87 protein-coding genes, 1 tRNA gene and 2 pseudogenes are annotated in these 85323 nt (G+C 67.1%); 63 read left to right on the top strand and 27 right to left on the bottom strand.

Annotation, left to right across the window (positions count from 1 at the left end; all coding sequences use genetic code 11):
* Positions 1-309: 309 nt before the first annotated feature.
* The 4 genes from fdxA to QT386_RS18850 all read right to left on the bottom strand — a co-directional run bounded on the left by fdxA (position 310) and on the right by QT386_RS18850 (position 3532).
* Entirely contained in the window at positions 310-633 is a 324-nt protein-coding gene (gene fdxA / locus QT386_RS18835; RefSeq protein ID WP_289275294.1) for a ferredoxin FdxA, read from the bottom strand.
* Between the two features lie 145 nt (positions 634-778).
* On the bottom strand, positions 779-1897 hold the full coding sequence (locus QT386_RS18840) for a hypothetical protein (protein ID WP_289275295.1): 1119 nt from the start codon (positions 1895-1897) through the stop codon (positions 779-781).
* Positions 1898-2036: 139 nt separating this feature from the next.
* Positions 2037-2627 (bottom strand): NUDIX hydrolase, encoded by a 591-nt coding sequence (locus QT386_RS18845; protein WP_289275382.1) that lies wholly within the window; start codon positions 2625-2627, stop codon positions 2037-2039.
* Entirely contained in the window at positions 2627-3532 is a 906-nt protein-coding gene (locus QT386_RS18850; RefSeq protein ID WP_289275296.1) for a L,D-transpeptidase, read from the bottom strand. The genes QT386_RS18845 and QT386_RS18850 overlap by 1 nt, the downstream gene beginning before the upstream one ends.
* A 191-nt stretch (positions 3533-3723) precedes the next feature.
* Between QT386_RS18850 and QT386_RS18855 the strand changes: the two genes are divergently transcribed.
* The gene (locus QT386_RS18855; RefSeq protein ID WP_289275297.1) at positions 3724-4590 is read left to right on the top strand and encodes a hypothetical protein; all 867 of its coding nucleotides are present in this window, start codon (positions 3724-3726) and stop codon (positions 4588-4590) included.
* 62 nt (positions 4591-4652) lie between these two features.
* Here the strand turns inward: QT386_RS18855 and QT386_RS18860 are convergent, their stop codons facing one another.
* Positions 4653-5141, bottom strand: a complete 489-nt coding sequence (locus QT386_RS18860; RefSeq protein ID WP_289275298.1) for a DUF4399 domain-containing protein — start codon at positions 5139-5141, stop codon at positions 4653-4655.
* A 230-nt stretch (positions 5142-5371) separates the two neighbouring features.
* On the opposite strand from QT386_RS18860, the gene QT386_RS18865 reads away from it, so the two are divergent.
* Together QT386_RS18865 and QT386_RS18870 are read left to right on the top strand one after the other, a co-directional pair.
* Entirely contained in the window at positions 5372-6709 is a 1338-nt protein-coding gene (locus QT386_RS18865; protein WP_289275299.1) for a DEAD/DEAH box helicase, read from the top strand.
* 69 nt (positions 6710-6778) lie between these two features.
* Positions 6779-7051: an RNA-binding protein gene (locus QT386_RS18870; RefSeq protein WP_289275300.1), complete on the top strand. Its 273-nt coding sequence runs from the start codon at positions 6779-6781 to the stop codon at positions 7049-7051.
* Between the two features lie 106 nt (positions 7052-7157).
* Here QT386_RS18870 and rpiA read toward each other — a convergent pair whose 3' ends face one another.
* Together rpiA and QT386_RS18880 are read right to left on the bottom strand one after the other, a co-directional pair.
* Positions 7158-7820, bottom strand: coding sequence for a ribose-5-phosphate isomerase RpiA (gene rpiA, locus QT386_RS18875; RefSeq protein WP_289275301.1), 663 nt, complete (start codon positions 7818-7820; stop codon positions 7158-7160).
* Between the two features lie 25 nt (positions 7821-7845).
* Positions 7846-8547, bottom strand: a complete 702-nt coding sequence (locus QT386_RS18880) for a YggS family pyridoxal phosphate-dependent enzyme (protein WP_289275302.1) — start codon at positions 8545-8547, stop codon at positions 7846-7848.
* Positions 8548-8618: 71 nt separating this feature from the next.
* Here QT386_RS18880 and QT386_RS18885 point away from each other — a divergent pair, with 71 nt between their 5' ends.
* Genes QT386_RS18885 through QT386_RS18895 form a run of 3 tightly spaced genes read left to right on the top strand, consistent with a single transcriptional unit; the run spans position 8619 to position 11959 of the window.
* Complete coding sequence (locus QT386_RS18885) at positions 8619-9662, top strand: type IV pilus twitching motility protein PilT (RefSeq protein ID WP_289275303.1); 1044 nt, start codon at positions 8619-8621, stop codon at positions 9660-9662.
* Between the two features lie 34 nt (positions 9663-9696).
* The gene (locus QT386_RS18890) at positions 9697-10860 is read left to right on the top strand and encodes a PilT/PilU family type 4a pilus ATPase (RefSeq protein WP_289275304.1); all 1164 of its coding nucleotides are present in this window, start codon (positions 9697-9699) and stop codon (positions 10858-10860) included.
* Positions 10861-10897: 37 nt separating this feature from the next.
* Positions 10898-11959 carry a PilT/PilU family type 4a pilus ATPase gene (locus tag QT386_RS18895; protein WP_289275305.1) on the top strand — a complete coding sequence of 354 codons (1062 nt, stop codon included), beginning with the start codon at positions 10898-10900 and terminating at the stop codon, positions 11957-11959.
* An 86-nt stretch (positions 11960-12045) separates the two neighbouring features.
* Here the strand turns inward: QT386_RS18895 and QT386_RS18900 are convergent, their stop codons facing one another.
* Positions 12046-12570, bottom strand: coding sequence for a hypothetical protein (locus QT386_RS18900; RefSeq protein ID WP_289275306.1), 525 nt, complete (start codon positions 12568-12570; stop codon positions 12046-12048).
* A gap of 196 nt (positions 12571-12766) precedes the next feature.
* Between QT386_RS18900 and rplM the strand changes: the two genes are divergently transcribed.
* The 10 genes from rplM (at position 12767) to QT386_RS18950 (ending at position 23003) form a co-directional block, all read left to right on the top strand.
* The gene (rplM, locus tag QT386_RS18905; protein WP_289275307.1) at positions 12767-13195 is read left to right on the top strand and encodes a 50S ribosomal protein L13; all 429 of its coding nucleotides are present in this window, start codon (positions 12767-12769) and stop codon (positions 13193-13195) included.
* Positions 13196-13207: 12 nt separating this feature from the next.
* On the top strand, positions 13208-13606 hold the full coding sequence (gene rpsI / locus QT386_RS18910; protein WP_289275308.1) for a 30S ribosomal protein S9: 399 nt from the start codon (positions 13208-13210) through the stop codon (positions 13604-13606).
* 63 nt (positions 13607-13669) lie between these two features.
* Positions 13670-13743 (top strand) — tRNA-Gln (locus tag QT386_RS18915).
* A gap of 64 nt (positions 13744-13807) precedes the next feature.
* Positions 13808-14368 (top strand): DUF3228 family protein, encoded by a 561-nt coding sequence (locus tag QT386_RS18920; protein WP_289275309.1) that lies wholly within the window; start codon positions 13808-13810, stop codon positions 14366-14368.
* A 222-nt stretch (positions 14369-14590) separates the two neighbouring features.
* Entirely contained in the window at positions 14591-15277 is a 687-nt protein-coding gene (locus QT386_RS18925; protein ID WP_289275310.1) for a carbonic anhydrase, read from the top strand.
* Complete coding sequence (gene phbB, locus QT386_RS18930) at positions 15277-16023, top strand: acetoacetyl-CoA reductase (RefSeq protein ID WP_289275311.1); 747 nt, start codon at positions 15277-15279, stop codon at positions 16021-16023. Before QT386_RS18925 ends, phbB begins: the two co-directional genes overlap by 1 nt.
* Positions 16024-16220: 197 nt before the next feature.
* A complete protein-coding gene (locus tag QT386_RS18935; protein WP_289275312.1) occupies positions 16221-16946 on the top strand; it encodes a TetR/AcrR family transcriptional regulator in 726 nt (241 codons plus the stop codon).
* Between the two features lie 10 nt (positions 16947-16956).
* Positions 16957-18270, top strand: coding sequence for a TolC family outer membrane protein (locus tag QT386_RS18940; protein ID WP_289275313.1), 1314 nt, complete (start codon positions 16957-16959; stop codon positions 18268-18270).
* A gap of 28 nt (positions 18271-18298) precedes the next feature.
* A complete protein-coding gene (locus tag QT386_RS18945; RefSeq protein WP_289275314.1) occupies positions 18299-19468 on the top strand; it encodes an efflux RND transporter periplasmic adaptor subunit in 1170 nt (389 codons plus the stop codon).
* 247 nt (positions 19469-19715) lie between these two features.
* Entirely contained in the window at positions 19716-23003 is a 3288-nt protein-coding gene (locus QT386_RS18950) for an efflux RND transporter permease subunit (RefSeq protein ID WP_289275315.1), read from the top strand.
* A 62-nt stretch (positions 23004-23065) separates the two neighbouring features.
* Here QT386_RS18950 and QT386_RS18955 read toward each other — a convergent pair whose 3' ends face one another.
* Positions 23066-23695, bottom strand: a complete 630-nt coding sequence (locus QT386_RS18955) for a TetR/AcrR family transcriptional regulator (RefSeq protein WP_289275316.1) — start codon at positions 23693-23695, stop codon at positions 23066-23068.
* Between the two features lie 4 nt (positions 23696-23699).
* Here QT386_RS18955 and QT386_RS18960 point away from each other — a divergent pair.
* The 4 genes and pseudogenes from QT386_RS18960 to QT386_RS18980 all read left to right on the top strand — a co-directional run.
* A pseudogene (locus tag QT386_RS18960) lies at positions 23700-24206 on the top strand (acyl-CoA dehydrogenase family protein); the annotation flags it as partial.
* Between the two features lie 137 nt (positions 24207-24343).
* Positions 24344-25493, top strand: a pseudogene (locus tag QT386_RS23520) (acyl-CoA dehydrogenase family protein).
* Positions 25490-26260, top strand: a complete 771-nt coding sequence (locus QT386_RS18975) for an SDR family NAD(P)-dependent oxidoreductase (protein ID WP_289275320.1) — start codon at positions 25490-25492, stop codon at positions 26258-26260. Before QT386_RS23520 ends, QT386_RS18975 begins: the two are co-directional and overlap by 4 nt.
* Positions 26261-26358: 98 nt before the next feature.
* The gene (locus QT386_RS18980) at positions 26359-26952 is read left to right on the top strand and encodes a hypothetical protein (protein ID WP_289275321.1); all 594 of its coding nucleotides are present in this window, start codon (positions 26359-26361) and stop codon (positions 26950-26952) included.
* Here QT386_RS18980 and QT386_RS18985 read toward each other — a convergent pair.
* The 5 genes from QT386_RS18985 to QT386_RS19005 all read right to left on the bottom strand — a co-directional run bounded on the left by QT386_RS18985 (position 26931) and on the right by QT386_RS19005 (position 31653).
* Positions 26931-27905 carry an SDR family NAD(P)-dependent oxidoreductase gene (locus QT386_RS18985; RefSeq protein WP_289275322.1) on the bottom strand — a complete coding sequence of 325 codons (975 nt, stop codon included), beginning with the start codon at positions 27903-27905 and terminating at the stop codon, positions 26931-26933. The two genes, QT386_RS18980 and QT386_RS18985, sit on opposite strands and share 22 nt — an antisense overlap.
* A gap of 2 nt (positions 27906-27907) precedes the next feature.
* The gene (dmpG, locus tag QT386_RS18990; RefSeq protein WP_289275323.1) at positions 27908-28957 is read right to left on the bottom strand and encodes a 4-hydroxy-2-oxovalerate aldolase; all 1050 of its coding nucleotides are present in this window, start codon (positions 28955-28957) and stop codon (positions 27908-27910) included.
* Between the two features lie 66 nt (positions 28958-29023).
* Positions 29024-29929: an acetaldehyde dehydrogenase (acetylating) gene (locus QT386_RS18995; protein ID WP_289275324.1), complete on the bottom strand. Its 906-nt coding sequence runs from the start codon at positions 29927-29929 to the stop codon at positions 29024-29026.
* Positions 29930-30025: 96 nt separating this feature from the next.
* A complete protein-coding gene (locus QT386_RS19000) occupies positions 30026-30823 on the bottom strand; it encodes a fumarylacetoacetate hydrolase family protein (RefSeq protein ID WP_289275325.1) in 798 nt (265 codons plus the stop codon).
* Positions 30823-31653 carry an alpha/beta fold hydrolase gene (locus tag QT386_RS19005; RefSeq protein ID WP_289275326.1) on the bottom strand — a complete coding sequence of 277 codons (831 nt, stop codon included), beginning with the start codon at positions 31651-31653 and terminating at the stop codon, positions 30823-30825. Before QT386_RS19005 ends, QT386_RS19000 begins: the two co-directional genes overlap by 1 nt.
* 146 nt (positions 31654-31799) lie before the next feature.
* Here QT386_RS19005 and QT386_RS19010 point away from each other — a divergent pair, with 146 nt between their 5' ends.
* The 5 genes from QT386_RS19010 to QT386_RS19030 all read left to right on the top strand — a co-directional run bounded on the left by QT386_RS19010 (position 31800) and on the right by QT386_RS19030 (position 37199).
* Entirely contained in the window at positions 31800-32567 is a 768-nt protein-coding gene (locus tag QT386_RS19010) for an SDR family oxidoreductase (RefSeq protein ID WP_289275327.1), read from the top strand.
* Between the two features lie 96 nt (positions 32568-32663).
* A complete protein-coding gene (locus QT386_RS19015) occupies positions 32664-34613 on the top strand; it encodes a DUF3604 domain-containing protein (RefSeq protein ID WP_289275328.1) in 1950 nt (649 codons plus the stop codon).
* A gap of 137 nt (positions 34614-34750) precedes the next feature.
* Positions 34751-35674: a peptidylprolyl isomerase gene (locus QT386_RS19020; RefSeq protein ID WP_289275329.1), complete on the top strand. Its 924-nt coding sequence runs from the start codon at positions 34751-34753 to the stop codon at positions 35672-35674.
* A complete protein-coding gene (locus QT386_RS19025) occupies positions 35671-36666 on the top strand; it encodes a HupE/UreJ family protein (protein WP_289275330.1) in 996 nt (331 codons plus the stop codon). Before QT386_RS19020 ends, QT386_RS19025 begins: the two co-directional genes overlap by 4 nt.
* Before the next feature lie 89 nt (positions 36667-36755).
* A complete protein-coding gene (locus QT386_RS19030; protein WP_289275331.1) occupies positions 36756-37199 on the top strand; it encodes a cytochrome c in 444 nt (147 codons plus the stop codon).
* 76 nt (positions 37200-37275) lie between these two features.
* Here the strand turns inward: QT386_RS19030 and QT386_RS19035 are convergent, their stop codons facing one another.
* The 5 genes from QT386_RS19035 to QT386_RS19055 all read right to left on the bottom strand — a co-directional run bounded on the left by QT386_RS19035 (position 37276) and on the right by QT386_RS19055 (position 41954).
* Complete coding sequence (locus QT386_RS19035; RefSeq protein WP_289275332.1) at positions 37276-37485, bottom strand: hypothetical protein; 210 nt, start codon at positions 37483-37485, stop codon at positions 37276-37278.
* Positions 37486-37884: 399 nt separating this feature from the next.
* Entirely contained in the window at positions 37885-38811 is a 927-nt protein-coding gene (locus tag QT386_RS19040; RefSeq protein WP_289275333.1) for an alpha/beta hydrolase, read from the bottom strand.
* A 31-nt stretch (positions 38812-38842) separates the two neighbouring features.
* Positions 38843-39592 (bottom strand): SDR family NAD(P)-dependent oxidoreductase, encoded by a 750-nt coding sequence (locus QT386_RS19045; RefSeq protein ID WP_289275334.1) that lies wholly within the window; start codon positions 39590-39592, stop codon positions 38843-38845.
* Positions 39593-39711: 119 nt separating this feature from the next.
* The gene (locus QT386_RS19050) at positions 39712-40908 is read right to left on the bottom strand and encodes a helix-turn-helix transcriptional regulator (protein WP_289275335.1); all 1197 of its coding nucleotides are present in this window, start codon (positions 40906-40908) and stop codon (positions 39712-39714) included.
* Positions 40909-41015: 107 nt separating this feature from the next.
* On the bottom strand, positions 41016-41954 hold the full coding sequence (locus tag QT386_RS19055) for an alpha/beta hydrolase (protein ID WP_289275336.1): 939 nt from the start codon (positions 41952-41954) through the stop codon (positions 41016-41018).
* 172 nt (positions 41955-42126) lie between these two features.
* Between QT386_RS19055 and QT386_RS19060 the strand changes: the two genes are divergently transcribed.
* Positions 42127-43269, top strand: a complete 1143-nt coding sequence (locus tag QT386_RS19060) for an LLM class flavin-dependent oxidoreductase (protein ID WP_289275337.1) — start codon at positions 42127-42129, stop codon at positions 43267-43269.
* A 250-nt stretch (positions 43270-43519) separates the two neighbouring features.
* Positions 43520-44278 (top strand): SDR family NAD(P)-dependent oxidoreductase, encoded by a 759-nt coding sequence (locus QT386_RS19065; protein WP_289275338.1) that lies wholly within the window; start codon positions 43520-43522, stop codon positions 44276-44278.
* Positions 44279-44389: 111 nt separating this feature from the next.
* On the opposite strand, the gene QT386_RS19070 is transcribed toward QT386_RS19065, so the two are convergent.
* A complete protein-coding gene (locus tag QT386_RS19070; RefSeq protein WP_289275339.1) occupies positions 44390-44875 on the bottom strand; it encodes a thioesterase family protein in 486 nt (161 codons plus the stop codon).
* 118 nt (positions 44876-44993) lie between these two features.
* Between QT386_RS19070 and QT386_RS19075 the strand changes: the two genes are divergently transcribed.
* The 3 genes from QT386_RS19075 (at position 44994) to QT386_RS19085 (ending at position 48502) form a co-directional block, all read left to right on the top strand.
* On the top strand, positions 44994-46766 hold the full coding sequence (locus QT386_RS19075) for an ABC transporter transmembrane domain-containing protein (protein WP_367401467.1): 1773 nt from the start codon (positions 44994-44996) through the stop codon (positions 46764-46766).
* Positions 46767-46768: 2 nt separating this feature from the next.
* Positions 46769-47677 carry a tetratricopeptide repeat protein gene (locus tag QT386_RS19080; protein WP_289275341.1) on the top strand — a complete coding sequence of 303 codons (909 nt, stop codon included), beginning with the start codon at positions 46769-46771 and terminating at the stop codon, positions 47675-47677.
* Between the two features lie 108 nt (positions 47678-47785).
* Positions 47786-48502: a 2OG-Fe(II) oxygenase gene (locus QT386_RS19085; RefSeq protein ID WP_301334406.1), complete on the top strand. Its 717-nt coding sequence runs from the start codon at positions 47786-47788 to the stop codon at positions 48500-48502.
* Between the two features lie 102 nt (positions 48503-48604).
* On the opposite strand, the gene QT386_RS19090 is transcribed toward QT386_RS19085, so the two are convergent.
* Complete coding sequence (locus QT386_RS19090) at positions 48605-50029, bottom strand: hypothetical protein (RefSeq protein ID WP_289275343.1); 1425 nt, start codon at positions 50027-50029, stop codon at positions 48605-48607.
* Positions 50026-51273: an SPFH domain-containing protein gene (locus tag QT386_RS19095; protein WP_289275344.1), complete on the bottom strand. Its 1248-nt coding sequence runs from the start codon at positions 51271-51273 to the stop codon at positions 50026-50028. Before QT386_RS19095 ends, QT386_RS19090 begins: the two co-directional genes overlap by 4 nt.
* Positions 51274-51453: 180 nt before the next feature.
* Between QT386_RS19095 and QT386_RS19100 the strand changes: the two genes are divergently transcribed.
* Both QT386_RS19100 and QT386_RS19105 read left to right on the top strand, forming a co-directional pair.
* Complete coding sequence (locus QT386_RS19100) at positions 51454-51672, top strand: RNA-binding S4 domain-containing protein (protein ID WP_289275345.1); 219 nt, start codon at positions 51454-51456, stop codon at positions 51670-51672.
* Between the two features lie 11 nt (positions 51673-51683).
* Positions 51684-52199, top strand: a complete 516-nt coding sequence (locus tag QT386_RS19105) for a M48 family metallopeptidase (protein ID WP_289275346.1) — start codon at positions 51684-51686, stop codon at positions 52197-52199.
* Positions 52200-52266: 67 nt separating this feature from the next.
* Here the strand turns inward: QT386_RS19105 and QT386_RS19110 are convergent, their stop codons facing one another.
* Entirely contained in the window at positions 52267-53079 is an 813-nt protein-coding gene (locus QT386_RS19110; protein WP_289275347.1) for an amidohydrolase family protein, read from the bottom strand.
* 158 nt (positions 53080-53237) lie between these two features.
* On the opposite strand from QT386_RS19110, the gene QT386_RS19115 reads away from it, so the two are divergent.
* The 10 genes from QT386_RS19115 to QT386_RS19160 all read left to right on the top strand — a co-directional run bounded on the left by QT386_RS19115 (position 53238) and on the right by QT386_RS19160 (position 62380).
* On the top strand, positions 53238-53939 hold the full coding sequence (locus QT386_RS19115; RefSeq protein ID WP_289275348.1) for a crotonase/enoyl-CoA hydratase family protein: 702 nt from the start codon (positions 53238-53240) through the stop codon (positions 53937-53939).
* A gap of 76 nt (positions 53940-54015) precedes the next feature.
* Positions 54016-54663 carry an asparagine synthase-related protein gene (locus QT386_RS19120; protein WP_289275349.1) on the top strand — a complete coding sequence of 216 codons (648 nt, stop codon included), beginning with the start codon at positions 54016-54018 and terminating at the stop codon, positions 54661-54663.
* A 30-nt stretch (positions 54664-54693) separates the two neighbouring features.
* Positions 54694-55293, top strand: coding sequence for an asparagine synthase-related protein (locus QT386_RS19125; protein ID WP_289275350.1), 600 nt, complete (start codon positions 54694-54696; stop codon positions 55291-55293).
* A gap of 37 nt (positions 55294-55330) precedes the next feature.
* Entirely contained in the window at positions 55331-55609 is a 279-nt protein-coding gene (locus tag QT386_RS19130; protein WP_289275351.1) for a PqqD family protein, read from the top strand.
* A gap of 108 nt (positions 55610-55717) precedes the next feature.
* Positions 55718-55891 carry a hypothetical protein gene (locus QT386_RS19135; protein ID WP_289275352.1) on the top strand — a complete coding sequence of 58 codons (174 nt, stop codon included), beginning with the start codon at positions 55718-55720 and terminating at the stop codon, positions 55889-55891.
* A 28-nt stretch (positions 55892-55919) separates the two neighbouring features.
* On the top strand, positions 55920-56849 hold the full coding sequence (locus QT386_RS19140) for a hypothetical protein (RefSeq protein WP_289275353.1): 930 nt from the start codon (positions 55920-55922) through the stop codon (positions 56847-56849).
* A 104-nt stretch (positions 56850-56953) separates the two neighbouring features.
* Entirely contained in the window at positions 56954-58432 is a 1479-nt protein-coding gene (locus tag QT386_RS19145; protein WP_289275354.1) for an FAD-dependent oxidoreductase, read from the top strand.
* A 105-nt stretch (positions 58433-58537) separates the two neighbouring features.
* Positions 58538-60337, top strand: coding sequence for an ABC transporter ATP-binding protein (locus QT386_RS19150; RefSeq protein WP_289275355.1), 1800 nt, complete (start codon positions 58538-58540; stop codon positions 60335-60337).
* Positions 60330-61178: a glycosyltransferase family 2 protein gene (locus QT386_RS19155; protein WP_289275356.1), complete on the top strand. Its 849-nt coding sequence runs from the start codon at positions 60330-60332 to the stop codon at positions 61176-61178. Before QT386_RS19150 ends, QT386_RS19155 begins: the two co-directional genes overlap by 8 nt.
* Complete coding sequence (locus QT386_RS19160; protein ID WP_289275357.1) at positions 61175-62380, top strand: nucleotidyltransferase family protein; 1206 nt, start codon at positions 61175-61177, stop codon at positions 62378-62380. Before QT386_RS19155 ends, QT386_RS19160 begins: the two co-directional genes overlap by 4 nt.
* 44 nt (positions 62381-62424) lie before the next feature.
* Here the strand turns inward: QT386_RS19160 and QT386_RS19165 are convergent, their stop codons facing one another.
* The 3 genes from QT386_RS19165 to QT386_RS23525 form a co-directional block, all read right to left on the bottom strand.
* Positions 62425-63885: a serine protease gene (locus QT386_RS19165; RefSeq protein ID WP_289275358.1), complete on the bottom strand. Its 1461-nt coding sequence runs from the start codon at positions 63883-63885 to the stop codon at positions 62425-62427.
* Between the two features lie 74 nt (positions 63886-63959).
* Positions 63960-65423: a serine protease gene (locus tag QT386_RS19170; RefSeq protein ID WP_289275359.1), complete on the bottom strand. Its 1464-nt coding sequence runs from the start codon at positions 65421-65423 to the stop codon at positions 63960-63962.
* A 107-nt stretch (positions 65424-65530) separates the two neighbouring features.
* A complete protein-coding gene (locus QT386_RS23525) occupies positions 65531-66430 on the bottom strand; it encodes a hypothetical protein (RefSeq protein WP_289275360.1) in 900 nt (299 codons plus the stop codon).
* Between the two features lie 70 nt (positions 66431-66500).
* On the opposite strand from QT386_RS23525, the gene QT386_RS19180 reads away from it, so the two are divergent.
* The 9 genes from QT386_RS19180 (at position 66501) to QT386_RS19220 (ending at position 72755) form a co-directional block, all read left to right on the top strand.
* Positions 66501-66701, top strand: coding sequence for a DUF1674 domain-containing protein (locus QT386_RS19180; protein ID WP_289275361.1), 201 nt, complete (start codon positions 66501-66503; stop codon positions 66699-66701).
* A gap of 39 nt (positions 66702-66740) precedes the next feature.
* Entirely contained in the window at positions 66741-67142 is a 402-nt protein-coding gene (gene sdhC / locus QT386_RS19185; RefSeq protein WP_289275362.1) for a succinate dehydrogenase, cytochrome b556 subunit, read from the top strand.
* A gap of 11 nt (positions 67143-67153) precedes the next feature.
* Positions 67154-67528 (top strand): succinate dehydrogenase, hydrophobic membrane anchor protein, encoded by a 375-nt coding sequence (gene sdhD / locus QT386_RS19190; protein WP_289275363.1) that lies wholly within the window; start codon positions 67154-67156, stop codon positions 67526-67528.
* 16 nt (positions 67529-67544) lie between these two features.
* Positions 67545-69338, top strand: coding sequence for a succinate dehydrogenase flavoprotein subunit (gene sdhA, locus QT386_RS19195; RefSeq protein ID WP_289275364.1), 1794 nt, complete (start codon positions 67545-67547; stop codon positions 69336-69338).
* Positions 69339-69356: 18 nt separating this feature from the next.
* Positions 69357-70142: a succinate dehydrogenase iron-sulfur subunit gene (locus QT386_RS19200; protein ID WP_289275365.1), complete on the top strand. Its 786-nt coding sequence runs from the start codon at positions 69357-69359 to the stop codon at positions 70140-70142.
* A gap of 71 nt (positions 70143-70213) precedes the next feature.
* Entirely contained in the window at positions 70214-70447 is a 234-nt protein-coding gene (locus QT386_RS19205; protein ID WP_289275366.1) for a succinate dehydrogenase assembly factor 2, read from the top strand.
* A complete protein-coding gene (locus tag QT386_RS19210) occupies positions 70416-70868 on the top strand; it encodes a protein YgfX (protein WP_289275367.1) in 453 nt (150 codons plus the stop codon). Before QT386_RS19205 ends, QT386_RS19210 begins: the two co-directional genes overlap by 32 nt.
* A 211-nt stretch (positions 70869-71079) precedes the next feature.
* Complete coding sequence (locus QT386_RS19215; protein ID WP_301334411.1) at positions 71080-72363, top strand: ammonium transporter; 1284 nt, start codon at positions 71080-71082, stop codon at positions 72361-72363.
* A gap of 92 nt (positions 72364-72455) precedes the next feature.
* Positions 72456-72755, top strand: coding sequence for a hypothetical protein (locus QT386_RS19220; protein ID WP_289275369.1), 300 nt, complete (start codon positions 72456-72458; stop codon positions 72753-72755).
* Between the two features lie 60 nt (positions 72756-72815).
* Here the strand turns inward: QT386_RS19220 and nadB are convergent, their stop codons facing one another.
* Positions 72816-74417, bottom strand: a complete 1602-nt coding sequence (gene nadB / locus QT386_RS19225) for an L-aspartate oxidase (RefSeq protein WP_289275370.1) — start codon at positions 74415-74417, stop codon at positions 72816-72818.
* A gap of 141 nt (positions 74418-74558) precedes the next feature.
* On the opposite strand from nadB, the gene rpoE reads away from it, so the two are divergent.
* The 12 genes from rpoE to pdxJ all read left to right on the top strand — a co-directional run bounded on the left by rpoE (position 74559) and on the right by pdxJ (position 84810).
* A complete protein-coding gene (rpoE, locus tag QT386_RS19230) occupies positions 74559-75131 on the top strand; it encodes an RNA polymerase sigma factor RpoE (RefSeq protein WP_289275371.1) in 573 nt (190 codons plus the stop codon).
* A 99-nt stretch (positions 75132-75230) separates the two neighbouring features.
* Positions 75231-75863 carry an RseA family anti-sigma factor gene (locus QT386_RS19235; RefSeq protein ID WP_289275372.1) on the top strand — a complete coding sequence of 211 codons (633 nt, stop codon included), beginning with the start codon at positions 75231-75233 and terminating at the stop codon, positions 75861-75863.
* Positions 75863-76870, top strand: a complete 1008-nt coding sequence (locus QT386_RS19240) for a MucB/RseB C-terminal domain-containing protein (RefSeq protein WP_289275373.1) — start codon at positions 75863-75865, stop codon at positions 76868-76870. Before QT386_RS19235 ends, QT386_RS19240 begins: the two co-directional genes overlap by 1 nt.
* 118 nt (positions 76871-76988) lie before the next feature.
* Complete coding sequence (locus QT386_RS19245; protein ID WP_289275374.1) at positions 76989-78482, top strand: DegQ family serine endoprotease; 1494 nt, start codon at positions 76989-76991, stop codon at positions 78480-78482.
* A complete protein-coding gene (locus QT386_RS19250; protein ID WP_289275375.1) occupies positions 78479-78715 on the top strand; it encodes a glutaredoxin family protein in 237 nt (78 codons plus the stop codon). Before QT386_RS19245 ends, QT386_RS19250 begins: the two co-directional genes overlap by 4 nt.
* A gap of 55 nt (positions 78716-78770) precedes the next feature.
* Positions 78771-80573, top strand: a complete 1803-nt coding sequence (gene lepA, locus QT386_RS19255) for a translation elongation factor 4 (protein ID WP_289275376.1) — start codon at positions 78771-78773, stop codon at positions 80571-80573.
* Between the two features lie 19 nt (positions 80574-80592).
* The gene (gene lepB, locus QT386_RS19260) at positions 80593-81369 is read left to right on the top strand and encodes a signal peptidase I (protein ID WP_289275377.1); all 777 of its coding nucleotides are present in this window, start codon (positions 80593-80595) and stop codon (positions 81367-81369) included.
* Positions 81370-81395: 26 nt separating this feature from the next.
* A complete protein-coding gene (locus QT386_RS19265) occupies positions 81396-81779 on the top strand; it encodes a DUF4845 domain-containing protein (RefSeq protein WP_289275378.1) in 384 nt (127 codons plus the stop codon).
* Positions 81780-81842: 63 nt separating this feature from the next.
* A complete protein-coding gene (gene rnc / locus QT386_RS19270; protein ID WP_367401465.1) occupies positions 81843-82457 on the top strand; it encodes a ribonuclease III in 615 nt (204 codons plus the stop codon).
* Positions 82450-83334, top strand: coding sequence for a GTPase Era (gene era / locus QT386_RS19275; protein ID WP_367401466.1), 885 nt, complete (start codon positions 82450-82452; stop codon positions 83332-83334). Before rnc ends, era begins: the two co-directional genes overlap by 8 nt.
* Positions 83335-83341: 7 nt before the next feature.
* Positions 83342-84031, top strand: coding sequence for a DNA repair protein RecO (gene recO / locus QT386_RS19280; protein WP_289275380.1), 690 nt, complete (start codon positions 83342-83344; stop codon positions 84029-84031).
* 29 nt (positions 84032-84060) lie between these two features.
* The gene (gene pdxJ / locus QT386_RS19285) at positions 84061-84810 is read left to right on the top strand and encodes a pyridoxine 5'-phosphate synthase (protein WP_289275381.1); all 750 of its coding nucleotides are present in this window, start codon (positions 84061-84063) and stop codon (positions 84808-84810) included.
* The last annotated feature ends 513 nt before the right edge of the window (positions 84811-85323 follow it).

Raw genomic sequence — 85323 nt, forward strand, 5'->3', positions numbered from 1 at the left:
GTCGGTAGTGAGAACCGGCGTGCGGCTCCAGGCTCTCCCACGATCGCTCGATCAAGGGTTTATCGGGCGCGCACGCCGGGCTCTCGACACCAGATTACGAAAAGACCAAGAGATAAGGGGTTCTGTAAAACTTGCTGGCGTAGACCAGCAGCGTTCTACAGACGCCCTCTCCCGGCCTTCGGCCACCCTCTCCCGCAAGCGGGCGAGGGGACAGCAACGAAAAAGCCCGCCGGAAGGCGGGCTTTTTCGTGGGCGGCGGGCAACAAAAAACGCGGCGAACCGGGGTTCGCCGCGTCGGGATGCTGCGGACTAGCGCTCCAGGGCGGCCAGCTTGCCCGGCTTGCCGTCCCATTCCTTGGCGTCCGGCGCCATGTCCTTCTTCTCGGTGATCACCGGCCAGATCTTGGTCAGCTCGGCATTGAGCTGCTTGAACTGGGCCTGGTCACCCGGCAGGTCGTCCTCGGCGAAGATCGCCTCGGCAGGGCACTCCGGCTCGCACAGGGTGCAGTCGATGCACTCCTCGGGGTCGATCACCAGGAAATTGGGGCCTTCGTGGAAACAATCGACCGGGCAGACTTCCACGCAGTCGGTGTATTTGCACTTGATGCAGTTTTCGGTAACGACGAAGGTCATGGCTTCTACAGGGCGGCTGGGACAATCGGGAGTTGTATTTTAAACGAAACTGCAGCGCTCGCGGGGTCGTCCGTCCGGACTGGTCCCGGACAGCAAAAGAAAGGCCCCGCCGGAGCGGGGCCTTTCCGGGCCGCCGGCTAGAGGGCTACGGCAGGTACGCCAGAGCTGCGCCCGGGGTCAGCCCCAGAGCGCCGGCGCAGGCATTCTGCGCTGCAGCCTGCGCAGCTTCCTGCTGGGTGAAGACGCGCTCGTCGGCCTCTCCCTTGTTGTAGACCACGCCGCCGTTCTCGTAGCTGACCGTGACGCTCTTCCCGCCCGCAGTCAGCTTGAGCTGGCCAGCGCTCAGGCCGCCGGGGGCGACGGTAAGTGGCTGCAGGGTCTCCACGGCGACCTCCCCCGAGCAGGTGGTCAGGTCGTAGAAGTAACTGCCATTCATTGAGAAGCCGCTCTCGTCACTGACGAACTTGAATCGCTCGTTCACGCTCTTGCCGTACCGCACCAGGCCGGTAGCGCTGCCCGAACCGCTTTGGCCGCCCGAGGACCCGGTGGATTCGGCCTTGAACTTGAAGATGCTGAAAAGCTGCTGCTCGGAGCCGCCGGTGATCGATTTGACATCGAAGCGGTAGAACTGGCTCAGGGTCGCCTTGGAAGTCGCGTTGAACGACTGCCCGTTGACCGAGCCGCTGGACTTGATGTCGATGACATAGTCCAGGGTCTTGCTGTCGGAGTCGCCGATCGAAACGAAGGCCAGGCCAGGGGCGGAGCCGGTGGTGATGGGACCGTTGATCGACGTCTTGCTGTCGACGGTGATGCCACCATTGTTCCCAGAACTCGCGGCGATCACGCAGTTAGCGAAATCAGCGCCGCCCAGTGTGAACGATGTGCTGGAAGCGCCCGCGAACGGCACCCCTGCATTGGTGCCCGTGCTGCTGCTGCGATTGGCCAGGCTGCCGCTCGAGCAGACGCTCTCGGCCTTGGCGGCCTTGACCATTTCGGGAGCCGGTGCCGGAATGGCATCGGCTACGGCCGCTGCGGCGGCAACGACGGTCGACAGCGATACCGCCTCCGCGGCAGCACGAGCCGGGCCGCCGGTACCGCCGAAGCCCACTGCGGCTCCGGTGCCGCCGGCGCCACCGCCCCCGCCCCCGGCGCTGCCGCCGGGGCCGCCGTCGTCATTGTCGCTGCAGCCAGCCGACATTCCGCCCACGGCCAGCATCGCGGCGAGCGCCGTCATGCGCAGCGTGGCCTTTGTGTTTTTCATCATTGAGAGTCTCCGGAAACTGATCACCCGATCCTGGGTGGCTCATAATTTACGGAGACGATCCGACGCGTATTACCCCTACGTGGGGGGGTATCCCCCATATCGGGGGCAGACCCCCGAAATGGGGGATGACGCCGGCACGCTAGATGTTTCCACCGCTGATTTCGTCGCGCTGCGGCGGCCGCGGGCGGAACTTGAGGTCCAGGCTGTGCGTCTCGTAGCGGCCGCGGCGGCGGTCCTCGAAGAAGAACTTCAGGCTGTGCCAGATCGTCGGGAAGGCGATGTCGTCCCAGGGAATCTCGTCCTCGCGCATCAGCCGTACCTCGGAGCTCTCCACCGTGGGGCCGAAGTGGCTGCCGACCAGCCGCCCGCGGTGGATCAGGTAGACCTGGCTGACATAGGGCACGTTGATGACCGCGATCAGCTCCAGCGGCTCGACCTGGGCCTGGGATTCCTCGAGCGCCTCGCGGGCGGCACCCTGGCCGCTGGTTTCGCCCAGCTCCATGAAGCCTGCGGGGAAGGTCCAGAGACCCAGGCGCGGCTCGATGTTGCGGCGGCACATCAGGATACGGCCGTCCTCTGCTTCCGGGACGATGCCGACGATCGCCTTGGGATTGAGGTACTGGATGTTGCCGCAGTGGCCGCAGACGTGGCGTTCGAGGTGGTCGTCCGGCGGAATCCGCAGGTCCACGCCGTGGCCACAGAGGTTGCAGAACTTGATGATCGGCGGCATCACGGATGTGATCCTCCCGTATCGCGCAGGCTGACCTGCTGGCCCGCCGCCGCTGCCGGTTCGCCGATGACCAGCACGCGGTCGCCGGGGCGCAGGGTGCGTGCCAGCTCTTCCAGGTCGCGCTCGTGCATGCGGACGCAGCCGTAGCTGCTGGCTTGCCCGATGGAGGCGGGCTCGTTGGTGCCATGGATGCCGATGGAGTCCTGCAGCCGCACGAACCAGGCGCCCAGCGGGTTGCCCTCGCCCGGGGGCACGACGCTGGGCAGCTTGATGCCGCGCGCGGCGTGATCGCGGCGGATCGTCGCGGTGGGATACCAGGTGGGGCGGTGGGCGATCTGCTCCACGCGATAGACGCCCGGCGGCGTCGGCGTGTTCTCGGTACCGACCGCCACCGTGTAGCTGACGATCTGCTGGCCGCGCTTGAGCCAGAGCCGGCGCTGGTCGGCGTCCACCAGCACGCGCGCCGGCGAGCGCAGCCAGCTGTCGTAGTCGGTGGCCAGGATCGGCGCCTCGCGCTTCCGGGCCCGCTTCTTCGCAGGTTCCGGTTCCGCCAGGGCGACCGGGGGTTCCGGCGGCGGCAGTGGCGGCTGGGCCTCGACCCGGAACTGCAGGTTGCCGGCGGCCTCCTCGCTGCGCTGTGCCGACACCTGGACGTCGCGCCACTCCAGCCAGTCGTAGTAGTCCCGCACCAGCGCCTCAGCTTCGGCCAGCAGGGCGTCGTCCATCGGGCGGCCCTGCAGGGCTGCCAGGGCTGCATCGAGATCGGCGCTGAGGACGGGGCCTTCCACCGTGACCTGGGCCAGCGTCACGGCGGCATCCTGCTGCGCCACGGCGGCGCCGGCCGCAGCGAACAGCAGGGCGGCACCGGCAGACCAGCGTGCCAGGATCGATGGAAGCGAGGACATGGCGACAATGCTAGGGCCGCGGCGGCGGAACGTCGAGCCCGGCCCCTTCCGGCCGGGCCGGCACGCGGGGTTCCGGGACACACCTAGTCCGTCTGCATGAGCCGCATCAATCGCTGGATTTGCAAAGAAAAATGCGGGAACATTCGGCGCACCTGACTAAATAGCGTTTCAAACATTCCTAAGGGGGAGATATGAAAAGGTCCGCGAGCGCCGCTGCGGTGTTGATGGGAGTGCTGTTCTCACTGCCGGCCCTGGCGCAGGATCCCGCCGCCGACGAGGCCGTGGCTCCTGAGTCTGCCGAAGTCGCCCCCGCCGAGGAGATGGCGGCCGAGGCGCCTGCCGATACCGAGGCTGCAGCCGATGCCACCGCCGCTGATGCCGCCGGCACCGAAGCGGCTCCTGCCGATGCGTCCGCCGAAGCCGCTGATGCCAGCGCCGAGGCCGCCCCGGCCGACGGCGCCGCTGCCGAGCTGAGCGCGGAGTCTGCGCCGGCCGAGGAAGCTCCGGTTGAAGAAGCTGCCTCCGAGGAAGCTCCGGCCGAGGAGACCGCCAGCGAGGACTCCGGCGAGCCTTTCCACTTCTACCTGGGCGTGGATAAGGCCGAAATCACCCTGGCACTGTCGGACACGGCCCTGGAAACCGCCTTCGGCGGTGATGAGCTGGAGTCCAGCATGTACCGCATCCGTGCCGGCATGCGCCTGCTCGATGCCGTGGGCCTGGAGCTGCACTATGGCGTGGCCGACGACAAGGATGACGGCGCCAAGAAGTTCGAGATCGGCGAGTACTACGGCATCTTCGTTGTGCCCACCGGCTCGCTGTTCGAACTCGTGGAAATCTCAGTGCCCATCGGTTACTCCTCGATGAAGGCCGAGCGCGGTGCCGCCAGCGAGACCTTCGACGGCGTATCCTACGGCGTCAACCTGGAAGTGCCGATTACACTGAACTCCGAGTGGTTCCCGGACATCCGCATCGGTGGCGGTGGCCTGGTGTACCGCGCCGACCGCGACTCGCGCGTGTACGGCTATCACTTCGGCGTGCGTCTGGACTTCAAGATCTGAAGTCGACTCGCGGCAATGAAAAGGGCGGCCCTCGGGCCGCCCTTTTCATTGCGTGACAACGCTTACTTGGTGACGGTGATGGTGATCTTGGGCGAGGTCACCGAGGGGTTGTGCGGCTGGTGTTTCCAGTCGCCCAGCACCAGCTGTAGCGTGTGCTTGCCGGGCTTGAGGTCCAGGGTGGTCTCGGTCTGGCCGCCGCCGAAATGCTTGATCTGGTCGGTCATCGGCAGGGGCTTGGTCAGGTCCACCGTGGGATCGTCGATCAGCAGGTGGTGATGGCCAGTGTTGGCCTGGTTGATGCCGGCGGGCGCGACGCCCATGCCGGCGAGGCCGAAGACGACCTTGACCGGGCCCTTCACGGTGGCGCCGTCCTTGGGCTCGATGAAGTACACCGAGGAGCCGGCCGGGGCGGCCTGGGGCAGGCCCAACTGTTCTTCGGCCTTCTGGCTGGCCTGCTGCTTGGCGGCGCCCTTGAGGTCCTTCCAGGTATCGGCCTGCGCGGGCAGGACGACGGCGGCGGTCAGTACGGCGGCGATACAGGCGAGACGCATCGGATTCTCCGTGTAGTGGGGGACGGTGGACTGCCGATCATACGACGGCCGGGGGCGGATTAGGTGATCCGGGGGGCGCCCTTGTATAATGCCGGCCGTTCGTGAGGCGCCCCCCGGTTGGCGCCATGGTCCGGCCACCCTGCCGGTCCCTCTCCGTACTCTTCATTTTTCCAGCAGCCTGAACCGGCTCGGATCCGTATCCCGCAGCAGGCGCGTTCAGGAGGTTTTACATGCCGTTTTCCGATCTGGGCCTTTCCGAGGCCCTGTTGCAGGCCGTTGCCCAGGAAGGCTACACCGAGCCGACCCCGATCCAGGCCCAGGCGATTCCCGTGGTGCTGTCCGGGCGCGATCTGCTGGCCGCCGCCCAGACCGGCACCGGCAAGACTGCCGCATTCACCTTGCCGTTGTTGCACAAGCTCGGTCTGACCCCGCCCGACCCCAATGGCACCCATCGTGTCCGCACCCTGGTGCTGGTGCCGACGCGCGAACTGGCGGCCCAGGTGGCCGAGAGCGTGCGCACCTACGGCAAGCACCTGCGCCACCTGCGCACGGTGATGGTCGTGGGCGGCGTCAACATCAACCCGCAGATCGACAACCTCAAGCGTGGCTGCGACATCCTGGTTGCCACGCCGGGCCGCCTGCTGGACCTGGCCGGCCAGCGCGCCGTGCACCTGGGCAAGGTCGAATTCCTGGTGCTGGACGAAGCCGACCGCATGCTCGACATGGGCTTCATCCATGACATCAAGCGCGTGCTGGCGATGCTGCCGCAGAACCGCCAGAACCTGATGTTCTCGGCCACCTTCTCCAAGGAGATCCGTAGCCTGGCCGAGGGCCTGCTGAAGAAGCCGCACACCATCGACATCGCGCCCCGCAACTCCGCCGCGGAGACCGTGACGCAGCGCGTGGTGCACACCGACAAGGCGCAGAAGGCCGACCTGCTGGCCTACATGATCAGCAGCGGAAACTGGCGCCAGACCCTGGTGTTCACCCGGACCAAGCATGCCGCCAACCGCCTGGCCGAGAAGCTCGCCAAGTGGGACATCACCACCGCGGCACTGCACGGCAACAAGAGCCAGAATGCCCGCACCCGTGCCCTGGCCGACTTCAAGTCCGGCGCCGTGCGCGTTCTGGTGGCTACCGACATCGCTGCCCGTGGCCTGGATATCGACCAGCTGCCGCACGTGGTGAACTACGAGTTGCCCAACGTCCCCGAGGACTACGTGCATCGCATCGGCCGCACCGGCCGCGCCGGCGCCGAGGGCGAGGCGGTGTCGCTGGTGTCGCCGGAGGAACGTGGCGAGCTCAAGGACATCGAGCGCCTGCTGAAGAAACCTGTGCCGGTCATGACGGTCGAAGGCTATACGCCGCGTCCGCAGGCGCCGGAGCCGCCGCGCCCGCCGCGTCCGCCCCAGGGCCAACGCCGCCAGGCTACCGTGCGGGGCCGCGACCAGGGTTCGGAGAAGCGTCCGCAGCAGGCGGGGCCGGGCGGCCGCAAGTCCTGGCAGACCACCGGGTCGCCGCACAAGACGGCCGAACACCTGGCGGGCAAGAGCCGCAAGGTTCACTGACGTCGGCTCATGGCCGGCGACACCCCACGGGCAGCCGCCCGCGGGTCATGATTGATCAGGAGTATCACTATGAAGCGCATTTTCGCCGGCAACCTGCCCAGCGACACCACCGAGGCGGAGCTGTCCGCCCTGTTTGCAGGCTTTGGCCGTGTGCGCTCGATCAAGCTGATGCAGGACGTCTTCAGCGGTCAGTGCAAGGGCTTCGGCTTCGTCGAGATGGAGGGCCATGAGGCCCGCGCCGCCATCGCCGGCCTCAACGGCAAGGAACTGCGCGGCAAGCCGCTCAAGGTCAACGAGGAGCAGCCGCGCGACGACAAGCGCGGTGGTTCGCGCCGCCGCTAAGGCGAAAGAAACAACGCGGTCCGCCAATGGACGCGAATGAACGCAGATGGAATGCCTGTACTAGCGCTCGTTTGCGTTCATTCGCGGACTGAATGCAGTTTGTCGCTCAGCCGGCCTTGATTTCCTTCACTCCCGCCGGCGTGCCCAGCAGCAGCACGTCGGCCGGGCGGTGGGCGAACAGGCCCACGGTGACCACGCCGGCGATCTGGTTGATCTGCGCCTCGAGCTTCACCGGGTCCAGGATCTCCAGGCCGCGCACGTCGATGATGACGTTGCCGTTGTCGGTGATCACGCCATCACGCAGGTAGGGCTGGCCGCCCAGTTTCACGATCTCGCGGCCGACGTAGCTCTGCGCCATCGGGATTACCTCGATCGGCAGCGGGAACTTGCCCAGCACGCCCACCAGCTTGGATTCGTCCGCGATGCAGATGAACTTGCGTGAGGCGCCTGCCACGATCTTCTCGCGTGTCAGCGCCGCGCCGCCGCCCTTGATCAGCTGCAGGTGCCTGTTGGCCTCGTCGGCGCCATCGACATAGATCGACAGGGTGCCGGTCTTGTTCAGGTCCAGCACCGGGATGCCGAGCTTCTTCAGGCGCTCGGTGGAAGCGTTGGAGGAGGACACCGCACCGGGAATGTCGTCGCGGATCTTCGCCAGGGCGTCGATGAAGTAGTTGACGGTGGAGCCGGTGCCCACGCCCAGCACTTCGCCGGGGACGACATACTTGAGGGCGGCTTCAGCGGCGGCCTTCTTGGCCTCGTCCTGGGTCATGATTCAGTGCTCGGTGGGGATGGGTTCAGGCCTTGGGCGGTCGCGAGCCGAAGATGGAACTGCCCACGCGGACGAGCGTGGAGCCCTCCGCGATGGCGTCTTCCAGGTCGTCCGACATGCCCGCCGAAATTGTATCTAGTTCCAGCCCCGCCCGGCGCAGTTCCCCGAACAACTCTCGCAGCGCCCGGAACGGCGCCTGACGCTCGGCGGCAGTGGCGGAATCGACGGCCGGCGCGGGGATCGCCATCAGGCCACGCAGGCGCAGGCGGGGCAGGGTGGCCACGGCGCGGCACAGCTCCAGCGCCTCGGCCGGCGTGCAGCCGGCCTTGCTGGCCTCGCCCGAGACGTTGACCTGCACGCATATGTTCAGCGGCGGCAGGCCGGGCGGGCGCTGGTCCGACAGGCGTTGGGCGATCTTCAGGCGCTCCACGCCATGCACCCAGTCGAAGCGTTCCGCCAGGCTGCGGGTCTTGTTGGACTGCACCGGCCCGATGAAATGCCACTCCAGTGGCAGATCCGTGAGCTCAGCCTGTTTGTCCAGGGCCTCCTGCAGGTAGTTTTCGCCGAAGGCGCGCTGCCCGGCGGCCTGCGCCTGGCGCACTTCTGCGGCCCCGAAGGTCTTTGAAACCGCCAACAGTCCGACGGATGACTCGGGCCGCCCGGCGGCCTTGCAGGCGGCGGCGATCCGGCTCCGGACCGACGCCAGCTTGTAGGGAATGTCCGTCATGTTGCCTGCGCGCGTAAATGCCGATAACGTCTGAGGAATCTAAGCAAAGAGCATAGCTGGGGAGCTACCGGATGGATATCGCGCAGTTGCTGACTTTCAGCGTCAAACAGGGCGCGTCAGACCTGCACCTTTCGGCGGGTGTCGAGCCGATGATCCGCGTTGACGGTGACGTCAAGCGCATCAACCTGCCGCCGCTGGACCACAAGCAGGTCCACGACATGGTGTACGACATCATGAACGACAAGCAGCGCAAGGCCTGGGACGAGTTCCTGGAAACGGACTTCTCCTTCGAGATTCCCGGCCTGGCCCGCTTCCGTGTCAACGCCTTCACCCATGCCCGTGGTTCGGGCGCGGTGTTCCGTACCATTCCATCGAAGATCCTGTCGCTGGAAGAGCTCAAGTGCCCGTCGATCTTCAAGGACATTGCCGAGTATCCGCGTGGCGTGGTGCTGGTGACCGGCCCCACCGGCTCGGGCAAGTCGACGACGCTGGCTGGCATTGTCAACCACATCAACGAGAACGAGTACGGTCACATCCTCACCATCGAGGATCCGATCGAATTCGTGCACCAGTCCAAGAAGTGCCTGATCAACCAGCGCGAAGTGCACCGCGATACCCTGGGCTTCAACGAATCGCTGCGCTCGGCGCTGCGTGAAGACCCCGACGTCATCCTGGTGGGCGAAATGCGCGATCTGGAGACGATCCGCCTGGCGCTGACCGCCGCGGAAACCGGACACCTGGTGTTCGGCACGCTGCATACCTCGTCGGCCGCCAAGACCATTGACCGTATCATCGACGTCTTCCCGGCGGCGGAAAAGGAAATGGTGCGCGCGATGCTGTCCGAATCGCTGCGCGCGGTGATTTCCCAGACCCTGCTGAAGAAGAAGGGCGGCGGCCGCGTCGCGGCCCACGAAATCATGATCGGCACCCCGGCCATCCGCAACCTGATCCGCGAGGCCAAGATCGCGCAGATGTACTCGGCGATCCAGACCGGCCAGAAGGAAGGCATGCAGACGCTCGACCAGTGCCTGAAGGAACTGGTCAAGAAGGGCGTCGTCGGCATCGAGGAAGCCCGTTACAAGTCCGCGGATCCGCGCAACTTCACCGTCAACTGAATTCGGGTCGCAAGAACCCAAGGGGAGGCCGGCGATGGAACGCGACCAGGCAATAAAACTCGTACAGCAGCTGCTCACGCTGATGAAGCAGAAGGGCGCATCGGACCTGTTCATCTCGGCGGGCTTCCCGCCGGCGATCAAGCTCGACGGCCAGATGACCCCGGTGATGGACAAGCCGCTGCAGCCCGAGCAGGCCGCCATCATCATGCGTTCGCTGATGAACGATCGCCAGATCAAGGAATTCGAAGCCACCAACGAGTGCAACTTCGCGATCAGCCCCCCGGGCATCGGGCGTTTCCGCGTCAACTCCTTCGTGCAGCAGGGGCGCGTCGGCGGCGTGATGCGTACCATCAACACCACGATCCCGACCATGGAGCAGCTGGGCCTGCCGGAACAGCTCAAGAAGGTGGTGATGGAAAAGCGTGGCCTGGTGCTGATGGTGGGCGCCACCGGCTCGGGCAAGTCGACCTCGCTGGCGGCGATGGTGGGCTACCGCAACGCCAACTCGCGCGGCCACATCATCACCATCGAGGACCCGATCGAGTACGTGCACCCGCACAACGGCTGCATGGTGACGCAGCGCGAAGTCGGCCAGGACACGTTCTCCTGGGACAACGCCCTGAAGAACACCCTGCGCCAGGCACCGGACGTGATCCAGATCGGTGAAATCCGTACCCGCGAGACCATGGAGTACGCGGTCAACTTCGCCGAAACCGGCCATCTGGTGCTGTCCACGCTGCATGCCAACAGTGCCAACCAGGCGCTGGACCGCATCATCAACTTCTTCCCCGAGGAGAAGCGCGAGCAGCTGCTGATGGACTTGTCGCTGAACCTCAAGGCCATCATCTCGCAGCGCCTGGTGCGCAAGGAAGGCGGCGGCCGCGCCGCCGCGATGGAGATCATGATCAATTCCCCGCTGGTCTCGGACATGATCTTCAAGGGCGAGGTGGTCGGTATCAAGGAGGTCATGGCCCGTTCCAACGAGCAGGGCATGATCACCTTCGACCAGTTCCTGTTCGAGCTGTTCGAAGACGGCGTCATCAACTTCGAGGAGGCGATCCGCAATGCCGACTCGCAGAACGAACTGCGCCTGCGCGTGAAGCTCGAGTCTCGCCGTGCTCGTCAGAACCTCATGGACGACGACATGGTGCGCAAGATGCAGATGAAGGAAGAAGAAAAATCGCAGCTGATGCGCTGAGCGTGCATCCGACTCGAACACAGGGAGTGGCACCGAGATGCTGAAGATCCTGCCGTATCTGAAACTGGCGGTGGAGAAGAACGCCTCCGACATCTTCTTCACGGCCAATGCGCCGGCGATGCTGAAGATCGAAGGCGAGATGCACGCCGTCGGCAAGACGCTGATGACCACGGAGTTCATCCGCGAGCTGGCCTACAGCATCCTGACGCCGGAACAGCAGAAGCACCTGGAGGAACACTGGGAGCTGGATCTGGCGACCCAGGCCGGCGGCCTGGGCCGCTTCCGCGTCAACATCTTCAACCAGCGCGGCACCTTGGCCATGGTGCTGCGTTATGTCCGGTCACAGGTTCCCACGATCGCCGAGCTGGGCGTGCCCGATGTGCTGGGCGACCTGATCATGCTCAAGCGCGGCATGGTGCTGATGGTGGGCGCCACCGGCTCGGGCAAGTCGACCACGCTGGCAGCGATGATCAACCATCGCAACGAACTGAGCAGCGGACACATCCTGACGATCGAGGATCCGGTGGAGTTCGTGCACCCGAACCGCCGCAGTATCGTCAACCAGCGTGAAGTCGGTACCGACACGGTCAGCTACGAGCGCGCGCTGAAGAGTTCGTTGCGCGAGGCGCCGGACATGATCCTGATCGGCGAGGTGCGCGTGCGCGACACCATGGAGGCCTGTATCCAGCTGGCCAACACCGGCCACCTGGCGGTATCCACGCTGCATGCCAACAACGCCTACCAGGCGCTGCAGCGTATCGTGAACCTGTATCCGCCCGACCTGCGCGACCAGCTCTACATGGACCTGGCGCTGACACTGCGAGCGATCATTTCGCAGCGCCTGGTGCGCCGCAAGGACGGCCGCCGCGTACCGGCTTTCGAGGTCATGATCAACACGCCGTACGTGCAGGAACTGATCCTCCACAAGCGCATCGACGAGATCAAGGACGCCATGAACCAGTCCTCGGACAAGGGCATGCTGACCTTCGACGCCTCGCTCTACAGCCTCTACAAGCAGGGCATCATCGAGCTGGACGAAGCGCTCAACAACGCTGACTCACGCACCAACCTGGAAGCGAAGATCAACTTCGGCGGTTAAAAAAAGGATGCCCACGGGCATCCTTTTTCCTGGGGCACCAGGAGCGCGGGTTCTCCCGGGGCGATGAATCCAGCGCCGGCGCAGCGTTAGCCGCGCGCCTTCTTCTGCTTCCTCGGCGTCTTGCCCGTGTGCAGCTGGACATAGCTCTCGGCCAGGAACTGCAGGTACTGCTCCATGCTGTCGGCACGGGCGATCTCGGCGTCCTCCAGCTGGCGGCTGCGCAACTGTGCCAGCAGGTCCGAGGCCACCCCCATGTGCTCCAGCAGCCGGTCCGGGCTCATGGACAGCAGTTCCTGCTCCACCAGCTTGATGCGTAGGTTCATGCGCAGGAACAGCAGCTTGGTCCCTTCAAGCTTGCGCTCGGGCGCGGCAGCGGTGGATGGCTCTGCAGCGGGGGAGGGGGCGGCTTCCGGAGCAGTCCCGGCCGTAGACGGAGCCTCGGCGGCCGGGGCTTCGGGGGGCGCAGGCGCTTCTTCCGGGGCGAGGGCCGGCCCGGTGGCAGGTTCTGCGGGGGCGGCGACGGCTGTTTCCGGTGCGTCGGCGGTCCCGGCGGCCGACAGGGGGGCGCTGGCGGCCAGGGCAATCAGGGCGGCGAATAGGCGCGCGGACATGGGTCGGAAGCGGCAAAAACGGGGTAAGTGGCCTTCCAGCTTAGCAAAAACCGGCCGGCGGCCGGCCCTGGACTTGCGCGGAGAAGGCTGAATCACTAAACTCCGCGACCTTTCTGGCCTCCTCCAAGGGTTGCCAGGGCTGTACCGAGGTTGCCTTCGGGCAACTGAACTATAACTACCGATGTGGAATGGAACGATGAAGACCATCTTCGTGAATTCCGAAACCGTCAAGCGCGACTGGTACGTGATTGACGCAACGGACAAGGTTTTGGGCCGAGTGGCCACCGAGTGCGCTCGTCGCCTGCGCGGCAAGCACAAGCCCGAGTACACCCCGAACTGCGACACCGGCGATTACATCGTCGTGATCAATGTCGACAAGATCAAGGCTACGGGCAACAAGCTGCAGGACAAGGTGTACTACCGTCACACCGGCCACCCGGGCGGCATCAAGTCGACCACCCTGGGCAAGATGCTGCAGGAGCACCCGACCCGCGTCCTTGAGAAGGCGGTCAAGGGCATGCTGCCGACCGGTCCGCTGGGCTTCGCCCAGTACCGCAAGCTGAAGGTGTACGCCGGTGCCGAGCACCCGCACACCGCGCAGCAGCCGAAGCCGCTCAACTTCTAAGGTTCCGATTCCATGGCCAAGAACATCGAATACAAGTACGGCACGGGCCGTCGCAAGACTGCTTCGGCGCGCGTGTTCCTCAAGCCGGGTTCCGGCGCGATCTCCATCAACAGCAAGACCGTCGAAGAGTACTTCGGCCGTGAGACCTCCCGCATGCTGGTTCGCCAGCCGCTGGAACTGGTCGACGCGCTGACCCGCTTCGACATCAAGGTCACCGTCGTCGGCGGCGGCCCCTCGGGCCAGGCCGGTGCGGTGCGCCACGGCATCACCCGCGCCCTGATGGAGTATGACGAGAGCTTCCGCCCGGCCCTGCGCCAGGCTGGCCTCGTCACCCGCGACGCCCGTGAGGTTGAGCGTAAGAAGGTCGGTCTGCACAAGGCCCGCCGCGGTACGCAGTACTCCAAGCGTTAAGAAAACGCTTGGCTTTTGGGGCGGCGGGGTTATACTCGCCGCCCTACGATTTCCGGTACCGGATGGGAGATCGTCTAATGGTAGGACAACAGATTCTGACTCTGTTTATCTAGGTTCGAGTCCTAGTCTCCCAACCATCCGATGCAGCAAGAGAAAGCCCGCGAAAGCGGGCTTTCTTGTATCTGGAGCCCAGCAAGCGCCATGACGAAGATCGCCCTCACCCCCTTCGCCCGTACCCGCCTGTTCCCGTCCTCGGGCCGTCGCAATGCCATCGTCGGCACCACGCCGGCGGAATGGGAGCGCCACCTGAACGAAAACCAGCCCCTTAAGGTGCTGGAGGGCTACGCTCCCTTCTGCAAGCTGCACGTGCACGCCAACTGGACGCAGACGCGCTGCCTGACGGTGCCGATCACGCCGGAGAACCAGCACCTGCTGCGCAGCGGTTACGAGGCGCGCTCGCGAGAGGAACTGCCGGTGCTGGTGCGCTGGTTCGAGGGCGTGGAGCCGCCGGTGGCGGGCTACCTGGTGGTGATCCTCTACAGCCGCGAGCAGATGGCCAAGGAAGGCACGCCGGTGGACGCTGACTGGGGCGTGGTCGGCTGCCTGGCCACGGCCGAACCGGAGGAGATCCCAATGGCGCCGATCACGATGATGCGCAATGCCCTGGGCGTGGAGGAAGGTGGTTCCGGCGTGCCGATGGATCGCGCCGCCTACCGTCGCAGCGTGGCGTTCTGGGAGCGCAACGCCAACTGGCGGGTCTGAGGCTTGCGCACCCAAAAGAAGGCCCGCCGGAGGCGGGCCATGCGTTCCAAGGGAGTCGGCCTTAGCATGCGCCGGAAATCCGGCGCCGGATGTGCCGTTTCGCCGCCGTAAATCCCCCACTTGTCGGCCCCGGCCCGTCCGCTTCGGCCGGAAGGGCGGGGGCGAACAGGCGGAATTGCCCTAGAATCCGGGCCCTTCTTCCAACCCAGACCGGAGCCCCCCTTGGACGACTTACAGGACCTGCTCGACCGCAACGAACGCTGGGCGGAGCGGGTGGTGGCCGATGACCCCGAGTTCTTCAAGCGCCTGGTAGGCCAGCAGACCCCCAAGTACCTCTGGATCGGCTGCTCCGACTCGCGCGTGCCCGCCAACGAGATCGTCGACCTGCAGCCGGGCGAGCTGTTCGTCCACCGCAACATCGCCAACGTGGTGCCGCTGTCGGACGTCAACGCGCAGTCGGTGATCCAGTTCGCCGTGGAGGTGCTCAAGGTGGAGCACATCATGGTGGTGGGTCACTACCGCTGCTCCGGCGTTCACGCGGCCCTGCATGCCAAGGAACTGGGCGGCGTCTCCGACTTCTGGCTGAGCCAGGTGCGCTCGGTGGCGGCGCGTCACGCCGGCGTGCTCGGCGAGCAGGACAACGATCACCAGCGCGAATCCTTCCTCTGCGAGCTGAACGTGCTGGAGCAGTCCTTCAACGTCTGCACCTCCGTGCCGGTACGCAATGCCTGGGCGCGCGGGCAGAAGCTGGCGGTGCACGGCTGGATTTACCGCTTGGGCGACGGGCGCCTGCGCCACCTGGATTTCAGCGTGGACGGCGAGACCAACCTGGAAGTGCTGCGCGCCGACGCGGTTGCCAAGATCGGCGCGGCACGGCGCGAGCACTATTCGGGCCGGCGCAACACCTGATGCTCATCGACCTCTCCGGGCGGCGCGCCCTGGTCACCGGTGGCACCGGCGCGATCGGCTCGCGCATCTGCGCGGCCCTGGCCCGCACTGGGGCCCGGGTCATCGCCAACTGCGCGGAGTTCGACATGGCGGCGGCGCAGGAGCAGCAGGCACGCTGGCAGGCCGAGGGCCTGGAGATCGCCCTGGAGCCCTTCGACGTGGCCAGCTTCGAGGCCAGCGCCGCGGCCATCGGCCGCATCGGGCCGCTCGACATCCTGGTCAACTGCGCCGGCATCACGCGTGACGCGCCGCTGCGGCGCATGCAGCCGCAGCAATGGCAGGACGTGCTGCGCGTGAACCTGGACAGTGTCTTCAACACCAGCCGCCAGGTGGTCGAAGGCATGTGCGGGCGTGGCTGGGGCCGCATCGTCAACATCTCCTCGGTCAACGGACAGAAAGGGCAGTTTGGCCAGACCAACTACTCCGCCGCCAAGGCTGGCGTCCATGGCTTCACCATGGCCCTGGCCGCGGAAACCGCGCGCAAGGGGGTCACGGTCAACACGGTCTCCCCGGGGTACATCGACAGCCCGATGATCCGCGCCGTGCCCGAGGACGTCCGCACCCGCATCCTCGAGGGCATCCCCGCCGGTCGCTTCGGCCAGCCGCAGGACATCGCCAGCGCGGTGACCTTCCTCTGCGCCGAACAGGCGGCCTTCATCACGGGCGCCAACCTGCCGGTCAACGGCGGGCAATTCATGTCGGCCTAGCCTGGCAGCGCAGCAGTCGTCTCCAGCTGCGCACAGGGTCAGTTCGGCGTCCATGAAAACATGGGTTTGATGGATTTTTCGCGATCTGACATCTGTAAATAAACCATCACGTCTTGTATTTGAAACAATTCGTGAATAAGATTCACGAATAAATCGGCATTACATTTTCATTCTCTCCTCTCCAGTCCTCCCGCCTCATGGGCACCAAGGAACGTCGCCAGCGTGAGTTCGAGGACCGTGAACAGGTCTTCCTGGACTGTGCGCGCGACCTGATCCGCGACGAAGGGCTGCTGAACCTGCAGATGTCGCGTATCGCCGAGAAGAGCGAGTACGCGGTCGGCACCCTGTACAAGCACTTCGCCTCCAAGGAAGACCTGCTGCTGGCCCTGGCCGCGGTGGATACCGAGAAGCACGTCGCCATGTTCCAGCGTGCCACGCAGTGGCAGGCCAAGGCGCGCGACCGCATGGTGGCGATCGCGGTGGCCGACATGATCTTCGTGCGCCGCAACCCGGACTTCTTCCGCCTGGGCCAGTACGTCTTCACCGAGGTGGTCTGGAAGGCCGCCTCCACCGAGCGCCGCCAGGCGATGCTGGTTGCCAGCGATCCGATAGCCGACATGGTGACGGGTATCGTCAATGACGGGGTCGCGGCCGGCGAGCTGGAGCTGCGCGGCATGGCGGCCGAGGAAATCTGCACGGGTCTCTGGGCGCTGTCCGCCGGGACGCACAACCTGGTGCACGCCGAGGGCGTGCTGGAAGACTTCAACATACGTGATCCCTACCGGCTGATGTGTCGCCATACGCAGGTGATGCTCAACGGTTACGGTTGGCGCCCGCTGGTGGATGTCGGCGACGGTGCGGCCCTGGATGCCCTGATCAAGAGAATTTGCAACGAGGTGTTCGATGACCTGTGCAGCGAATAAGAGCCGGCGAGTGGCCGTGCTGCTGGTTGGTGTGCTTGGCGGCGTTTCCGCGCCGGCTTCCGCAATGACGCTCGGCGATGCCTACCAGCGCGCTCTGCAGCACGATCCGGCGATCGCGAGCTCGATCGCCCAGTACGAGGCCGATCGCGAGGCCAGCGAGCTGGAGCGCGCCGAGCTGCGGCCGTTGATCTCGGCCGACGGCAAGTACGAGTTCGCGCATACCGACTCCGACGGCGTGTTCGGCAACACCAAGGACGACTACTGGGCCTGGTCCGCCGGCGTGAGCCTGCGTCAGGCATTGTTCCGCCTGGACTGGTCCGCCCGCGGCCAGCGCGCCGATGCGCTGGATGCCCTGAGCGACATCTCCATCACCGACCGCCGCCAGAAGCTGCTGCTGCGTACGGCGGAGCGTTACTTCGGCGTGCTCAACGCGCAGGACTCGGTGGAGCAGGCCGGCGCCGAGGCCAAGGCCATCCGCGAGTCGCTGGAAGACACGCGCAAGCGCTATGAAGTGGAGCTGGTGCCGGGCACCGACCTGAAGGAAGCCCAGGCCCGCGACGACCTCGCCCAGGCGCGCCTGCTGTCAGCACGCCGGGCGCTGGACAATGCCCGCGATGCGCTCGACGAGGTCACCGGCAACGGCCGCGTGGCCCTGCCGCAGATCCGCGAGGATGCCGAGTTCCCGCCGCTGGAGCCGGCGCAGGTGGAGGACTGGGTCAAGGCCGCCCGCGAGCACAACCCGACGATCCTGCAGGCCCAGCAGAATGCCGTTATCGCCGGTGCCGACCGCCGCAGCCGCGTCGCCGAGGCCGCGCCCTCGCTGGACCTGGTGGGGCGTGCCGGCCGCAGCGACGACAGCGACTTCGACTTCGGCCAGCGCGCGGACGATGCCCGCATCGGCGTGCAGTTGACGGTGCCGCTCTACGCCGGCGGCGGGGTCAGCGCCGCCAAGCGCCAGGCCGCAGCCAAGGAGCGCTTCGCCGTCGCCGAGCTCAACCGCACCACGCTGGAGACCGAGCGCCAGACGCGCCAGCTCTTCAACCAGGTGCAGACCGCGTACTCCGAAACCCAGGCCTACAACCGGGCACTGGTCTCGGCGCGTGCGGCGGAAACCGCGACGCGCGCCGGCTACGAGGCCGGCACCCGCACCATCACCGACGTGCTCGACGCGCAGTCGCGCACCGTGCAGGCCCAGCTGAACTACGACTCCACACGTTACTCGCTGCTGCTCAACCTGCTGCAGCTCAAGCAGGCCGCCGGCAACCTGACGGAGCGCGACTTCGCCGGGATCGACAAGCTGATGCAACCCGTTTCGGCCCAGTAAGACACAGATTGCCTTTGAAGGACGTGTTATGACCAAGAGAATGATCATCATGCTGGTACTCGTCACCATCGTTTTCGGTGGTGTGTTCGGCATGAAGTACATGGGCAACGTGATGATGAACAAGTACGTCGACGCCATGCCGATCCCGGCGGCGACGATCACGGCCGGCAAGGTGCAGAAGATGAGCTGGGACAACCGGCTGGAGGCGATCGGCAGCTTCGTGCCGGTCAACGGCACCGATGTCACCACCGAATCCGGTGGCATCATCACCGCGATCCACTTCGAGTCGGGCCAGCAGGTGCAGAAGGGCAACCGCCTGGTGACGCTGGATGCCGCCAACGAGCGTGGCGACTACAAGCGCCTGCAGGCCCAGGCCGAGCTGGCTGACCTGAACCGCGCGCGCCGCGAGAAGCTCTACAAGCTCGAGGCGATCTCCAAGTCCGACTACGACGCCGCGGTCAGCGAGGCCAATGCCGCGCGTGCCGCCGTCGAGGCTCAGGGCGCCAAGCTGGCCCAGAAGGAAATCCGTGCGCCGTTCGCCGGTGAGCTGGGTATCCGCCGCGTCAATGTCGGCCAGTTCATCAACCCCGGCTCGCCGATCGTCACCCTGCAGTCGCTGGACCCGATCGACATCGACCTGACGCTGCCGGAGCAGTACGTCGGCGCCGTGAAGCCCGGCTTCAAGGTGGCGGTGAAGGTCGAGGCCTATCCGGACCTGGAGTTCGGCGGCCAGATCCTGGCGGTGGAGCCGCGTATCGACGAGGCCACCCGCAACTTCCGCCTGCGCGCGCGCCTGCCGAATCCCGACCACCAGTTGCGCGCCGGCCAGTTCGGCCGCGTGCGCCTGGAGCTGCCGGGCATGCGCGACATCCTGGCCATCCCGCGCACCGCGATCAACTACGACTCCTACGGCACCTCGGTATTCGTGGTGCAAAAGAAGAAGGTCGATCCCAACGCCCCCAAGGCGGAGCCGATGCCGGGCATGCCGTCCGGCCCGACCACCGATCTGGAAGTCTCGCAGCGCTTCATCAAGGTGGGCGAGGCCCGCGGCGACTACGTGATCGTGGTGGACGGCATCAAGGAAGGCGAGCAGGTGGCGACCTCCGGACTGCTGAAGCTGCGCAACCAGCAGCCGGTGATCATCACGCAGGAAGGCGAGTTGAAGAACACCCTGACCCCGAAGCCGGCGGAAGGCTGAAACGTCCCGGGCTAGCGAATGTCCAGTGGACATTTGCTGGGACGTTTCAGGCCCGGCCATGGAGCGTTTGGCCACGGCGAGGAGTGACCCGATGTCACGCCGAGTTAAGCGAAACGCGGGCGGGGAGTGTCTTTGCCATGAATGGCGACGACCGTAGCAGGCCCAGTCTGTAGAGGCTGCGAAGTGGTAGTACAGGCAGTAGTCGCCGCTCATCGAGCGTAGACAAACCAAGAAGCAGGTGCGACACATGAACTTCACCGACATCTTCATCAAGCGACCGGTCCTGGCGACCGTCATCAGCCTGGTCATCCTGCTGCTGGGCGTGCGCGCGTTCTTCAACCTGACCGTGCGTGAGTATCCCTTCCTGCAGAACGCGCAGCTGCTGGTCACGGTGGCCTATCCGGGTGCCGATCCGGCCCTGGTGGAAGGCTTCGTCACCACGCCGCTGGAGCGCGAGATCGCCACGGCGGACGGTATCGATTTCCTGACTTCCACCAGCGCCGCGGGCCTGAGCACCATCACGGCCAACCTGCGCATGACCAAGAACCCGGCCGAGGCCATGACTGAGATCTCGGCCAAGGTCGCCAAGCTGCGCAGCCAGATGCCGGAAGGCTCCGAGGACCCGGTGATCCAGGTCGCCGAGGGCGGCGGCACGGCGGCGATGTACCTGACCTATTCGTCCCTGGTGCTCGACAAGAGCCAGATCACCGACTACCTGAGCCGTATCGTCGAGCCGCAGCTGGCCGCGATCCCCGGTATCGAGCGTGCCGAACTGCAGGGTGCCCGAACCTACGCCATGCGCATCTGGCTCAAGCCCGATCGCCTGGCCGCCCACAACCTGACGGCGGGCGAGGTCTATTCGCGCATCCGCCAGCAGAACGTGCTGTCCGCGGTGGGCGAGACCAAGGGCAACTTCGTCAAGATCGGCCTGTCCGCGCAGACCGACCTGCGCACCACCGAGCAGTTCCGCCAGATGGTCATCAAGGCCGACGGCAATACCGTGGTGCGCCTCGCCGATGTCGCCAACGTCATCCTGGGCTCGGAGACCTACGAGGGCGGCGCCGGTTGGGATGGCGACCCGGCCCTGTTCGTGGCCATCAAGATCCGGCCCGACGCCAACGTGCTCGACGTGACCAAGGCCATCAACGACATGTGGCCGGCCATGACCAAGGCCCTGCCGGAAGGCCTCAAGGCCGAGATTGGCTATGACTCCACGATCTACATCAAGGAGGCGATCAGCGAGGTGGTCAAGACGCTGGTCGAGGCCGTGCTGATCGTGATCCTGGTGATCTTCCTGTTCCTGGGCTCGATGCGGAACTCGCTGATCCCGGCGATCACCGTGCCGCTGTCGCTGATCGGTGGCCTGTTCATCATGATGGTGATGGGTTTCACCATCAACCTGCTGACCCTGCTGGCCATGGTGCTGGCGATCGGCATGGTGGTGGACGATGCCATCATCGTGATGGAGAACATCCATCGCCATATCGAAGAAGGCATGAAACCCTTCGATGCCTCGATCAAGGGTGCGCGAGAACTGGTGGGACCGGTCATCTCAATGACCGTCACGCTGCTGGCGGTGTACGCGCCCATCGCTTTCCTGGGCGGCATCACCGGTACCCTGTTCAAGGAATTCGCCTTCACCCTGGCGGGCAGCGTGCTGATCTCCGGCATCATCGCCCTGACGCTGACGCCGATGATGTGCGCACGCATCCTCAAGCCGACGCACGGCGAGGGCGCCGAGGAAAACCGCTTGGCCGCCTGGCTCGACGAGAAGTTCGAGCACTGGCGCAACGCCTTCAAGGACCGCCTGCACAGCGCCATGGACACCCGCCTGGTGATCCTGGTGTTCGGTGCGCTGGTGTTCGTGTTCTCGATCCTGCTGATGATGAACACGCAGGGCGAGCTGGCGCCGGAAGAGGACCTGGGCTTCGCCTTCTCGATCAGCGAGACCGACGGCTACGCCACGCAGGAGTACATGGACGAGTACTTCGCCGAGATCCAGAAGGTGGCGCTCAAGCACCCGGAGCTGGACCACATCTTCACCTTCGTGATCGACACCAGCCAGGCCTTCATGGGCATGGTGATGAAGCCCTGGGCCGATCGCGAGACCGCCACCAAGAACATCCTGGCCGAGATGCAGCCAGACATGGAAAAGGTCGCCGGCATCCGCTGGGCCGGCCTGCAGCCGCCGCCGCTGCCGACCCCCGGCCAGGGCTACCCGGTCGAGTTCGTGCTCAAGTCCACCTCCGATCCGGTGACGATGGCTCGCGTCGGCGACGAGATCATCCAGCGCGCCCTGGCGCAGAAGAAGTTCTTCTACGCCGCCCCGCGCCTGCGCATCGACCGCCCCGAGGCCGTGATCGAGATCGATCGCGACAAGGCAGCCTTGCTGGGCGTGGACATGGCACAGTTGTCCGGCGACCTGTCGGCGTTGCTGGCGGGCGGCGAGGTCAACCGCTTCTCCTACGAGGATCGCTCCTACAAGGTGATCCAGCAGGTGGAGCGCGGTGATCGCTTGAACCCGGCGCAGCTGGAGGGCTACTACACCCGTGCCTCCAACGGAGAGCTGATCCCGATCTCGACGCTGGTGACCATCAGCTCGCGCATCGTGCCGCGCTCGATCGAGCACGCGCAGCAGCTCAACTCCAACACCATCGTGGCGGTGCCGCGTCCGGACGTGACGCAGGGCGAGGCCCTGAAGATCCTGGAGGACATTGCCGCAGAGGTCATGCCGGCCGGCTTCCAGATCGACTACGCCGGCCCGTCCCGCCAGTTCAAGACGGAAGGGTCGGCGCTGCTGGTGACTTTCGGCTTCGCGCTGGTCATCATCTACCTGGTGCTGGCCGCGCAGTTCGAGTCCTTCCGCGATCCGCTGGTGATCCTGGTGACGGTGCCGATGGCGGTCTGCGGTGCGCTGCTGGTGCTGAATATCTTCGCCCTGACCAATAGCGCGCCTGGCATAGGAACGGGCGCCATATTGCTCTTGCTTGCCGTGGCAGTCCTGCCATTTGTTGCAGCAAGGATCGCTCAACCCTTCTGGTTGCGCGCCCTTGCCTGGCTCGTACTCCTCGTGGCTGCTATCGGACTGGTTGTGCTGCTGCATTCCACGGGAATCATCAACGCACTCTGGACGACCAAGTTCCCCGGCATGACGCTGAACATCTACACCTGGGTGGGCCTGATCACGCTGATCGGCGTGATCTCCAAGCACGGCATCCTGATCGTGGAGTTCGCCAACAAGCTGCAGGAACGCGGCCTGAGCAAGCGCGACGCGATCGAGGAGGCGACCTCGGTGCGTCTGCGCCCGGTGCTGATGACGACCGCGGCGCTGGTGATCGGCATGGTGCCGCTGCTGCTGTCCTCGGGCCCCGGCACGGCCGCGCGCTTCTCGATGGGCCTGGTGATCGCCTCGGGCATGACCATCGGCACGCTGTTCACGCTGTACGTGGTGCCGGCCATGTACCTGTACATCGGCCACGACCTGTCCAAGTCACACGCGGCCGGCTCGCCGCCGGTGCCGCAGCTCAACCACTGACTTTTTTTCTCAGCCCATTAGGCCCGCGCTAGCGGGCCTTTTCTTATCCGCGCGCTGCCGGCTCAGCCGGCTTTGCGCGCCCGGGCCGCGGGCTTCACCGCGGCGTCCATGTAGGGCGCCAGGAAGCCCGCCATCGCCGCCACCGCCGCGTCGCGATAGGCCGGCGTGATCTCGCCGTACTCGAAGAAGGAGCGGCGGAAGCAGGCGGTGCCGATGTCGGCGGCCAGTGTCGTCAGGTCTGGCGAGCCTCCCGGCAGCAAGCCGCCCTGGTACCAGACCATGCGGCCCAGTTCGCCCAGGCGCTTGTTGGTGCGCTCCTGTGCGCGATAGCTGTCGTCGGTCACCGCACCGCCCAGGATCAGCGGTCGCGCCGCCGGGTGCGCGTTGTGGAAGGCCACCGCATGGTCCACCACCACAGCGGTGCCGTCGCGCCATCCCAGCCGGCGCAATTCCTCGGCGCGAGAGAAGAACACCGCCTCCAGTTCCACCAGGTAGCGCCCCACCAGCTCGTTGAGGATCGCGTAGGGCGTGGGGAAGTAGGCGTAGACGCTGCCGCGTGTGTAGCCCAGGCGTTCGGCCAAGGCGGGGATCGAGAAGCCAGAGAGTCCCGCCTCGATCAGCAGCGTTTCGGCGGCCTGCAGGATACGGTCGAAGCGGTCCTTCGCGCGCTGCTGCGTGGGGTGCCGGGCCACGGCCGATATGGTGATCGTCGCCGTGAAGGTGGGCGAGGGCGACGAGGGCGGCAAGAGCGTGAGCCTGGTGATCCTGGAGGCCGACCGTCCCGGGTTCTCCAAGGCCAAGCCGCTGAAGAAGGTCGGCATGAAGGCGCAGGATACCTGCGAGCTGTTCTTCAACAACGTGCGCGTGCCCAAGTCCAACATCCTGGGCGGCGACATGGCCATCGGCCAGGGCTTGATCATGCTGATGAAGGAACTGGCCTGGGAACGCATGGTGATCGCCGTGATGTCGGTCGCTGGTGCCCGCGCCGCCTTCGAGGGCACGGTGGAATACACCAAGGGCCGCAAGGCCTTCGGCAAGCCGGTGGCCAGCTTCCAGAACAGCAAGTTCAAGCTCGCCGAGATGCGCTCCGAGATCGAGATCGCCCAGGCCTACGTGGACCGCTGCATCAAGCTGGTGCAGCAGCCCAAGCCGAGCCCGGAGGCGGCCGCCGCAGCCAAATACTGGTGCTCCGACATGATGAAATAGATCATCGACGAATGCGTGCAACTGCACGGGGGCTACCGTCCGGATTTTTTATTCCCACCCTGCAGGGGATGCCCTGCGGCCGCTCGGACCGTACCATCCGATCCATCCTTCAGCCATCGATCCGATCACGACCCATGGACTTCTCCCTCAGCCCCGAGCTGCAGACCCTGCAGCAGCGCACCCGCGAGTTCATCGCCGGGCATGTGATTCCCTACGAGCGCGATCCGCGCCAGACCCCGCATGGCCCGACCGAGGAACTGCGGCAGGAACTGGTGGCCCTGGCCCGCGACGCCGGTCTGCTGACGCCACATGCCTCGCCCGAATTCGGTGGCTTGGGCCTGTCGCACATCGCCAAGGCCGTGGTGTTCGAGGAGGCCGGCTATTCGCCGCTCGGTCCGGTGGCGCTGAACATCCACGCACCGGACGAAGGCAACATCCACCTGATGGAGATCGTGGCTACGCCCGGGCAGAAGGAGCGCGGAGGGGCGCACGCGCTCCTGCTTCGCCATGACCGAGCCGTCGCCGGGCGCGGGCTCCGACCCTTCCATGCTGCAGACCACGGCAGTGCGTGACGGCGACCATTACGTCATCAACGGCACCAAGTGGCTCATCACCGGCGCCGAGGGCGCGAGCTTCGTCATCATCATGGCGATGATGGAGGACGGCTCCGCCACCATGTTCCTGTCGGACATGGCCCGGCCCGAGATCCGCCTGGAACGCCTGATGGACTCGCTGGATTCCTGCTTCACCGGCGGCCACGGCGTGCTGCACTTCGAGAACCTGCGCATCCCGGCGGCCGACGTGCTGGGTGAGATCGGCAAGGGCTTCCGCTATGCCCAGGTGCGCCTGGCGCCGGCGCGGCTGACGCACTGCATGCGCTGGCTGGGCGCCGCGCGCCGGGCCCACGACACCGCGCTGGCCTACGCCCGGCAGCGCCAGGCCTTCGGCAAGCGCCTGGGCGAGCACGAGGGCGTGGGCTTCATGCTGGCGGACAACGCCATGGACCTGCACAACACGCGCCTGGCGATCTGGCACTGCGCCTGGGTGCTGGACCAGGGTCATTCCGGCAACCGCGAGTCGAGCATGACCAAGGTCACCGCCTCCGAGGCCGCCTGGCGCATCGTCGACCGCTCGGTGCAGATCCTCGGCGGTCGCGGCGTCACCGGCGAGGCCATCGTGGAGCGCATCTTCCGCGACCTGCGCGCCTTCCGCATCTACGACGGCCCCTCCGAGGTCCACCGCTGGAGCCTGGCCAGCAAGCTGCTGGACGGGAAGATCTCATGAGCCCCGATCTGTTCTCCCTCAAGGGGCGCCGCGCCCTGGTGACCGGCGCCTCCAGCGGCTTCGGCCAGTACTTCGCCCGTGTGCTGGCGCGTGCGGGCGCCGAGGTCGCGGTGGCGGCACGCCGGGCCGACCGGCTCTCCGCACTGGTGGAGCAGATCAACGCGGAGGGTGGCAGCGCGCTGGCGCTGTCCATGGACGTGACCGCGCGCGACAGCGTGCAGGCCGCCTTCGACGAGCTGGCCGCGTGTTGGGGTGCCCCGGACATCGTCGTCAACAATGCCGGCGTCGGCGCCAAGGCCCGCGCCCTGGACTGCGATGACGCGGAGTGGACGTCCGTGGTGGATACCAACCTCCGCGGCGCCTGGATGGTGGCGCAGGAGGCGGCGCGGCGCATGGTGGCCGCCCAGCGCGGCGGCAGCATCATCAACATCACCTCGATCCTGGCCAGCCGCGTCGGCGTCGCCCTGGCCCCGTACTGCGCGTCCAAGGCGGCCCTGGCGCACCTGACGCGGGCCCTGGCTCTGGAATGGGCCCGGCATGGCATCCGCGTCAACAGCATCGCCCCCGGCTACTTCTCCACCGAGATCAATGCGGACTACCTCGCCAGCGAGGGCGGCGAGAAGCTGCGGGCGAGGGTGCCCTTCCGCCGCTTCGGCCAGTACCCGGACCTTGACGGCCCCCTGCTGCTGCTGGCCTCGGACGCCGGCCGCTACATGAGCGGGGCCGAGATCGTGGTGGACGGCGCGCACTCCTGCACCTCGATCTGAGCGCCTCACCTGGGCCCGGCCGGGTCCGGGCCGGCACAGGGAACCTGCCGGCCTGCGGCCAGTCCAAGCGGCATGCTCCGACGCCGGAGGGTACGCCCTTGAAATCCGCTTCGATCCTGCTGGCCTGCTGCCTGGCGCTGGCTGCCTGCCAGCGCGGCAGCGGCGAGAATTCCCCGCCGGTTGAACACAAGCCGGAGTCTGCCGAAGCAGCGCCCACGCCCACGACTGCGCCGCCCAAGCCGGACGACGAGGTGGGCTTCCGTGGCTTCGGCCCCGCGCATTTCGGCGATGGCGAGGCCGCCGTGCGCCTGGCCTGGGGCCGCCCGCTGAAGGCTTCCGGCAGCGAACCCAGCGCCTGCCTGCAGTTATTCCCCGATCCGCTGCCGCACCAGGGCTTCGGCACTTCGTTCATGCTGGTGGACGGCCGCTTCGCCCGTTTCGACGTGGACGAGGACCTGTATCCGGCACCGGGTGGCGGGCGGGTCGGCAGCACCGCGCAGGAACTGCTGCAGCGCTATGCCGGCCGCGTCGAGCAGATGCCGCACAAGTACGTGGAAGGGGCGAAATACCTCATCGTCCGGGCGCCCCAGGGCGACGCCAAGCTGATCTTCGAGGTTTCGCCGCAGGGCAAGGCGCAACGCTGGCGCGTGGGCCTGCCGCCGGCCGTGGACTACGTCGAGGGCTGTTCTTGAGGAACCAGCGGCGCGGCGGTTTCGTCCCATAGCCGCCGCGAGATGGCGGCATCGCGGCTGTCGGCGCTGGCGGGAGCCACGCGGCAGCTGCGGTAGTAGGCCCCGCCTACGGCCTCCGGCGCGGTGGCGCAAAGCAGCGTGGTCTGCGCGCCTTCCTGCGGTGTCAGCAGGAAGATCGCCTCCAGCGGCGCGAAGAAGCGCCGTACCGTCTCCAGCAGCGGGTTGCCGCTGAGCCCCTTGTCGGCAATGTTGGTGAACACCGCGCCCGGATGCAGGCTGAAGGCCTTGAGGCCCTGCGCGCCATGGCGCCGCTGCAGTTCCTGGGTGGCATGCACCAGGGCCAGCTTGGAATTGCCGTAGGCCACCCAGGAGTTGTAGGCCGGGCCACCCCCGAACAGGCCGGCATTGCTGCCGCGTGCGTGCAGCATCGACACCACGTTGATTACGCGCGCCTCGCCTTGCTTGGAGGCCGTCTGCAGCAGCAGCGGCAACAGGCGCAGGGTCAGCTGCATCGTGCCCAGGTAATTCGTGCGCCAGTGAATCTCGTGGCCGTCGACGAGCTTCGGTTCCTTCCACTGCGACAGCAGGTCCAGGTGGATGCCCGCGTTGTTGATCAGGCCATCCAGGCGGCCATAGGCAATGACGAAGTCCGCGAGCCGGTCCACCGAGCTGGCGTAGGCCAGGTCCAGGGCCAGGGGCTCCACCCTGCCGCTTCCCGGCGGGAGTGTTGCGCGCAGCGCCTGCGCCGCGGCATCCGGCTGACTGCGCGTGGTGACGAGCACGGTCGCCCCCCAGGCGGCCAGCGCCCGGGCGGTCTCGAAGCCGATGGAGCCCGGCGCGATGCCGGTGACCAGGTAGACGCGACCCTTCAGGTCGCGGGGCTGCGCGCTCGCCGCTCCGAACAGGCGGCGGCAGGCGCGGCCCAGCGCCGCCGTGTAGCGGCGCAGGCCCATGCTCAGGCGGCGTTGGCCTTCAGAAGCCCACGCTCGCGGGCCAGCGTCAGCGCCAGGTCCTCGATCATGTCTTCCTGGCCGCCGACCATCTTCTGGCGGCCCAGCTCCAGCAGCAGCTCACGGGCCGGGATGCCGTACTTGGCCTCGGCGCGGCGCGCGAACAGCAGGAAGCTGGAGTACACGCCGGCATAGCCCAGCGTCAGCGAGTTGCGGTCGATGCGGACGGGGAAGTCCATGATCGGCGTGACCAGGTCCTCGGCCACGTCGGAGATCTTGAACACGTCCACCCCGGTCTCGATGCCCATGCGGTTGCACACCGCCACGAAGACTTCCATCGGCGTGTTGCCGGCACCGGCGCCCATGCCGCCGCAGGCGCAGTCGATGCGGCGCGCACCGGCCGCGACCGCCGCGATGGAGTTGGCCACGCCCATCGACAGGTTGTGGTGGCCGTGGAAGCCGATCTCGGTTTCCGGCTTGAGCTTCTGGCGCGCCAGCGCGATGCGGGCGGTGACGTCGTCCGGCAGCATGTAGCCAGCCGAGTCGGTCAGGTAGATGCAGTTGGCGCCGTAGCTTTCCATCAGCAGCGCCTGCTCGATCAGCTGCTCCGGCTCGATCATGTGCGCCATCATCAGGAAGCCCACCGTATCCAGGCCCATCTTGCGGCCCAGCGCGATGTGCTGCTCGGAGACGTCGGCCTCGGTGCAGTGGGTGGCGACACGGATCGTGGTCACGCCGCAATCGGCGGCCATCTTCAGGTGGTCCACGGTGCCGATGCCCGGCAGCAGCAGGGCCGAGACCTTGGCCTGCTTCATCAGCGGGATCACCGCGCGCAGGTATTCCTCGTCGGTGGCGGCGGGGAAGCCGTAGTTCACCGAGGCGCCGCCCAGGCCGTCGCCGTGGGTGACTTCGATCAGCGGGCAACCCGCCTGGTCCAGGCCCTGGGCGATGGACTTCATCTGGTCGATGGTGATCTGGTGACGCTTGGGGTGCATGCCGTCGCGCAGCGACATGTCATGGACCTTGATCTTGATGCCCTTGAGGTTGAGGCTCATTTGAGTGCTCCTTGCCGCTTCATCTTTTTGCTCCCCTCTCCCACGAGGGGAGAGGGGACTGTTTGGTTACGCCGCTTCCAGCGTCAGCCGGCCCGCCAGGATTTCCTCGGCGAACATCTCGGCGGTGCGCGTGGCCGACGCCGTCATGATGTCGAGGTTGCCGGCGTACTTCGGCAGGAAGTCGCCCAGGCCCTCCACCTGCATGAAGCTGGTGACGCGGTTGCCGTCGAACACCGGGCCGTTGACCAGGCGGTAGCCCGGCACGTACTTCTGCACCTCGGCCACCATGTCGCGCACCGACTCCTCGATCTCCTTCTGCCTGGGCGTATCCAGCGTCAGGCAGTGGATGGTGTCGCGCATGATCATCGGCGGCTCGGCCGGGTTGATCACGATGATCGCCTTGCCCTCGTCGGCGCCGCCGATCTTGGCGACCGCGCCCGAGGTGGTGCGGGTGAACTCGTCGATGTTCTTGCGCGTGCCCGGGCCCACTGACTTGCTGGCGACCGTGGCGATGATCTCGGCGTACTTCACCTTCTGCACGCGCGACACGGCATAGACCATCGGGATCGTCGCCTGGCCACCGCAGGTGACCATGTTGACGTTCATCTCGCGCTTGCCGGCGTGTTCCTTGAGGTTGATCGGCGGCACGCAGTAAGGGCCGATGGCCGCCGGCGTGAGGTCGATCATCATCACGCCGAGCTTGTTCAGCTTGTCGGAGTTTTCCTTATGCACGTAGGCGCTGGTGGCGTCGAAGGCGATCTGCACGCCGTCGGCCTTCACATGCTCCAGCATGCCGTCCACGCCCTTGTCGGTGGTCTTCAGGCCGTGCTCGCGCGCACGCGCCAGGCCCTCGGAGGTCGGGTCCACGCCCACCATCCAGACCGGCTCCAGAACCTGAGAACGCTTCAGCTTGTAGAGCAGGTCGGTGCCGATGTTGCCGGGACCGATGATGGCGCACTTGATTTTTTTCATGGAGAAACTCGCTTTACAGAACGGATGTAGGAGCCGGCTTGCCGGCGACTGTCGCCAGCAAGCTGGCTCCTACAGGTGTTGGAATCCGGCCCGGGCTCATGCTTCGAAACCGATCGAGGCGGTACCGATGCCGGCGATGCTCATCTCGAAGCGGTCGCCCGCCACTGCCGGCAGCAGCGGCGCGAGCGAACCGGAGAGAATGACCTCGCCAGCCAGGAAGGGGATGCCGAAGCGGCCCAGCGTGTTCGCCAGCCAGGCGACCGCGGTGGCCGGGTGGCCCTGCACGGCCGCGCCGACGCCGGAAGCGACGTGCTGGCCGTTCTGGTGGATCTCCATGGTCGCCGCCGCCAGGTCCAGAGAGCGCGGGTCGATGCGGGCATCGCCCACCACGAACACGCCGCAGGAGGCGTTGTCGGCCACGGTGTCCTGGATCTTGATCTTCCAGTCGCGGATACGGGAATCCACGATCTCGAAGCAGGGCGCCACGTACTCGGTGGCGTCCAGCACCTGCTCCTCGGTGATGCCCGGGCCGCGCAGGTCCTTCTTCAGCACGAAGGCGATCTCGCCCTCGGCGCGCGGCTGGATCAGGCCGGAGCCGGCGATGCTCACCGTGCTGCCGTTGGCCACGTGCATGCGGTCGGTGAGGAAGCCGAAGTCCGGCTGGTGCACGCCGAGCATGTCCTGCACCGGCTTGCTGGTGACGCCGATCTTCTTGCCGATGACGCGCTCGCCCTCGGCCTCGCGGCGCGACAGGAAGCGCAGCGAGATACGGTAGGCATCGTCGATGTCGATGCCGGCCTCGCGGTTGGTCAGCGGCTCCAGCACGGAGCGCGAGCGTAGCGCGGCGAACAGTTCGTCGCCCAGCGCAATGATTCGGGATTCCGGGAGCGCCATCAGCCGTTCCTCAGGAAGTCGAGCACCGTCCGGTTGAATAGCCCGCGGTGCTCCATCATCACCCAGTGGCCGCACTGCGGCACCAGCACCATGCGGCCGTTCTTCAGGCCCTTGGCCAGGCGCATGATGCCGCTGTCCGGCATCATGTTCTCGTTGAGGCCCCACAGCGTCAGCACCGGGCAGGCGATCTCTCCCAGGCGCCCGGTCATCACCGGCACCTTCAGCGTCTTGATCACCTGCGGGTTCTGCAGCTTGGCCATCTCGGCGCGCTCATGCACCAGGTCGTCGGTGACCACGGTCGGGTCCACCACGAAGGCCTTGATGAAGAAGTCCTTCATCGCCGCCTCGGTCACCGGCTGGCCGGAACCGTAGAGCGCGAACATGGCCTTCATGCCCGGCATTTCCAGGTAGTCCGGCAGCTCGTTGAGGCCGCCGGGGGCCATCAGCACCAGCTTCTCGACGTTGTCCGGATGGGTGAGGGCAAAGCCCAGCGCCACGGCGCCGCCCAGCGAGTTGCCAACCAAGGTGGCCTTCTGCACGCCCAGGGCGTCCAGGGTCTGCTTGAGGCAGTCCACGAAGAAGGACAGGGGGTATTCGACGTCATCCGGCTTGTCGGAATAACCGAAGCCGATCAGGTCGGGCACCACGCAGCGGTAGCCGGCCTGGGCCAGCTCCGGGTAGTTGCCCTTGAAGTTGCTGTAGCCGCTGGCGCCGTTGCCCGAGCCATGCAGGAACACCACGACCGGGCCCTGGCCCTGGTCCTGGTAATGGATGCGGTAGCCGTTCTTGAGGGTAACGTACTGACCCTCGGGTACGGGTTTGCTGTTCATGGGAGCGGGCTTTCCGTCGGGCATGGTTTTCTGCCAGCGAATGGTCCTCCTCCGGGGCGGCTGCTGCTTCATCCTTTTGGAGTAAAGCTCCACCCCCTGCAATCGCCTAGGATGATGGCCAGAAAGGACTTTTTCGGGAGTTTTACGTGCAGCAGGGCAGGGTCGTACTGGTTACCGGGGGCGCCAAGGGCGTGGGTCGCGGCATCACCGAGCGCTTCCTGGCCACGGGGGCGCGGGTCGTGATCTGCGGCCGCGAGGCCCCCGCCGTGCTGCCGGAGGTGAACGGCAACACCGCCGAATTCGTCGCCTGCGACGTCCGCAACCGCGAGGCGGTTGACGCCCTGTTCGCCGGCATCGCCGAAAAGCATGGCCGGCTCGACGTGCTGGTCAACAATGCCGGCGGTGCGCCCTTCGTGATGGCCGACAAGGCCTCGCCGCGCTTCCACGAATCCATCATCGCGCTGAACCTGCTGGCGCCGTTCCACTTCGCGCAGAAGGCCAATGCCCTGATGCAGGCCCAGGACGGCGGCGGCGTCATCGTCAACGTCGCCAGCGTCTCGGCCCTGCGTCCCTCGCCGGGCACCGCGGCCTACGGCGCCGCCAAGGCCGGCCTGCTAAACCTGACCCAGTCCCTGGCCGTGGAATGGGCGCCCAAGGTGCGCGTGGTCGCGGTCAGCCCCGGCATGGTCCGCACCGAGCAATCCGACCTGCACTATGGCGACGAGGCCGGCATCGCGGCCGTGGCCAGCACCGTGCCGATGGCCCGCCTGGCCGACCCCGCCGACATCGGCAACGCCTGCGTCTGGCTGTCGTCGCCGGAGGCCTCGTATGCCTCGGGCACCAACCTCGTGCTGCACGGTGGTGGCGAGCGTCCGGCGTTCCTCGATGCAGCGCAGGTGAATAAGGACCAGTGAACAAATACTAAGGTCCCTGGCCGGTCGAACCATTAAGATTTCCGTTTGCCCTGGGACTGCCGGGGCACAAGGGAAGCGGGACGGGGAGGAGAAGGGATGATGCGTCGCTTGCTATGCCTGGGATTGCTGCTGGCCTTGACGGCCTGCGGCCGCAGTGACGAGCCCGCCGGCTCCGGCAATCCCCCGCCGGCCAGCGCCAAGTGCCGCCATTACAACGATCAGCGCCAGCCCTTCTTCGGCGACCTGCACGTCCACACCAAGTACTCGCTGGACGCCAACACCCAGGGCACCGTGATCGGCCCGCACGAGGCCTACCGCTTCGCGCAGGGCGAAGAGCTGGGCATCCAGCCCTACAACGCCGAGGGCCAGCCGCTGCGCACCACCCGGCTGTCGCGCCCGCTGGACTTCGCCGCCGTCACCGACCACGCCGAGCTGTTCGGCGAGACCGAGATCTGCACCAACCCTGAGCTGGAGGGCTACAACTCGCTGGAGTGCCGCTTCTACCGCGCCGCGCCGCCGCAGGCCTTCGTCGTCTTCAACCTTCTGGGCCCCGGTCTGTTCGGCCTGCCCTCGGGTGACGGCGAGAAGATTCCGCGCCTGCCGTTCTGCGGGCTCGGCGGCGAGCGCTGCATCGAGGCCGCCAAGACCCCCTGGCGCGACATGCAGCTGGCGGCCGAGGCCTACCTCGACCGCAGTGCGGAGTGCCGCTTCACCACGTTCGTCGGCTACGAGTGGACCGGCGCGCCGCTGTCCAACAACCTGCACCGCAACGTGCTGTTCGAAAGCGAGGTGGTGCCGGAGATTCCGCCCAGCTACCTGGAGACGCCCGAGCCGGAGCTGCTGTGGGAGGCGCTGGCCGAGCAGTGCCGCAGCGACCAGGGCTGCAACGTGCTGACCATCCCGCACAACTCCAACCTCGCCGGTGGGCTGATGTTCCGCGGCAAGGACCGCCGCGGCCGCAACTTCACCGAGGAGTACGCGCAGGCGCGCCAGTTCAACGAGCCGCTGGCGGAGATCTACCAGCACAAGGGCCAGTCCGAGTGCCTGGGCACCACCGGTGCCGGCCTCGCCGACGAGCAGTGCGGCTTCGAGCTGATCCCCTATCGCAACTTCATCGGCAGCCAGATCAGCCCCGCCGCCAGCGGCGCGCCGCTGGAGCGCGACTACCTGCGCGACGCGCTGAAGGAAGGCCTGCGCTACGAGCAGACCATCGGCGCCAATCCCTTCAAGTACGGCTTCGTCGGCAGCTCCGACACGCACCTGGGCACCCCCGGGCGCGTGCAGGAGCAGGACTATCCGGGCCACGGCGGCGCTGGCGCCAGTGCTCGCGACGATCTGCCGCCCGGTCTCACCGACCGCATCGAGAACAGCCCCGGCGGCCTGGCCGTGCTCTGGGCCGAGGAGAACACGCGCAGCTCGCTGTTCTCCGCCATGCGCCGGCGCGAGGCCTACGCCACCAGCGGCACGCGGCCGGTGGTGCGCTTCTACGGTGGCTGGAACCTGCCGGACGGCCTCTGCGGCAGCCGCAACTTCGCCGCCGAGGGTTACCGCACGGGCGTGCCGATGGGCGGTGACCTGCCGGCGCTGCCCGCCAGCGGCCTGAAGCCGCGCTTCGCCGTGTCCGCGCTGCGCGACCCGGGCGCCAGCGGCGAGAAGGTGGAGCCGCTGCAGCACATCCAGATCGTCAAGGGCTGGATCGCCAACGGCGAGAAGCACGAAGCGGTCTACGAGATTGCCGGCAACAAGGACAACGGCGCCTCGGTCAACACCGACACCTGCGAGACCTCAGGCGAAGGTTACGCCAGCCTCTGCAGCGTCTGGGAAGACCCGGACTTCGATCCTTCGCAGAACGCCTTCTACTACGCCCGCGTGCTGGAGAACCCCAGCTGCCGCTGGTCCACGCGCCAGTGCGTGGCCGCCGGCATCAGCTGTGCCGACCCGGATGCCGTGCCCGAGGCCTTCGCCGACTGCTGCAACGCCGACTACCCGAAGACCGTGCAGGAGCGGGCCTGGACGTCGCCGATCTGGTACAAGCCGGCGCCGTGAGGTCTGGAATGCCTGCTCCGATTCCTCACGAACCGTTCAGCCCGAGTGCCGCGAAGCGGTGTATCGAGGGCCGGCTGCGCACCCCGATATGCGCCGCTTCGCGTCGCTGCTCGGTGTGAACGGTTGGTGGAATCGTCATGAGACTCAAGCGCCTCCTCCGCCACCCCCTGCTGCACTTCCTCCTCCTCGGCGCCCTACTGCACCTCGCCCAGGCCTGGATCCCGCCGCCCACCGAACCGATCCGCGTCAGCGCCGCCGACGTCGAGCGCTTGCGCGAGGACTGGCGCCGCGACACCGGCCGCACGCCCGACGCGCAGCAGCTGCAGGCCAGCTACCGCCGCTGGCTGGAAGACGAGGCCCTGCTGCGCGAAGCCCTGCGCCTGGGCCTGGATCAGCGTGACCCGGTGGCGCAGCGGCGCCTGCTGATGAACCTGCGCTTCGCCTACCCGGAGTCGAAGCTGGACGACGCCGAGCTGCTGCGCGAGGCCGAGGCGCTGGAGATGCGCCAGAGCGACCTGGTGGCGCGGCGCAGGCTGATCCAGGCCATGGAGCAGCGCCTGCTGGCGCAGGCCGAGCCGACCGAGCAGGAGCTGCGCGACTATGTCGCCGCACACCCGCAACGCTATGCCGCGCCGGTGCGCTACAGCTTCGAGCAGGTCTTCCTGCAGCCCTCGCGCGGTGAGGCCGAAGCCGGCCGCCAGCTCGCGGCGCTGCGCGCCGGCGCCGAGCCGGCCGGCGATGCCTTCCTGCTGGGCCCGCAGTTCCGCGCGCTGACCCAGGACGAGATCGCGCGCCAGCTCGGCCAGCCGCTGGCCGCCGCGGTGGCGCAGGCGGCGCCCGGCGAGTGGACCGGCCCGGTGGCTTCGCCCTACGGCTGGCACCTGCTGCGCCTGCAGCAGCGCGAGGAGGCCGCGGGGGCGGACTTCGCCGCCGTGCGCCGCCAGGCCGCCTACGCGCTGCAGGCCGAGCGCCAGCAGCGCCAGCTGGCCGAGGCGCGGGCGCGCCTGCTGCAGCGCTACCGTGTCGACGCGGAGGCCGGCGTCGCGCCGGTGGTGTCATGAAGCGCTGGCTCGCCCTGCTGGTTTGGCTGTGCTGCGGCGCCGCCCAGGCTCATCCGCTGGCGCCGGCGCTGCTGCAGCTGCGCGAGGGCGTGGAAGGCCGCGTGGAGCTGCTGTGGCGCGCCTCGATCCTGCAGGCGGTGGGCGTGGAGCCGCAGTTGCCGGCCGACTGCGTGCGCGTGGAGGAGCCGCGCATCGACCGTGACGACCGCGGCGCCTATACCGCGCGCTGGGCGGTGCAATGCCCGGGCGGCCTGACCGGACGCAGCCTGTCGGTGCCGCAGCTCGAACGCGCCGGCATCAACGTGATCCTGCGCGTGGAGCGTGCCGATGGCTCGGTGGTGAAGACCCTGCTGGATGGCGCGCGCTCCTCCTACACCGTGCCGGCGCCCGAGGCCGCGCCCGCGGCCGCGCCCGCGGTATTCCCGTCCTACCTGCACCTGGGTGTGGAGCATCTGCTGTTCGGTTTCGACCACGTGCTGTTCGTGGCGGCCCTGGTGCTGCTGGTGCGGCGGCTCAAGCCCCTGCTGATCACCGTCACCGCCTTCACGCTGGGGCACAGCGTGACGCTGGGCCTGGCGGCGCTGGGCTTCGTCCGGGTCAACCCGGGCCTGACCGAGCTCGGCATCGCGCTCAGCATCCTGCTGCTGGCCTGTGAACTGGCGCGGCCCTCGGACCGCGCGCCGACCCTGCTGGCGCGCCGCCCGGCCCTGATGGCGGTGAGCTTCGGCCTGCTGCACGGCCTGGGCTTCGCCGGGGCGCTGTCGGAGGTGGGGCTGCCGGCGCAGGAAATCCCGCTGGCCCTGTTCGCCTTCAACCTCGGCATCGAGCTCGGGCAGATCCTGCTGGTGGTCGTGCTGCTGGCCCTGGGCCTGGCCTGGCGGCGCCTGCCGGCGGCAGCTCAGGGGCCGCTGCCGCGGCTGGTGCCGGTCTACCTGATCGGCGCCCTGGCGGCCTACTGGAGCCTCGAGAGGGTTTCGGGACTGGGCTTGTAGCGTTTCAGCCCATGGGCCGGCGGCGGCGAGCCCCCGCCCATGGTGTGATCCTTGCGTATCCCTGGCCTCCCGGGCCTGGATATCTCCCGATGCTTCGCCGCCTGATCGCGCTGCTCCTGGTGTTGCCGTGCTCCGCGATGGCGGCGGACGGAGCGGCCTTGTATGCGCAGCGCTGCGCGGTCTGCCACATGCCGCAGGGCCAGGGCATTGCCGGCCACGCCCCGCCGCTGACCGGCATGGAGGCCTGGCTGGCCACGGAACTGGGGCGCAGCTACATCGCGCGCGCCGTTGTTCACGGGCTGGCCGGGGAGATCAAGGTTCACGGGCAAAGCTATTCCGCCCTGATGCTGACCTTCCGCTGGCGCCTGGGGGACGAAGACCTGGCCGCGGTGCTGCGCTACGTCGCAGAGACCATCAACCAGCCGGCGGCAGGCTATGAGCCCATCGGCCTGGAAACGCTGCGCGCCGCGCGAGCGGCATCCGGCCGCGATGTGGATACCCTGGCCCTGCGCGCCCAACTGCCCGAACGCTGAGGCCGGCAACGCCTCGGGCCAATAAAAACCCTCCCCCGCTAGGCGAGGGAGGGCGCGGATGCTGGCCTGCCCGGCCCTACGGCAGCCCGATGACGCCCTGCACGGCCTGGATGATCAGCGCCCACCAGCCGGTGACGAACAGGCTGGAGAGCAGCAGTTCGCCGCGGCGGCTGCGGGCCTTGAGCTCTCCGGCGGCCAGCGGTTTGGCGCGGTCCAGCAGGCTCAGGGCGAAGTTGGCCGGCATCAGGATCATGAATTGGGCCAGCGTGGACAGGATCGGGTTCATGGCGGTTCCTTTGCCGGGAGGGGTGGGGTTTGCCTCCCTTGCTGTCTATTCAACGGCAGGAACGCGCCGGAATTCAGTCGGCAAAACCTACTGGTTCATGCCGTCATCGTTCTGGCGCTACCGCTTGTCCGCATGAGGGCCTGTTAACCCTACCGCGACCGCTGCGACGGAGATCGCTTTGGCGCAGGGCTAAGTCCCGTCACGCGCCGTGTATTCAACGTACATCAGCGGGGCTGGACAACGCCATGCGCCAAAACGATCCTGCCCTCCGGGTGCCCCCGTCTTTGCCACCATGCGGTGTTGGTCGTCGGGCACTTGGAACCACCAAGCTCCCTCCTCCCGTCGTGCCCGTTAGCGAATACAGGGGCATCGCAGCGATCGCGGCAGGGTTAACAGGCCCTAGGCCGAAAACGCCTTGCGCAGCGCGGCCGCGCTGCGCTCCAGGGCCTCGTCGGCGGCGCCGATGGCCCCCAGCATGTTGATGAAGCCGTGGATCTGCCCGGGGTAATCCAGCACCTCCACCGGCACGCCGGCCTCGCGCAGCTTCCCGGCATAGGCCAGGCCCTCGTCGTACAAGGGGTCGTAGCCGGCCACCAGCACCGTGGCCGGCGGCAGGCCGCGGAAATCGCTGGCGCGCAGCGGCGACACGCGCGGGTCCGCGCGCACGGCCGGGTCGGGGGTGTACTGGTCGCCGAACCAGCGCATCAGCCCGGCGGTCAGGAAGTAGCCCTCGGCGCGGCTGCGGCGCGATTCCGTCTCGGCTGCGAAGTCGGTGGCTGGGTAGATCAGCAGTTGGTGGCGCAGCGCCGGGCCGCTGTCGCGGCAGAGCTGCGAGACCACGGCGGAGAGGTTGCCGCCCGCACTGTCGCCGGCCACCGCCAGCCGCGCGGGATCGCCGCCCAGTTCCGCTGCGTGCGCATGCACCCAGCGCAGGGCGGCCAGGGCGTCGTCCAAGGCGGCGGGGAAGGGCGCTTCCGGCGCGCGGCGATAATCCACCGAGACCACCACGCTGTCCGCGCGTCGGCACAGACAGCGGCAGACATTGTCGTGCGTATCCAGCGTGCAGCCGACGAAGCCGCCACCGTGGAAGAACACGGTCACGGGATGGCCGCCCATCGCACCCGGGCGGTAGATGCGCAGGCGCAGGCCGCCGCCGGGCCCCGCGATCTCGCGCTCCTCCACGGCATGCACCTCGTCCCCGGCGGCGAACAGGCCGCTGCGGTCCATCACCGCGCGGTAGCCCTCGCCGGTGAGCGTGGCGAAGTCGAAGGGGCGCAGGCGCGACAGCGCCTGCAGCATGGCCTGGGCCTGCGGGTCGAGGGTCATGGATGCTCCGGAAGCGGGAATGTCCCGAATCCTAGCGTGCCAGGAAGCCCCCGTCGGCGGCCATCAGGGCACCGTTGACGTAGGACGCGCGCGGCGAGGCCAGCCACAGCGCCAAGTCGGCGATCTCGCGGGCCTCGCCCGCACGGCCGGCCGGCACCGCCATGGCCATCATCTGCCGTCCCTGCGCGGCGCCCAGCACGTCCTGGGTCATCGCCGTCTCTATGAAACCGGGGGCGATGGCATTGCAGCGGATGCCCTGGGCCGCGTACTCCACGGCCACGGTCTTGGTCAGGCCTACCACGCCATGCTTGGCGGCGACATAGCCCGGTACGCCGGCAAAGGCGATCTGCCCGGCGATGGAGGCCGTGTTGACGATGCTGCCGCCGCCGGTCTTCAGCATGGAGCGCACCTGCGCGCGCAGGCAGTAGAACACGCTGGAGAGATTGATCGAGATGATGCGGTCCCACAGCTCCAGCGGGTAGTCCAGCGTGCCCGGCGGGATCGGCCCGTCGGAGATGCCGGCGTTGTTGAAGGCGATGTCGAGCCGGCCGTAAGTCTTCTCCGCCAGGTCCACTAGCGCCGTGCACTGCTCGTGTTTCGAGACATCGCAGCGCTGGAACACCGCAGCGGGCAACTCCGCCGCCAGCGCGGCGCCGGCCTTCTCGTCGATGTCGGCCAGTACCAGCTTGGCGCCTTCCTCGGCGAAGCGGACGGCGGCGGCGCGGCCGATGCCGCTGGCGGCGCCAGTGATGATGGCGATCTTGTCTTTCAATTCGTTCATGGATGACTCACTTCGATATCCGTTCGTGCTGAGCCTGTCGAAGCATGAACGGAGCGCGCAGGGACGGTCCGCCCGTGCCTTGGCAGGCCCGGCACGAGCAGACGGGAAAATTCGGGAAACTAGCTCAGCGCGACGACGCTGTTCAGCAAGGTGCGCACCAGCTTGGTCTGCCGCGTCACGCCGGTCTTGCAGAAGATGAAGCGCAGGTAGGTGCGCGCCGTGGTGCGCTTGACGTTGAGCTTCTCGGCGGCCTCTTCCACCGTGAGGCCATCGGCCAGGCACTGGGCCAGCGCCGCTTCCATGCGCGTCAGCCCGAAGAGGCGGCGGATCGCTTCCTCGGAGGCCTTGCCGCTGCATTCCGGATCGCGCAGGAACATCACCGCCACCGGGCGACGCGAGCTGTCGTGCGGCCAGTTGCTGACCGGGGCCGGCTTCACCACCACGCCCAGGTTCATGCGGCCGGAAGGGCGCGTTACCGACATCGCCTCGATCAGGCCCGGGTCCACCGGCGCGCCGGAGCAGACCTTGCGGATGATGCGCTGCAGCTCGCGGCCTTCGTCGTTGCGGTCCAGGCAGATGGTGTCGCCCTGCACGCGCATGCCGTCCTTCTCGTTGAGTATGCGGCGGGCCTCGGGGTTGATCTCGATCACGTCGCCGTTATGCGCGAAGCTGACCGTGCCCAGCAGCATGCGGTTGACGGTGCCGGCATAGAGCTGGCGCTCGCATTCCAGGGTGTCGATCTGCGCATGCAGGCGCACGGCGCGCTTGAGGTGCGGCAGAAGCGCGCGGCACAGCGCCTTGTCGCTGTCGGAGAAGGGAGGGGCGTCGGCCGAGCGCGACACGCGGAAGCGGCACTCGATGCCTTCCTGCGTGCGCAGGTCGGCGCCCACCAGGTGCTCCACGTTCATCGGGCGCAGGTACTCGCGGTACAGCGCACTGCTGTTCCAGCGGTTGGCGCCTACCAGTTCCTCCGGCGTGATCACCTGGTCTTCCGGCAGGCCTACGAAGGGATCGAGCGCGAAGAAATGGTTCTGGTAGGACTCGGTGGCATCCGCCGCCGCCGAATCGGTGTTGAGCATGAAGCCGGCGGATTGCGAAGACGGCGGACGCAGGATCATGGTCACGTGCATCGCGCCGAAGGTCTGCTGCAGCAGGCGCAACGCCGTCTGCCAGGGTGCAGCCTCCATCGGCCCTTCGTAGATCGCGTCGAACAGCGCGTTGAGACGGTCGAACTCCATCGACACGCCACCGCCGGCGATCAGGCCTTTCGGCATCCGGCTCGGGCGGGATTCGCCCGGAGTGATCAAGCGCAGCATCTTGTTGTCCTCCTCGCGCCGGAGACGGGGGCACCGGCGACTACAGGATTAACCGGGATACCAGACCCCGGATTCGTCTGAATTGATGAAACCTTGGTGACCGGGACTCACCTGGCCTGGGAGCCGAAGGCGCGGCGCAGTTCCGCGGCCGCAAAGTCCAGCGCCGCATCGGCCGCCGGGATCGGACCCAACATGCTGATAAAGCCATGGATTTGCCCCGGCCAGCGCTGCAGCACCGCGGGCACCCCGGCCAGCCGCAGCGACAGGGCATAGGCCTCGCCCTCGTCGCGCAGGGGGTCGTACTCGGCGGTCACGATGGTGGCCGGCGCCAGCCCGCCGAAGTCCTTGGCCCGCAGCGGCGAGGCGCGCGGATCGGTCGCATCGCCGCCGCCGCTGAGGTACTGCGCGCGGAACCAGCGCAGGCCCTCCGCCGTCAGGAAGTAACCCTGGCCGCAGGCCGCATAAGACGCCGACTCCTCCGCCAGGTCCGTCACCGGGTACATCAGCAACTGGTGCTGCAGGCTCCAGCCGCGCGCCCGGGCCTGCTGCGCCAGCACCGCCGCGAGATTGCCGCCGGCACTGTCACCGGCCAGGGCGATGCGCTGCGCGTCGCCGCCGATCTCGCCGGCATGAGCACGCAGCCACTCCAGCGCCGCCATTGCATCGTGCACGGCGGCAGGGAAGGGGGCCTCGGGCGCCAGGCGGTAATCCACCGATACCACCAGGGTCTGCGCTCGCACCGCCAGGCAGCGGCAGATGTTGTCGTGCGTATCCAGGCCGCAGGCCACGAAGCCGCCACCGTGGAAGAACAGCGTCAGCGGCAGCGGCCCGGGCACGTCCGGGTAGTACAGCCGCAGCTTCAGCGGGCCGCCGGGGCCGGCGATCTCGCGGTCCTCGCTGCGCGCCACGGTATCGCCGGGGCCCAGCAGGCCATCGCGGCCGGCAATGCCGGCACGGTAGCCGGTCGCCGTCATCGTGGAGAAGTCGGGCGCGGCATAGGCGGCCAGCGCCTTGAGCATGCCCTCAACATGGGGGTCCAGCGTCATTGTCGATATCTCCTCGTCCGTGTCATGGCCGCACTCTGCGCGCTCGTTTTGCGGCGCGGTATCTCAAAACGGACGACATAAAAGCGACGAAGCCGGAGCCGGGTGCGCTTCCGATACTGGCTCCAGAACGCCGCCCCTTATGGGCGCGCGAGTGTCCTTGAGGAGAGCTGCCATGAGATTTTCCCTGATCTACGAAGCCCAGACCACCGATGCCTCGCGCGCGGGCGACCGCCGCGTGTTCGACGAGATCGTGGAGCAGGCCACGCTGGCCGAGCAGATGGGTTTCGACGTGATCTGGTGCGTGGAACATACCGCCCTGACCCACTACGCCCACATGAGCGCACCGGAAACCGTGCTGGCCTTCCTGGCCGGCAAGACCAGCCGTATCCACCTGGGCCATGGCGTAGTCTGCTTGCCGCCGGCAATGAACCACCCGGTGAAAGTGGCCGAGCGCATCGCCACGCTGGATCTGCTGAGCCATGGCCGCGTGCACTTCGGCGTAGGCAAGGGCGGCACGCAGCAGGAAGCGGGCACCTTCGGCTATAACCTGGCGACGCTGCACCCGCAGATCGACGAGGCGATGTACCTGATCCCCAAGATCATGGTGCAGGACGAGATCGAGCACGACGGCGAGTTCATCAAGATCCCGCGTCGCCCGATCCACCCCAAGCCCTACCAGGACCCGCACCCGCCGATGTACATGGCCTGCACCAACACCGACACGCTGACCCGCGCCGGCCAGCGCGGCATGGGCGCCCTGGTACTGGGCTTCGGCGGCCCCGAGGACGTGGCGAAGAAGAACGAGGTCTACCGCACCGCCTGGGCCTCGCGAAAGGCCGAGGACCAGGTGGGTTTCCGTCCCAACCAGCATCTCGCCGCCCTGTGCCCGACCATCGTGCTGAAGGACGGCCAGCAGGCCCGCAAGATCGGCATCAAGGGCCAGCGCTACTTCATGGAGTCCCTGGGCCACTGGTACGGCGCCGGCCCCAAGCCGGACCCCTCGAAGTGGGACGACGACGTCACCACGCACGACGCCGACGGCAAGGACGTGATCCGCACGCAGTTCGCCTCCGAGAAGGTCAGCTTCGACTTCAGCGACCCCAGCATGATGCTGATGAACCCCAACCATGCCTACGGCACGGTGGAGGACTGCATCGGCTACGTCCAGCGCCTGATCGACGCCGGCGCCGACGAGATCCTGTTCATCTGCCAGATGGGCACCATCCCGCAGTGGGCGCAGCTGGAGACGCTGCGCAACATCGGCGAGCACGTGATCCCGCATTTCCGCGCGCAGCCGAAGAAGGCAGCCGCCTAGTGGCCAAAAACCCCTCGCCCGCTTGCGGGAGAGGGGCCGGGACGAGGGCATGGATGCCCGAGGTAGGGCAACGCAGGAGCAGTTGCCGAGAGGGTTTCTGTAAATCCAGCAAGGGCGGGCCCGGGCCTGCTCTACAGAAACCCTCTCCCGCACGCGGGCGAGGGAATCACCCGCTGCTGCATTCGGATGAGTTCCCCCACCCCGTAAGTCTGAGACAGTCGTCCCACAAGACCAGAAGGGGAGAACAGCCATGCGCAGGCTCGAGAACAAGGTCATCGCGGTGGTAGGCGCCGGCTCCGGCATCGGTGCGGTCACCGCGCAGCGGCTGGCGTCGGAAGGCGCCTCGGTGGTGGTGGCGGACATCAATACCGCCAGCGCGCGCTCGGTGGCGGCGGGCATCGTCGCCGACGGCGGCCAGGCCACCGCAGTCCACTGCGATATCGCCGACGAGGCCAGCGTCGCGGCCATGGTGCGTGCGGCCGTGACCGCCTATGGCGGGCTCGACGGCATCCACGTCAACGCCGCCGACATGCGCGCGATCCTGTCGGACGGCGACGCGCTGGAGGTCCCCCTGGACATCTTCGACCGCACGCTGTCGGTCAACTTGCGTGGCCACCTTCTGTGCACGCGCCATGCCCTGCCGGAGCTGCTCAAGCGCGGCGGGTCCATCGTCTACACCAGCTCCGGCGCGGCCGACATGGGCGAGCCCACGCGCGTGTCCTATGCCGTGAGCAAGGCGGGCCTGCAGGCGCTGATGCGCCACGTCGCCTCGCGCTGGGGCAAGCAGGGCATGCGCGCCAATGCCATCGCCCCGGGCCTGGTGCTGACCGAGCAGCTGCGCGACCACTTCCCCGAGGACCTGCGCCAGGCCACGCTGGCCATCACGCGCAGCCCGCGCCTGGGCACCAGCGAAGACATCGCCGCGATGGTGGCCATGCTGATGTCGGACGACGGCGCCTGGATCAACGGCCAGGTGATCGGCGTCGACGGCGGCGCGAAGTTTCGCTGACGAGGAGCCGACCCGGCGCTGGATGGTGTAGGAGCCAGCTCGCTGGCGACCTGTTCCCCCGGTCGCCAGCAAGCTGGCTCCTACAGGGCGACCTTTTCACGGGATCGGAAGTCAGCGCGCCAGCGTCAACCGCGCCGGCACCGCGGGCAACGCCGCCTGCGCCGCCACGATGCGTTGCAGGCGTGCCAGCACGTCCTCCGGCAGCGGCGCCGAGCGCCGCGTCGCCAGGTCCACGTGCACGTCGATCTGCTCGCCCACCGCGGCACGCATGTCGCGGTCCAGGTTCCACAGCTCGTGGAAGAAGTGGATGCGCTTGCGGTCCACGCCCAGCAGGCGCGAGCGCACCTCCACCTGCTCGCCCAGGCGCAGTTCGCGCTCGAAGCGGAAGTTGCTCTCCACCACCATCTTGGACAGCCCGCGCGAGGCCACGTAGTTCCGCCCCAGCTCCAGGTGCTCCGTCACCTCCACCTGTGCCCGGTAGAGCACGTGGTAGTAGCGCTCCACGTTCATGTGGTCGTTGACATCGATCCACTCCGCCGGCACGGTGGCGCGGTGCAGGCGGAAGGGCTGGGCGAGGGCGGGGTCCGGGCTGTTCATGGGGCCAGTCTGCCGCCTGCCCGGTTCCGGCGGCCTCGTCCGAATGCGGGCGCCCGGTGCTATCGTGACGCCCGCCATGAACGAACCTGCCGCCCCCGAACCCACCGGCCCTGCCGAGATGCTGGAAACCCTCAGCCCCCCGGGGCCGGCCACGCGCCGGCGCCTGGTCGCCCTGAGCGGGCTCTGGCCCTTCCTGCGGCCCTACCGCAAGCAGGTGGCCCTGGCCTTCCTGCTGCTCTGCGCGGCCTCGGTGGTGATGCTGGCGGTGCCGCTGGCGGTGCGCCAGCTGATCGACCACGGCTTCGTCGCCGGTGCCGCGGTCAACCAATACTTCCTGGCGCTGTTCGGCATCGCCCTGGTCTGGGGCGCGACGGTAGCGGCGCGCTTCTACTACGTCAGCTGGATCGGCGAGCGCGTGACCGCCGACCTGCGCGATGCGGTCTACCGACGCATGCTCGAGCAGTCGCCGCAGTTCTTCGAGACCACCCGCACCGGCGAGGTACTGTCGCGCCTGACTGCGGACACCACCCTGGTGCAGACGGTGGTGGGCTCCTCGGTCTCCATGGGCCTGCGCAGCTTCTTCCAGTTCATCGGTGGCCTGGTGATGCTGGCCGTGACCAGCGCCAAGCTGTTCGCCGTGACCCTGGTGCTGTTGATACTGGTGGTGTTGCCGCTGATCCTGACGGCACGCGGCGTGCGGCGCCTGTCGCGCGAGTCGCAGGACCGCATCGCCGACACCTCCGCCGTGGCCGGCGAGATCCTCAACGCCATCTCCACCGTGCAGGCCTTCACCAAGGAAGCCGACGAGGGTCGCCGCTACGGCGCCGCGGTGGAGGACAGCTTCGTCTCGGCGATCCGCCGCACGCGCCTGCGCGCGGTGATGACCACCATCGCCATCAGCGGCGTCTTCGGCGCCGTGGTCTTCGTGCTGTGGCTGGGCGCCCAGGCCGTGATCGCCGGCAGCATGAGCGCCGGCCAGCTCGCCTCCTTCATCCTCTACGCCGGCTTCACCGCCGGCGGCATCGGCGTGATCGCCGAGGTCTGGGGCGACATCATGCGCGCCGCCGGCGCCACCGAACGCCTGATGGAACTGCTGGCCGCCGAGCCGGCGATCCAGGCGCCGGCCCTGCCGCTGGCCCTGCCGCCGGCCCGACAGGCACGCCTGAGCTTCGAGAAGGTGAGCTTCCACTATCCCTCGCGGCCCAAGTCCGCGGCCCTGGACGACATCAGCCTGGAGGTGCGCGAAGGCGAGACCGTGGCCCTGGTCGGCCCTAGCGGCGCCGGCAAGACCACGCTGTTCCAACTGTTGCTGCGCTTCTACGACGTGGGCGGCGGCGCCATCCGCTTCAACGGCATCGACCTGCGCCAGCTGGACCCCGCCGTGCTGCGCGCGCAGATCGGCATCGTGCCGCAGGACGCGGTGATCTTCTCCGCCGACGCCATGGAGAACATCCGCTACGGCCGTGCCGGCGCCAGCGATGAAGAAGTTATCGCCGCCGCCCGCGCCGCGCTCTGCGACGAGTTCATCATGCGCCTGCCGCAGGGCTACCAGACCTTCCTCGGCGAGCGCGGCTTGCGCCTGTCCGGCGGGCAGAAGCAGCGCATCGCCATCGCCCGCGCCATGCTGCGCAACCCGCCCTTGCTGCTGCTGGACGAGGCCACCAGCGCGCTGGATGCCGAGAGCGAGGCCCTGGTGCAGCAGGGCCTGGAAGCGGCCATGCGTGACCGCACCACACTGATCATCGCCCACCGCCTGGCCACCGTGCGCAAGGCCGACCGCATCGTGGTTTTGGAGCACGGCCGCATTGTGGAGACCGGCACGCCGCAGGAACTGCTGCAGCAGGGTGGGCTGTATGCGCGCCTTGCGAGCCTCCAGGTGGTAGGAGACTGAACATGCGTACTGTGGTGCGAGTGTGGGTGTTGTTCTTTCTTCTGGCTTCCATTGGGTACGCCCAAGCGGACATGAAATCCCTTGCCAAGAGGGGGCGCGCTATCCAGGACATCGTGTTCTGTGGACATATGGGCAGGGAGACCGAGGGCGGACCACTGGATCAAGCCGATCTGCAGAAGGTTTTGCATAGGGCAGAGGATGGCGTCGCTGGCTGCCAGATGCTACTGGCACGCTGGTACGAAATGGGTGAACGTGTTTCGGTTGACCACGAACGGGCTTGGCTTTGGTACTCGGAGGCCGCTGTTGAGGAACCACGAGCACTTGTGGCACTTGGCAGAATGACGGAGCTGGGCCGTGGTCGACCTGCCTCCAGCGCGGCCGCCCTGCATTACTACCGCCAAGCAGCGGAAGCTGGAGTGCCTATCGGACAAGTCGCGTTAGGGCGGATGTACGCGAATGGCTCGGGCGTGACCAGGGATCCTAGAACGGCTGCAGAATGGTATCGCAAGGCCGCTGCACGATGGAGTGATGAAGCCTGGGCGGAACTTGATCTTCTCGAGGACCGTTATGAAATATTCACAGCCGAAGAGAAGCAGTCAGATTGGCGCAGGTGGATCGATCTTTTGTGGGCCCGTTCGCGCAGTCGCTTTCAAGGGGCGAAGGAGCTCCGCGGTTATTCCCAAAACAGATCCGCGCTGCTCCAGCTCGAGTATAAAAAAGGCGCTAGTCGCCCAGAAGTCACCACGCTAAATAGCTCAGGGGATGTTGCCTTCGATCAGATTGTGATGGCGATTGCTAGTCGTATCGAAATGCCGGCTCCACCCATTTATGCCGTAAATCGACCAAGCATGATCGTGCAGCTCCCGGTCACCAGTCAGCCGGAGGTGCCAGCTCCTGTTACATCGGAGTAAGGTCCCATGCTCACCCATGACCTGAATGGGATTGCCATGGAGCGCAAGAAACGGAGGGTTCGGGGTCACTGCCTGCGCTAGAGTTTTCGCGTTTGGCACAGGGCACATATGTTGCAATCGAAGTTGAGCGAACGTGTGGAAAGTCAGGACTGGCCGAGCATCCTGTCGGAACTGGATGCCCAGGGCTGGTCCTGCCTACCCTCACTGCTGGCGCCGGTGGAATGCACGGCTCTGGCGGCCCTGTACGACGAGCCGGCGCGTTTCCGCAGCCGCGTGGCGATGGCGCGCCATGGCTTCGGCCAAGGCGAGTACCAGTACTTCCGCTACCCGCTGCCGCCGACGGTGGCGGCGTTGCGCGAGTCGCTGTACCCGCGGCTGGCGCCGCTGGCCAATCGCTGGAACGAGACCATGGGGCTGGCGGCGCGCTACCCGGAAGACCTGCAGGAATTCCTGCAGCGCTGCCACCAGGCGGGCCAGCAGCGGCCGACGCCGCTGCTGCTGCGCTACGGACCGGGCGACTACAACTGCCTGCACCAGGACCTCTACGGCGAGCAGGTATTCCCGCTGCAGGCGGCGGTGCTGCTGTCGCAACCGCAGCGGGATTTCCAGGGCGGCGAGTTCGTACTGACCGAGCAGCGGCCCCGGCGGCAGTCGCGCGTGGACGTGGTGCCGCTGATGCAGGGCGACGCCGTGATCTTCGCCGTGCATCACCGGCCCGCAGCAGGTAGCCGGGGCAGCTATCGCGTCAACCTGCGCCATGGCGTCAGCCGCCTGCGTGCAGGGCATCGCCATACCCTCGGCATCATCTTCCATGACGCCAGTTGAGCAGCCTCCTGTCGTAGGAGCGGCCATTGGCCGCGATGTGTCGGTCGTCATGTCCGCCCTCCCTCGCGGCTGACAGCCGCTCCTACAGCGAGTCGGTAGCGATCAATGCCGCAGGCTCACGGTTCGCTGCTTCCAGTCCGCCGACTGCCAGCGATAGAAGCTGCTGAGGTGCGCCGGCTCCGCCGCGCTGCGCTCGGTTGCCAGCGTCGCCAGCGACACCAGTTCGTAGCTGCGGGTCCAGCGGCCGTCCACGCGCGCCTCGCGCGCCGCCAGCATCTGCTTGCCGCCCGGCACCCAGCCGGCGAACTCCACGTAGCCGACCCCGGGCTCCGTCGCCGCCGGCGGCAGTACCTGCACGTTCCAGGCGCCGTCCTGCTGCGTGAAGACCCACAGCTCCAGCCAGGTATCCAGCGGCTGCACCGCCAGGGCCAGGGCCTTGCCGCCCGCGTCGGCACGGGCCGAGGCATTCCAGACGCGGCCATAGGTGCAGCGGCGCAGCAGCGGGTTCTGCGCGTCGTTCTTCGGCCCCGTCAGCAGCACGCAGGTCTCGCCCGGCTGCCCGGCGACGGTGGTGATCGCCAGCTTGCCGGCAGCAGGCGGCGAGGCAGGTTCCATGGCCCAGCGCGAAGCGCCGACACGCACGGCCGCCTCGGTGTAGGCGCGCTGGTCCTCCTCCGGCAACTGGGTGCGATCCACGCCGGCCAGGGCCTCCAGGGCACGCACTTCCGCGGCGGCCGCGGTATTGGCACCGTCGGCCCTACGGGCATGGGCGTAGGCCAGCGCCGACCACACGCCGGCGCGGCGCAGCCGCACCCGGTTCTTGGTCGGGCCGTCCAGCTCCGCGAGGTCCACGCGGTCCAGCAGATCGGCGCGCCACTGGTCCAGCTGTACCCGCGCCAGCGGAGCCGTTGCCGGGTCGATGCAGTCGTGGCGGGTCAGCGCCAATACCGCACGCGCCCGTTGCGCGGGCGCGGCGGGCAGGGTCAGTACGCGGCGGAAGGCGTCGCCGTCGTAGCAGAGCTGGATGCGGCCATCCTCGCGTTCGAACTGCGTCCAGGCCACGCCGTAGCGGCGGGTCACGTCCAGGTGCGCGGCGGTGCGTGCCTCGTCGGCCTTGAGCTGCTTGCCGGAGGCCCGGCGGGCCAGGCGCTCGGCCATGCTGCCCAGGGCGTCGAAGGGCTCGGCGTCGATATCCGCGGCCGGCGCGGCGCGCAGGTAAGCAGCGGCATAGGCGATGCCCAGGGCCTCCTGGCCCGGGGCATCGCGCAGGAAGCTCAGCACCGCCAGCAGTTCCGGCGCCTGGTCCTCGTCGAACTCCAGGCTGCGGACCTGCGGCGCGCGCACCCAGCCGCCGCGCTCGCGCTGGTGGTCCCAGACCTGCAGGAAGCCCAGGCGCTCGCCGCGCACCTCCAGCGTGTCGCCCTGCCAGAGCTGGGCCTGCTGCTGGGCCGAGTCGCGCGGGGCGGCGCGCAGGGCGGTGTCGTCCTGCGCGACGATGGCCAGGGCGGTGAGGGCAGCGAGGATCATTGCTCCTCCTCGGTCGCGGTGGCCACGGCGCGCGGCTGGTTCTGGCCCAGCAAGGTAGAGCCGATGAAGCCGCCACCGGCCGGCGGCGAGGCGATGATCACCTGCACCTTGTCGGACAGCTTGTCGGCCATGGTCTTCTGGATCAGCAGGGGGTGCTTGCTCAGCAACTGGCCGTCGCGCTCCATCTGCGCGCTGGTGACCTTGCCGACCTGTTCCAGGCGATAGGTCTCGGCGTCCGCCAGCTTGCGGCGCGAGTCGGCCTCGCCCGCAGCCTCCACGCGGCGCGCCTCGGCATTGCCCTCGGCGTAGCGGATGCGCGAGGCCTTTTCCGCCTCAGCCTCCAGCTTGCGCTGCTCGATCTGCTTCTCCTTGAAGGGCAGCACGTGCTTCATCGCCTCCTGCTGCGCACGGGCGGCGATCACCTGCTCGTTGCCGGCAGCCTCGGCCGCCTTCTCGCGGCGGACCTTGTCGGCCTCGGCCTCCAGCGCGGTCTCCTTCACCTGCTGGTCCTTCAGGGCTAGGGTGTACTGCATCTTCTCGGTGGCCAGTTCTTCGGCCAGCATCTGGTCCATGCCGCTGCGGTATTCGCGCGGCAGGTCCACGTTACCCAGCTGCACGTCGCGCAGCAGGATGCCGTCGGCCGCCAGGCGCGGCTTGAGCTCGGCGACGATCTTCTGCTGGATCTCGGCACGCTTGCTGGAGAAGATTTCCTTGACGGTGTAGGCCGTGAAGATGCGGTAGATGACGCCGTGCAGCGCCGGCTCCACCACGTCGTGGTCGATGTTCTCCGGCAGCTGGCGCGCGATCTCGCTGACGCGCTTCGGGTCCAGGGCGTAGCGCAGGCTCAGGTCCACGCCCAGGGATAGCCCCTCCTTGGACTGGAACGGCGCGGCGCCGTCGGCGCGGGCGCTCTCGGCCGGGCGCAGCACGCGGTCGCGCAGGGAGTAGCGGTGCAGCTCGTGCAGGCCTGGCACCACCATCACCGGGCCGGCGGCGTAGGCCGCCTGGCTGCCGGTGACGCGGTTGCTGCGCATGGCGACCTCGCCGGACTCCACCGTCTGCACCGGCGGATGGCGGTAGCCGCCATAGACCGCGGCGGCGATCAGCCCCAGCGCGAACAGCCGCCCACGCTGGCGCCAGGCGCCGCTGGCGGTGGTTTCCGCCGCCCCGCCGAGCTTCTCCCGCCAGTCCGGCTGGTGAGCCGGAGGCTCTGACTGCGCATCTTCCTGAATCGGTTCCTGCATGACCCTGCTCCCTGAAAGCCCGGACCGGAATGCGGCCTTCCCCGGCCGCCGCAGCGGCGGCCCGGTGAGGACCGCTGCTGGGGAGGCAGTCTGGGCCGGTGCTGTGCGCCGGCCGTGGCGGCCTCATGCAAGAGCGGCGGAATTTCGTGCAGAACTTGTGCAGGAACTAGAATGACGGCCATGAATACCGTCGATTTCGATCTGGACCGTGAATACGTCGAGCTGAACCAGCTGCTCAAGCTGGCGGGCGCCTGCGATTCCGGGGGCGCTGGCAAGCAGCTGGTGGCTGGCGGCCGGGTCACCGTGGATGGCCAGCCCGAGAGCCGCAAGACCGCCAAGATCAGGGTAGGCCAGGTGGTGGTCTGCGAGGGCCTGCGCATCCGGGTGCGCTCCGCCTGAGCGGAATGTCCATGGACGCCGTCCTGCGCCGCTACCTCGGCGCCTATCCCGACCACCTCCAGGCCCAGGTCCGCGGGCTCGTTGAGCAGGGGCGGCTGGAAGAGCACCTCAAGCGACGCTACCCCGGCAGCCACCAGGTCCAGAGCGACGGCGCGCTCCACGAATACGTGCAGGAGCTGAAGCAGGCACACATGCGCAGCGCGCCGCCGCTGCACAAGGTCCAGTTCCAGAACAAGATGGACGTGCTGCAGAACGTGCTGGGTCTGCACACCGCGATCTCTCGCATACAGGGGGCCAAGCTCAAGGCCAAGGCTGAGATCCGCGTCTCCGGCCTGTTCAAGGAACTGGCGCCGGAATTCCTCGAGATGGTGGTGGTGCACGAGCTGGCGCACCTGCGCGAGCGCGAGCACAACAAGGCCTTCTACCAGCTCTGCCGGCACATGCTGCCGGACTATCACCAAGTGGAATTCGACCTGCGGCTGGTACTGCTGCAGCGGGCCTTGCCCTCGGCTTCTGCTGAAGCCTGAAGCAGGTCGCCAGCAAGCTGTCTCCTGCACAGGCCACATTGTAGGAGCCGGCTGCTGGCGACCGGCCTTACCCCTGCAGCCCGAACACCCGCGCCGCGTTCCCACTCAGGAACAAGCCCTTCGCCTCGTCATCCAGCCCCAGTGCATCCAATCCCTCCAGCGCCTTCGCCGGCAGGATCATCGGGTAATTCGTGCCGAACAAGACCTTGTGCCGCCCATGGCCGCGCAAATACTCCACCAGCGCCGCCGGATAGCGCTGCATGGTATATGCCGAGGTGTCGATGTAGACGTTCTCATGCTTGGTTGCCACCGCGATGGCTTCATCGGTCCAGGGGTAGCCGATGTGACCGCCAACGATGACCAGCTCCGGGAAGTCCAGCGCCACCTGGTCCAGGTAGATCGGGCGGCCGACCTCGGAGGGCATCAGCGGGCCGGTGTGGCCGATCTGCGTGCAGAAGGGCACGCTCAGGTCGCAGCAGGCGGTGTAGACCGGATAGAAGCGCCGGTCGGTGGGCGGCACTTCGCAAAGCCAGGGCAGCACGCGGATCGCCTTGAAGCCCAGTTCGCGGATGCAGCGTCGTACCTCGCGCACCGCATCCATCGGCCGCGAGATGTCCACCGAGCCGACGCCCACCAGCCGGTCCGGCGCCTGCGCCACGAAGCCGGCCACCTCATCGTTGGAGATCAGCACGCGCCGCGGCGCCAGCCAGGCGCTAATCAGCGCCCTGTCCACGCCGGCCTGGTCCATCGCGGCCACGGTGGCCGACACCGGCAGCTCGCCCGCGGGCAGGCCGCCCTTGGTCCAGCGCCGCAGCGAGTCGAACATCGGGTCGTTGATGTGGCGCGCGGTTGGGTGCTGCGCCCAGGCGTCGATGATCATGAAATCCCTTTGAAAAATGGCCGAGCGCATCCTGCCGCAGCTTTCCGTCCACAGCCACCATACGCTGGCAATCCGAATTACCTGAGGCACGGCCATTGTCGTCGCCCCCGACCTGTGCCTAAGGTCGGCCCATCACTTTTTCTTGCTGGAGCTTTCACATGAACGAACTGGTGGGTTACGAGCTGCAGGACGGCATCGCCACGCTGACGATGAACAACGGCAAGGGCAATGCGATCTCGCCGGCGATGCTGGTCGCGCTCAATGCCGCGCTGGATCATGCCGACGCCGATCGCGCGGCGGTGTTGCTCACCGGCCGCGAGGGCATGTTCTCCGGCGGCTTCGACCTGGCCGTGATGGGGGCGGGCGGTCCGCCGGTACGCGAGCTGGTCATCGGCGGCTTCCGGGTGGCCGAGCGCCTGCTCAAATTCCCGCGCCCCGTGGTGATCGCCGCGGGCGGCCACGCGCTGGCCATGGCGTCCTTCCTGCTGCTCAGCGGTGACCTGCGCCTGGGCGCCGAGGGCAGCTTCAAGATCGGCGCCAACGAGGTGGCCATCGGTCTGACGATGCCCTACGCCGCCACGGAAATCTGCCGCATGCGCCTGGCCATCACGCATTTCGGCCGTGCCGTCACCCATGCCGAGATTTTCTCGCCCACAGGCGCAGTGGAAGCCGGCTTCCTCGACCGCGTCGTGCCGCCGGAGCAGCTGCTGGCCGAGGCCAAGGCCGCCGCGGCCGGCCTGCTCAAGCTCAACCGCCCCGCGTTCGCCGCCACCAAGCTGCGTGCCCGTGCCCCGGGCCTGGCGGCGCTGCGCACGGCGATCGAGGCCGACGAAACCGAGTTCCGCAAGATGTTCGGCTGAGCGCCAGCGCGATGCCGGGGATTGCCGAAGACGGGCGTGCCGCATGGATTGTGCGGCTCCCGCCTGAGCATGGTTCATGAGCGGCATCGCCGGCGTCGTCGGTCTGGAGGGTGCGCCACAGTCCCAGGAATTGCTGGAGCGCATGGTCGCCGCCAGGCCTCCTCGCCCGGCCGACGGGGCCGGGCACTGGCATGCCGGGCCCGCCCTCATGATCCGCTGCCATCGTCCGGTCACGCCGGAATCCCCGGTCGAGCGCCAGTGCCTGCACCCCGGGCCGTTCGAGGATTTCTCCGGCTTGTCGGACGCCGATCATGTCGACCGTTTCAACGAACTGTTCGACCAGGCCCTGGCATCCAGCCTGCGCAGCGCGACGCCCGTGGCGGCGCAGCTGTCGGACGGACGGAACTCCTCGGCCATGGTCTACCGGGCGACGGAACTGCATCGCGCAGGCCGGATCGCGCACCCGGTCACCGCGATCTCGGCGTGGTTCCCGGACCGGGTCCACGACGAGGCGCAATGGAGCGAATGCGTCGAGTCGCACCTGAGCATCGAGGCCCGGACGGTCATGTCGGGACCTGACGACCTCGAACAGGCCGAGGCCTGGACGGCCCGTTTACTGCAGTTGCCGCTGCATCGCAATGCCTCTCACTGGAGCATCACCTGCGAAGCCCTCTGCCGTCAGGGGACTCGGGTCGTGCTGACGGGCGAAGGCGGCGACGACTAGCCGCGGGGTTCGCGGGCACATTGGCCCGACATGTTCCTGCGGACAGTGGCCGGCATTGCTGCGCGAGAACTGGGCGGAGAGCGATTACCTGCCGGCCTGTCGGATCGCTGGCGGCAGGATGCACCATCCCTGGCGGGTTCGAGCCTGTCCCAGCAATGGCGCTATGCGGCCTACGTCGTCCCGACCCGGCACGTCCTGCTCGACAACGTCATCGCCCATGTCGATGCCCAGGGTGTCGAGGTGCGGCATCCATTTCATGACCTGAGGCTGACGCGCTTCCTGATGGGTGCCGCCGGTGGCATGTTGCGCAGGGGCCAGCAGCCCAAGCACCTGCTGCGCGAGGCGATGCGCCAGAGGCTGCCAGAGGCCGTGCGGCCGCGGCAGATGAAGACCGACTTCAGCATGCCGATCGTCGAGGCCGTGGTGCGGCGCCTGCAGGAGCACGGTGTGAACCAGCCCGCGGGGCGGGAGTGCCGGATGGCTGGATGGGCCGCTGCTGGAGGACTGCCACAGGACGCTCCAGTCCTGGCAGGACGGCACCGCTATCGCGCCGGCGCGAATGGCGGCGCTGCGGGCATGTTGGGGGGCGTGTCCACCGACCTGTGGTTGACGCAGGCTTTCAGGCTGTAAGCTCCTGCGGCCTTACGGATATCTTCAGGGAATGCACATGCAGACAGATCAGATGCGGGTAGCCCGCGCGGCCAAAGCCCTGGGAGCGCGCATCAACGACGAGGTGGTCATCCTCCAGGTCGATCGGGGCACTTATCTGAAGCTGAATTCACACGCCTCCGCCATCTGGGACCTGCTGGAGGAGCCGACCACCCTGGGTCAACTGTGCGAGCGCCTGCAGGAGCGGTATGCGGTTGCGCCGGAAACCTGCCGCGCAGACGTGGTGGAGGTGCTGGAGCAGATGCGTCTGGAGTCGGTCGTTGAGACAGGGACTTGAGTGGGTCACAGGCGGCACTGCCCAAGGGGTATGCGAGCAGGCATCGCATCTGGTAGCGTAAGCGGGTGAGTCCTTCATAGGCTCTCCAAGCAGACGACGAGAAAACACATGTCCCTCCTCAAGAATTCCGAGCGTGCTCCGACTTCCGACCTGCAGGCCCCGATCAGCGCCGACACCCGGCAGCCCTGGGCCAAGCCGGAGATTGCCGTGGTCATGCCGGTGACCCAGACGCAGGGCAACGGTGGCGCCGGCTTCGATTTCGCCTCTGAATCCTCCGTTTGATGTGATCCCGCCGGCGATCCGTTAGCCGGTGGCATTTGCATACCGTTTCGCCGGTAGGGCGCTGTTTAGCAGCGTCCCCCTGGTCGGCGTGTTGCCGCTCGCTGAGGGCAACCTTCTGGCTGGCCAGTCCATTCAGGTGTCGATGGACCTGGGTGACTTGAGCGAAGCGGGCCCTGTCCGGTTTCGCTGGCGGGGCGGTTACGACCTGACCCTGCGGCTCCTGGGGTCCGACTGGTTGTTTACCTCTGGCGACTGCAACCACTATCTGGTCAGCGCTGCGGGCGACCGTATCCGCTGTGCCGGAAATCCGGGGAGCTTCGAGTTCTCGGACGTGCTGGTGCGCCGCATCCTGCCCCGCATTCCGCTGCTGGTGGATGCCACGCTGGTGCACGCAGCCGCCATCGGTGATGCCACTGGCGGCATCCTGATGGCTGGGGCCTCCGGGGCGGGCAAGTCGACACTGTCCGCCGCCCTCTCCCATCGGGCTGGCTGGACCCTTCTCAGCGACGATCTCTCCGTACTGCGCTACGAGGAGGGACCACTCCTCTATCCGGCGGCCAGCGGCGTTTGTGTCTGGGGTGACTCGCAGCAGGCATTGGGATTGCCGGCGGAACGGTGCCGCTCCATGCCGGGCTATGACGGCAAGGTCTGGTTCGGTGCAGATGTGGGCGGCCGTCCGCCCGTTGTCGTGCCACTGCGGGCCTTCGTATCGCTGGCTCGCTCCGATGACTGCCACGCGCCGCGACTGCAGCCGCTTTCCTCCAGCGATGCCTTTATCGATGCAACGCGCCAGTTGATCCTGTTCGATCCTTCGGACCACGCGGCCAGCCGGTTGCCCGAGCATTTCGCGCGATTGGGCAGGATCATCGAGTCGGTCGCCTGCTATTCCCTGATATACCCCTCCAGTTACCGCGCGATCCAGGAGATCGATAGTTTGCTCAGGTCCCTGCTGCGCTAAGCAGGAATCGGGCCGTCCTTCTCCTCCGGCCGGAGGAGGGAGGCGGGGCAGGGAGGGCCTATCGTGCAGTCAGAGCCCATCAGGGCCGAGCCGAGGAGAACCGCATGTCAGACCAGCCCGCCTATTCCCGCAGCCGCCCCTGCCGTTTCACCGAGGTGCTGCGCTGGGATATTGAGACCGATGTCGCGGTGGTGGGCTTCGGCGCGGCGGGTGCCTGTGCTGCCCTGGAAGCGGTGCGCGCGGGAGCCAAGGTCGTGCTGCTGGAAACCACCTCCGGCAGCGGCGGCACCTCGGCGCTGTCCGGGGGCGAGATGTACGTCGGCGGCAGCGGCGGCACGCCGCAGCAGCAGGCGGCCGGATTCCATGACGACACCGAGGACCTTTATCGCTACCTGCTGATGGCGGGCGGTCCCGATGCGGACGCCGCCAAGGTGCGGCTCTACGCCGACAACAGCCTGGCGCACTTCGAGTGGATGCAGGCGCAGGGGCTTGTCTACAAGAACAGTTTCATCCCGCAGCGCATCGTCGAGCCCTTCACCGATGACTGCCTGATCTGGAGCGGCAGCGAGGAGGCTTGGCCCTTCGCGGAGAGCGCCAAGCCTTGTCCTCGCGGGCACACCCCGCAATGGATGGGCCTGGGCGGCGGGCGCTACCTGATGGACCGGCTGGCGGAGCGCGTCGCCGAGACGGCGGTGGATGTGCGCTACGACACCCGTGCGGTCGCGCTGATCGTCGACGACTCCGGCCGCGTCCAGGGCCTGGTGCAGCGACGCGACGGGCAGGACTCATTCTTGCGCGCCACGCGCGGCGTGGTGCTCTGCGCGGGCGGCTTCATCATGAACCAGGACCTGATGCGCCGGTACGCGCCGCAGTTGATGCGCGCCAACATGCCCATCGGCACGGTGGACGACGGCTCCGGCATCCTGCTCGGCCAGAGCGCGGGCGGCCATGCCATCCACATGGACCAGGGTTTCGTGACCCTGCCCTGGTATCCGCCTGAGCAGTTGATCAAGGGCATCTTCATCAACGCGCGTGGCCAGCGCTTCATCAACGAGGACTGCTACCACGGCCGTGTCGCGCAGCATGCGCTGCAGCAGGCCGGCGACCGCTTCTGGCTGCTTCTGGACCAGGAAATCTTTGCCGAGCCTGAATTCGGGCAGTTCGCCAAGATCACGATCGGCGCCACCGGTGACAGCTGGCAGGAAGTGGAACGCGAGCTGGAGTTGCCGGAGGGCGCCCTGGTATCCACCGTGGACTTGTACAACCGCCACGCCGCGCAGGGACATGACCCACTGTTCCGCAAGGCGGCCCGGTGGCTGCGCCCGCTGACTCAGGGCCCCTTCGTCGCGCTGGATTGCCGTATCGACCATGCGGCCTACTTCAGTTTCACGCTGGGTGGCCTCGACACACTGCCGACGGGCGAGGTGATGGACGCCACGCGCCGGCCCGTGGCGGGGCTCTATGCCGCCGGGCGCACGGCCTGCGGCATGCCGCGCTGGGGTGCCGGCTACAGTTCCGGCATGTCGTTGGCCGACGCGACCTTCTTCGGGCGGCAGGCGGGGCTGACCGCCGCCCGCTGCTGACCCCTATGGGCAGACCGGTGGCCAAGCCCTAAACTGCCGGACCCAACAAACTCCCAGACTCCTGGCCGCAGGAATCCCTGCCCGGCAGGCCCGCCTCAAAGGTTCATGAGCATCCCGACTTCCGCCGAAGAGGCCCAGGAATCGCACCGGCGACCGCTGATCGCGCTGCTGCGTGAAATCCGGGACTTCGGGCGGCGCAGGGTCATGGTGGTCAGTGTGCTCATGCTGACAGTGGCGATACTGGAGGGCAGTGGCCTGATGCTGCTGGCGCCGATGCTGAGCCTGGTCGGCGTGGCGCCCGGGCCAGCGGCTACTGCGGGTCCCCTGCAGGCGATGCTCGGTAGCCTGGACCGGTCCCTTGCCTTGACCTGCATCCTCCTGGCGTATCTCGCGTTGATCGTGCTGTATTCAGGGCTGTCCTGGTGGCGTGACGTGGCTTCCACAGAGCTTCAGCAGGGTTTTGTCGATCACCTGCGCCTGCAGCTGTACCGTGGTATCGGTGAGGCCGAATGGTCCTTCCTGGCACGCACGCACAGCGCCGAACTCAGTCATGCATTGAACGTCGATCTTGGCCGTATCAGCGTGGGGCTCACCTCCCTCTTGCAATTGCTGACCACGGCCGCGATGGCCGTCGCCTATCTGGTCATCGCCTTCAGCCTGTCTGTGCCGCTTACAGCCATGACCCTGGGCATCGGTTGCGCGCTGCTGCTGCTCCTGCGGCGGAATCATCGCAATGCCCATGCAGGGGGCTATCGCCTGACCGCCGTCATGCAGAGGATGCATGGCGAGGTCAGTGAGTTCCTGGCCGGGCTCAAGTTGGTCAAGAGCAGCAACGTCGAGCGGGAGACCTTGCGGCGCTATGAGGGGCGTCTGCAAGCGGCGCGACGGGAGGCGGTGGATTTCACCCGCAAGCAGGCCATATCACGCAGCTTGCTGCGCATCGGAGGCGCCATGGCACTGGCGGCGCTGACCTATGTGGCTCTCGTGGTGATCCTCATCCCACCCGCATCGATGCTGGTGTTGGTGTTCATATTTTCGCGCTTGATCCCCATGTTCTCGGCGATGCAGCAAACCTATGAGCGGCTGCTCTACAGCCTGCCCGCCTACACGTCCTTTGTTGGGATGCGCCAGGCCTGTGCGGCGGCGGTCGAGCCCTCCGGCATCGATCCCGCTATGTCCTTCACGTCGGAGCTGCGGCTGGAGAACCTGCACTATCGCGCTGCTTCGGGGGAGGGAGACATTCTCCAGGCGATTACCCTGGTGTTGCCGTTCCGTCATACCGTGGCGCTGGTTGGACCATCCGGCGCCGGCAAGAGCACTTTGGCGGATATCATTGGCGGTCTTCTGGCTCCAACCTCAGGAAAGGTGCTGGTCGATGGCCGTGAACTGATCGATCGCAGAGCCTGGCGCAGCCAGGTGGCCTATGTATCCCAGGACAGTTTCCTGCTCAATGCCAGCGTTCGAGAGAACCTGCTTTGGACGCATCCTGGAGCAACGGAGCCCCAACTATGGACGGTGCTCGAGCAGGCAGCGGCAGGCTTCGTGCGCGATCTGCCGCAGGGACTTGATACGGTACTCGGTGAGAGAGGAGTGCGCCTCTCGGGGGGCGAGCGCCAGCGCCTGGCAATTGCGCGCGCCTTGCTGCGGCAACCCCGTCTGCTGATCCTCGACGAGGCCACCAGCGCATTGGATCGCGACAATGAACAGCGCATCCAGGATTCCATCGCCCGCCTGCATGGGCAACTGTCGATCCTGGTCATCGCGCATCGCATCGGCACGGTCAGGGATGCCGACTGCATCCATGTCCTTGAGGGCGGACGCATCCGTGAAAGCGGCAGCTTCGAACAGATGATGGCGAATGGGCCGGGCTACCTGGCCGGGCTCGCGGGAGCGCTCCATGCGTGAAAGGCTGATAAAGCCGCTTGGCCGCTATTTCGCTGCCCACCCGAGGCTCAATCCTTGGGTTGCTCCATTCTTCAATGGCCTGGTGAAGGCGCAGCTGGGCGTGGTCAGGCTGGCTGACCGCATGCGTGCGGCTCATGGCGGCAATGACGCCTTGCTGGACCAGTTGACGCTGGTCATCAAGACCTTCGAGCGGCGCCCCTTGCTGCAGCAAATGCTGAGCAGCATCCGGCGCCACTATCCACGCATTCACATTGTCGTGGTCGATGACAGCTGTCATCCCGAGCCGATCGACGGTGTCGAATACGTCACGCTGCCGTTTGACAGCGGCGTCTCGGCGGGACGCAATGCCGGGCTCGCCCGGGTGCGTACGCCCTACACCATGATCCTGGACGACGATTTTGTTTTCTATAGTGGCTCGGACCTGCTGAGATCGCTCAGGCGCATCGCCGCCGAGCCCCGCATCGACATCCTCGGAGGCATCGTCATCACCCTGCCGATGATGGAGTGGAACGACTCCAGCCGGACTCCGATTTACAAGTCGCAAGCCATTGCGCCCAGCGGTGAACTTGGCGGACTGCCGCTGCGTGCCAAGGTGCCCAATTTCTTCATCGCCCGTACGGCAAGGCTGGCCCAGGTTGGCTGGGACGACCGCCTCAAGCGTCTCGACCACCTCGACTTCTTTACCCGCGCGGATGGCGTACTACGTACGGTTCTGGATCCCAGTCTGCGTTGCCTGCACCCCAAGTCCCTGTTCGACCGTCATTACCTCAGCTTCCGGCTGGACTATGCGGCGGACAGCGAACTGCTGCGGAAGCGCTACCCGGGCGTGGAGACAGAGTGAGCCTGGACCACAAGGCAGCCGCAGAGCCGGCACGTCGGCTGCTGGCGCAACTGGTGCGCAGCCGTTGGACGGCAGAGCGTCTGGACGAGGGTCTGCTGGCCGCCGTCAGGCCCATGGATTTCTTCCAGGCCCTGCGCCTGCATGGCTTGGCAGGCTTGATGGAGCTGCGGCATCGGCAGCAGATGCTGCAGTTGCCGCAGGATTTGTATGCGCAGGTAGCGGAGATTCGGCGGCGAGGCACCTTCCAGGCCTTGCAGCAGGCCGGTGCTTGCCTGGAGGTAGCCGGCGCGCTGGAGCAATCAGGCATCCCTGTGCTCCCTCTCAAGGGGGTGGCGCTCTCCTGGCTGCTGTATCGCGATATCGGCGCACGCCAAAGCGGCGATATCGACATGATGGTCGATACGGATCATGTCCTGCCTGCCATCGAGATCATCCTGCGTCTGGGCTATTCGCCTGCCACGTCACTGCCACAGCGCTCGTTGCACTGGCGCGAGTGGATGCGTAGCGTGCATCACATCAACTTCGTTCATCCGCGTGGGTTATACCTGGAGTTGCACTGGCGCACCGATCCGCTGAAGGGAACGTCCCTGCCGAGGCTGGCCTCCCTGCTGCCGCAGCTAGGGCGTATCGATGAAGGTCCCTTGCGCGGTCTGCGGCAACTCCCTGCGGTGCTGCAGCAGCGATCCCTCGCCAGCCACGCCTGTCGCTCACGGTGCATGCGCTGGAAATGGGGCTATGACCTGTTGGAAATCGTGAGTGTCCAGCAAGGCGGCGCCTCGCCCTGGAGATCCGGCCTCGCCCTGGAGCAGGATTCGTACACCCGGCACACGCTGGCTGTCATGGCGGCGCAGCTGGAAGCGGATTCGGGGCCGAGGCCTCTATCGGTCAGACTGACCAGCCGCGCCGCGACGGTGGAGCAGCGCGAATGGATGAGCAACAAGCCGGATGGGCGGCAGCGCACTTTCGTTGACGGCCTGCTGCTGCATGCTGGTGCCTGTGCAGCCCTGGCGGGGTGGCCGGAACGCTGGGAGTACTTCCGCTGGGTGGTTACGCGCACATCGCCGGAGGTCGGTGAGCACGCATATTCACTGGCCGCGCATGCCCCCTGGCTCGCGCCGTTGCTGCGCATATTGCCGCCACTGCGACGCGTCGGGCGCAGGCTGGCGAAGCCATGGCGCGGGCGAGGAACTCGTATCCCTTAGCAGGCCCTCCGGGCTTGCATGCCATTCAGTACGAAGCGCCGGGATTAGCGCCGCCGCTGCAGCAGCCCAAGCCCCACTAGTGCCGCCAGCAGGAATATTGGCAGCGCTCCACCGCCGCTGCCTCCACCTGAAGTGTCGGTGAAAGGATCGACGGTCGATGGTGCCGGATTGGTGCCGCCGCGACCGACGAGCGAGATCGTGCCGGTGTTGTCCGGGTCGAGCGCGCTCTTCAGTGAATTGCCGAGAGCCTTTGCATCGCCGCCGGTCCATGAGAGGTCCAGCCGCCCGAAATAATCGGAACCCGTATTGGGCTTGTCACCGTCGCATCTGGCCGAGCCGCCGGACAGGGTGCCGACGATCTGTCCATCCTGGTTCCACAGCGCGGCCCCGGACGATCCGGCTTCCGTGGTGCCTTTGTTCCAGCTCACTTTCCAGGCATCCACCGTGAAGCAGTTTTTGCTGCGGTCGCATATCTCCATGTCAGCCTGCTTCTGTGGGCTGCTCGAATAGATGCTGATCTTCTTGTCGTCGCCGCTGGGGTGATGGATCGCTGCCCCCGAACTGGGAGCGGTCCCGCTGGCATCCCAGCCCGCGAAATAGGGATTGAAATCGGAGGCCGAGTTGCCGTTCTCGCTGGAGAGCAGACGCAATAGCGCGAAATCCGAAGTGGTGCTGCGGGAGACCACTTCGGCAACGGCAAGGTTTTGACCGACAGACCCTTCGGTGCCGCTACCGCAGCCGCTACGATTGACGTTGAAGTAGGCGCGGATGCTGGACGGCGAGGATTGCTGATCGAATCGGCAGTGATTCGCCGTAAGGACGTAGGGCGTCCCGTCGCGGCGCACGTTGTCGACCAGCGTACCCGTGCAGACCGCGCTGTTGCCGATGGTCAGCAGCACTACCGAACGCACCTGCGAAAGCCAGGGATTGGCGGTGGTGCAGGCGACATCGATATTGCAGGCTCCGCTGCCCTGCTTGTTGAAATAACCCTTGGCGGTGCCAGGCATGTTGAAGGCGCGATAGCCATGCTGTGCCTCGGCAATGCGCAGCGACGCATGCCCCTTTTCTGCTGCCGGTAGTCGCAGCTCCAGCAATGCATGGCTGCCGCGCACCAGGGGTAACCACAGCGTGCCGCTACTGTCGGCGCCAAAAGGACCCTGAATGTCGCCACTGTCCTCGCCGATCCAGCGCAACTCGCTGCCGGCCGGCAGATGCAGGTCTTCCAGGCGCAGGGACAGCGACTCCGCGCCGTTGGAGTCGATACCCAGGCGCCAGCGCGCTTGGGAAGCGGCCGGTTGGTCCCAGATACCATCGCTCAAGCGCAGGTCGGTTGCCTGCGGCACGGCGTAGCGCAGGGGGTCTTGCTTGGCATCCTCCGTGGCCTCTTGCACCTGCACAATCGAAAGCACGTGGCGTGGCGGTGCTTCCGTTGCCAGGGCGGGCAGGGATAGGAGCAGGCCAATCATCAGCATGCCCGGCAGAAGGGCGTGGCGGCGCAGGGTCATGGTCGGTACAGGGCAGGGAGGGGCCGAGGCTGCACTATAGCCGCAGCCCACCCCGGTCTGTGAACCCGCTTGTATCAGAGTGTGTGTCGGGGTGTACGCCGGCGCAGCGCCGCCAGAAGCAGGGCCGGCAGCAACAGCGCCCCGCCGGCTGCGCCCCCGCCGCCCCCGCCTCCGCTGCTGCCGCCGCTGGAGCTGCCTCCCGAGGAGGAGCCGACGGTGCCAGGCGATCCACCCGCATCCTTTCCGTCCAGAGTCAGGGCCCCGGTGCCGGAGGGGTCGAGATGCGCCTTGAGCTGGCCGCTGCTGGCGCTGTTCGCCGTCCAGGCGCGCTCGAAGCGTGCGTAGATGTCGCTGCCGCTGGGATTGCTGCAGCTCGACGAACCACCCGACAGCGTGCCCACCAGGCGGTGGCTCTGGTTCCACAGGCCGCTGCCGGAAGACCCCGGCTCCGTCACGCCGCGGGCCCAGCGCACCTGCCAGCCGTCCACGCGGAAGGTATCGATCTGGGCATTCTCGATGGCCTGCAGGCTACTGCTGAAGGTGCTGATCTTCTTGTCGTCGCCGCCAGGGTGATGGATGCCCACGCCGCTGCTTGCGGCATTGCCGCTACGCGCATCCCAGCCGCTGTAGTGGACGCCGTAGGAGGACGGTGGCTTGGACGCCAGTTCGAACAGCGTGAAGTCCGACTCGCTGTCGCGTGCCAGGAAGCGCCCGCCGGCGATCACCTGGTTGATCGGGCCGTCGGCGGTCGCGCCGCAGCTGGCCTTCTGCACGTTGAAGTAGACGCTGACATCCGACATCCGCGTGGATGAAGTGATGCCGCAGTGGTTCGCGGTCAGCACCAGGGCGCGGTCGTTCTGCGCCGTGTTGTTGACCATCACGCCGGAGCAGGTGACCAGGGTGGTCCCGATCAGGATGCGGTTGACGCGGGTGTAGACCACGGCCGAACGGATCTCGCTGCGCCAGCCATTGCCGTCGGAGCAGGCCACGTCGATATGGCAATTGCCCTGCGAGTCGCCGATGGCGCCCTTGGACTGCAGCCCGGCGCTGCCCAGCGCGCGGAAGCCGTGGAAGGCTTCGGCGATGTGCAGGCGGAACGCATCGCGTCCCGCCGCCGGCATGCGTGCCTCGAGCACCGCTTCGGCATCGCGCACGATCGGCAGCAGCAGCTCGCCGTTGCCGCGGAAGGGGCCTTGCACGTCGCGCCCATCGGCGGACGAGAACCAGAGCTCGCCGCCCTCCGGCAGTTGCAGCTGCTCCAGGCGGGCACTGAGGTTCAGCGCGCCGTCGGAAGCCAACCGCAGGCGCCAGCGCGCGGTGCCGAGAGAGGGCTCGTCCCAGGCGCCATCCTGTTCGGTCAGCGACAGCGGTACGCCCGTGGCGAAGGACAGCGGGGCGCTGCGCAGCACCTCGGCAGTGGCCGGACGCAGGCCGGCGGGGAGCCACTGGAGCGGCACATCCCCCAGGGCCGCCGCAGCGGGCGCGGTGAAGCTGGAGAGGCCCAGGCAGAGGGCAAGACAGACGGCAGGCAGACGCATGGAAGATTCCCCCTACGAGTGCCTGCACTATATCGAAGCACCCCGAAGCCGAGGGTTCTCCCGACGGGAAAAAGCCGCCGTTCGGCTGCCCCGGTTAGGGGGTATCTTTATCCTGCGGCAGGCGCCAGGGCTTGGGCCGGCCCCAGCTTCGGGCCGTCTATCGCCGCCAAGGCCAGCTGCGCCGAGCCGGCATGGCTCAGCTGCAGTACCGCCAGCAGCAGCGTGGCGTCGCCATCCGCCACCGCGTCCACTACCTCGCCCACGGCCTGTCCGTCGCCGGCGGCATCGTAGACCGGCATGCCGGGGCGCGCGTCCACCGGGGCGCGCAGCAGGAACATGCGGCGCTTGAGCTGTCCCAGGTAATGCAGGCGCGCCACGATCTCCTGGCCGGTGTAGCAGCCCTTGTTGAAGCTGATGCCACCCAGCAGGTCGATGTTGGCCATCTGCGGCACGAACATCTCGCGGCTCTCGGTGTAGACCGTCGGTACGCCGGCCAGCAGGTCGGCGCGGCGCCAGGCCTCGAAACCCCGGGCGGGCAGTGCGGCCAGGCCGGCGACCTCGCCGTGTACCGACCAGCGCGGTTGGCTGCCCAGGCGGCGGATCACGGTAAGGCCGCCGTGGGCGGCGCTCTGCATCGGCTCCTGCGGCAACGGCAGGCCCAGGGTCTCGAGCTGGCGGGCGCCGTCTTCGCCGAGCAGGCCGGTGGCCGGCAGCTCCGCCGTGCAGTCCTGCAGGGTGACCTTGGAGCGCATCACGAACATGCGCAGACGCTTGAGCGTCGATTCAGCGACGCTGCGATGCACCTCCAGCACGAGGTCGTCGCCGTGTCGGAACAGCGTCAGCACCGCGAGCATGCGTCCCTTGGGGTTGCTGTAGCTCGACAGCTGCGCACGGTTCTCATTCACCAGGCGCGTGTCGCTGCTCAGCTGACCCTGCAAAAAGCTTTCAGCATCCGCACCTTGCGCGCGGATGTACACGAGTTCGTCGAGTGGGATACGAGCGTTCACAGGAATTTCACGTTGCGATGCACAAGAGAAGTTTGTCACACTATCAGGGCTTTGCAGCCCAGAAATTTCCGTGTCGCATTCGCCCGATCCAAAAATTGCCGGTGCATCCAAGCCGGATGAAGTGGTTTCCCTCGCGGAACTGCTGGAGAAGACGCAGCCTGCGGCGGAGGCGGAACCCGAGCCGGCGCCCGAAGTGGGTGGCCGCAGCGACGGTCCCGATCCCACCCGCTATGGCGACTGGGAAAAGAATGGGCGCTGTATCGACTTCTGAACCCCTCTGAAGTTCACGTCCCGGATATTGGGAGCCGGAATGACCACGAAAACGCCCGCCGACAATCGCCCGCTGTCCCCCTTCATGCTGGGGCAGTATTACCGCTTCCAATGGACCTCGCTGCTCTCGATCATCCACCGTGTCACCGGTGTCGGCCTCAGTGTCGGCACCCTGCTGGTGGCGGCCTGGCTGATCGCCCTGGCCACGGGCCCGGTGGTCTACGCCGACTTCGCCAAGCACCTGACGGCCTGGTACGGCCAGATCCTGCTGTTCGGCTGGACCTGGGCGCTGATGTACCACCTGGGCAACGGCATCCGCCACCTGTTCTGGGACATCGGCTGGGGTTTTGACATCAAGGTCGCCGAGAAGACCGGCTATGCCGTGGTCGCCTCCTCCCTGCTGCTGACGGCCGCCGCCTGGGCCGTGGCCTACTTCCTCTGACGGAGCCTCCGATGAGCCTGCGTTCTCCCCTGAGCCGCGCGCGCGGCCTCGGTTCCGCCAAGGACGGCGTCCATCACTTCTGGGTGCAGCGCGTTACCGCCGTCGCCCTGATCCCGCTGACGCTGTGGTTCGTGTTCTCCGTGGCCAACCTGGCCGGCGGCGACTACCACGCGGTGCGTCACTGGGTCTCCGCGCCCAGCGTCGCCATCATGCTGGTGCTGTTCATCCTCACCATGCTCTACCACTCCGCCCTGGGCGTGCAGGTGGTGATCGAGGACTACGTGCACCACGAGGGCCTCAAGCTGCTGTCGCTGATGGGCCAGAAGTTCCTCCACGCCATCGTCGCCGCCGCCAGCGTCTACGCCATCCTGCGCGTCGCGCTGTAACACCGGGATCCAAAGAATGTCCGCTTACGAGATCGTTCATCACGAGTACGACGCCATCGTCGTGGGTGCCGGCGGTGCCGGCCTGCGCGCGACCCTGGGCCTGGCCGAAGCCGGCCTGAAGACGGCCAACATCACCAAGCTATTCCCCACGCGTTCGCACACCGTGGCGGCGCAGGGCGGCATCTCCGCCGCGCTGGCCAACATGGGCAAGGACGACTGGCGCTGGCACTTCTACGACACCGTGAAGGGCTCCGACTGGCTGGGCGACCAGGACGCCATCGAGTACATGACCCGCGAGGCCATCCCCGCGATCATCGAGCTCGAGCACTACGGCGTGCCGTTCTCGCGCACCAAGGAAGGCAAGATCTACCAGCGCCCCTTCGGCGGCATGACCACCGACTTCGGCAAGGGCCCCCCGGCCCAGCGCACCTGCGCTGCCGCCGACCGCACCGGCCATGCCATGCTGCACACGCTCTACCAGCAGAGCCTCAAGTGCCGCGCGCAGTTCTTCATCGAATTCTTCGCCCTAGACCTGCTGATGGACGAGGACGGCTCCTGCCAGGGCGTGCTCGCCTGGGAGCTGGCCACCGGCAAGCTGCACCGCTTCCGTGCCCACGAGACGATCCTGGCCACCGGCGGCTACGGCCGCGCCTACTTCTCCGCCACCTCCGCCCACACCTGCACCGGTGACGGCAATGCGATGGTGCTGCGCGCCGGCCTGCCGCTGCAGGACCTGGAGTTCGTGCAGTTCCACCCGACCGGCATCTACGGCTCGGGCTGCCTCATTACCGAGGGCGCGCGAGGCGAGGGCGGTTACCTCACCAACCAGAAGGGCGAGCGTTTCATGGAGCGTTATGCCCCGTCCGTGAAGGACCTGGCGCCGCGCGACATGGTGAGCCGTGCCATGGCCACCGAGATCCGCGAAGGCCGCGGCGTCGGTGCCGAGGCCGATCACATCTTCCTGCACCTGGAGCACCTGGGTCCGGAAGTGCTGCACTCCAAGCTGCCGGGCATCTCCGAGTCGGCCAAGATCTTCGCCGGCGTGGACGTGACCAAGCAGCCGATCCCGGTGGTGCCGACGGTGCATTACAACATGGGCGGCATCCCGACCCTGTACACCGGCGAAGCGGTGACCCTGAAGAACGGCAACCCCGACTCCGTGGTCCCGGGCCTGATGGCCGTGGGCGAGGCCGCCTGCGTGTCGGTGCACGGCGCCAACCGCCTGGGCTCCAACTCGCTGCTCGACCTGGTGGTGTTCGGCCGCGCCGCCGCCATCCAGGCCGCCAAGCTGGTCAAGCCGGGCACCCCGCACCGCAAGATCAGCGGCGCCTCCGAGGAGAAGGCCTTGGCCCGCCTCGACGGCTTCCGCAATGCCAAGGGCGGCACTGCCACGGCGAAGATCCGCCTGGACATGCAGAAGACCATGCAGAAGCACTGCGCGGTGTTTCGCGACGGCCCGCTGATGCAGGAAGGCATCACCAAGCTCAACGGCGTGATCGACAACTTCGTGCAGGACGTGAAGGTCTCCGACCGTTCCATGATCTGGAACTCGGACCTCTGCGAGACGCTGGAACTCGACAACCTGCTGGGCCAGGCGCTGCTGACCATCGTCGGCGCCGAGAATCGCAAGGAGTCGCGCGGCGCCCACGCCCGCGACGACATCAAGGACCGCGACGACACGCAGTGGATGAAGCACACCGTGGCCTGGCGCACCGCCGACAAGCAGGTGAAGATCGACTACCGCCCGGTACACATGCAGCCGCTGGACAACGACGTGGAGCACATCCCGCCCGTTGCCCGCAAGTACTGATCGCAAGGATTCCACGTCATGGCACAGTTCACGCTCCCGCAGAATTCCAAGCTCGACAAGTCGGCCGGCAAGCACCACAAGGCTCCGGAAGGCTCCAAGAAGGTCCGCAACTTCAAGATCTACCGGTATGACCCGGACACCGGCGCCAACCCGCGCATGGACACCTACGAGGTGGACATGGCCAGCTGCGGCCCGATGATTCTGGACGCACTGATCAAGATCAAGAACGAAACCGACGCCACGCTGACGTTCCGCCGCTCCTGCCGCGAGGGTATCTGCGGTAGCTGCGCGATGAACATCGACGGCACCAACACGCTGGCCTGCACCAAGACCTGCGAAGAGGTGAAGGGCGAGGTCGTCATCTACCCGCTGCCGCACATGCCGGTGGTCAAGGACCTGGTCCCGGACCTGACGCACTTCTACGCCCAGCTCGCCTCGATCGAGCCCTGGCTCAAGACCGACTCGCCTGCACCGACGCGCGAGCGCCTGCAATCCGAAGAGGACCGCGCCAAGCTCGACGGTCTCTACGAGTGCATCCTCTGCGCCTGCTGCACTACCAGCTGCCCCAGCTACTGGTGGAACGGCGACCGCTACCTGGGCCCGGCGATCCTGCTGCAGGCCTACCGCTGGCTGGCCGACAGCCGCGACGAGGCCACCGGCTCGCGCCTGGACGAGTTGGAAGATCCGTTCAAGCTGTACCGCTGCCACACGATCATGAACTGCGCCAAGACCTGCCCCAAGGGTCTGAATCCGGCGAAGGCGATCGCCGAGACCAAGAAGATGTTGGTCGAGCGTAGGGTCTGAAGAATCGCTTGCGGGAGCCGCTGACCGCGGCTCCCGCAACCGGATCGCCTAGCTTCGCGACGGATACGCTCATGGAAGAAGGCAAACTCCGCTGGCTGCTGCGCCGCGGCATGAAGGAACTGGACGTCCTGACGGAGCGCTATTACGCGCATCGCTGGCCCTCGGCCACGGAGGCCGAGCGCGCCCTCTTCATCCAGATGCTGCAGACCACCGAGGACCCGGACCTGTATTCCTGGTCCATGGGGTACTCGCAGCCTCCCGAGACCTATGCCGATGTCGTCGAACAGCTTCGCCGCCACCACTGACCTGAACCTGCGGCCGTCCTACCGGGCGCACCGCTTCCTGTTCATCCTGCACATGCTGGCGCTGTGCCTGCTGCTGGCGGCGATGTCGCCGGGCTGGCCCATGATGCTGCTCTGCGCCGCGTTCGGCGCGTCCTGGGTCTGGCTGCGCCGCCATGCCGCCTTCGGCTTCGGCCGCCGCGCCCTGGTGCGCCTGGTCTGGCAGGCCGACGGCCAGTGGCTGGTGGTGGACAGTGCCGGCCGCAAGGACGAGGCCGAGCTGCTGGGCAACAGCTGCGTCCACTCGCGCATGATGGTGCTGAACTTCCGCCTCAAGTCCGGCGGGCGCCGCACCCGTGTGGTGCTTGGCGACGAGCTGGGTGCCGACCCCCTGCGCCGCCTGCGCGCCCGCCTGATGTCCTTCGCCTGCGCCGCTGGCACCTGACGGGGGACCGCCGCTTTTCCCAATCGATTCAAGGCCCGCGCTGCGGGCCTTGTCGTTTCTGCATGCGAGCGTCGGGCCCGCGGCCGGGCCTTTCCGGAGTTGGCATTGCCTGTGCATGCCGAATCCCAGAGGTCCGGACCGGTGGTCGGTCCCGGGCAGGAAAGGGAGCAGGATCGTGACTCTGAATTCCAGGTGGGACCGGGTAGGGCTGATGCTCGTCCTGGTGGCGGCGCTGGCCTATGCCGGCAGTGCGGCGGCGGCACCGACCATGGTGGCCTTCGACCAGATCAGCGCCGGTGATACGGCGTGGATGCTGACTTCCACCGCCCTGGTGCTGCTGATGACGATCCCGGGCCTGGCCCTGTTCTACGCCGGCATGGTGCGCAAGAAGAACGTGCTGGCCACCACGCTGCAGAGTTTTGCCGTCACCGCCCTGATCACGGTGCTGTGGATCGTCATCGGCTACAGCCTGGCGTTCTCCCCGGGCTCCCCCTTCATCGGCGGGCTCGACAACCTGTTCCTGGGCGGGCTGAAGTACTTCAAGGAAGCCGGGCAGCTGAGCGTCAATCCGCTGGCCCCGACGGTGCCCGAGTCGGTCTTCATCATGTTCCAGCTGACCTTCGCCATCATCACGCCGGCGCTGATCACCGGCGCCTTCGCCGAGCGCATGAAGTTCGGCTCCATGATGGTGTTCGTGGCGGCCTGGTCGCTGCTGGTCTACGCACCGGTCGCGCATTGGGTGTGGTCGCCGGACGGCTGGCTGGCCAAGCTCGGCGCCCAGGACTTCGCCGGTGGCACGGTGGTGCACATCAACGCCGGCGCCGCGGGCCTGGCCTGCGCCTACATGCTGGGCCGCCGCAACGGCTACGGCTCCGAGCCCTTCATCCCCTACAACCTGGCTTTCACGCTGATCGGCGCCTCGCTGCTGTGGGTGGGCTGGTTCGGCTTCAACGCCGGCTCCGCCGCGGCCTCCGACGGCCGTGCCGGCATGGCCATGCTGGTGACTCAGGTGGCCGCTGCCACCGCCGTGCTGACCTGGATGGGCGTGGAGTGGATCATCCGCAAGCGTGCCTCGCTGCTCGGCGCCTGCTCCGGCGCGGTGGCCGGCCTGGTGGCGATCACCCCGGCATCCGGCTTCGTCGAGATTCCGGGCGCGCTGGCGATCGGCGCCGCCTCCGGCCTGCTCTGCTACTGGGGCGCCACCGGCCTCAAGCGTCTGCTCGGCGCGGATGATTCGCTGGACGTGTTCGGTATCCATGGCGTCGGCGGCCTGGTGGGCGCCCTGCTGACCGGCGTGTTCTCCAGCAAGGTCATTTCCGGTGCCGAGGCCAGTCTGATGGTGCAGGCGGTCGGTGCCTTCGCCACGCTGTTCTACAGCGCCGGCATGACCATCGCGATCCTGCTGCTGCTGCGCTTCACCATGGGCTTGCGCGTGAACGGCGACGAGGAACAGGCCGGCCTGGATCTGGCCCTGCACGGTGAACGCATCGTCTGACGCCAGGGACTGGCATGGGAGCAGAGGGAGGCATGTGGGCAGGTGCCCCGGCGGCAATGCAGCCGGCGGCACCTGGAACAGGAGGGTTTTCGATGACCGACGGTGACAAGCTGGCCCTGGCGACACGTCTGTACGTGCGGCTGCGGCATTGCACCGGACGCATTACCGATGCGCTGTGGATGACGCAGAACATGGAGTACGCCCGCGAGATCGTGCGCATGGCGCGCATGGGCGGAGATGATGAACTGACGCGGCTGGCGGACCGCTTCGAGGAAGTGATCATGGGCCGCCCGCGTGCGATGGTGGCCGCTTCGGCGGCACCCCCTCAGGCCACCGCCGAGGCTCCGGTGAGCCCGGCGACGTTCGGGAAGTACAAGGGGTCGCTGCGGTAGCGGCAAGCAGGCTTTCCTGTCTTCCCTCTCAGGCCAGAGGAGAGGGAGGACATGGGGTGCTCAACCGGATTTGCGCCCTTCCAGAACCGTCGGCATCGCCCTCGCCAGCGTGTGCGGATAGTCCAGCGTGTAGTGCAGCCCGCGCGATTCCTTGCGCAGCAGCGCCGAGCGCACGATCAGGTCGGCGCAGACCACCAGGTTGCGCAGCTCCAGCAGGTGCGCGCTGATGCGGTAGTTGCCGTAATACTCCTGGATCTCGCGGGCCAGCAGCTCGATGCGGTGCTGTGCCCGTTCCAGGCGCTTGGTGGTGCGCACGATGCCGACGTAGTCCCACATGAAGGTGCGCAGCTCCAGCCAATTGTGCGAGACCACCACGTCCTCGTCGGAGTCGGTAACGCGGCTTTCGTCCCAGGGCTTGAGTCCATGCGGCATCGCACGCTGGTCCAGGATTGCCAGCAGGTCGTCGGCGGCCGCGGCGGCAAAGGCCAGGCATTCCAGGATCGAGTTGCTGGCCAGGCGGTTGGCGCCATGCAGGCCGGTGCAGGCGACCTCGCCGATGGCGTAGAGGCCATCTACGTCGGTGCGCGCGCGCAGATCGGTGTGCACGCCGCCGCAGGTGAAATGCGCCGAGGGCACCACCGGGATCGGCTCGCGGGTGATGTCCAGGCCCAGTTCCAGGCAGTGGGCGTGGATGCTGGGGAAGTGGCCCTTGATGAACTCGGGCGACTTGTGGGTGATGTCCAGCAGCACATGGCGCAGGCCCAGGCGCTTCATCTCGTGGTCGATGGCGCGGGCGACGATGTCGCGCGGCGCCAGCTCCGCGCGGCTGTCGAAGCGCGGCATGAAGCGCTCGCCGGCCGAGCCGTCGGCGTTTGGCAGGCGCAGCAGGGCGCCTTCGCCGCGCAGGGCCTCGCTAATCAGGAAGTTGCGCGAATCCTCGTGGTACAGGCAGGTCGGGTGGAACTGCATGAACTCCATGTTCGAGACGCGGCAGCCGGCGCGCCAGGCCATGGCGATGCCATCGCCGGAGGCGCCGAAGGGGTTGCTGGAATAGAGGTAGACCTGGTTGGCGCCGCCGGTGCACAGGGCCACGGCCTTGGCCGCCACGGCCTCGACCCGGCCGGACTCGCGGTCGAACAGGTAGGCGCCCAGCACTCGCTTCTGGTCCGGGTCCACGATCAGATCCACGCCGACACTGCGCTCGCGCACCGTGATGCCGGGATGGGCCGCGACCAGGGAGGCGAGGGTGGTTTCCACGGCGCGGCCGGTGGCGTCGGCGGCATGGACGATGCGCCGGTGCGAGTGGCCGCCCTCGCGGGTCAGGTGCAGTCCCAGGCCACTGGAGTCGTCTTCGTCGCGGGTGAACTGCACCCCTTGTTCAAGAAGCCAGTGGATGCAGGCCGGGCCGCGCTCCACGGTGAAGCGCACGGCTGGCTCGTCGCAGAGGCCGGCGCCGGCCACCAGGGTGTCCGAGACGTGGTTTTCCAGGGAATCGGCGGCGTCCAGCACGGCGGAGATGCCGCCCTGGGCCCAGAGGGTGGAGCCGGAGCTGAGCTGGCTCTTGGAGACCACGCAGACCTTGCGGCCGGCCTGGGCCAGGCGCAGGGCCAAGGACAGGCCGGCTGCACCGCTGCCGAGGATGAGGACTTCCGTATCGGACATGTGGGGGATGCTAGAATCGCGAATTCGTGTCGAAAACCGCCGTGTTTGCCGGAACAGGCAGGCGGCCATTGATTTTGGGGTCTAACTTAGCCGTTCGCGCCACCCTTGTCGAAAGGGCGGTCGCGGCAGCCTGATGCGTAAATGAGCGAAGAACAACTTGACGAACAGCTGGTCGCTCGCGCGCAAGAGGGTGACAAGCGCGCCTTCGAGCTGCTGGTCCGCAAGTACCAGTACAAGATCATCCAGCTGGTCAGCCGCCTGGTCGGAGACGCCGACGCGCCCGATGTAGCCCAGGAAACCTTCATCAAGGCCTACCGCGCGCTCAACGGCTTCAAGGGCAACAGCGCCTTCTACACCTGGCTGTACCGCATCGGCATCAACACCGCCAAGAACCACCTGGTATCGCGCGGCCGCCGGCCGGCGGGCAGCGACATCGACATCGCCGACGCGGAACTGTACGGGCATACCGAACATCTAAGCGATGTCGATACCCCCGAGGCCGTGCTGCTGACCGAGGAAATCAAGCACAAGGTCGCCGAGGTCATCTCCGGACTGCCGCCGGACCTGCGCAAGGCCATCACCCTGCGCGAGCTGGACGGCCTGTCCTACGAGGAAATCGCCGAGATCATGGAATGCCCCATCGGCACGGTGCGCTCGCGCATCTTTCGGGCCCGCGAGGCGATCGATGCCGTCATCAAGCCGCTGATCGAGTAGCCCCTGTGCGCACTGCAACAAAATCTCTAGTCGGTTCCTGCGGAACTTTTTGCCGCGGCCGCGGTTAAGCTTATATTCAGGTAGCAAGGTACTGGCCCCATGTCCCAAGAATCCCTTTCCGCCCTGCTCGACGGCGAGTGCACGCCCGAGGAGCTGGACCGGTTGCTGGACCGGTTGGATCGCTCGCCGGAGATGAAGGAGGCCTACAGCCGCCTGTGCCTGTCGCGGGAAGCCCGGGAAGGTACCCGCATCACCCGCGAGCAGGCCTGCATCTGCGCCGGCGTCATGGCCGGGCTGGATGAAGCTCCCCTGCCGGCCAGCGACAAGCTGGTGGACCTGGATAGCCGCCGCCCCAATCGCCGAGCCGCCCTGGCGCGCTGGAAGCCCCTGGCGGGCTTTGCCGCCGCCGCCTCCTTCGGCGCAGTCGCCATGCTGGTGACACTGCCGCAGACCGCCCTGGTGGCGCAGCACGGCGAGGCCGCCCCCGGCTTCTCCCCGGCAGCCGTCACCGCCCCGGTCTCGCTGCCGCTGCCCTCGGCTCGCCCGCAGGGCCTGCGCGCGGTCTCGGCCAGCGCCGCCGAGATCCAGCAGATGCAGGAAGACGACCTGTCCAACTATCTGATCGAGCACAGCAACACCGCGGCCAGCCGCGGCATGGGCGGCACCCTGTCCTATGCCCGCTTCGCCGCGCACAACGCCGTCTACCGCCCGCAGGCGGAGGAACAGCGCTGATGCGCGGTCGCGCCCTCCTCGGTGCCCTTGCGCTGGCAGCGGCCCCCACGGCCTTCGCGGCGGACCCGGCCGATTTCCTGGTGCGGATCGGCGAGGCGGCGCGCAACAGCAACTACCAGGGCGTGATCATCTACCAGGGTGACGACATGCTCGAGACGATGCGCGTGACGCATCGCTTCAAGGACGGCACCGAGCACGAGCGTGTCCAGTCGCTCAACGGCGATCCGCGCGAAATCCTGAAGGAAAACAACAAGGTTATCTGCCTGTTGCCGAAGGATCGCAAGCTCACCATGAACCTGCCGACGCCCAAGGCGCTGTTCCCGGCCCTGAGCGTGGAGCGCCTGCAGCAGATCTCGCAGGTCTACGAGTTCAAGGACCTGGGCACCGCCCGGGTAGCCGGCCGGACCTGCCAGGGGCTGGCCATCGCCCCCCGCGACCAGTTCCGCTACGGCTACGAGATCTGGGCCGACCAGCAGAGTTCGGTGCCGCTCAAGGTCAGCCTGATCGGCCGCAACGGCGCCGTGCTGGAACAGATGATGTTCACCGAGATTGATTTCCCGGCCAGCATTCCCGATTCGGCCTTCCGGCCGCAGCTGCCGCCCGGCGAGACCCGCCAGGTGGTGCAGATGATCGAGAACCCGCCGCTGCCGCCGCAGGGCGCGGTGGCCACCAGCGCTGCCGGCCTGAAGCTGGACCGCATGCCGCCGGGCTATCGCGTGGCCTTCCGCGAGTTGCGTCCGCTGCCGGGTGGCCAGGGCATGGTCGAGCACGTCGTGCTGTCCGACGGCCTCTCCGCGATCTCGGTGTTCAGCGCCATGAAGCCGGCGCCAGCCGGCAATGTGCAGACCCAGAGCGTTTCGCAGATGGGGACGGTCCATGCCTACCGCCGCATGGTTGGCGGGTTCCATGTCACCGTCGTGGGCGAGGCGCCGCAGGAAACCGTGCGCATGATCGGCGACGGCGCCAAGCCGGCCGGCAAGGTCGAGGCCGCCGCCGCAGCCCCCTGAGTGCGCGGCGTCCCGGTTCCGGCGGCATGCCAGCGGGCCGGAAGTTTGAATTTCCGTTGATTTTCCTTTGAAATTCACCTTGCCCCGCTTTTTTGGGCCTTTCGGCCCGGAGTCCTCGATGCGTATTGCCGCCCCTTCCCTGCGGCTGACCGTGCTTGCGGTCGTCATGCTGCTGTCCGCCTGCGAGCGTGGGCCGCAGATCGTCGGTACGCCGGATTTCGCCGACCTGGTCGAGCAGGTATCACCCTCGGTGGTCAACATCAGCACCGTGGTGGGTGAGTCGCCGGCCGACCCCGCCGCTTCGGCCAACGGCGACAGCAGCGAGCAGGAGAGCCTGGAGGGTGCGCCCGACTGGTTCAAGCGTTTCCTCGAGGAGCACCAGGGCGAGAGCGAAGAGGAGCCGCCGCTGGAGAACACCCCGCAGTCGCTGGGCTCCGGCTTCATCCTGTGGAAGGACGGCTACGTCGTCACCAACTACCACGTCGTACGCGACGCCAAGGAAGTGATCGTGCGCTTGCTGGACCGGCGCCAGTTCACCGCCCAGGTGGTGGGCAGCGACGAGGCCAGTGACCTGGCGCTGCTGCGCATCGAGGCCAAGGACCTGCCGGCGGTGAAGCTCGGCGACGCCAGCAAGCTGCGCCCCGGGCAGTGGGTGCTGGCCATCGGCTCGCCCTTCGGTTTCGATTACTCGGTCACCGCGGGCATCGTGTCGGCCAAGGGCCGCAGCCTGATCACCGAGCAGTACGTGCCCTTCATCCAGACCGATGTCGCCATCAACCCCGGCAACTCGGGCGGCCCGCTGTTCAATCTCAAGGGCGAGGTGGTGGGCGTCAATTCGCAGATCTACTCGCAGTCCGGTGGCTACCAGGGCCTGTCGTTCTCGATCCCGATCGACGTGGCCGCCAAGGTGGCCGGCCAGCTCAAGGAGCACGGTCGGGTCAAGCGTGGCTGGCTGGGCGTGGTGGTGCAGGAGGTGGACCGCGACCTGGCCATCTCCATGAAGATGGACAAACCCGAAGGTGCCCTGGTGGCCCGCGTGATGCCGGGCAGCCCGGCCGAGAAGGCCGGCCTGCGGGCCGGCGACATCATCCTGAGCTACAACGGCATCGAGCTGGCCAGTTCCACCGCGCTGCCGCCGATGGTGGGCATCACCGATCCCGGCGACAAGGCGGAGGTCAAGCTGTTGCGCGAAGGCAAGCAGATGACCCTCAAGGTGGCCGTCGGCGTGCTGCAGCCGGATGCCGATCCTGGCCCGGCAAAATCCAGCCCGGTGCCAGCGGCTCCCGCCGTTCCCGCCCCGGCGGATGCCCTGGGCCTGACCGTGCGCCCCCTCACCGATGGCGAGCGCCGCGACGCCCAGCTGGGCGGCCCCGCCAGCGGCGTGATGGTGGCCGAGGCCCGCGATGGCCCGGCGGCCCGTGCCGGCGTGCGTGCCGGCGACGTGCTGCTGCAGATCAGCGGACAGGAGGTCGGCAGCCCGGCGCGCTACCGCGAGGTGGTCGGGCGTCTGACCCCAGGCCAGACCGTGCCGGTGCTGGTGCAGCGCCGCGGCGCGCCGCTGTTCCTGGCCATGGACGTGCCGGAGGCTCCGGCGGCCCGGGGCAAGCCTTGATCCCCAGGCTGCTGCTGTTGTCGCGGCCCGGCTGCTGCCTCTGCGACGAGCTGGAGGAGGACCTGCTGGCCGAGTTCGGCCCCGGCCGCTTCGAGCTGGAAAAGGCCGACGTCGACACCCGCCCGGAATGGCGGCACGAGTACGGCGTCCGCATCCCCGTACTGCTGGATGCCGCCGGCAGGGTCCTGAGTGAAGGACGGCTCGACCCTGCCCGGGTAACCGCAGCCCTGTAGGCCCGCTCGCTATATACTGCGCGGCCTCGCTGGCGGCCCCCGGCCGCAGATTCCCATGAAACAAGAAAATATCCGCAATTTCTGCATCATCGCGCACATCGACCACGGCAAATCGACCCTGGCCGACCGCTTCATCCAGCTCACCGGCGGCCTTGAGCTGCGCGAGATGACAGAGCAGATCCTCGACAACAACCCGATCGAGCGCGAACGCGGCATCACCATCAAGGCCCAGGCGGTGCAGTTGCACTACCGCGCGGCGGATGGCGAGATCTACCAGTTCAACATCATCGACACCCCGGGCCACGTCGACTTCTCCTACGAGGTCTCGCGCTCGCTGGCAGCCTGCGAGGGCGCGCTGCTGGTGGTGGACGCCTCGCAGGGCGTCGAGGCGCAGTCGGTGGCCAACTGCTACACCGCGCTGGAGCAGCACCTGGAAGTGCTGCCGGTGCTGAACAAGGTGGACCTGCAGAACGCCGAGCCCGAGCGCGTGGCCGACGAGATCGAGCAGGTCATCGGCATCAGTGCCGTGGACGCCTTGCGCATCTCGGCCAAGACCGGCCTGAACGTGCCGGCCGTGCTGGAGGCGGTGGTGCAGCAGCTGCCTCCGCCCAAGGGTGACCCCAACGGCCGACTGCAGGCATCGATCGTCGATTCCTGGTTCGACAACTACCTCGGCGTGGTGTCGCTGGTGCGCATCGTCAACGGCTCGGTCCGCAAGGGCGAGAAGATCCGCGTGATGTCCACCGGCAAGGACTACGAGATCACGATGATGGGCGTGCACTCGCCCAAGCGCGTGTTCAAGGAGCAGCTGGAAACCGGCGAAGTAGGTTTCATCATCGCCGGCATCAAGGACATCTTCGGCGCACCGGTGGGCGATACGCTAACGCGTTCTTCCGCCCCCTGTGAAAGCGAGTTGCCGGGCTTCCGCCAGGTGCAGCCGCGCGTGTTCGCCGGCATGTTCCCGATCGACGCCGAGGACTTCGAGGACTTCCGCGAGTCGCTGCAGAAGCTGCGTCTCAACGACTCGGCCCTGCAGTTCGAGCCGGAGAACTCCTCCGCGCTGGGCTTCGGCTTCCGCATCGGTTTCCTGGGCATGCTGCACATGGAGATCGTGCAGGAGCGTCTGGAGCGCGAGTACAACCTGAATCTCATCACCACCGCCCCGTCGGTGGTCTACGAGGTGCTGACCACCCAGGGCGAGATCAAGAAGGTGGACAACCCGGCCGAGCTGCCGGAGCCGGGCAACATCGACGAGATCCGCGAGCCGATCATCGTGGCCCGCGTGCTGATGCCGCCCGACTACGTCGGCCCGGTGATGCAGCTGTGCATGGAGAAGCGTGGCGTGCAGCGCAACCTGCGCTACCTCGGTTCGCAGGTGCAGCTTGAGGTGGAGATGCCGATGGCGGAGGTCGTGCTCGACTTCTTCGACCGCCTCAAGAGCGTGTCGCGCGGCTACGCCTCCTTCGAGTACGACTTCCTGGAGTTCCGCGCCGCCGACCTGGTGCGCCTGGACGTGCTGGTCAACGGCGACAAGGTCGACGCCCTGGCCACCATCGTGCACCGCGAGAACTCCTACAACCGCGGCCGCGACCTCTGCGAGAAGATGCAGGACGTCATCCACCGCCAGATGTTCGACATCGCGATCCAGGCGGCCATCGGCTCCAAGATCATCGCCCGCAGCACGGTCAAGGCGCTGCGCAAGGACGTTACCGCCAAGTGCTACGGCGGCGACGCATCGCGCAAGCGCAAGCTCCTGGAAAAGCAGAAGGAAGGCAAGAAGCGCATGAAGCAGGTGGGCTCCGTGGAAATTCCGCAGGAAGCCTTCCTCGCCGTGCTGGGCGTGGACAAGAAGAAGTAAGTTCCCGAGGATAGAACCGATGCAGGATTTCCACGTCGATTTCGCGGTGCTGCTGACGGCAGCGACGCTGCTGACCGGCATCGGCTGGGCCCTGAACAAGTGGGTGCTGGCGCCGCGCCGTGGCGAGGGCGTGCCGCCCAATGCGATCGTGGACTTCTGCCAGTCCTTCTTCCCGGTGATCGCCGCGGTGCTGCTGCTGCGCTCCTTCATCGCCGAGCCCTTCCGCATTCCGTCCGGCTCGATGATCCCGACCCTGCTGGTGGGCGATTTCATCCTGGTCAACAAGTTTGCCTACGGCCTGCGCGATCCGGCATTCCACAACAAGTTCCTGCCCAACGGCCTGCCCGAGCGCGGCGACATCGTCGTCTTCCGCTACCCGCTGGACCCGCGCCAGGACTACATCAAGCGCATCGTCGGTCTGCCGGGCGACCACCTGGTATACAAGGAAAAGCGCCTGACCGTGAACGGCCAGGAGATGACACAGGAGGCCGATGGCGCCTTCCCGGTGCAGGGCGGGCATGCTTCCGGCGTGGTCTACCGGTTCTCGGAGGACCTGACCGGCGTCCGGCACCATGTGCTGGTCGACCCCGACCGCCCCTCGGATGACTTCGAATTCACCGTGCCACAAGGCCAGTACTTCGCTATGGGCGACAACCGCGACGGCAGCTCGGACAGCCGCGTCTGGGGCACGGTACCGGAGCGGAACCTGGTCGGGAAGGCCTTTTTCATCTGGATGAGCTGGGATAGCGTCCGTGCGCGGATCGATTTCTCGCGTATCGGAACCGTGATTAAATAGCCCTATCCACGGGGAGGAAAGGTTCCATGCAGTCTCGTCATCGTCAAAAGGGCCTTGGCTGGTTCGGCCTGTTGTTCATTTTCGGCACTATCGCATTCGTGGCGATCGTGGGAGCCAAGTGCTTCCCGATCTACATGAACCAGTTCAAGCTGCAAAGCACGCTGAACAAGGTCGCCAGCGGCGCAGATTCGGGTTCGGATGAAAGTGGCACGGCGCTGCGCAAGGAATTGCAGCGCTACTGGGACATCGACGACATCACGCGCATCCAGCCGAAGGACATCAAGGTCAAGCGAACTGAGCGGGGCCGCTTCATGGTCTATGACTATGAAGCCCGCGAGCGCCTGTTCTACAACATCTACATCGTCATCCACTTCGAAGGCGAAGTGCCGATGTCGAAGGTTTCGGTCTGATCTTTGGGCAGTCCGGACGCCACGCTGGTTCAGCGTCTCGGATACAAGTTCCGGGACGGCGCCTTGCTGCAGCAGGCCCTGACGCACCGCAGCTACGCGCACGGCAACAATGAACGTCTCGAATTCCTCGGCGACGGACTGTTGAACTTCGTCATCGGCGAGCGCCTTTATGCACTCCAGCCGAAGGCCGAGGAGGGTGCGCTGTCTCGCCTTAGGGCCAGCCTGGTGCGGGAGGAGACCCTGGCACTGCTGGGGCGCGATCTGCAACTCGGCGAGTTGCTGCGGCTGGGCGAGAGCGAACTGAAGTCCGGCGGCTACCGGCGCGACTCGATCCTGGCAGACGCACTGGAGGCCATCATCGGTGCCGTCTTCATCGACGGCGGTTTCGACGCGGCGCGCGGCGTCTGCGAGCGGCTATACGCCCCGCTGCTGGCCGACCTACCCGATGCCGAGTCGCTAAAGGACCCCAAGACCCGCCTGCAGGAAGCCCTGCAGGCCGACGGCCGGCCGCTTCCGCGCTACGAAATCCTGTCGGAGTCCGGGCCGCCGCACGCGCGTCGCTTTGCCGTGCGCTGCCTGTTGCCCGACAACGAGTCCTTTACCGAGTCCGAAGGGGCTTCCCGCCGCAGCGCCGAACAGCGCGCGGCCGAACTGATGATTTCCAAGATCCATGCGTAGCGGAATGGTTTCGGTGATCGGGCGCCCTAACGTAGGGAAAAGCTCGCTGGTGAATGCCCTGGTCGGCCAGAAGGTGAGCATCGTCTCGCACAAGCCGCAGACCACGCGCCATCGCATCCAGGGCGTGCTGCACGAAGAGCGTGGCCAGGTGGTGTTCGTCGATACGCCGGGCCTGCACAAGGTGGAGACACGCGCGCTCAACCGCGTGATGAACCAGGCCGCCGCCGGCGCCATCCACGACGTGGACCTGGTGCTGTTCGTGGTGGAACTGGGACGCTGGACCGACGAGGACCAGGCCGTCCTGCAGCGTCTCGAGGGGCTGAGCGTGCCGGTGGGCCTGGTGGTCAACAAGATCGATCGCCTGGACGACAAGGAAAAGCTGCTGCCGCTGTTGCAGAAGCTGGCCGAACGCCGCGATTTCGCCTTTATCGTGCCGTTGTCGGCGCAGAAGCGATCCAACCTGGGCGGTCTGGTGGATGAACTGTTCAGCCGCATCCCGGAAGGCGATCCGCTGTATCCGGAGGACATGGTCACCGGCAACGACCTGGGCTTCACGGTGTCCGAAATGATCCGCGAGAAGCTGATCCGCGCGCTGCATCAGGAACTGCCGTACTCGACCACCGTCCAGGTCGAGGACTACAAGCGCGAGGGTAACCTCGACCGCATCCATGCCGTGATATGGGTGGAGCGCGAGGGGCAGAAGAAGATCGTCATCGGCGAGGGCGGCGCTACGCTCAAGGCCATCGGCACCTCGGCGCGCCGTGACCTGGAGCGCATGCTCGGGCGCAAGATCTTCCTGCAGATCTGGTGCAAGATCCGCGAGAACTGGAGCGATGACCCCAAGGCTCTCAAGCGCTTCGGTTTGACGCCCGACTAGCGACGCCATGGACCATGGGCGCGTCCAGCTGGAGCCCTGCTGGCTGCTCAGCGCCAAGGCCTACAGCGAAACCAGCCTGCTGATCGAGGCCTTCAGCGAGCGTCATGGCCGCATCGGCCTGATCGCCAAGGGGGCCAGGTCCCCCAAGTCCCGCAACCGCGCGCTGCTGCAAGCCCTGCGCCCCTTGTTGCTGAGCTGGACCCAACGTGGCGAGCTGGCGGCCCTGACCGGCGTCGAGGCCAACGGCCCGCCGCCCGAGCTCGTCGGGGAGCGCCTGTTCTACGGCTGGTATCTGAACGAACTGCTGCTGCGCCTGCTGCACCGGCAGGACCCGCACCCCGACGCCTACAGGGCCTACGAAGAAGCCCTGGCCGCCCTGCAGGGGCCGGAAGCCGAATTCGCCCTGCGCCTGTTCGAGAAGCGCCTGCTGGCCGACATCGGCTATGGCCTGGAAATTCCGGACGACATCGAGCCCTCGCTCAGCTACAGCTACGGTGAGCAGGAGGGCTTCCGGGCAGCCTCGCGCGGACCCTGTTCCGGGGTGGCCCTGATCGCCCTGCGCGACGAGCGCCCAGCCGCCGACGGTCCCTGGCGTAGCGAACTTCGCCGTTTGATGCGGGAGCTGGTTCGCCGGCAGCTCGGCGGGCGGGAGCTGGAGACCGCCAAGCTGCTGCGGCAGCTGCGCGCAAGGGTATGATGCGGCCCTCATCGCAGCCGGCCGTCTCCATGCCCTCCAAGCTCTCCGCCATCCGCCTCGGCGTCAACGTCGACCATGTCGCCACCTTGCGCCAGGCGCGTGGCACGCCTTATCCGGACCCCGTCGAGGCGGCCCTGATCTCAGCCAGCGCCGGCGCCGAGAGCATCACCATGCACCTGCGCGAGGATCGCCGGCATATCCAGGACCACGACATCGAGCGCCTGCTGCGTGTCAGCCCGGTGCCGCTGAACCTGGAGATGGCGGTCACGCCGTTCATGCTCGACTTCGCCTGCCGGCTGAAGCCGAAGTACGTCTGCCTGGTTCCAGAAAAGCGCGAGGAATTGACCACCGAGGGCGGCCTCGACGTGGCCGGCCAGTTGGCATCCGTGAAGAGTGCCTGTGCGCGCCTGGCCAAGGCCGGCATTACCGTGGCCCTGTTCATCGACGCCGACCCGGCGCAACTCAAGGCCACCAAGGCCACCGGCGCACCGCACATCGAGATCCACACCGGCACCTACGCCGACACCAGCGGCCGCAAGCAGGCGGCGGAGCTGGAGCGCATCACCAAGTTCGCACGCATCGCCAAGAAAGCCGGCCTCGAAGTCCATGCTGGCCACGGCCTGACGCTGCAGAACGTCGGCGCCATTGCACGCATCCCGGAGATCGAGGAGTTGAACATCGGGCACAGCATCGTGTCGCGTTCGGTGTTCGTGGGTTTCCCGGCAGCGGTTGCCGAGATGAAGCGTGTGATGGTGGAAGCGCGCTACGCAGCGAAGTAGGCGCTTAATGATAGGTTGTTAGTAAAGATCTGCCGCACCGGGCCCTGGCAGGCCCGGCGGACAGCACTGCCAGCTTGTTAAAGAGACAGCCCATCCCAGGACCCTTTCGCGGATGCAGGGGCAGAGCCCTACTCGGTTGTCTGCCGGATGGTCTGTGTCGGCGCGGAGCCCTGCGCCTGTAGCCCGAGGTGCACCTGGGCTCATGGGGATATTCTGACCGCTGGGGGTGGGAATCCCTAACGGAGTTCCGTATTTCTGCGAGGTCTGGGTGCTAATCGTGTTCACCCCTCGACAAGCTCAGGGCGAACGGCCGCGCGAAACCTTGCAGGCTCCCCCTCTCCTCGGCAATTGCTCCATGCATTGCCCTACCTCGGGCATCCATGCCCTCGCCAACCCCTTATCTCTTGGTCTTTTCGTAATCTGGTGTCGAGAGCCCGGCGTGCGCGCCCGATAAACCCTTGATCGAGCGATCGTGGGAGAGCCTGGAGCCGCACGCCGGTTCTCACTACCGAC

The sequence above is a fragment of the Solimonas sp. SE-A11 genome (genome assembly GCF_030345715.1).
Taxonomy (GTDB): Bacteria; Pseudomonadota; Gammaproteobacteria; order Nevskiales; family Nevskiaceae; genus Solimonas_A.

Bases quoted from the DNA above. Each gene is read 5' to 3' on its own strand.
- QT386_RS18840 (WP_289275295.1), bottom strand. From the start codon at position 1,897: ATGATGAAAAACACAAAGGCCACGCTGCGCATGACGGCGCTCGCCGCG.
- QT386_RS18975 (WP_289275320.1), top strand. From the start codon at position 25,490: ATGAGCCCCGATCTGTTCTCCCTCAAGGGGCGCCGCGCCCTGGTGACC.
- QT386_RS18870 (WP_289275300.1), top strand. From the start codon at position 6,779: ATGAAGCGCATTTTCGCCGGCAACCTGCCCAGCGACACCACCGAGGCG.
- QT386_RS19030 (WP_289275331.1), top strand. From the start codon at position 36,756: ATGCTTCGCCGCCTGATCGCGCTGCTCCTGGTGTTGCCGTGCTCCGCG.
- QT386_RS19135 (WP_289275352.1), top strand. From the start codon at position 55,718: ATGTCCCTCCTCAAGAATTCCGAGCGTGCTCCGACTTCCGACCTGCAG.
- QT386_RS19040 (WP_289275333.1), bottom strand. From the start codon at position 38,811: ATGACCCTCGACCCGCAGGCCCAGGCCATGCTGCAGGCGCTGTCGCGC.
- QT386_RS19020 (WP_289275329.1), top strand. From the start codon at position 34,751: ATGAGACTCAAGCGCCTCCTCCGCCACCCCCTGCTGCACTTCCTCCTC.
- QT386_RS19045 (WP_289275334.1), bottom strand. From the start codon at position 39,592: ATGAACGAATTGAAAGACAAGATCGCCATCATCACTGGCGCCGCCAGC.
- phbB (WP_289275311.1), top strand. From the start codon at position 15,277: ATGCTCATCGACCTCTCCGGGCGGCGCGCCCTGGTCACCGGTGGCACC.
- QT386_RS19215 (WP_301334411.1), top strand. From the start codon at position 71,080: ATGCTCGTCCTGGTGGCGGCGCTGGCCTATGCCGGCAGTGCGGCGGCG.
- QT386_RS18850 (WP_289275296.1), bottom strand. From the start codon at position 3,532: ATGTCCTCGCTTCCATCGATCCTGGCACGCTGGTCTGCCGGTGCCGCC.
- lepA (WP_289275376.1), top strand. From the start codon at position 78,771: ATGAAACAAGAAAATATCCGCAATTTCTGCATCATCGCGCACATCGAC.
- QT386_RS18865 (WP_289275299.1), top strand. From the start codon at position 5,372: ATGCCGTTTTCCGATCTGGGCCTTTCCGAGGCCCTGTTGCAGGCCGTT.
- nadB (WP_289275370.1), bottom strand. From the start codon at position 74,417: ATGTCCGATACGGAAGTCCTCATCCTCGGCAGCGGTGCAGCCGGCCTG.
- QT386_RS19015 (WP_289275328.1), top strand. From the start codon at position 32,664: ATGATGCGTCGCTTGCTATGCCTGGGATTGCTGCTGGCCTTGACGGCC.
- QT386_RS18845 (WP_289275382.1), bottom strand. From the start codon at position 2,627: ATGCCGCCGATCATCAAGTTCTGCAACCTCTGTGGCCACGGCGTGGAC.
- QT386_RS19075 (WP_367401467.1), top strand. From the start codon at position 44,994: ATGCTGGAAACCCTCAGCCCCCCGGGGCCGGCCACGCGCCGGCGCCTG.
- recO (WP_289275380.1), top strand. From the start codon at position 83,342: ATGGACCATGGGCGCGTCCAGCTGGAGCCCTGCTGGCTGCTCAGCGCC.
- QT386_RS19035 (WP_289275332.1), bottom strand. From the start codon at position 37,485: ATGAACCCGATCCTGTCCACGCTGGCCCAATTCATGATCCTGATGCCG.
- QT386_RS19090 (WP_289275343.1), bottom strand. From the start codon at position 50,029: ATGATCCTCGCTGCCCTCACCGCCCTGGCCATCGTCGCGCAGGACGAC.
- QT386_RS19115 (WP_289275348.1), top strand. From the start codon at position 53,238: ATGAACGAACTGGTGGGTTACGAGCTGCAGGACGGCATCGCCACGCTG.
- QT386_RS18945 (WP_289275314.1), top strand. From the start codon at position 18,299: ATGACCAAGAGAATGATCATCATGCTGGTACTCGTCACCATCGTTTTC.
- rpoE (WP_289275371.1), top strand. From the start codon at position 74,559: ATGAGCGAAGAACAACTTGACGAACAGCTGGTCGCTCGCGCGCAAGAG.
- QT386_RS19150 (WP_289275355.1), top strand. From the start codon at position 58,538: ATGAGCATCCCGACTTCCGCCGAAGAGGCCCAGGAATCGCACCGGCGA.
- QT386_RS18855 (WP_289275297.1), top strand. From the start codon at position 3,724: ATGAAAAGGTCCGCGAGCGCCGCTGCGGTGTTGATGGGAGTGCTGTTC.
- QT386_RS19245 (WP_289275374.1), top strand. From the start codon at position 76,989: ATGCGTATTGCCGCCCCTTCCCTGCGGCTGACCGTGCTTGCGGTCGTC.
- QT386_RS19060 (WP_289275337.1), top strand. From the start codon at position 42,127: ATGAGATTTTCCCTGATCTACGAAGCCCAGACCACCGATGCCTCGCGC.
- QT386_RS19265 (WP_289275378.1), top strand. From the start codon at position 81,396: ATGCAGTCTCGTCATCGTCAAAAGGGCCTTGGCTGGTTCGGCCTGTTG.
- QT386_RS18895 (WP_289275305.1), top strand. From the start codon at position 10,898: ATGCTGAAGATCCTGCCGTATCTGAAACTGGCGGTGGAGAAGAACGCC.
- QT386_RS18900 (WP_289275306.1), bottom strand. From the start codon at position 12,570: ATGTCCGCGCGCCTATTCGCCGCCCTGATTGCCCTGGCCGCCAGCGCC.
- QT386_RS19200 (WP_289275365.1), top strand. From the start codon at position 69,357: ATGGCACAGTTCACGCTCCCGCAGAATTCCAAGCTCGACAAGTCGGCC.
- QT386_RS19070 (WP_289275339.1), bottom strand. From the start codon at position 44,875: ATGAACAGCCCGGACCCCGCCCTCGCCCAGCCCTTCCGCCTGCACCGC.
- QT386_RS18890 (WP_289275304.1), top strand. From the start codon at position 9,697: ATGGAACGCGACCAGGCAATAAAACTCGTACAGCAGCTGCTCACGCTG.
- QT386_RS19205 (WP_289275366.1), top strand. From the start codon at position 70,214: ATGGAAGAAGGCAAACTCCGCTGGCTGCTGCGCCGCGGCATGAAGGAA.
- pdxJ (WP_289275381.1), top strand. From the start codon at position 84,061: ATGCCCTCCAAGCTCTCCGCCATCCGCCTCGGCGTCAACGTCGACCAT.
- sdhA (WP_289275364.1), top strand. From the start codon at position 67,545: ATGTCCGCTTACGAGATCGTTCATCACGAGTACGACGCCATCGTCGTG.
- QT386_RS19095 (WP_289275344.1), bottom strand. From the start codon at position 51,273: ATGCAGGAACCGATTCAGGAAGATGCGCAGTCAGAGCCTCCGGCTCAC.
- QT386_RS18950 (WP_289275315.1), top strand. From the start codon at position 19,716: ATGAACTTCACCGACATCTTCATCAAGCGACCGGTCCTGGCGACCGTC.
- QT386_RS19240 (WP_289275373.1), top strand. From the start codon at position 75,863: ATGCGCGGTCGCGCCCTCCTCGGTGCCCTTGCGCTGGCAGCGGCCCCC.
- QT386_RS19110 (WP_289275347.1), bottom strand. From the start codon at position 53,079: ATGATCATCGACGCCTGGGCGCAGCACCCAACCGCGCGCCACATCAAC.
- QT386_RS19005 (WP_289275326.1), bottom strand. From the start codon at position 31,653: ATGAACAGCAAACCCGTACCCGAGGGTCAGTACGTTACCCTCAAGAAC.
- era (WP_367401466.1), top strand. From the start codon at position 82,450: ATGCGTAGCGGAATGGTTTCGGTGATCGGGCGCCCTAACGTAGGGAAA.
- rpiA (WP_289275301.1), bottom strand. From the start codon at position 7,820: ATGACCCAGGACGAGGCCAAGAAGGCCGCCGCTGAAGCCGCCCTCAAG.
- QT386_RS19165 (WP_289275358.1), bottom strand. From the start codon at position 63,885: ATGACCCTGCGCCGCCACGCCCTTCTGCCGGGCATGCTGATGATTGGC.
- fdxA (WP_289275294.1), bottom strand. From the start codon at position 633: ATGACCTTCGTCGTTACCGAAAACTGCATCAAGTGCAAATACACCGAC.
- QT386_RS19085 (WP_301334406.1), top strand. From the start codon at position 47,786: ATGTTGCAATCGAAGTTGAGCGAACGTGTGGAAAGTCAGGACTGGCCG.
- QT386_RS19120 (WP_289275349.1), top strand. From the start codon at position 54,016: ATGAGCGGCATCGCCGGCGTCGTCGGTCTGGAGGGTGCGCCACAGTCC.
- QT386_RS18880 (WP_289275302.1), bottom strand. From the start codon at position 8,547: ATGACGGACATTCCCTACAAGCTGGCGTCGGTCCGGAGCCGGATCGCC.
- QT386_RS19000 (WP_289275325.1), bottom strand. From the start codon at position 30,823: ATGGCGCTCCCGGAATCCCGAATCATTGCGCTGGGCGACGAACTGTTC.
- QT386_RS19025 (WP_289275330.1), top strand. From the start codon at position 35,671: ATGAAGCGCTGGCTCGCCCTGCTGGTTTGGCTGTGCTGCGGCGCCGCC.
- sdhC (WP_289275362.1), top strand. From the start codon at position 66,741: ATGACCACGAAAACGCCCGCCGACAATCGCCCGCTGTCCCCCTTCATG.
- QT386_RS18985 (WP_289275322.1), bottom strand. From the start codon at position 27,905: ATGGGCCTGCGCCGCTACACGGCGGCGCTGGGCCGCGCCTGCCGCCGC.
- QT386_RS19125 (WP_289275350.1), top strand. From the start codon at position 54,694: ATGTTCCTGCGGACAGTGGCCGGCATTGCTGCGCGAGAACTGGGCGGA.
- QT386_RS19050 (WP_289275335.1), bottom strand. From the start codon at position 40,908: ATGCTGCGCTTGATCACTCCGGGCGAATCCCGCCCGAGCCGGATGCCG.
- QT386_RS19105 (WP_289275346.1), top strand. From the start codon at position 51,684: ATGGACGCCGTCCTGCGCCGCTACCTCGGCGCCTATCCCGACCACCTC.
- QT386_RS18935 (WP_289275312.1), top strand. From the start codon at position 16,221: ATGGGCACCAAGGAACGTCGCCAGCGTGAGTTCGAGGACCGTGAACAG.
- QT386_RS19170 (WP_289275359.1), bottom strand. From the start codon at position 65,423: ATGCGTCTGCCTGCCGTCTGTCTTGCCCTCTGCCTGGGCCTCTCCAGC.
- rplM (WP_289275307.1), top strand. From the start codon at position 12,767: ATGAAGACCATCTTCGTGAATTCCGAAACCGTCAAGCGCGACTGGTAC.
- QT386_RS19100 (WP_289275345.1), top strand. From the start codon at position 51,454: ATGAATACCGTCGATTTCGATCTGGACCGTGAATACGTCGAGCTGAAC.
- QT386_RS19080 (WP_289275341.1), top strand. From the start codon at position 46,769: ATGCGTACTGTGGTGCGAGTGTGGGTGTTGTTCTTTCTTCTGGCTTCC.
- QT386_RS18860 (WP_289275298.1), bottom strand. From the start codon at position 5,141: ATGCGTCTCGCCTGTATCGCCGCCGTACTGACCGCCGCCGTCGTCCTG.
- QT386_RS18885 (WP_289275303.1), top strand. From the start codon at position 8,619: ATGGATATCGCGCAGTTGCTGACTTTCAGCGTCAAACAGGGCGCGTCA.
- QT386_RS18920 (WP_289275309.1), top strand. From the start codon at position 13,808: ATGACGAAGATCGCCCTCACCCCCTTCGCCCGTACCCGCCTGTTCCCG.
- dmpG (WP_289275323.1), bottom strand. From the start codon at position 28,957: ATGAGCCTCAACCTCAAGGGCATCAAGATCAAGGTCCATGACATGTCG.
- QT386_RS19145 (WP_289275354.1), top strand. From the start codon at position 56,954: ATGTCAGACCAGCCCGCCTATTCCCGCAGCCGCCCCTGCCGTTTCACC.
- QT386_RS19235 (WP_289275372.1), top strand. From the start codon at position 75,231: ATGTCCCAAGAATCCCTTTCCGCCCTGCTCGACGGCGAGTGCACGCCC.
- rpsI (WP_289275308.1), top strand. From the start codon at position 13,208: ATGGCCAAGAACATCGAATACAAGTACGGCACGGGCCGTCGCAAGACT.
- lepB (WP_289275377.1), top strand. From the start codon at position 80,593: ATGCAGGATTTCCACGTCGATTTCGCGGTGCTGCTGACGGCAGCGACG.
- QT386_RS19155 (WP_289275356.1), top strand. From the start codon at position 60,330: ATGCGTGAAAGGCTGATAAAGCCGCTTGGCCGCTATTTCGCTGCCCAC.
- QT386_RS19220 (WP_289275369.1), top strand. From the start codon at position 72,456: ATGACCGACGGTGACAAGCTGGCCCTGGCGACACGTCTGTACGTGCGG.
- QT386_RS19055 (WP_289275336.1), bottom strand. From the start codon at position 41,954: ATGACGCTGGACCCCCATGTTGAGGGCATGCTCAAGGCGCTGGCCGCC.
- sdhD (WP_289275363.1), top strand. From the start codon at position 67,154: ATGAGCCTGCGTTCTCCCCTGAGCCGCGCGCGCGGCCTCGGTTCCGCC.
- QT386_RS18995 (WP_289275324.1), bottom strand. From the start codon at position 29,929: ATGAAAAAAATCAAGTGCGCCATCATCGGTCCCGGCAACATCGGCACC.
- QT386_RS19065 (WP_289275338.1), top strand. From the start codon at position 43,520: ATGCGCAGGCTCGAGAACAAGGTCATCGCGGTGGTAGGCGCCGGCTCC.
- QT386_RS19130 (WP_289275351.1), top strand. From the start codon at position 55,331: ATGCAGACAGATCAGATGCGGGTAGCCCGCGCGGCCAAAGCCCTGGGA.
- QT386_RS19210 (WP_289275367.1), top strand. From the start codon at position 70,416: ATGTCGTCGAACAGCTTCGCCGCCACCACTGACCTGAACCTGCGGCCG.